Source organism: Gordonia heveisoli (genome assembly GCF_030315745.1).
In the GTDB taxonomy this organism is placed as follows: domain Bacteria; phylum Actinomycetota; class Actinomycetes; order Mycobacteriales; family Mycobacteriaceae; genus Gordonia.
The window spans coordinates 57672-168544 of sequence record NZ_JASXSH010000011.1 but is presented as its reverse complement, the minus strand read 5'-3'; the positions used below and the strand labels follow the sequence as shown (position 1 = coordinate 168544).

At 67.8% G+C, this 110873-nt stretch carries 102 protein-coding genes and 1 riboswitch (1 of these 103 only partly in view); of the genes, 24 read left to right on the top strand and 78 right to left on the bottom strand.

Annotation, left to right across the window (positions count from 1 at the left end; genetic code table 11):
• Nucleotides 1-33 precede the first annotated feature (33 nt).
• The 15 genes from QSJ18_RS11985 to QSJ18_RS11915 all read right to left on the bottom strand — a co-directional run bounded on the left by QSJ18_RS11985 (nt 34) and on the right by QSJ18_RS11915 (nt 12375).
• Nucleotides 34-741, bottom strand: a complete 708-nt coding sequence (locus QSJ18_RS11985; RefSeq protein ID WP_462476061.1) for a TIGR02234 family membrane protein — start codon at nt 739-741, stop codon at nt 34-36.
• 20 nt (nt 742-761) lie between these two features.
• The gene (locus QSJ18_RS11980; RefSeq protein WP_462476056.1) at nt 762-2345 is read right to left on the bottom strand and encodes an anthranilate synthase component I; all 1584 of its coding nucleotides are present in this window, start codon (nt 2343-2345) and stop codon (nt 762-764) included.
• On the bottom strand, nt 2342-2521 hold the full coding sequence (locus QSJ18_RS11975; RefSeq protein WP_066162994.1) for a tautomerase family protein: 180 nt from the start codon (nt 2519-2521) through the stop codon (nt 2342-2344). Before QSJ18_RS11975 ends, QSJ18_RS11980 begins: the two co-directional genes overlap by 4 nt.
• Nucleotides 2522-2586: 65 nt before the next feature.
• Entirely contained in the window at nt 2587-2952 is a 366-nt protein-coding gene (gene hisI, locus QSJ18_RS11970; protein ID WP_286326675.1) for a phosphoribosyl-AMP cyclohydrolase, read from the bottom strand.
• Nucleotide 2953: 1 nt separating this feature from the next.
• Complete coding sequence (hisF, locus tag QSJ18_RS11965; RefSeq protein WP_286326674.1) at nt 2954-3727, bottom strand: imidazole glycerol phosphate synthase subunit HisF; 774 nt, start codon at nt 3725-3727, stop codon at nt 2954-2956.
• Between the two features lie 56 nt (nt 3728-3783).
• The gene (locus QSJ18_RS11960) at nt 3784-4617 is read right to left on the bottom strand and encodes an inositol monophosphatase family protein (protein WP_286326673.1); all 834 of its coding nucleotides are present in this window, start codon (nt 4615-4617) and stop codon (nt 3784-3786) included.
• Nucleotides 4614-5360, bottom strand: a complete 747-nt coding sequence (gene priA, locus QSJ18_RS11955) for a bifunctional 1-(5-phosphoribosyl)-5-((5-phosphoribosylamino)methylideneamino)imidazole-4-carboxamide isomerase/phosphoribosylanthranilate isomerase PriA (protein WP_286326672.1) — start codon at nt 5358-5360, stop codon at nt 4614-4616. Before priA ends, QSJ18_RS11960 begins: the two co-directional genes overlap by 4 nt.
• Nucleotides 5353-5691 carry a hypothetical protein gene (locus QSJ18_RS11950; RefSeq protein WP_286326698.1) on the bottom strand — a complete coding sequence of 113 codons (339 nt, stop codon included), beginning with the start codon at nt 5689-5691 and terminating at the stop codon, nt 5353-5355. The genes priA and QSJ18_RS11950 overlap by 8 nt, the downstream gene beginning before the upstream one ends.
• Nucleotides 5670-6326: an imidazole glycerol phosphate synthase subunit HisH gene (gene hisH / locus QSJ18_RS11945; RefSeq protein ID WP_462476055.1), complete on the bottom strand. Its 657-nt coding sequence runs from the start codon at nt 6324-6326 to the stop codon at nt 5670-5672. Before hisH ends, QSJ18_RS11950 begins: the two co-directional genes overlap by 22 nt.
• The gene (gene hisB / locus QSJ18_RS11940; RefSeq protein WP_286326671.1) at nt 6326-6949 is read right to left on the bottom strand and encodes an imidazoleglycerol-phosphate dehydratase HisB; all 624 of its coding nucleotides are present in this window, start codon (nt 6947-6949) and stop codon (nt 6326-6328) included. The genes hisH and hisB overlap by 1 nt, the downstream gene beginning before the upstream one ends.
• Complete coding sequence (locus tag QSJ18_RS11935) at nt 6946-8097, bottom strand: histidinol-phosphate transaminase (protein WP_286326670.1); 1152 nt, start codon at nt 8095-8097, stop codon at nt 6946-6948. Before QSJ18_RS11935 ends, hisB begins: the two co-directional genes overlap by 4 nt.
• Nucleotides 8094-9422, bottom strand: a complete 1329-nt coding sequence (gene hisD, locus QSJ18_RS11930; protein ID WP_286326669.1) for a histidinol dehydrogenase — start codon at nt 9420-9422, stop codon at nt 8094-8096. The genes QSJ18_RS11935 and hisD overlap by 4 nt, the downstream gene beginning before the upstream one ends.
• A 121-nt stretch (nt 9423-9543) precedes the next feature.
• Complete coding sequence (nadC, locus tag QSJ18_RS11925) at nt 9544-10452, bottom strand: carboxylating nicotinate-nucleotide diphosphorylase (protein ID WP_286326667.1); 909 nt, start codon at nt 10450-10452, stop codon at nt 9544-9546.
• A gap of 4 nt (nt 10453-10456) precedes the next feature.
• Nucleotides 10457-11500: a quinolinate synthase NadA gene (nadA, locus tag QSJ18_RS11920; protein WP_286326666.1), complete on the bottom strand. Its 1044-nt coding sequence runs from the start codon at nt 11498-11500 to the stop codon at nt 10457-10459.
• A 176-nt stretch (nt 11501-11676) separates the two neighbouring features.
• Nucleotides 11677-12375: a tyrosine-protein phosphatase gene (locus tag QSJ18_RS11915; RefSeq protein WP_286326665.1), complete on the bottom strand. Its 699-nt coding sequence runs from the start codon at nt 12373-12375 to the stop codon at nt 11677-11679.
• Between the two features lie 43 nt (nt 12376-12418).
• Between QSJ18_RS11915 and QSJ18_RS11910 the strand changes: the two genes are divergently transcribed.
• Nucleotides 12419-13090, top strand: coding sequence for an NUDIX hydrolase (locus QSJ18_RS11910; protein ID WP_286326664.1), 672 nt, complete (start codon nt 12419-12421; stop codon nt 13088-13090).
• Between the two features lie 8 nt (nt 13091-13098).
• Here the strand turns inward: QSJ18_RS11910 and QSJ18_RS11905 are convergent, their stop codons facing one another.
• Genes QSJ18_RS11905 through QSJ18_RS11880 form a run of 6 tightly spaced genes read right to left on the bottom strand, consistent with a single transcriptional unit; the run spans nt 13099 to nt 18400 of the window.
• Nucleotides 13099-13767 (bottom strand): DUF2567 domain-containing protein, encoded by a 669-nt coding sequence (locus QSJ18_RS11905; protein ID WP_286326663.1) that lies wholly within the window; start codon nt 13765-13767, stop codon nt 13099-13101.
• The gene (bsaP, locus tag QSJ18_RS11900) at nt 13764-14006 is read right to left on the bottom strand and encodes a biotin synthase auxiliary protein BsaP (protein ID WP_286326695.1); all 243 of its coding nucleotides are present in this window, start codon (nt 14004-14006) and stop codon (nt 13764-13766) included. Before bsaP ends, QSJ18_RS11905 begins: the two co-directional genes overlap by 4 nt.
• Before the next feature lie 51 nt (nt 14007-14057).
• Complete coding sequence (gene bioB, locus QSJ18_RS11895; RefSeq protein ID WP_286326661.1) at nt 14058-15095, bottom strand: biotin synthase BioB; 1038 nt, start codon at nt 15093-15095, stop codon at nt 14058-14060.
• Nucleotides 15092-15859, bottom strand: coding sequence for a dethiobiotin synthase (bioD, locus tag QSJ18_RS11890; RefSeq protein WP_286326660.1), 768 nt, complete (start codon nt 15857-15859; stop codon nt 15092-15094). Before bioD ends, bioB begins: the two co-directional genes overlap by 4 nt.
• Nucleotides 15860-15911: 52 nt before the next feature.
• Nucleotides 15912-17093, bottom strand: coding sequence for an 8-amino-7-oxononanoate synthase (locus QSJ18_RS11885; RefSeq protein WP_286326659.1), 1182 nt, complete (start codon nt 17091-17093; stop codon nt 15912-15914).
• Nucleotides 17090-18400: an adenosylmethionine--8-amino-7-oxononanoate transaminase gene (locus QSJ18_RS11880; protein ID WP_286326658.1), complete on the bottom strand. Its 1311-nt coding sequence runs from the start codon at nt 18398-18400 to the stop codon at nt 17090-17092. The genes QSJ18_RS11885 and QSJ18_RS11880 overlap by 4 nt, the downstream gene beginning before the upstream one ends.
• Before the next feature lie 117 nt (nt 18401-18517).
• Between QSJ18_RS11880 and QSJ18_RS11875 the strand changes: the two genes are divergently transcribed.
• From QSJ18_RS11875 to treY, 4 genes are all read left to right on the top strand, one after another.
• Complete coding sequence (locus QSJ18_RS11875) at nt 18518-19105, top strand: TetR family transcriptional regulator (protein ID WP_286326657.1); 588 nt, start codon at nt 18518-18520, stop codon at nt 19103-19105.
• A gap of 105 nt (nt 19106-19210) precedes the next feature.
• Nucleotides 19211-21418: an acyltransferase family protein gene (locus tag QSJ18_RS11870; RefSeq protein ID WP_286326656.1), complete on the top strand. Its 2208-nt coding sequence runs from the start codon at nt 19211-19213 to the stop codon at nt 21416-21418.
• 104 nt (nt 21419-21522) lie between these two features.
• On the top strand, nt 21523-23943 hold the full coding sequence (glgX, locus tag QSJ18_RS11865; protein WP_286326655.1) for a glycogen debranching protein GlgX: 2421 nt from the start codon (nt 21523-21525) through the stop codon (nt 23941-23943).
• A gap of 7 nt (nt 23944-23950) precedes the next feature.
• A complete protein-coding gene (gene treY / locus QSJ18_RS11860) occupies nt 23951-26281 on the top strand; it encodes a malto-oligosyltrehalose synthase (protein WP_286326654.1) in 2331 nt (776 codons plus the stop codon).
• 7 nt (nt 26282-26288) lie between these two features.
• Here the strand turns inward: treY and QSJ18_RS11855 are convergent, their stop codons facing one another.
• The 9 genes from QSJ18_RS11855 to QSJ18_RS11815 form a co-directional block, all read right to left on the bottom strand.
• Nucleotides 26289-27185 carry a hypothetical protein gene (locus tag QSJ18_RS11855; RefSeq protein ID WP_286326653.1) on the bottom strand — a complete coding sequence of 299 codons (897 nt, stop codon included), beginning with the start codon at nt 27183-27185 and terminating at the stop codon, nt 26289-26291.
• A gap of 68 nt (nt 27186-27253) precedes the next feature.
• Nucleotides 27254-28426 (bottom strand): MlaD family protein, encoded by a 1173-nt coding sequence (locus tag QSJ18_RS11850; RefSeq protein ID WP_286326652.1) that lies wholly within the window; start codon nt 28424-28426, stop codon nt 27254-27256.
• Complete coding sequence (locus tag QSJ18_RS11845) at nt 28423-29553, bottom strand: MlaD family protein (RefSeq protein ID WP_286326651.1); 1131 nt, start codon at nt 29551-29553, stop codon at nt 28423-28425. Before QSJ18_RS11845 ends, QSJ18_RS11850 begins: the two co-directional genes overlap by 4 nt.
• Before the next feature lie 24 nt (nt 29554-29577).
• A complete protein-coding gene (locus QSJ18_RS11840) occupies nt 29578-30699 on the bottom strand; it encodes an MCE family protein (RefSeq protein WP_286326650.1) in 1122 nt (373 codons plus the stop codon).
• Complete coding sequence (locus QSJ18_RS11835; RefSeq protein WP_286326649.1) at nt 30693-31685, bottom strand: MlaD family protein; 993 nt, start codon at nt 31683-31685, stop codon at nt 30693-30695. The genes QSJ18_RS11840 and QSJ18_RS11835 overlap by 7 nt, the downstream gene beginning before the upstream one ends.
• Nucleotides 31682-32728 (bottom strand): MlaD family protein, encoded by a 1047-nt coding sequence (locus QSJ18_RS11830; protein ID WP_286326648.1) that lies wholly within the window; start codon nt 32726-32728, stop codon nt 31682-31684. Before QSJ18_RS11830 ends, QSJ18_RS11835 begins: the two co-directional genes overlap by 4 nt.
• Nucleotides 32725-34035, bottom strand: a complete 1311-nt coding sequence (locus QSJ18_RS11825; protein WP_286326647.1) for an MlaD family protein — start codon at nt 34033-34035, stop codon at nt 32725-32727. The genes QSJ18_RS11830 and QSJ18_RS11825 overlap by 4 nt, the downstream gene beginning before the upstream one ends.
• 10 nt (nt 34036-34045) lie before the next feature.
• Nucleotides 34046-34912 carry an MlaE family ABC transporter permease gene (locus QSJ18_RS11820; protein ID WP_286326646.1) on the bottom strand — a complete coding sequence of 289 codons (867 nt, stop codon included), beginning with the start codon at nt 34910-34912 and terminating at the stop codon, nt 34046-34048.
• Between the two features lies 1 nt (nt 34913).
• Nucleotides 34914-35771 carry an MlaE family ABC transporter permease gene (locus QSJ18_RS11815; RefSeq protein WP_462476054.1) on the bottom strand — a complete coding sequence of 286 codons (858 nt, stop codon included), beginning with the start codon at nt 35769-35771 and terminating at the stop codon, nt 34914-34916.
• A 260-nt stretch (nt 35772-36031) separates the two neighbouring features.
• On the opposite strand from QSJ18_RS11815, the gene treZ reads away from it, so the two are divergent.
• Nucleotides 36032-37831: a malto-oligosyltrehalose trehalohydrolase gene (gene treZ, locus QSJ18_RS11810; protein ID WP_462476060.1), complete on the top strand. Its 1800-nt coding sequence runs from the start codon at nt 36032-36034 to the stop codon at nt 37829-37831.
• A gap of 13 nt (nt 37832-37844) precedes the next feature.
• On the opposite strand, the gene ilvA is transcribed toward treZ, so the two are convergent.
• The gene (ilvA, locus tag QSJ18_RS11805; protein WP_286326644.1) at nt 37845-39224 is read right to left on the bottom strand and encodes a threonine ammonia-lyase IlvA; all 1380 of its coding nucleotides are present in this window, start codon (nt 39222-39224) and stop codon (nt 37845-37847) included.
• Between the two features lie 152 nt (nt 39225-39376).
• On the opposite strand from ilvA, the gene QSJ18_RS11800 reads away from it, so the two are divergent.
• The gene (locus QSJ18_RS11800) at nt 39377-40327 is read left to right on the top strand and encodes an SMP-30/gluconolactonase/LRE family protein (RefSeq protein ID WP_286326692.1); all 951 of its coding nucleotides are present in this window, start codon (nt 39377-39379) and stop codon (nt 40325-40327) included.
• Here QSJ18_RS11800 and QSJ18_RS11795 read toward each other — a convergent pair.
• The 4 genes from QSJ18_RS11795 to lspA all read right to left on the bottom strand — a co-directional run bounded on the left by QSJ18_RS11795 (nt 40270) and on the right by lspA (nt 45823).
• Nucleotides 40270-40539 (bottom strand): hypothetical protein, encoded by a 270-nt coding sequence (locus QSJ18_RS11795; protein ID WP_286326642.1) that lies wholly within the window; start codon nt 40537-40539, stop codon nt 40270-40272. The genes QSJ18_RS11800 and QSJ18_RS11795 overlap by 58 nt on opposite strands.
• Nucleotides 40540-40652: 113 nt before the next feature.
• Nucleotides 40653-44189: a DNA polymerase III subunit alpha gene (gene dnaE, locus QSJ18_RS11790; RefSeq protein WP_286326641.1), complete on the bottom strand. Its 3537-nt coding sequence runs from the start codon at nt 44187-44189 to the stop codon at nt 40653-40655.
• A gap of 82 nt (nt 44190-44271) precedes the next feature.
• Nucleotides 44272-45198, bottom strand: a complete 927-nt coding sequence (locus tag QSJ18_RS11785; RefSeq protein WP_286326691.1) for an RluA family pseudouridine synthase — start codon at nt 45196-45198, stop codon at nt 44272-44274.
• Nucleotides 45191-45823, bottom strand: coding sequence for a signal peptidase II (gene lspA, locus QSJ18_RS11780; RefSeq protein WP_286326640.1), 633 nt, complete (start codon nt 45821-45823; stop codon nt 45191-45193). The genes QSJ18_RS11785 and lspA overlap by 8 nt, the downstream gene beginning before the upstream one ends.
• 36 nt (nt 45824-45859) lie before the next feature.
• Between lspA and QSJ18_RS11775 the strand changes: the two genes are divergently transcribed.
• Complete coding sequence (locus QSJ18_RS11775; RefSeq protein ID WP_286326639.1) at nt 45860-46801, top strand: hypothetical protein; 942 nt, start codon at nt 45860-45862, stop codon at nt 46799-46801.
• A gap of 78 nt (nt 46802-46879) precedes the next feature.
• Here the strand turns inward: QSJ18_RS11775 and QSJ18_RS11770 are convergent, their stop codons facing one another.
• The gene (locus QSJ18_RS11770; protein WP_286326638.1) at nt 46880-47428 is read right to left on the bottom strand and encodes a WKL family lipoprotein; all 549 of its coding nucleotides are present in this window, start codon (nt 47426-47428) and stop codon (nt 46880-46882) included.
• A gap of 248 nt (nt 47429-47676) precedes the next feature.
• On the opposite strand from QSJ18_RS11770, the gene QSJ18_RS11765 reads away from it, so the two are divergent.
• On the top strand, nt 47677-48639 hold the full coding sequence (locus QSJ18_RS11765) for an asparaginase (protein ID WP_286326637.1): 963 nt from the start codon (nt 47677-47679) through the stop codon (nt 48637-48639).
• A 6-nt stretch (nt 48640-48645) separates the two neighbouring features.
• Here QSJ18_RS11765 and QSJ18_RS11760 read toward each other — a convergent pair whose 3' ends face one another.
• Both QSJ18_RS11760 and QSJ18_RS11755 read right to left on the bottom strand, forming a co-directional pair.
• Nucleotides 48646-50049 carry a DNA polymerase IV gene (locus QSJ18_RS11760; protein ID WP_462476059.1) on the bottom strand — a complete coding sequence of 468 codons (1404 nt, stop codon included), beginning with the start codon at nt 50047-50049 and terminating at the stop codon, nt 48646-48648.
• Between the two features lie 142 nt (nt 50050-50191).
• Nucleotides 50192-50641 carry a nitroreductase/quinone reductase family protein gene (locus tag QSJ18_RS11755; protein WP_286326635.1) on the bottom strand — a complete coding sequence of 150 codons (450 nt, stop codon included), beginning with the start codon at nt 50639-50641 and terminating at the stop codon, nt 50192-50194.
• A gap of 134 nt (nt 50642-50775) precedes the next feature.
• On the opposite strand from QSJ18_RS11755, the gene QSJ18_RS11750 reads away from it, so the two are divergent.
• Nucleotides 50776-51483: a TetR/AcrR family transcriptional regulator gene (locus tag QSJ18_RS11750; RefSeq protein WP_286326634.1), complete on the top strand. Its 708-nt coding sequence runs from the start codon at nt 50776-50778 to the stop codon at nt 51481-51483.
• Between the two features lie 58 nt (nt 51484-51541).
• Nucleotides 51542-52174: a hypothetical protein gene (locus tag QSJ18_RS11745; protein ID WP_286326633.1), complete on the top strand. Its 633-nt coding sequence runs from the start codon at nt 51542-51544 to the stop codon at nt 52172-52174.
• A gap of 88 nt (nt 52175-52262) precedes the next feature.
• Here QSJ18_RS11745 and sigJ read toward each other — a convergent pair whose 3' ends face one another.
• The 24 genes from sigJ to QSJ18_RS11625 all read right to left on the bottom strand — a co-directional run bounded on the left by sigJ (nt 52263) and on the right by QSJ18_RS11625 (nt 79912).
• Complete coding sequence (gene sigJ, locus QSJ18_RS11740; protein WP_286326632.1) at nt 52263-53165, bottom strand: RNA polymerase sigma factor SigJ; 903 nt, start codon at nt 53163-53165, stop codon at nt 52263-52265.
• A complete protein-coding gene (locus QSJ18_RS11735) occupies nt 53162-54352 on the bottom strand; it encodes an NAD(P)/FAD-dependent oxidoreductase (protein WP_286326631.1) in 1191 nt (396 codons plus the stop codon). The genes sigJ and QSJ18_RS11735 overlap by 4 nt, the downstream gene beginning before the upstream one ends.
• A 100-nt stretch (nt 54353-54452) precedes the next feature.
• Nucleotides 54453-57638, bottom strand: coding sequence for an isoleucine--tRNA ligase (gene ileS, locus QSJ18_RS11730; RefSeq protein WP_286326689.1), 3186 nt, complete (start codon nt 57636-57638; stop codon nt 54453-54455).
• 347 nt (nt 57639-57985) lie between these two features.
• Nucleotides 57986-58678, bottom strand: coding sequence for a hypothetical protein (locus tag QSJ18_RS11725; protein ID WP_286326629.1), 693 nt, complete (start codon nt 58676-58678; stop codon nt 57986-57988).
• A 19-nt stretch (nt 58679-58697) separates the two neighbouring features.
• The gene (gene wag31, locus QSJ18_RS11720; protein ID WP_286326687.1) at nt 58698-59510 is read right to left on the bottom strand and encodes a DivIVA-like cell division protein Wag31; all 813 of its coding nucleotides are present in this window, start codon (nt 59508-59510) and stop codon (nt 58698-58700) included.
• Nucleotides 59511-59851: 341 nt separating this feature from the next.
• Nucleotides 59852-60187 (bottom strand): YggT family protein, encoded by a 336-nt coding sequence (locus QSJ18_RS11715; protein WP_286326628.1) that lies wholly within the window; start codon nt 60185-60187, stop codon nt 59852-59854.
• Nucleotides 60188-60233: 46 nt separating this feature from the next.
• Complete coding sequence (locus QSJ18_RS11710; RefSeq protein ID WP_286326627.1) at nt 60234-60971, bottom strand: cell division protein SepF; 738 nt, start codon at nt 60969-60971, stop codon at nt 60234-60236.
• Between the two features lie 119 nt (nt 60972-61090).
• Nucleotides 61091-61828 carry a YggS family pyridoxal phosphate-dependent enzyme gene (locus tag QSJ18_RS11705; protein WP_286326626.1) on the bottom strand — a complete coding sequence of 246 codons (738 nt, stop codon included), beginning with the start codon at nt 61826-61828 and terminating at the stop codon, nt 61091-61093.
• Entirely contained in the window at nt 61825-62532 is a 708-nt protein-coding gene (gene pgeF / locus QSJ18_RS11700) for a peptidoglycan editing factor PgeF (protein WP_286326625.1), read from the bottom strand. Before pgeF ends, QSJ18_RS11705 begins: the two co-directional genes overlap by 4 nt.
• Before the next feature lie 8 nt (nt 62533-62540).
• Nucleotides 62541-63710 carry a cell division protein FtsZ gene (ftsZ, locus tag QSJ18_RS11695; RefSeq protein WP_286326624.1) on the bottom strand — a complete coding sequence of 390 codons (1170 nt, stop codon included), beginning with the start codon at nt 63708-63710 and terminating at the stop codon, nt 62541-62543.
• A gap of 178 nt (nt 63711-63888) precedes the next feature.
• Nucleotides 63889-64602, bottom strand: a complete 714-nt coding sequence (locus QSJ18_RS11690; protein WP_286326623.1) for a cell division protein FtsQ/DivIB — start codon at nt 64600-64602, stop codon at nt 63889-63891.
• On the bottom strand, nt 64599-66101 hold the full coding sequence (murC, locus tag QSJ18_RS11685; RefSeq protein ID WP_286326622.1) for a UDP-N-acetylmuramate--L-alanine ligase: 1503 nt from the start codon (nt 66099-66101) through the stop codon (nt 64599-64601). Before murC ends, QSJ18_RS11690 begins: the two co-directional genes overlap by 4 nt.
• Nucleotides 66098-67276 (bottom strand): undecaprenyldiphospho-muramoylpentapeptide beta-N-acetylglucosaminyltransferase, encoded by a 1179-nt coding sequence (gene murG, locus QSJ18_RS11680; RefSeq protein WP_286326621.1) that lies wholly within the window; start codon nt 67274-67276, stop codon nt 66098-66100. Before murG ends, murC begins: the two co-directional genes overlap by 4 nt.
• A gap of 88 nt (nt 67277-67364) precedes the next feature.
• On the bottom strand, nt 67365-69152 hold the full coding sequence (gene ftsW, locus QSJ18_RS11675) for a putative lipid II flippase FtsW (protein ID WP_286326620.1): 1788 nt from the start codon (nt 69150-69152) through the stop codon (nt 67365-67367).
• On the bottom strand, nt 69149-70675 hold the full coding sequence (gene murD, locus QSJ18_RS11670) for a UDP-N-acetylmuramoyl-L-alanine--D-glutamate ligase (RefSeq protein WP_286326619.1): 1527 nt from the start codon (nt 70673-70675) through the stop codon (nt 69149-69151). Before murD ends, ftsW begins: the two co-directional genes overlap by 4 nt.
• On the bottom strand, nt 70668-71762 hold the full coding sequence (mraY, locus tag QSJ18_RS11665) for a phospho-N-acetylmuramoyl-pentapeptide-transferase (protein ID WP_286326618.1): 1095 nt from the start codon (nt 71760-71762) through the stop codon (nt 70668-70670). The genes murD and mraY overlap by 8 nt, the downstream gene beginning before the upstream one ends.
• An 81-nt stretch (nt 71763-71843) precedes the next feature.
• Nucleotides 71844-72368: a UDP-N-acetylmuramoyl-tripeptide--D-alanyl-D-alanine ligase gene (locus QSJ18_RS11660; RefSeq protein WP_286326617.1), complete on the bottom strand. Its 525-nt coding sequence runs from the start codon at nt 72366-72368 to the stop codon at nt 71844-71846.
• Nucleotides 72365-74002, bottom strand: a complete 1638-nt coding sequence (locus QSJ18_RS11655) for a UDP-N-acetylmuramoyl-L-alanyl-D-glutamate--2,6-diaminopimelate ligase (RefSeq protein WP_286326616.1) — start codon at nt 74000-74002, stop codon at nt 72365-72367. The genes QSJ18_RS11660 and QSJ18_RS11655 overlap by 4 nt, the downstream gene beginning before the upstream one ends.
• Before the next feature lie 162 nt (nt 74003-74164).
• Complete coding sequence (locus QSJ18_RS11650; protein WP_286326686.1) at nt 74165-75997, bottom strand: peptidoglycan D,D-transpeptidase FtsI family protein; 1833 nt, start codon at nt 75995-75997, stop codon at nt 74165-74167.
• 138 nt (nt 75998-76135) lie between these two features.
• Nucleotides 76136-76876 (bottom strand): cell division protein FtsL, encoded by a 741-nt coding sequence (gene ftsL / locus QSJ18_RS11645; RefSeq protein ID WP_286326615.1) that lies wholly within the window; start codon nt 76874-76876, stop codon nt 76136-76138.
• On the bottom strand, nt 76876-77856 hold the full coding sequence (gene rsmH / locus QSJ18_RS11640) for a 16S rRNA (cytosine(1402)-N(4))-methyltransferase RsmH (RefSeq protein WP_286326614.1): 981 nt from the start codon (nt 77854-77856) through the stop codon (nt 76876-76878). Before rsmH ends, ftsL begins: the two co-directional genes overlap by 1 nt.
• Nucleotides 77857-78046: 190 nt before the next feature.
• Nucleotides 78047-78487, bottom strand: coding sequence for a division/cell wall cluster transcriptional repressor MraZ (gene mraZ / locus QSJ18_RS11635; RefSeq protein ID WP_286326613.1), 441 nt, complete (start codon nt 78485-78487; stop codon nt 78047-78049).
• 401 nt (nt 78488-78888) lie between these two features.
• Nucleotides 78889-79290, bottom strand: coding sequence for a DUF3040 domain-containing protein (locus QSJ18_RS11630; protein ID WP_286326612.1), 402 nt, complete (start codon nt 79288-79290; stop codon nt 78889-78891).
• A 151-nt stretch (nt 79291-79441) separates the two neighbouring features.
• The gene (locus QSJ18_RS11625; protein ID WP_286326611.1) at nt 79442-79912 is read right to left on the bottom strand and encodes an SAV_6107 family HEPN domain-containing protein; all 471 of its coding nucleotides are present in this window, start codon (nt 79910-79912) and stop codon (nt 79442-79444) included.
• A gap of 349 nt (nt 79913-80261) precedes the next feature.
• Here QSJ18_RS11625 and QSJ18_RS11620 point away from each other — a divergent pair, with 349 nt between their 5' ends.
• From QSJ18_RS11620 to QSJ18_RS11610, 3 genes are read left to right on the top strand one after another with little or no spacing between them, the layout of a single operon-like run.
• On the top strand, nt 80262-80936 hold the full coding sequence (locus QSJ18_RS11620) for a GNAT family N-acetyltransferase (RefSeq protein ID WP_286326685.1): 675 nt from the start codon (nt 80262-80264) through the stop codon (nt 80934-80936).
• Nucleotides 80933-82609, top strand: a complete 1677-nt coding sequence (locus tag QSJ18_RS11615) for a phytoene desaturase family protein (protein ID WP_286326610.1) — start codon at nt 80933-80935, stop codon at nt 82607-82609. The genes QSJ18_RS11620 and QSJ18_RS11615 overlap by 4 nt, the downstream gene beginning before the upstream one ends.
• 20 nt (nt 82610-82629) lie before the next feature.
• Entirely contained in the window at nt 82630-83529 is a 900-nt protein-coding gene (locus tag QSJ18_RS11610) for an LppM family (lipo)protein (RefSeq protein ID WP_286326609.1), read from the top strand.
• Nucleotides 83530-83532: 3 nt separating this feature from the next.
• Here the strand turns inward: QSJ18_RS11610 and QSJ18_RS11605 are convergent, their stop codons facing one another.
• Nucleotides 83533-84528, bottom strand: coding sequence for a methylenetetrahydrofolate reductase (locus tag QSJ18_RS11605; protein ID WP_286326608.1), 996 nt, complete (start codon nt 84526-84528; stop codon nt 83533-83535).
• 58 nt (nt 84529-84586) lie between these two features.
• Here QSJ18_RS11605 and QSJ18_RS11600 point away from each other — a divergent pair, with 58 nt between their 5' ends.
• Genes QSJ18_RS11600 through QSJ18_RS11585 form a run of 4 tightly spaced genes read left to right on the top strand, consistent with a single transcriptional unit; the run spans nt 84587 to nt 89818 of the window.
• Nucleotides 84587-85720 (top strand): polyprenyl synthetase family protein, encoded by a 1134-nt coding sequence (locus tag QSJ18_RS11600; RefSeq protein ID WP_286326607.1) that lies wholly within the window; start codon nt 84587-84589, stop codon nt 85718-85720.
• Nucleotides 85720-87306: a phytoene desaturase family protein gene (locus QSJ18_RS11595; RefSeq protein ID WP_286326606.1), complete on the top strand. Its 1587-nt coding sequence runs from the start codon at nt 85720-85722 to the stop codon at nt 87304-87306. Before QSJ18_RS11600 ends, QSJ18_RS11595 begins: the two co-directional genes overlap by 1 nt.
• Nucleotides 87303-88799: an alpha-(1->6)-mannopyranosyltransferase A gene (locus QSJ18_RS11590; protein ID WP_286326605.1), complete on the top strand. Its 1497-nt coding sequence runs from the start codon at nt 87303-87305 to the stop codon at nt 88797-88799. Before QSJ18_RS11595 ends, QSJ18_RS11590 begins: the two co-directional genes overlap by 4 nt.
• Entirely contained in the window at nt 88796-89818 is a 1023-nt protein-coding gene (locus QSJ18_RS11585; RefSeq protein WP_286326604.1) for a phytoene/squalene synthase family protein, read from the top strand. Before QSJ18_RS11590 ends, QSJ18_RS11585 begins: the two co-directional genes overlap by 4 nt.
• Here the strand turns inward: QSJ18_RS11585 and QSJ18_RS11580 are convergent.
• On the bottom strand, nt 89787-90152 hold the full coding sequence (locus QSJ18_RS11580) for an Rv2175c family DNA-binding protein (protein WP_286326603.1): 366 nt from the start codon (nt 90150-90152) through the stop codon (nt 89787-89789). The genes QSJ18_RS11585 and QSJ18_RS11580 overlap by 32 nt on opposite strands.
• A 41-nt stretch (nt 90153-90193) precedes the next feature.
• On the opposite strand from QSJ18_RS11580, the gene QSJ18_RS11575 reads away from it, so the two are divergent.
• Complete coding sequence (locus tag QSJ18_RS11575) at nt 90194-91471, top strand: protein kinase domain-containing protein (RefSeq protein WP_286326602.1); 1278 nt, start codon at nt 90194-90196, stop codon at nt 91469-91471.
• A 24-nt stretch (nt 91472-91495) separates the two neighbouring features.
• Here the strand turns inward: QSJ18_RS11575 and QSJ18_RS11570 are convergent, their stop codons facing one another.
• Nucleotides 91496-92902 carry a class II 3-deoxy-7-phosphoheptulonate synthase gene (locus QSJ18_RS11570; RefSeq protein WP_286326601.1) on the bottom strand — a complete coding sequence of 469 codons (1407 nt, stop codon included), beginning with the start codon at nt 92900-92902 and terminating at the stop codon, nt 91496-91498.
• A gap of 28 nt (nt 92903-92930) precedes the next feature.
• Nucleotides 92931-93416, bottom strand: a complete 486-nt coding sequence (locus QSJ18_RS11565) for a polyadenylate-specific 3'-exoribonuclease AS (RefSeq protein WP_286326600.1) — start codon at nt 93414-93416, stop codon at nt 92931-92933.
• A gap of 111 nt (nt 93417-93527) precedes the next feature.
• Here QSJ18_RS11565 and QSJ18_RS11560 point away from each other — a divergent pair, with 111 nt between their 5' ends.
• Entirely contained in the window at nt 93528-95180 is a 1653-nt protein-coding gene (locus QSJ18_RS11560) for a mannosyltransferase (protein WP_462476053.1), read from the top strand.
• Nucleotides 95181-95265: 85 nt separating this feature from the next.
• Here QSJ18_RS11560 and QSJ18_RS11555 read toward each other — a convergent pair whose 3' ends face one another.
• The 6 genes from QSJ18_RS11555 to QSJ18_RS11530 all read right to left on the bottom strand — a co-directional run bounded on the left by QSJ18_RS11555 (nt 95266) and on the right by QSJ18_RS11530 (nt 99730).
• On the bottom strand, nt 95266-95973 hold the full coding sequence (locus QSJ18_RS11555) for a lysophospholipid acyltransferase family protein (RefSeq protein ID WP_286326598.1): 708 nt from the start codon (nt 95971-95973) through the stop codon (nt 95266-95268).
• A gap of 107 nt (nt 95974-96080) precedes the next feature.
• Nucleotides 96081-97046: an ROK family protein gene (locus QSJ18_RS11550; RefSeq protein ID WP_286326597.1), complete on the bottom strand. Its 966-nt coding sequence runs from the start codon at nt 97044-97046 to the stop codon at nt 96081-96083.
• Nucleotides 97047-97052: 6 nt separating this feature from the next.
• Nucleotides 97053-97448, bottom strand: a complete 396-nt coding sequence (locus tag QSJ18_RS11545; RefSeq protein ID WP_286326596.1) for a hypothetical protein — start codon at nt 97446-97448, stop codon at nt 97053-97055.
• A gap of 141 nt (nt 97449-97589) precedes the next feature.
• Nucleotides 97590-98813: an ArsA-related P-loop ATPase gene (locus tag QSJ18_RS11540; protein ID WP_286326684.1), complete on the bottom strand. Its 1224-nt coding sequence runs from the start codon at nt 98811-98813 to the stop codon at nt 97590-97592.
• Between the two features lie 20 nt (nt 98814-98833).
• The gene (locus QSJ18_RS11535; RefSeq protein ID WP_286326595.1) at nt 98834-99271 is read right to left on the bottom strand and encodes an SRPBCC family protein; all 438 of its coding nucleotides are present in this window, start codon (nt 99269-99271) and stop codon (nt 98834-98836) included.
• Nucleotides 99272-99274: 3 nt separating this feature from the next.
• Nucleotides 99275-99730 carry a hypothetical protein gene (locus QSJ18_RS11530; protein ID WP_286326594.1) on the bottom strand — a complete coding sequence of 152 codons (456 nt, stop codon included), beginning with the start codon at nt 99728-99730 and terminating at the stop codon, nt 99275-99277.
• Nucleotides 99731-99875: 145 nt separating this feature from the next.
• Between QSJ18_RS11530 and QSJ18_RS11525 the strand changes: the two genes are divergently transcribed.
• Entirely contained in the window at nt 99876-101684 is a 1809-nt protein-coding gene (locus QSJ18_RS11525; RefSeq protein ID WP_286326593.1) for an AMP-dependent synthetase/ligase, read from the top strand.
• Between the two features lie 78 nt (nt 101685-101762).
• Here the strand turns inward: QSJ18_RS11525 and QSJ18_RS11520 are convergent, their stop codons facing one another.
• The 4 genes from QSJ18_RS11520 to QSJ18_RS11505 all read right to left on the bottom strand — a co-directional run bounded on the left by QSJ18_RS11520 (nt 101763) and on the right by QSJ18_RS11505 (nt 106178).
• Nucleotides 101763-102887, bottom strand: a complete 1125-nt coding sequence (locus QSJ18_RS11520; RefSeq protein WP_286326592.1) for a glycosyltransferase family 4 protein — start codon at nt 102885-102887, stop codon at nt 101763-101765.
• Nucleotides 102888-104282 (bottom strand): gluzincin family metallopeptidase, encoded by a 1395-nt coding sequence (locus tag QSJ18_RS11515; RefSeq protein ID WP_286326591.1) that lies wholly within the window; start codon nt 104280-104282, stop codon nt 102888-102890. It lies immediately after the preceding gene.
• A gap of 26 nt (nt 104283-104308) precedes the next feature.
• A complete protein-coding gene (locus QSJ18_RS11510; RefSeq protein WP_462476058.1) occupies nt 104309-105310 on the bottom strand; it encodes an NlpC/P60 family protein in 1002 nt (333 codons plus the stop codon).
• 190 nt (nt 105311-105500) lie between these two features.
• A complete protein-coding gene (locus tag QSJ18_RS11505; RefSeq protein ID WP_286326589.1) occupies nt 105501-106178 on the bottom strand; it encodes a C40 family peptidase in 678 nt (225 codons plus the stop codon).
• 15 nt (nt 106179-106193) lie between these two features.
• A riboswitch (cyclic di-AMP (ydaO/yuaA leader) is annotated at nt 106194-106383 on the bottom strand.
• A 581-nt stretch (nt 106384-106964) separates the two neighbouring features.
• Here QSJ18_RS11505 and QSJ18_RS11500 point away from each other — a divergent pair.
• Both QSJ18_RS11500 and QSJ18_RS11495 read left to right on the top strand, forming a co-directional pair.
• The gene (locus tag QSJ18_RS11500; protein WP_286326588.1) at nt 106965-108740 is read left to right on the top strand and encodes a DEDD exonuclease domain-containing protein; all 1776 of its coding nucleotides are present in this window, start codon (nt 106965-106967) and stop codon (nt 108738-108740) included.
• Nucleotides 108737-109015, top strand: a complete 279-nt coding sequence (locus QSJ18_RS11495; protein WP_286326587.1) for an Lrp/AsnC family transcriptional regulator — start codon at nt 108737-108739, stop codon at nt 109013-109015. The genes QSJ18_RS11500 and QSJ18_RS11495 overlap by 4 nt, the downstream gene beginning before the upstream one ends.
• Before the next feature lie 12 nt (nt 109016-109027).
• Here the strand turns inward: QSJ18_RS11495 and trpD are convergent, their stop codons facing one another.
• Together trpD and QSJ18_RS11485 are read right to left on the bottom strand one after the other, a co-directional pair.
• On the bottom strand, nt 109028-110095 hold the full coding sequence (gene trpD / locus QSJ18_RS11490; protein ID WP_286326586.1) for an anthranilate phosphoribosyltransferase: 1068 nt from the start codon (nt 110093-110095) through the stop codon (nt 109028-109030).
• A 51-nt stretch (nt 110096-110146) separates the two neighbouring features.
• The gene (locus QSJ18_RS11485; protein WP_286326585.1) at nt 110147-110638 is read right to left on the bottom strand and encodes a hypothetical protein; all 492 of its coding nucleotides are present in this window, start codon (nt 110636-110638) and stop codon (nt 110147-110149) included.
• A 158-nt stretch (nt 110639-110796) separates the two neighbouring features.
• Here QSJ18_RS11485 and ctaE point away from each other — a divergent pair, with 158 nt between their 5' ends.
• Nucleotides 110797-110873: the 5' end (the start) of an aa3-type cytochrome oxidase subunit III gene (gene ctaE, locus QSJ18_RS11480; protein WP_286326584.1), read on the top strand. Its footprint extends 535 nt past the window's final position; only the first 77 of its 612 coding nucleotides appear in the window; the start codon lies at nt 110797-110799; its stop codon lies off the right edge, out of view.

Genomic DNA, 110873 nt, shown 5'->3' with positions numbered 1-110873 from the left:
GGAGTCGAACGCCGGTGATCGGTGTGTGGGAGGTCAGCGGATCGTGTCGCCGTCGTCGGGGTCGGTCGGATCGATCCCGGTGTCGAGCGCATCCCACATCATGCGTTCGTTCGCGGTGCCGGACTCCTCTGTCTCGGCCGGGGCGCCGCCCTCCTGTGCGGCCTTGCGCCGCTCGTAGTCGGCGAAGATCTCCCGCTCGGCCTCTTCGCGCCGCACGGCCGGGGTGGTGTACTTCGACGACGGGTCGGCGGCACGCACCACACGCAACAACATCACCGCGGCACCCACCGTGCAGGCGGTACCGACCAGCACCACGACCGGGGCCACCCAGTTGATGTTCACCAGCAGGATGCGGAAACGATCGGGGATATCGCCCGCGCGCGCCGCATAATCCGACTCCCCACCGTCGACGAGCAGCGACACCGCCGGGAAGGCGGCCAGCAGCCCGCCCGCCGCGATGAGCAGCGCCAGCAGACGCAGCGCCAACCCGCGCACGGTGAACGCGACGGCGATGGCGGCCAGCAGCACCAGGGCGAGCGGGGTCAGCCACGGACTCCAGTCGGCACCCTTGACGTGGAAGGCACGCTGCGGTGACAGTCCGTCCTCGGCTTCGACGGTCGCCCAGGTCAGCCGGGATGCGCCCCAGAAGGCGATCGCCGCTCCGGCGAGCAGCGCGGCCGCCACCCCCTGTCGGCGACGCATCGCCTTACGTTGCTGGGTCTGGACATCGGCGTCGGTCATCTTCATGGCTGGTTACTCGTTCATGCCTGATCGTCGTCGGCGGGCTCGGTGGTGACCCGCCGCATGGTGCCCGCAGTCGCCACCGCGGCCAGCACGGTCGCGGCCTTGTTGCGGGCCTCGTTGTATTCGTATTCGGGCTGACTGTCGGCGACCACGCCGGCCCCGGCCTGCACATAGGCCTTGCCGCCGGCGATCAGGGCGGTGCGGATCGCGATCGCGGTGTCGGCGTTGCCCGCGAAGTCGAGATACCCGACGATCCCGCCGTACAGGCCGCGCCGGGTCTTCTCGTGCTCGTCGATCAATTCCATCGCCCGGACCTTCGGTGCGCCGGTCAGGGTGCCGGCCGGGAAACAGGCGGTGACCGCGTCGAGTGCGTCCTTGTCGTCGCGCAAGGTACCCGACACCGTCGACACCAGATGCATGACATGGCTGTAGCGCTCGATGTGGCGGTAGTCGCCGACCTTGACCGTGCCCGGACGGCACACCCGGCCGAGGTCGTTGCGGGCCAAGTCGACGAGCATCAGATGCTCGGCGTTCTCCTTCTCGTCCTCGATGAGGTCCTTGCCGAGCAACAGATCTTCTTCCTCGGTGGCACCACGCCACCGGGTGCCCGCGATCGGATGGGTGGTCGCGGTGCGGTCGGCGACGGTGACCAGCGCCTCCGGGCTACTGCCGACGATCGTGAATCCGCCGCTGCCGATTCGGGGACCGTCGGCGTGCTCGTCATCGATTCCCGGCATCCGCAGCAGGTACATGTACGGGCTCGGATTAGAGGCGCGCAGCGCCCGGTAGACGTCGATCGGGTCGGCGTCGGTGTCCATCTCGAACCGCATCGACGGCACCACCTGGAAGGCCTCCCCGGCCTCGATCTCACCGACGAGGCTGGTCACCACCTCGGAGAACTCCGCCAGCGTCCGCTGCGTCGTGTATTCGGGTTTCGGACGCGAGAAGCGGGACACCGTCGACGGCGCCGGCGCGGCCAGCGCTGCGGTCATCCGGTCGAGCCGGGCGACGGCATCCGCGTAGGCCTCCTCGGCGCGCTCGTCGGAGCCGTCCCAGTTGACCGCGTTGGCGATCAGCGTGATGGTGCCCTCGTGGTGGTCGACCGCCGCCAGATCGGTGGCCAGGACCATCGTCATATCCGGCAGCCCCAGATCGTCGACGGTGGTCTCCGGCAGACGTTCCAGACGCCGCACCATGTCGTAGGCGAGGAAGCCGACGAAACCTCCGGTCAGCGGCGGCAGATCGGGCAGCGGGTCGGTGGCCAGCAGCCGCAACGCCTGGGCCAGCGTCTCCAGCGGATCCCCGCCGTCGGGAGCGCCCGCGGGAACCGCACCCCACCAGCGGGCCTGACCGTCGACGACCGTAAGAGCCGACGGGGACCCGGCACCGATGAACGACCAGCGCGACCAGGACCGACCGTTCTCGGCCGATTCGAGGAGAAAGGTGCCCGGCCGTTCACCCGCGAGCTTGCCGTACGCCGACAACGGGGTCTCGGAATCGGCGAGCACCTTGCGGGTCACCGGGACCACGCGGTGGTCGCGCGCCAGATCGAGGAACTCCGCGAGAGTCGTGGTGTCGTCTGCCATCTCGTGCACACTCATCCCAGCGGCTCGCCGCCGACGCCCCACTGCTGCCGCGGCACCTCGGTGATCGTCACCCACACCGAATCCGGATTCTTACCGGTCGCCTTGGCGTAGGCCTCGGTCACGGCCGCGATGGTCTCCCGCTTGACCCGGTCACTGAGACCCGGCGTCTGCGAGATCTGGATGAGTGGCATGGTCGCCGTCACCCCTTTCTGGTGGTCGCGCTTGTCTGGGTGTTCACAGATTCGATGTGTCAGAACTAGTCTCGCGCGTCGGCATCGGGAACGCCGAAGGACAGCGACTCGGTGTCGAAGCAGCTGTGGTTGCCGGTGTGGCAGGCGGCACCGACCTGGTCGACGACGAGCAGCACCGTATCGCCGTCGCAGTCGAGCCGGGCGTCGTGCACGTACTGGATGTGGCCGCTGGTGTCACCCTTGACCCAGTACTCCTGACGCGACCGGGAGTAGTAGGTGGCCCGGCGGGTGGCCAGCGTACGGGCCAGCGCCTCGTCGTCCATCCAGGCGACCATCAGCACGATGCCGGTGGACCGTTCCTGGGCGACCGCGGAGAACAGACCGTCGGCGTTACGTTTGAGCTGCGCGGCGAGCGCAGGATCGAGAGCCATGTCAGCGCACCGTGATTCCGGCGGCCGCCATGGCCGCCTTGACGTCGTGGATGGTCAGCTCGCCGAAGTGGAAAACCGAGGCGGCCAGCACCGCATCGGCGCCTGCCTGCACGGCCGGGGCGAAATCGTCCACCCCGCCTGCGCCGCCGCTGGCGATCACCGGCACCGACACCGCCGCACGTACCGCGCGCAGCATGCGCAGGTCGAAACCCTGTTTGGTGCCGTCGGCGTCCATCGAGTTGAGCAGGATCTCGCCGACCCCGAGGTCCTGGCCGCGACGCGCCCATTCGATCGCGTCAATGCCGGTCCCCCGCCGACCGCCGTGGGTGGTCACCTCCCAACCCGAGGGCGTCGGCTCACCACCGTCGGGCACGGTGCGCGCATCCACCGACAGCACGATGCACTGCGAACCGAACCGGCGGCTCATCTCGGCGAGCACCTCCGGCCGGGCGATGGCCGCGGTGTTCACCGACACCTTGTCGGCGCCGGCGCGCAACATGGTGTCCACGTCGTCGACGGTGCGAATGCCGCCGCCCACGGTGAGCGGGATGAACACCTGGTCGGCGGTCCGCTTGACCACGTCGATCATGGTGGACCGGCCCGAACTGGACGCGGTGACGTCGAGGAAGGTGAGTTCATCGGCGCCTTCGGCGTCATAGCGGGCGGCGAGTTCGACCGGATCGCCCGCATCGCGCAGATTCTCGAAGTTGACCCCCTTCACCACCCGGCCGTCGTCGACGTCCAGGCAGGGAATCACTCGGGTCGCCAGGGTCATGCTCACGTCCTTCAGTTCTGTGTTCTGCCCTGCGGCTGTGTTCTGACCGGTGGCGCTCATGCCGACCAATCTCCGACGGTGTCGGCGATCAGCGCCATCAGCTCCTCGTGTGCCCCGGGCGGCGCCGCCACCAGCGACGGCGAGTGCACATTCCACGGCCGTCCCTCCAGATCGGTGGCCACCCCGCCGGCCGCCCGGACCAGCGCCGCACCCGCCGCGTTGTCCCAGGCATGCGAGCCGAAGGCGATGGCCGCACCGAAGACCCCGGCCGCGGTGTAGGCCATGTCGACACCGGTGCTGCCGGTGATGCGCACCCGCGACACCTCGGTACTCAGCGCCCGCAGCAGATCGGCGCGGCGCGTGCCCGGATACCGGCCACGATTGTTGGCGTTGAAGGATCCGTAGGCGACCGAGGTGTGCCGCAGACTCGACGTCGCCGGCAGCGGTTCCGCGGGCACCCCGTTGACCAGCAGTGGGCCGCCAACATGCGCCGCGTAGCGCTGGCGCAGGATCGGCAGCCAGGTGAGACCGAGGGTGGCCTCACCGTCGATCAGCAGGCCGAGCAGGATGCCGGTCATCGGCAGTCCCGTCGAATAGTTGAAGGTGCCGTCGATCGGGTCGAGCAGCCACACCGGGCCGTCGTCGACCGCCGCACCGCCGAACTCCTCGCCGTGGACCGGGATCCCGGTGCTCGCGGTCAGTTCGGCGGCGATCCGGCGTTCCAGATCGAGGTCGAGCTGGGTGGCGAAGTCGTGTCCGCCCTTACCCTTGTCCACGGCACTCGGGGCGCCGAGACCGCCGACGAAGGTGTCGACACAGCCGTCGAGGATGGCCCCCGCGGTGTCGAGGAGACGCGGCAGGTCGAGCTTCGTGGGCGGTGGGACGGTCATCGGTTCTGTGCGACCGCCGTCAGCGCCTCGGGCAGCGTGAACCGGCCTGCGTAGAGCGCCTTGCCGACGATCGCACCTTCGACACCCTGGTCCACCAGACCCGAGATGGCCACGAGATCGTCGATGGCCGACACCCCGCCGGAGGCGACGATCGGGGCGTCGGTCGCCGCGGCGACCTCGGCCAGCAGTTCCAGGTTGGGCCCGGCGAGGGTGCCGTCCTTGGAGACGTCGGTGACCACATAGCGAGCACAGCCGTCGCCGTTGAGCCGGGTCAGCACCTCCCACAGGTCACCGCCGTCGGTGACCCAGCCGCGACCGCGCAGCCGGTAGGACTCGCCCTCCCGGATCACGTCGAGTCCGACCGCGATCTGGTCGCCGTACTGCGCGATCGCACGCGCACACCATTCCGGGTTCTCCAGGGCGGCGGTGCCCAGGTTGACACGGGTACATCCGGTCGCGAGGGCGGCGGCGAGGGAATCGTCGTCGCGGATCCCACCGGACAGCTCCACCTTCACGTCCAACTCGCCGACGACCTCGGCGAGCAGTGCCCGGTTGTCGCCGCGACCGAAAGCGGCGTCGAGGTCCACCAGATGGATCCACTCGGCACCGTCGTTCTGCCACGCCAGGGCGGCCTCCCGCGGCGACCCGTAGGACGTCTCGGTACCGGCGGCGCCCTGCACCAGGCGCACCGCCTGCCCGTCGGCGACGTCGACTGCGGGAAGGAGTTCGAGGGTTTTACCCATGGGTGTCGGTGTTCCTGTCTGTTGTTGCGGTGCTGTCTGTGTCGGCGGGATCCGAGTTCTGCGCGGCGGCCTCGTCGCGTGCCCGTGCGGCAAGCATCCGGTCGCGGGCCGTGTTCACCATCCGGTTGGATACCGTACCGATCGCGGCAATCATCGCGATCACCGCGACCAATGCGGCGACCAGACCGGCCACCGGAGACCACTGTGCGAGCCCCAGGATGATCGGGATGGACACGAGCAGGACCAGCACACCCGCGCCGAGCGCATACAGTGCGAGTTTCGCGAACGAGAAGTGCGGCTGCTCGTCGGTCACGCCAGCCCCCGCACCCAGTTCGACAGCAGCTGAGCCCCGGCGTCACCCGACTTCTCGGGGTGGAACTGGGTGGCCGACAGCGCGCCGTTCTCCACTGCGGCCAGGAACGGCCCGCCATGTTCGGACCAGGTCAGCTTCGGGGCGTGCAGCGGCGAACCGACGTTGTCCATCTCCCAGGTCTGGGCCGCGTACGAATGCACGAAGTAGAAGCGGGTGTCGGCGTCCAGTCCGGCGAACAGCACCGAATCCGACGGTGCGGACACCGTGTTCCAACCCATATGCGGCAACACCGGCGCGGGCAGCTGGGTGATCTCCCCCGGCCATTCGCCGCAGCCGTCCGCCTCGACACCGAATTCGACGCCCCGCTCGAACATGATCTGCATGCCGACGCAGATGCCCAGCACCGGGCGTCCGCCGGCCAGCCGCCGCCCGATGATGCGATCACCCCGGACCGCACGCAGGCCGTCCATACAGGCGGCGAAGGCCCCGACACCCGGCACGACCAGCCCCTCCGCGTTGAGCGCGGTGTCGAAGTCGCTGGTGACGGTGACCTGGGCGCCGGTGCGTTCCAGCGCGCGGTGTGCCGACCGGAGGTTGCCCGAACCGTAGTCGAGGATCGCCACCTCGGCGTTGCGCATCAGTTCGGTGCCCATCAGAGTGCGCCCTTGGTGGACGGCACACCACTGACCCGCGCGTCGTATTCGGTTGCGGTACGCAGCGCGCGCGCGACCGCCTTGAACTCGGCCTCGGTGATGTGGTGCTGGTCGCGGCCGTAGAGCACCCGCACATGCAGGGCGATCCGCGCGTTCAGTGCGATCGACTCGAAGACGTGCCGGTTGATGATCGTCGAATACGGCACACCCGGATATCCGCCGATGACCGCGGTCAGCAGGTGCTCGGGTTCCCCCGTGTGCACACAGTAGGGTCGGCCCGAGACGTCGACGACGGCCTGCGCGAGGGTCTCGTCCATCGGGATCCAGGCGTCGCCGAAGCGGCGGATGCCCTTCTTGTCGCCGAGCGCCTGCCCCAAAGCCTGACCGAGCACGATCGCGGTGTCCTCGATGGTGTGGTGCCCTTCGACCTCGATGTCGCCCTGCGCCTTGACCGTCAGGTCGAAACTGCCGTGCTGGCCGAAGGCCGTCAGCATGTGGTCGTAGAAGGCGATTCCGGTGGAGATGTCGGTGACGCCGGTGCCGTCGAGGTTGAGTTCGACGCTGATCGAGGACTCCTTGGTGGTGCGCTCGACCTTCGCGATGCGGGGTGCGGGGCTGCTCACTCGTCGTTCTCCAGATCTGTCGGGGCAAGCTTTCGGCTGACTTCGAGGAAGGCGTCGTTCTCGGCGGCCAACCCGATCGTGACACGCAAATACCCGGGGATTCCGACATCCCGGATCAACACGCCGTCGTCGAGGTAGTGCTGCCAGGACGCCGCGGCGTTCATGAACCGGCCGAACAGGATGAAGTTGGCGTCGGAGTCGACGACGTCGTAGCCGATCGTCGCCAGTTCGGCGGCCACCCGTTTGCGTTCGGCGACGATCGCCGCCACCCCGGCCAACGTGGTGTCCCGGTGCCGCAGTGCGGCACGCGCGGCCGCCTGAGTGACCACCGACAGGTGATACGGCAACCGGACCAACTGCAACGCCTCGACGATCGCCGGCGCCGCCGCCAGATAGCCCAGCCGACCACCGGCGAAGGCGAACGCCTTGCTCATGGTTCGGCTGACGACCACCTTGGCCGGGAACTCGTCGATCAACGCGACCGCGCTCGGCTGATCGGAGAACTCGCCGTAGGCCTCGTCGACGATGACGATGCCGGGGGCCGCCTCCACGATGCGACGCAGATCGGCCAGCGCGATCGATCCGCCGGTCGGATTGTTCGGTGAGGTCACGAAGACGACGTCGGGTCGCAGTGCGCCGACCTCGGTCACCGCGTAGTCGACGTCGAGTCCGAAGTCACCGGCACGTTTGGCGCCGATCCAGGCGGTGTCGGTGCCGTCGGCGATGATCGGGTGCATCGAATAGGACGGCACGAATCCCAGTGCTGTGCGTCCCGGACCCCCGAAGGCCTGCAGCAATTGCTGCAGGATCTCGTTGGAGCCGTTGGCCGCCCACAGATTGTCGACGCCCAACACCACCCCGGTCGCCTCGCTCAGGTAGGCGGCCAGGTCGGTGCGCAAGGCGACCGCGTCCCGGTCCGGATAGCGGTGCAGTTCGGCGGCGGCGGTCCGCACCGACTCGGCCACATCGGCGATCAACTCGGGGGCCGGGGGGTGCGGATTCTCGTTGGTGTTCAGGATGACCGGCACCCGCAACTGCGGTGCGCCGTAGGCGCTCTTGCCGCGCAGGTTGTCACGCAGCGGCAGCGCGTCGACGCCGATCCCGGCGCCGGGTACCGCCGCCGGACGTACCGAATCCGGCGCGCTCACCGGGTGACACCACCGGCGAAACGCGCCTTGATCGCGTCGCCGTGGCCGGGCAGATCTTCGGCGTCGGCGAGGGTCACGACTTTGTCGGCGACCTCGCGCAGCGCGGCCTCGTCATAGTCGATGACGTGCACACCCTTGAGGAAGGTCTGCACCGACAATCCCGACGCGAATCGGGCCGAACCCGACGTCGGCAGCACGTGGTTGGACCCGGCACAGTAGTCGCCGAGGCTGACCGGCGCGTACGGGCCGACGAAGATCGCCCCGGCGTTGTGCACCCGATCGGCGACCGTCGCGGCGTCGCGGGTCTGGATCTCCAGGTGTTCGGCGGCGTAGGCGTCGACGACGGCCAGTCCGGCGTCGAGGTCGTCGACGAGCACGATGCCCGACTGCTTCCCGGACAGTGCGGTGGCCACCCGCTCGCGGTGTTTGGTGGCCGCGACCTGCGCATCGAGCGCCACGTCGACGGCATCGGCGAGTTCTTCGCTGTCGGTGACGAGCACCGAGGCGGCGAGGACGTCGTGTTCGGCCTGGCTGATCAGGTCGGAGGCGATGATCGCGGCATCGGCGGAGTCGTCGGCGAGGATCGCGATCTCGGTGGGACCCGCCTCCGAGTCGATCCCGACCACACTGCGACACAGCCGTTTGGCCGCGGTCACGTAGATGTTGCCCGGACCCGTGATGAGATCGACCGGGTCGAGCACGCGGGCATCGGAGTCCACGCCGCCGTAGGTGAGCAACGCGACACCCTGAGCACCGCCGACCGCCCACACCTCGTCGACGCCGAGCAGCGCGCAGGCGGCCAGAATGGTCGGGTGCGGCAGGCCGCCGAAGTCCTTCTGCGGGGGCGAGGCGACGACGAGCGATCCGACGCCTGCCTCCTGCGCCGGGACCACGTTCATGATCACCGACGACGGATAGACGGCATTGCCGCCGGGCACATAGAGGCCGACGCGCCGGACCGGAATCCACTTCTCGCTGACCACACCACCGTCGACGACCTGGGTCCGCGAGGTCGAGCGCCGCTGGTCGGCGTGCACCTTGCGGGCGCGGTCGATGGACTCACGCAGGGCATCGGCGACCGCCGGATCGAGTGCGGTCAACGCATCGGCGATGGCCTGGGCGGGCACCCGCACCGAGGCCGGGCGCACCCCGTCGAATCGCTCCCCGTACTCGAGCGCGGCATCGGCGCCCCGCTCCGCGACCGCATGGACCACCGGCTCTACCGTGTCGAGTACGGCGTTGACATCGGTGCCACCGCGGGGCAGTGCACGACGCAGTTCGGCGAGCGTCGGCGCGCTACCGCGCAGGTCGGTTCGGGCGAGCATGTTTCACTCCTGTTGTACTGGGGTTTCCCCTCCAGGATATGGGGTCGCGCCACCGGGTTTCGAATCCGCCCTCGCCGACGGTGCGGACGATCACTCTCGCCTGCGACCCCGACGAACCGTGTCAGGCTCCGGGTGCCGGAATGTCCAAGCCCAGGTCGAGCACGGCGACCGAATGAGTCAGCGCGCCGACGGCAAGGTAGTCGACACCGGTCCGCGCGTAGTCGGCGGCCATATCCAGGGTCAGCCCGCCCGAGCTCTCCAGCTTGGTCGACGGTGCACGGGTGTCCCGACGCTGCACGGCCATCTGGGTTTCCCACAGGGCGAAGTTGTCGAGTAGCACCAGCTGCGGATCCAGCACCAGCACCTCGTCGAGTTGGGCCAACGAGTCGACCTCCACCTCGACGGGCAGATCCGGCGCGGCGGCACGGACCGCGGCCAGCGCGGCACCCACCGATCCCGCGGCGGCGACATGATTGTCCTTGATGAGCGCGGCATCACCGAGGCCCAGTCGATGGTTGACGCCGCCACCGGCGCGCACGGCGTATTTCTGCAGTAGCCGCAATCCCGGCAGTGTCTTGCGCGAATCCCGGATGCGCGCCCGAGTGCCTGCCACCGCGTCGACCCAGGCGGCGGTGGCGGTGGCGATCCCCGACAGATGGCAGATCAGGTTGAGCGCGGTGCGTTCGGCGGTCAGCAGCGCCGCGGTCGGCGCATGTACGGCGAGGACGACATCACCCGGGAACACCCGCGTGCCGTCGGCGACCGCAGCGGTGACCTCGTAGGCACCTGCACCGATCACCTCGTCGAAGACGGCCCGCACCACCGGAACACCGGCGATGACACCGGTCCCCCGGCTGACGATCGCGGCGTCGGTGACGGCATCCGACCCGACCGTCGCCAGCGAGGTGACGTCCGGCCCGTACCGCAGATCCTCGTCGAGCGCGGTCCGGATCAGCGTCCGGATCTCGTCGGTCACCTCGAAGTCCAACGACGACGCGGCGTCGGACTGTCCGATGAAACCAGCGGTCATCGACTCACTCACCCGAACCGGGGTTGCCGATCGCGATCATCCGCTCGACGCTGCGGCGTGCCCGCTCGGCGACGTCGTCCGCGACGAACACCTCGTCTTTGCCCTCCCGCAGCGCGCGCAGCAGGGCGGCGGGCGTGATCATCTTCATGTAGGGGCACGACGCCCGATCGTTGACCGGCTGGAAGTCGATGTTCGGTGCGGCCTTGCGCAACTGGTGCAGCATGCCCACCTCGGTGGCGACGAGCACCTGGGAGGCGCCGGTCTGCCGGGCGGCGTCGATCATGCCGCCGGTGGAGAGGATCTTCACCCGATCGTCGGGGACCGCACCCTCGCCCGCGAGGTAGAGCGCCGAGGTGGCACAACCGCATTCGGGGTGGATGAACAGGTCGGCGTCGGGGTGGGCGGCGGCCTGTTCGGTCAGTTCGTCGCCGTTGATGCCGGCGTGCACATGGCATTCGCCCGCCCAGATGTGGATGTTGTCGCGACCGGTCTCGCGCTTCACATGCGCCCCGAGGAACTGATCCGGCAGGAACAGCACGTCGCGGTCGGGATCGATGGAGGCGACCACGTCGACCGCATTCGACGACGTGCAGCAGATGTCGGTGAGGCCCTTCACCTCGGCGGTGGTGTTCACATACGACACCACCACCGCGTCCGGGAACTCGCTCTTCCATTCGCGCAGGTCGTCGGCGGTGATGGAATCGGCGAGCGAACAACCGGCGCGGGCGTCGGGGATGAGCACCCGCTTCTGCGGGCTCAGGATCTTGGCGGTCTCGGCCATGAAGTGCACACCGCAGAAGACGATCTCGTCGGAGTCGACCTCGGCCGCGATCCGCGAGAGTGCCAGCGAGTCACCGACGTGGTCGGCGACATCCTGAATGGCCGGGAGCTCGTAGTTGTGCGCGAGCAGCGTCGCATTGCGCGCCTTGGCCAGTCGGCGAACCTCGTCGGCCCACTCGGCGGTGGGTTCCACACCGGCGTATCCGGCCGGGGTGTCGAACCACGGCACGTCGGCTTCGGACACCCGACGGTCACTGGTGATGCTCATAGCCACTCCTCTGGCCTGTCCCGATCGGGTCGAGACGGGGTATCCCGGGCACGGGCTGTGTGCCGCGGGGCAGGTTTTCGACTACTGGTCGAAAACACGCTCATAGTAACACCGCCCACATTCGGGTCATTCCCGCAAGCGGGTAGCGGCGTCAACCGCGCAGACGTGCGACGACATCAACCGCGCAGACGTGCGACGAACGCCTCGAGGTGGGCGACGTCCCCGCCATTGTCGGCGAACCAGCCCCACACTCCCCCGGGCGCCGTCGACACCGTGTCCACGACGACGCCGATCGCCTCACGCGGCGATCCCAGCAATTGATGGCCCACGGCGATGTCCGTCGTGATCCGGCCGTTGGCGATCATCCGTTCCCGGACCATCGCGATCGCGTCCGCGGTGCGGGCGTAGTCATCGGCGATGGCCTCCGGGTCTGCCTCGGACAGCAGCAGCGCCACCGCCACGGTCACACCGGTTCGGTCCTTACCCGCGGCGCAGTGCACCAGGGTGGTGCCCTCCGCGTCGAAGTTGTTGAGCGCCGAGGTGATCCGGGCAGGTGCCTCGCGAAGCAGATTCGCATAGAGATCGGACAGACTCAGATCTTCCAGCGCCCGATCCACCCGCGCCTGCGTGAACAACGGATTGGATATCCGGGCGACACCGGTGGGCCAGGAATACAGGCCGGCCGCGGCCTCTCCCTCGTCGCGCAGGTCGACGACCCTGGTCGGCGGCCAGACCACCAACGGCCCGGTGGCCAGATCGGCGTCGCCGTCGTAGGGCGCGTCGCTCCGCAGCAGCACGCCGGGGCGCGTCGTACCTCCGGTCGTCAGCGCGAGACCACCGACATCACGGAGATTGACCAGCGACACATAACTCATGCTCTACGTCTAACACACCGGTCGTCACACTAGACTCACGGCCATGCGGGTGGAGGTTCTCAGTGCGGTGTTCCAGATCCGTGAGGTCGACGCCGCCTCCGCGCCCATGTTGTGCGTGCTGCTGACCCGACCCGACTCCGCCACCGCCTGGTCACTGCCCGGCGGCGACATCGCCGACGACGAAACCCTGTCGACGAGCGCACGCCGACTGCTGGCCGAACGGATGGATGTCCGCGACGTCGCCCACCTCGAACAGTTGGTGGTGTTCTCCGATCCTGATCGGGTACCCACGACCCGCACCATCGCGTCGACCTATCTGGGTCTGGTTCCGACCGACGCGCCGTCCGCCCCGCCGGGAGATGCGGCCTGGCACGGTGTCGACCGGCTCCCCGACCTGACCTTCGACCATGCGGCGATCATCGCGGCCGCCCGGCATCGGCTGGCCGCGAAGCTGTCCTACACGAATATCGCCTTCGCGCTGGCGCCGGCCCGATTCCCCATGTCGGAGCTGTCGGAAATCTATTGCGCCGCACTCGGTTATGCCGTCGACACCACCAACCTGCTGCGCATTCTGAGCAGGCGGTCGGTGATCGTGGCCACTGGGACGGTCGGCAAGACGGGGCGGGCCGGCGGTCGGCCACCGGCCCTGTATGCCTTCGCCGACAACGAGTTACGCGTCACCGACGAATTCGCCACCCTCCGGCCGCCGATGTAGGCAGTTCCTCAGTCCGCCTTCGGCGGTGGGGCCGGAGTTGGATCGGCGACACCGGGATGCGGCTGGTCGGCGGGCGTCGGGTAGATCGACCCCGACGCCGGAAGTGGTTGCGGAAGGGCCGGATCCGGCGCCCACTGATCGGCGTCGCCGACCCCGAGGTCGCTGCTGCGGGCGGCGAGCACACAGACGAGATAGACCAGGGTGAAGGTGAACGGCGCGCAGATCAGCAGGATCCACGGCCACGCCGACCCCGAGCGGGTGGCACCGTTCAGCCACAGGTCGGGGACCACATGGAAGTCGTCGCCGACCTTGAGGTTGCTGTTGTCGCCGAAACGCCAATCCGCGACCCACGCACCCACCTGGATCGCCACCGCCCCGGATACGACGACGGCGAGCAGGGTGGCCAGGTATCCGACGACGCCACGCCAGCGTCGGGCGACCAGCCACACCAGAATCGCGCAGACGATGCCGAGCGCCCCGGCGAGCAGCGCGAAGACCGCCACCCCCGCGAACTCCTCACCGACCTCGGCCGGTGAGGCGTACACCGGCCCTTCGGAGGTCACCCGGCCGGCCGGCGCCGGGGTCACCAACGCCCAGATGGCCCCGAAGACCACACCGAGCAGCAGGATCACCCCGACGACCGCGGCCAGCGATTCGAGCGAACGGCGCTGGATCAACGGTGCGTGCCCAGTTCGGACGAGTCGACGACGCCATGCCGGGAACACCGGGCCTGCCAGCCGTCGGGACGCACCTGCACGACCATGCGGCGGCCGCACTGCCCGCAGAACCGGGGCGGTTCCAGCCCGAGTTTCGCCGCCGTCGGGATCGCGTCGGGTGCCTGGAGTTCCAACTCCAGACCGGTGTAGACGCCATAGCGGCAGGGCTGCGCCAGCGGGCCGGGAATCGTATCGATCATGTCGGGCACGCCTCCGATGGTGTCACAGATCGCGCACCTGTCGGCGCGCCGCTAGATCGTGTCATTGAGGGTCTTGATGGGCATCGACAGATCCACGAGCAGATCCAGATCGTCCTCGGCGGGCCGGCCAAGCGTGGTCAGGTAGTTGCCGACGATGACGGCGTTGATGCCGCCCAGGATGCCCTGCTTGGCACCGAGATCGCCGAGGGTGATCTCGCGTCCACCGGCGAATCGCAGAATGGTGCGCGGCAACGCCAGGCGGAACGCCGCGACCGACTTGAGCGCCTCGCTCGCGGGCAGCACATCGAGGTCACCGAAGGGGGTGCCCGGACGCGGGTTCAGGAAGTTCAGCGGCACCTCGTCGGGTTCCAGGCTCGCGAGGTCGGCCGCGAATTCGGCACGCTGTTCGAGGGTCTCCCCCATGCCGAGGATGCCGCCGCAGCACACCTCCATACCGGCGTCGCGCACCATGCGCAGGGTGTCCCAACGCTCCTCCCAGGTGTGGGTGGTCACGACATTCGGGAAGTGCGACCGAGCGGTCTCCAGATTGTGGTTGTAGCGGTGCACACCCATGTCACGCAGCTGGTCGACCTGCTCCTGGGTCAGCATGCCGAGGCTGCAGGCGATCTGGATGTCGACCTCGTTGCGGATCGCCTCGATACCGGCGGCGACCTGGCTCAGCAGTCGCTTGTCGGGACCACGGACGGCCGCGACGATGCAGAATTCGGTGGCACCGGTCTTCGCGGTCTGCTTGGCGGCCTCTACCAGCGACGGGATGTCGATCCACGCGCTGCGCACCGGCGAGGCGAACAGACCCGACTGCGAGCAGAAGTGGCAGTCCTCCGGGCAACCGCCGGTCTTGAGCGAGATGATGCCCTCGACCTCTACCTCGGGCCCGCACCACCGCATGCGGACATCGTGGGCGAGCTGCAACAACTCGGTCAGCCGCTCGTCGGGCAGCCGCAGCACCCGCAGCGTCTGCTCCTGGTCGAGCCCCTCACCGCGTTCGAGTACCTGCGCACGGGCGATGGCGAGGATGTCGTCGGCGTCGGTGGTGCCGGTGCCGGATTCGACGGTTGCCTGGGTCACGAGAGAACTCCTTCGGATGTGGTGAAGCTGACTGCCGGGGTGACCGGCTGATGGTTATTGGACTGTGGTGCGGGCGTGGGGAATTCGACGTTCAGCCAATCGCGGTCGAACCAGCCGGGCGCGCGGGCGGCAAAGTCGGGGTGAGATGATCCGCCAACCCCGGCCGGTAGCACGCCGACCACCGGCACACCGGTCAGTCGCGGCAGGTCATTGCGGTTGCAGGTCATCGCGAGATCCGGTTGCTGCGGCCAGGATCCGATGATCAGACCCGCGGGCCGCACACCCGCTGCGACGATCGCGCCGACGGTGAGTTCGGCGTGGTTGAGCGCGCCGAGACCCGGCTGGGAGACCACGACGATCCCGTCCGCGCAGTCGGCGGCGACGTCGAGCAGGGTCAGATCGTCGGCGAGACGGACGAGGACGCCCCCCGCGCCCTCGACGAGCGTCAGATCGTGGGTGCGGGCGAGCCGGGTCACGGTGTCGGCGATGTCGGCGCGCGAGACCTGCGTCGCCCCCTCGCGCCGGGCCGCGGTGTCGGGGGCCAGCGGGTCGCGATAACGCGCGCACTCCGCGACGGTCAGCTCACCGGCGAGCCTGGTCACCTCGGCGAGATCGCCGGGATCGCCGGCAGCCACCCCGGTCTGAACGGGTTTACAGACCGCGACCCGGAGTCCGGCCGCGACGGCCGCCGCGGCGAGCGCAGCGGTCGCCACCGTCTTGCCGACATCGGTCGAGGTGCCGGTGACGGCAAGTACGCGGCTCATCGGGCGCCCATCTCGGCGAGCGCGCCGTTGATAATGACGGTCAGTACGCGGCTCATCGGGCGCCCACCTCAGCGAGCGCGCCGTTGATAATGTCTGCAACCCGGTCGATGGTGTCGTCGTCGAGGTCGGCACGCACGGTGATGCGCAGCCGCGAGGTACCGGCAGGTACCGACGGCGGCCGGAAGCAGCCGACGAGCACCCCACGCTCTCGGCAGGCGCCGGCGACGGCCACCGCCCGTTGCGGGTCACCGATGATCACCGAGATCACCGCCGACGCCGGTTCGGGCAGCCCGAGTCGCGTGGCGAGTCGCCGGGCGTTGGCGGCCAGCGCATCCGGTAGCTGCGGTTGTCCGGTCAGCACGGCCAGCGCCGCACGCGCGGCACCGACCGCGGCCGGGTTGAGTCCGGTGTCGAAGATGAAGGTGCGCGCACAGTCGATGAGCTGGGCACGGACGTCGGCCGAACCGAGTACCACCCCGCCCTGGGCGCCCAGGGATTTCGACATCACCGCGGTCACCACGAGATCCGGGGCACCCGACAGTCCGGCGTCGGCGATCAGTCCCCGGCCGCCCGGTCCGCGTACGCCGAAGGCGTGCGCCTCGTCGACCAGCAGCACCGCACCGTGTGCGCGGGCGGCGGCATAGAGTTCGGCGACCGGCGCCGGTTCACCGTCGATGCTGTACACCGAGTCCGTGACCACGAGCGCGCGCGCCTCGGCACGGTCGGCCAGCACCTGGGCGACCGCGGCATGGTCACCGCGGTCGACGACGACCACCCGGGCCCGCGACAGTCGGCAACCATCGATGAGCGACGCGTGCGTTCCGGTGTCGGAGACGATGAGGTCGCCCCGACCGGCCAGACCACAGATGGCCCCGACGTTGGCCAGGTAGCCGGAGGAAAAGGCCAGCGCGGCATCGAAACCGAGGAAGGCCGCGATCTCGTCCTCGAAGTCGGTGTGCAGCCGTGTCGTCCCGACGACCAGCCGCGACGCGGTCGATCCCGTCCCCCAGTCGTCGATCGCCCGGTGGGCACCGGCGATGACGCGCGGATCCCGGGACAGACCGAGGTAGTCGTTGGCCGCCAGATTGATCAGTTCGACGCCGGGTTCGCGCACGAAGGGCTCACGATGCAAGCCGGCGGCGGCGCGGGCCGCCGCGGCGGCGGGCAACCAGTCCAGTCCGGCCTCGGTGGCCTCGTCGGTGGCACCGCGTACGACGTCGTGTCCGGCCGTCATGAGGCCACCTCCAGGTCGATGGCGGCCGGGTCGGCGGCAAGACTCGCGATGACCGCGGCGCGAATCCCGGCGACGATCGTCGCGATGTCGGCGGTGTCGCACAGGTACGGCGGCATCGCATAGACGAGGTTGCGGAACGGCCGCAGCCACACGCCGGCGGCGACTGCGGCGTCGGTGGCGGCGACCATCTCCACCGGACGATCGAGTTCGACGACGCCGATCGCGCCGCGGACCCGCACGTCGACGACCCCGTCGAGGGCGGCGATCGGAGCCAGGCCGGCGCTCAGCTCGGCTTCGATACGTGCGACCCGGCCACGCCAGGTGCCGTCCGCGAGCAGGGTCAGCGACGCCACCGCAACCGCGCAGGCCAACGGATTGGCCATGAAGGTCGGGCCGTGTGCGAGACCACCTGCCTCACCCGCGCTGATCACCGCGGCGATCTCATCGGTGCACAGGGTCGCGGCGAGCGTGAGATATCCGCCGGTCAGTGCCTTACCCACGCACATGATGTCGGGTGCGACGTCGGCGGCGTCGGCGGCGAACAACGTGCCGGTGCGGCCGAAACCGGTGGCGATCTCGTCGAAGATCAGCAGCACGTCCTGCTCGTCGCAGATCCGCCGCAGCGCGCGCAGATACTCGGGGTGGTGAAATCGCATCCCGCCGGCGCCCTGTACCAGCGGTTCGACGATGACCGCCGCCAGTTCGTCGCGATGACCGGCGATGGCCGATTCCAGTTCGGCGACATACTCCTCGGTGTAGCCGTGGGGTGGCGCGGAGACGAAGACCTGCCGGGCGAGGACGTCGGTCCACATCGAGTGCATGCCGCCGTCGGGGTCACAGACGCTCATCGGGGTGAAGGTGTCGCCGTGATAGCCGCCGCGCCAGGTCAGCAACCGGGTCCGGCGCGGTTCGCCCCGGCCACGCCAGTATTGCATCGCCATTTTGACCGCGACCTCGACCGACACCGATCCCGAGTCGGCGAAGAAGACCTTGCGCAGCCGGTCCGGGGTCATCTCCACCAACAGTTCGGCGAGCCGAGCAGCCGGTTCATGGGTCAGTCCGCCGAACATGACGTGAGACATCTTGGCCATCTGCGCGCTTGCTGCCGCGTCGAGCGCCGGGTGACCATAGCCGTGGATGGCCGCCCACCAGGAGCTCATCCCGTCGACGACCCGCCGGCCGTCGGCGAGTTCGAGGTGCACCCCGGACGCGGCGGACACCACGAGGGGGCGGGTCGTCGCGGGCAGGGCGCCATAGGGATGCCAGATGTGTTCGGCATCGATGCGGCTGATGGTCTGTTCATCCACGGCTGCGCCCTCCTTCTTTCCCCCGGTGCGGTCCGAGCCTGTACACCGTACAGGCGGATCCTGGACACCGTACAGGGCTACCCGGGGGTAGGCGAACGGGCTCACTAGGCTGATCTGGTGAGCAACAGTCGCGCCGATGTCCTGGCCGCCGCACGCGAGATCCTCGTCGAGGCCAGCCTGGCCGACCTGTCGATGCGCCGACTGGCCGCCGAGCTGGGCGTTCGGCCGAATGCGCTGTACTGGCATTTCCCCAACAAGCAGACGCTGTTGGCCGCGCTCGCCGACGACATCCTCGCCTCGGTACCCATCCCGGGCACCGGCGAGTCGTGGGATATCCGGCTGGCCACCCTGGCGACGGGGATGCGGGCCGCACTGCTGGCCGTTCCCGACAGCGCCGAGGTGGTGTCGTCCAGCTGGGCGTCGGGGCTGTCGGCCAAGGCGATCTACGCCGACATCACCACCGCCGCCCGGGCGGGCGGACTGCCCCTCGACGACGCCGAAGCCGTCGCCACCGCCATCTGCCAGCTGGTCATCGGCCTGACGATCGAGGAACAGACCCGCGCCCAGATGGAACGACTCGGCGCCATCGACGCCTCCGGCCGCGATTTCGGACGGGAGTTCACCGGCGGCCTCGACATCATTCTCGACGGTGCCCGCGCCCGGGCCGACGACCGGCCACGCCGGGGCGAGAGTAAAGAAAAGTAAAGGTCAGCCGGGGCGTGTCGGCTTCACCCAAGTCGAGTTCTCACAGCTTCGCCGGGTACATTGCTAGCCGACCACGACCGCCCGAAACAGAAGGATGCCCATCTCTTGGCAGCCCCGACCCGGACCGCGAACGCCGCGGCCTCCACGTCCACGTCCACGACGTCGGCCACGGTCCCGGCGTACCGCAATGATCTCGACGGCCTGCGCGGCATCGCGATCGCACTGGTCGCCTGCTTCCACGTCTGGATGGGCAAGGTCTCCGGCGGCGTCGACGTCTTCCTGACCCTGTCGGGCTATTTCTTCATCGGATCACTTCTGCGTCACGCCATCCACAGCCAGTCCCCGAAGCTCGGTTTCGGGTTCGCGGTCAATCCCTGGCCCCGGATGAAGCGGCTACTGCGGCGGCTGCTGCCCGCCCTGTTCACCGTGCTGGTCGCGGTCGCGATCGGCACCGTCGCCATCCTCCCGCAGATTCGCTGGGAGAACATCGGCGCGGAGTTGCAGGCGTCGGCCCTCTACTACCAGAACTGGCATCTGGCCTGGAACTCGCAGGACTATCTGGCCGCCAGTTCGGCGAACAGTCCGCTGCAGCACATCTGGTCGATGTCGGTGCAGGGACAGTTCTTCCTCATCACCCTGCTGAGTGCGCTCGCACTGACCGGCCTGATCAAGCTCGCCGCGCGGTTCGTGTCGACGAAGATCGCCGACCCTCGGGTGATCAAGGCCCTGGTCGCGGGTGCCGTCGTGGTGGTCGCGCTGGGTTCGTTCTACTGGGCGCACCGCGGCATGGCCATCAACCAGATGTTCAACTACTACGACACCCGCTCGCGACTGTGGGAGCCACTGGCCGGCGGCCTCCTGGCCATCAGCCTGCCGAGCTGGCGCATCCCGAACTGGTTCCGCAACGTGGTGACCGCCGTCGCTCTCGCGCTGATCGTCAGTTGTGGCTTTTGGATCAACGGTGTCGAGTCCTATCCCGGTCCGTTGGCGCTCGTCCCGGTGCTGTCCACGCTGGCGATCATCTGGGCCGGTGCCACCGCCCAGCAGCGTCGCGCCCACGGCGATCACGCCACCGCCCAGCCGATGCCGATGCTCAACCGGGCGATGGCCAGCCGCTGGCCGGTGTGGCTGGGATCCACCGCATACGGCCTCTACCTGTGGCACTGGCCGGTGTTGATCTTCTACCTGACCTGGCATGACTCCGACCAGGCAACATTCGTCGAAGGCGTCGGCATCCTGGCGTTCTCGCTGGTATTGGCCACGCTGACCAAGCGGTTCATCGAGGATCCGTTGCGCACCGGTGATCGCCGCCAACTCGCGCACGGCGATCGTCGCGGTCGTAGCCCCTGGCTCACCTACGCGTCTGTGGTCACTGCTGTTCTGGTGGCGGCCACCGCGACCGTCGGCGTGGGAATCAAGGTGTGGGACCGGCACGTCGCCAACATCACCGTCGACACCGCGAACCTCGACCCGCGGGACTTCCCCGGCGCCCGTGCACTACTCAACGGTGCGCCGGTACCCGCACTCGACCCGGTGCCCGCTCCCCTCGCGGTGATCGAGGATTTCCCGGAAACCTCACGGCGCGGCGACATGAGCGACTTCAAGGACGGCAGCATCCACGTCGGTATCTACGGTGATCCGACCGCGACCCGGACCATCGCGCTGGCCGGTGGCTCGCACGCCGAGATGTGGATCTCGGCATTGGACACCGTCGGCAAGCGCAACCATTTCAAGGTCAAGACCTACTTGAAGATGGGCTGCCCGCTGTCCACCAACCCCGTTCCCCGACAACTCGGTCAACCGTACGAACAGTGCTACCACTGGGGCCAGCGGGTCATCGCGGCGATCAAGAAGGACCGTCCGGACGCGGTCATGACGAACTCGACCCGACCACGCGACTACGAGAACGGGGATTGGGTGCCACCGGACTACACCCCGATCTTCGACGACTTCCTGTCGGCGGGGATCCCGGTCCTCGGCATCCGGGACACCCCGTGGCCGATCCGCTCGCGGGTCGACACCCCGATCTGCCTGGCCGAGGGCGGTAACGCGGAGAGTTGCGGAACGCGCCGGGCGGTGTCGCTCGCCCCGACCGACCCTGCCGCCGAACTGGCGCGCACCCGTCCGGATTTCCACGCGTTGGATCTGTCGAACGGCGTCTGCGACCCGGTTCGCTGCCCGGCGATCGTCGGCAACATCATCGTCTACAAGGATCCGCATCATCTCAGTGCGACCTATGTGCGCAGTCTCACCGACGAATTGGAGCGCCAGATGAGGCTGGCCATGCCGTGGATGGGCAAGCCGACCCCCTGACCTGGCTTTTGCCACATACCGCACCTACCCGGCGTGGTCGTCTTCGAGATGACCACCACCACCGACGCGGCTAGGGTTCTCCTCATGACCGCAAGCAGGTGTGTATGACACCCATTCCGGTGTGGCCGGGTACGCCCTATCCACTCGGGGCGACCTATGACGGTGTCGGAACGAACTTCTCGCTGTTCTCCGAGGTCGCCGAGGCGGTCGAACTGTGCCTGATCGACGCCGACGGCGGTGAGCGGCGCATCCGCCTCGACGAGGTCGACGGCTACTGCTGGCATTGCTATCTTCCCAACGTCGGCCCAGGTCAGTTCTACGGATTCCGCGTCCACGGCCCCTACGATCCGGATCAGGGCCTGCGCTGCGACCCGAGCAAGCTCCTACTCGATCCCTACGGCAAGGCCTTCTACGGCGATTTCGACGGCGCCCCCTCCCTGTTCTCCTATCCCCTGCCCGACCCGGATGCACCCGAACCGGATGCGCCCGAGGGTGTCGAGTCGAATCCGGTCGAACCGGACAACGCCGGTCACGAGCAGTCAGACCCGACGATCACGCCATCCGGCACCCCGGGCGGGACGGTACCCGCCACCGGCAGCGACGATCGGGTGCTGGCCGCCGACGACGAAGTCGATTCGGCGACACCGGATTCCGGGGAACCAGCCGCACAAACAGCGGCGGACGCACCGGCGGAACCCGACGACCACGACGACCCCGACGTCCCCCCGAGCGAAACACAGGACCCGCCACCGAGTCCCGCCGAGGCCATGCCTCGTCTGGATTCGTTGGGCCACACGATGGTTTCGGTGGTGATCAACCCGTACTTCGACTGGCAGAACGACCGCTCCCCCAATCGGCCCTATCACCAGACCGTCATCTATGAGGCGCATGTCAAGGGGATGACGGCCACCCATCCGGATGTGCCGGAGGCCTTGCGCGGAACCTATGCCGGGCTGTGCCATCCGGCCATCATCGATCACCTGACCTCGCTGGGCGTCACGGCGATCGAACTGATGCCGGTGCACCAGTTCATGCAGGACTTCGTCTTACGCGACCAGGGGCTGCGAAACTACTGGGGTTACAACACTTTCGGCTTTCTCGCGCCACATGTGGAATACGCCTCGAATCCCGACCAGCCGGCCAGCGCGGTCACCGAATTCAAGGCCATGGTGCGGGCTTTCCACGACGCCGGTATCGAGGTGATCCTCGACGTCGTCTACAACCACACCGCCGAGGGCAATCATCTCGGACCGACGGTGTGCTTCCGCGGCATCGACAACACCGCGTATTACCGTGTCGTCGACGGTGATCCGGCGATGTACATGGACTACACCGGTACCGGCAACAGCCTCAACGGCCGCCACCCGCACACGCTGCAGTTGATCATGGATTCGCTGCGGTACTGGGTGCTGGAGATGCACGTCGACGGCTTCCGCTTCGACCTTGCCTCAACGCTCGCGCGCGAACTACACGACGTCGATCGGCTGTCGGCCTTCTTCGATCTCGTCCAGCAGGATCCGGTGGTCAGTCAGGTCAAACTGATCGCCGAGCCGTGGGATATCGGTGAGGGCGGCTATCAGGTCGGCAATTTCCCACCGCTGTGGACGGAGTGGAACGGCAAATACCGCGACACCGTCCGCGACTACTGGCGCGGTGAGCCGTCGACACTCGGCGAATTCGCCTCCCGGCTGACCGGATCGTCGGACCTGTACGAGGCGACCGGTCGCCGCCCGTTGGCCAGCATCAACTTCGTCACCGCACACGACGGTTTCACGCTGCGGGATCTGGTGTCCTACAACGAGAAGCACAACGAGGCCAACGGCGAGGGCAACCGCGACGGCGAGAGCCACAACCGGTCGTGGAACTGCGGCGTCGAGGGACCGACCGACGATCCCGACATTCTCGAGCTGCGTGCCCGCCAGCAACGCAACATCCTGGCCACCCTGTTCCTGTCCCAGGGCACTCCGATGATCTCGCACGGTGACGAGATCGGCCGAACCCAGCTCGGGAACAACAATGTCTACTGCCAGGACTCCGAATTGGCTTGGATGGATTGGGAACTCGCGGCCAAGAACAACGACCTGCTGGAGTTCACCCGGCGCGCCATCGCGTTACGCACGGCACATCCAGTGTTCCGCCGCCGCCGCTTCTTCGCAGGCAAACCCATCCGCTGGGGTTCGGACGCCCTCGACATCGTGTGGCTGACACCGACCGGCGATCAGATGACCAACGCCGACTGGGATTCCGGCTTCGGCAAGAGCCTGGCCGTCTTCCTCAACGGTGCAGGCATTGCCGAGAAGAACGAACGCGGTGAGCCGATCGTCGACGACAGCTTCATGATCTGCTTCAACGCCCACTACGAGGATCTCGATTTCACGATGCCGGCGACCGCCCTGGCCCCGGAATGGACGGGTGTGCTGAGTACTACCCATCCGACCGGGGAATCCGACACGCTGTCGGTACGCTCCGGCTCGACCGTGACGATCGGTGGCCGTTCGCTGCTGGTCCTCCGCAAGGTCACCTGAGCCGACCATGACGCCGCGGCCCCCGATCGCCACCTACCGGGTTCAGCTGACCCCCGACTTCGGCTTCGCGCAGGTGATCGGCATTCTCGGCCACCTCCGCGATCTCGGTGTCAGCCATCTGTATCTCTCCCCGATCGGCACCGCGGTGACGGGGTCGACCCACGGCTACGACTGGCTGCCCCCGCCCGAGGTCGCCCCGATCCTCGGCGGTCTCGACGGCCTACGTGAATTGCGCACGGCTGCAAAAGATCACCAGATCGGCATCATCATCGATATCGTGCCCAATCACACCGGGGTCGCCGACGTGCCGGCCAACCCGTGGTTCGCGGACCTGCTGCGCAACGGCCCTGCTTCGCCCTACCGCGACTACTTCGACGTCGACTTCTCCCGCGACAACGGCGCCGACGGCAAGATCGCGTTACCGATCCTCGCCGCGGACGGGGACCTCACCCCGCTGCGCGTGGACGACGGAGGCTACCTGCGCTACCACGATCACGCTCTGCCGATCGCGGCGGGCACCGAGTCCGGCACTCCGCAGCAGGTGCACGATCGACAGCACTATCGCCTGGTGCCGTGGAACAGTGGGCTGATCGGCTATCGCCGGTTCTTCACCGTCAACGAACTCGCCGCGGTGCGCCAGGAGGACCCAGCCGTGTACGCTGCGACCCACCGGTGGCTGGCTCAGCTGGTCGCCGAGGACCTGATCGACGGTGTCCGGGTGGACCATCCCGACGGCCTGTGGGATCCGCAGGGCTATCTGCGGCGCCTGCGCGACGATCTCGGACCGCATCGCCTGATCTACATCGAGAAGATCCTCGCTCCCGACGAACCGCTGGAACCCTCCCTGCCGGTTCAGGGCACTACTGGCTACGACCAACTCCGCGTCATCGACGCGGTCTTCGTCGCACCTTCGGGGACAATCGAACTGGCCGAGACCCACGAACGCATCACCGGCGTCTCCGGGGACTCCGCCTGGCTCATCTCGACCGAGCACACCCGCAAGCTGACCACCCTCACCGAATCCTTTGCCGCCGAACAACGACGGCTGGTGGCGGCGGTCGCACATTCAACACATGACGACCGGCGCGAGGACATGGTGACCGACGCCGACCTCGGGCGCGCCTGCGCGGAACTGATCGCGCGGCTGGGCGTCTACCGTGCCGACTACCCGGTCCTGCACGATCGGCTCCTCACCACGATCGGCGAGATCGAACAGGCACAACCACTTCTGCGTCCGGCCCTGACCGTGATCGGCCGCGCCACCTCTATCCCCGGCCCCGCCTCGGCCCGGCTGGCGCAGACCTGCGGGGCGGTGACCGCCAAGAGCGTCGAGGACAGCCTTTTCTATCGCACCGCGCGGCTCGTCTCCGCGCAGGAGGTCGGCGGCGACCCCACGCATCCGAGCCTGGACGTGGCCCAGTTCCACGCCCACAACGTCCACCGGGCCAGGGATTGGCCGGCGGCGATGACGGCATCGTCGACCCACGACACCAAACGTGGCGAGGATGTGCGTGCCCGGATCGCCCTGCTTTCCCAGATCCCGGAGCGGTGGTCACTGACCGTCGCGCGGATCTGGCAGCTGACACCGCCGCCCGACGATCTGACCGGATACTTCCTGCTACAGAACATCTTCGGGGTGTGGCCTGCCGACGGCGGTGCGGTCCCCACCAGCCTGCGCCACCGGTTGGACGACTACGCGCGCAAGGCCGCGCGTGAAGCTGGACTTCGCACGTCGTGGACGGCCGTCGACGAAGCCTTCGAGTCGGCGCTGAGCGACTGGATCGCTGCGGTCACCGACGGCCCGGCCGCCGAGGTGATCGGAGCGCTGGTGGCCCGCATGGCGTCGTCGTGGGAGCAGGAAGCACTGGCCCGCAAGGCGATTGCCCTGCTCGGCCCCGGTGTCGGCGACATCTACCAGGGCACACAGTGGTGGGAGGACTCACTGGTCGACCCGGACAATCGACGGCCGGTCGACTACTCCGCGCCGACCGATCATCCCAAGACACAGCTGATTCGGGCTGCGCTCGGGCTGCGGGCCGCGCATCCGGACGCCTTCGGAATCAACGGACGGTATCTACCGCTGGTCGCCGAGGGTGCCGCGGCCGACCACGTCATCGGCTTTGCGCGGGCAACCACCGCCGGCCCGGCGATCGCGCTGATCACCGCCCGGTTCACCCACAGCCTGCGCCCGGCATCCGCGGCGAACACTCACGTCATCCTCCCCGCAGGCGAGTGGCGCGACATCCGGACCGGCGCCGTCCACCGCTCGGTGGTCGACCTTGCCACCGCACGGGCCGACCATCCGGTTGCGCTACTGGAAGCGGTCGGCGCGAACTGAATTCGCGTCAGCCCGCGGGGGTGGGAGCCGGCGTCGGCGCGCCGGGCGTCGGAGCACCGGTGGGCGCTTCCGGCCTGGTGGGCACAGCCTTCGGGTTCGCCTGGGTCCCGTCACCGATCATCACGCCGGTTCCCGGAGCTGGACCGATATCGGCCACCAGCCACTTCCCGTCGTGCTTCTCCAGCTGGATGAGGTAGAAGAACACCGCCTTCTGTGGGGCTGTCGAGTTGGCCCCGCTCGCGGTCACCTCGGCCTGTACCAGGGTGGTCGCCGAATCCGCAGTGAACTTCTCCACCGTGGCCAGCTTGATGTCGGCGGAGGCGCTGGTCACCTTGAGGCCGTTGGCCTGATCGGTGGTCTCGGCGCTCTCCCGCTGCAGACGGTCATTGAACGCGCCGGTGCTCAGCGGCCCGAGCCGCTCCTTGGTCTGGTCGCTGTTGCTGGACTTCATCGTCGCGACCAACTCGTTGACGAAATGTTTCGACGCGGCGATCGAGTCGTCGAAGGCATCGAGCTGCTGGTTGCGGTCGTGGAGCTTCGCCGCGAGCACGCCGATGACGACGATCAGCCCGATCACCACCGCGGCGGCCAATGCCTTGAGGAGACCGCTCCCGGTCAGGGTCACGGTGACCTGCCGGCCGGACCGGACAGTGCCCGAGGTGGGCGGCTTGCTCGCCACCACGGTCTCGGTGTCGGCCGTCGCGGTGTCGGCATCGGCATCGGCATCGGCATCGGCCGGAGTGTCGCCCGGCCGGACACGCTTACGTCCGGATTTGCCCTGCGGCCGGGTCACGGCCGCGGTGTCCCCCACGGTTCCGGTCCCCTGCCCGCCGGTGTCCGGTTCGTCCGGCTTCTGCTCGTCCGGGTTTTCCTTGTCATTGCGGCTGGTGTCACGCTCGGTCATCTAAGCCATTTCTCTGTGATCGCGGCCCCCTGGTGATCACGTGCGCAGGAGATCACCTGCGCGGTGGATCACCGGTCCAGGGGCACGGTACGTGCGTTGGGGTCGTATCCCGGCGGCGGTCCGGCCGTGTCGTCCCCCGGCGGTCGCGGCGCGTTGGCCGAGCCACGAACCTGCTGATTCGGATCCTGGGTCACACAGTACAGATTGGACGGGATCGAGAGCTCAAGGATCTGCGTGGGTCGCCGCGGGGTCACCGGGTAGTTGCACGCCGGCCGCGGATAGACGGATCCGAACGCCCACCATGCGCCGCCGTGGAACATCGTCAGGCTCTTGACGCTCGCGTCGCGGATCGAGGGGAGCAGATTCGCCACCGCAGGTGCCCGGATCGCTCCCTGCCGTGCGATATCGACGAACTCGGTGAGCACGTCGGCCAGCGGATCGTTGAGCTGATTGAGGGAACCGGTCAGGCTGGTCAGCTGCCCGGGACCGTGCTCGAACAGGGTGCGCAGCTCTCGGTCCGAGGCGACGGCGGCGTTCACCAGCGAACTGATCGAGGACACCGTGGTGGACAAATCCGGCTGGATGCCTGCCGTCGTGAGCAGGATGTCGCCGGTCTCGCTGATCAGCTTCTTCGTCTCCGGAAGCACCCGGTAGAGGTCGGCGAAGATCGCACCACCGGATTTGAACAGCACGTCGAGCTGGTTGGTCCCACCATCGGTGCCCAGCGCGACATCGAGGCTGTGCACGGTCGATGCCAACTTGGCCGGGTCGATCTGTTCGATGACGTCGAGCGAGGAAGCGAGCAGTTGCGGGAACGGGGTCGTCACGTCAGCGGGACCGGCGTCGATGACGTCCCCGTCACCCAGAAACGGCCCCTCGGTGGACTCCGGCTGGAAATCTACGTACTGCTCACCAGCCGCCGACAGCCCCAGCGCCTTGACCCTGGTCTTCCGGCTGATGTGGACGTCGTCTTCGATGCTCACCTTGACCTGCACCGAATTAGGCTGCACCCGAATCGATTCCACATCACCGATGCGCGCACCACGCAGAGTGACCCCGGACGTCTCCTGCAGTCCGCCGGAGATCGGGAAGTTGATCGTCACCTCGTAGCGTCCGGTGAACGGTTGCCACCGCAGGGCGCCGAAGGCGATATAGGACAGGCCGACGATCATCACGCCGATCAACGCGAGATTGCCCAGGAGCACCGAATGCTTGCGCAGGTACCCGAACAGTCCACTCATCCGCAGCACCCCTTCGTCCCAGTCAGACGGGCCAGCAGTCGGGTCAGCGTCTGCTGCAAGGCAGCCGAACCGGCGTCGACGTCACTGATGTCGGGCAGACGGCTCGCCGAGTCGAAACCCACACCCGGACTCAGCCAATAGACCTTCGCCGACAGCGCAGCCGCACTGCCCGACGTCGTCTTGACCCACTTGGGCACCAATACGTGGAGGTTGTCGGCGAGATTGCCCAACGTCCCCGACGCCTGCTGCAGACCGCCGAGCAGCGTCGACAGGTGGCCGATCATCTCGACGAGGTTGTCACCGTCCGACCGCAGGAAGTCGTTGGTCGCGGCCGTCACACTCTTGGTCTTGTCCAGCGTGCTGAGGATCAGGTCGATCTGACCGTTGACCGAGCTCAGGGCAGGCGCCAGCTTGTTGATCGAGGCCATGATCTGGGCCCGGCCCGCAGCCAGTTGCGCGGTGAGCACGCGGGTGTATCGCAGCGAGGCATCGACCTCGGCCGCATTCTGGTTGAACTTGCGGATCGCGGTGGTCAGTCCGGCGATCGAACCGTGCAGCGCGTCGGGATGTGGCGCCACCGCCGCACTCAACTCGGTCAAGATGATCGTCGCGGAGTTCAGCGACCCGCTGTCGACCACACCGCTCATACTGACCAGGAGATCTTCGACGGTGGCCGCGGCCGACGTGGGTCCCGAGAGGGTGTCACCCTCGCGCATATATCCCTTCGGCGCGCCGGGCGGCGGGAGCAGCGCGACGAAGACGTCGCCGAGCGGGGTCGCCTGTCGCAGTTCGGCCCCGGTACCGACCGGAAGTTTGGCCGACTCGCTGACGTCCATCGTCACGATGGCCCGATAGTCCTTGGCGGTGATCTTGGTGACCTGCCCGACGTCGGTGCCGTTGAGTTTCACCTTGGCGCGCGACGGCAGGTTGAGCGCATTGTCGAAGTTCGCGGTCAGCTCGATCGCCTGGCCGATGTCTCCCGGCACCGGCAGCGGGATCTGCTCGACAGTCAAACCGGGCAACCGTCCGCAGCCGGACAGCCCCAGCACCGCGACGACGAGGATGACCAGCACGCCACCACCGCGGCGCATACGCCTCGCCGGAGCCTTCCGGCCGGCGGATCTCATGTCAGCAAGTCTCATGTCGGGACCTCATTTCAGGAGGGCCAACAGGCCGGAGTAGATGCCCAGATCGGGTCCGAAGTCCTTGAGTTTGCCAGTGCGGCAACCATCCTTGTGCAGGTTGATGGTCTCGCAGAACTTCGCCAGCAGTTCGTTGTCGAGCAACGACTTGTCCAGGAGCACCTGCGCGCGCCACGCCCCCTGTTCGGCGGAGACCGAGTTGCTCAGATTCTGGAAGAGCAGCGGGCCGACGTCGATGGTCTCCACGACCTGCCGGGAGAAGTCCCCCAGATTGGTGGCCAACGCCCCGAGACGGCTGAACGACGCGGAGATGGTCCCGGTGTTGTTCGCCAGGAATGCCGAGGTGTTGCGCAGTGCCGTATTCAGATTGCCCATCGTGGCCACCAGGCCGGGCGACTGGCGCTGCAACATCATCCCGACGTCGTTGATGGCCGCCGAGAACTCCTTCATCTTCGGATAGTTACCGACCAGGGTCGAGGTCAGCCCTTGGATCGTCTTGACGACGTCGACGAGGGCGTCACTGTTCCCCGAGACGACCTCCGAGGCCGAGCCAAGTTCACGCAGCGCCTGCCGGATCCGTTCACCGTTGCCGCTGGAGATACCGGAGGTGATGTCGATCATGTCGGCCAGTGGGCCATTGCCCTGACCGTCGCCGCCGAGCGCGGTGACCAGACTGTTGAGCGAGTCGAACAGTTCGCCGACCGACACCGGCGCCTTCGTCGTCGGCACGACGTCACCGTCGGCGAGTGTGGGTCCCTCGGTGTAGGCCGGGCTCAGTTCGATGTGGCGGGTGGTGACGATCGAGGTGTTCACGATCGCCGCGGTCGCCTCCTTGGGGATCGAGACACTCTTGTCGACGGTGAAGGTCACCTTTACCCGGGTGCCCTGCTGCTCCACCGAGGTCACCTGGCCGACCGGCATGCCGAGTACCGAGACGTCGTTGCTGTCGTAGAGACCGGCGACGTTGTCGAAATAGGCGGTCAGCTCGTAGGCGGATCCCGCGGCGGCCTTCCAACTCGCCGGGATGAGCGAACACCCCGACAGCCCGACGACCGTCAGCAATGCGAGCAGAACCAGTGTCCCGGTCCGCCGGGATCCCAGCACGCGAGTCCTCCCCTGTCCGTTCAGCATCCGTCCACCACCCGGGCCAGGCAGAGCCAGTTGTCGGGGAAGATGCCCCACGGCAGGTAGCCGTTGGCGTAGGGGCCGTCGCCGATGATGTTGTTGGTCATGCGGGCGGTCACCGGCAAGATCTCCAGCAGTTTGCGCAGGTTCGCGCGGTTCTTCTCCAGGCCCTGCGAGATGGTGTTCAGGTTGGCCATGATCGGCGCGAACTGATTGCCGTTCTCCCCCGCGACCGCCTTCGCCTGTTCGGTGAGTTCGGCGATCCCGTCGAGGAGCTTGGTCACCAACGCCTCCCGGGCGGTGATCTTCTGCGCCAACTGCCGCCCCTGCCCGATGATGATGGCCAGCTGCGCCTGGTTGCCGTTGACCACATTGGACACAGTCTTGGTGTCTGCGATCAGCTGGTTGATCTGGTCACGCCGGTTGGTGACCACCTTCGACATCTCGGTCAGCGCGTCCACGGTCGGCTTGGTGATCGCCGGTGCGTCCTTGAGCTGGTGGTTGAGTTCCTTGATGCTGTCGGCGAAGGGCTGACTCTCGATGCCGTTGAGGATCGGGGCGCCGGCCTCGATGGCGCGTTGCAGGTCGTAGGGCACCCGTGTGTTCTGGATCTCGAAGTTGTTGTCCTTGAGCGGTTCCTGCGATGACCCCAGCGAGACGTCGACATAACGCTGCCCGAGCAGCGTCGACATCTTGATCTCGGCGATACCGTCGGCCGAGACCTTGACGTCGTCGTCGAGTTTCATCGTGACCTCGACGTAGTAGCCCTTGAGTTCGGTGTTGCTGACCTCGCCCTTGTTGATACCCGCCACCCGCACCTTGTCGCCAGGACGGATGCCGCCGGCCTGCTGGAATTCGCCGGTGTAGGTCGTCTTGCCGATATGCGCGCTCCCCAGGCCGACGACGCCGACCAGGATCACCGCGATGACCACGGCACCGATCAGGCCGTACCAGAAGCGCTTGTTCTCATAGAAATGCGTGCTGAGACTCATCGGCACACCACCGAATGCTTGGTGCCGCCGATTCGATTGATGATGCCGGGCGGCAGCAGGACGTCACCGATCGCGATGTCGAGATCGCAGGCATAGATGTTGAGGTAATTACCCTCGCCGAGGACCATCGGGAAATGGCCGAGGAAGATCGGTAGGTCGACGGCCATCTGGTCGAGTTTGGCGCCGTTTCCGATCAGGGTCTGCGTGGCCAGGCGCGCGCTGGTGGCGGCGTCGCTCAGGTCGGCGCGGCTACGGCTGAGGACGTTGGCGAACCCGCTGGCGGTGTTACCCAGATCCGAGACCGCCCGGCCGAAGGCCGCCGAGTTCCCGTTGAGGTTCTCGATCAGCTTGGCCATGTTGCCGATGACGGTCCCGAGCTGACCACCCTGTTGGGACAGATCACGCATGACCCCGCTCAGGTTGTCGATGATCGCACCGATGACGAGATCCCGATTGGCGGTGTCGTTCGCGAGTTTGCCGACCTGTGCGATCGTCCGGCTCAACAACACCTCGTTGCCGTCGTAGTCCCCCTGGAAGGTCTTGATCAGCCCCATCGACAGTTCGTTGACCTGCTGGGCGTCGAGGGTCTCGAAGACCGGCTGGAAGCCGGCGAGCAGCTTGGTGACGTCGAAGGAATCCTCCGACGGAAGTTTGAGTGTCGACCCGGGCGGCATCGGGGTGCTCGCCACTTTCGGGTCCAGCACCAGATTCAGGTAGCGCTGACCGATCAGGTTCTGGTAGCGGATCTGGGACTTGGTGTTGGTGAGGATCTGCTGGTCGTCCTGCACCTCGAATTCGACTCGGGCGCGGCCGTTGTCGAGGTCGATCGACTGGACGCGACCGACCCGGACGCCGGCCATCCGCACATCGTCGCCGACCGCCAGACCCGACGCGTCGCCGAAGTAGGTGGAGAAGCTCTCGGTATGTCCCGATACCGACCGTTCCAGCGTCGAATAGATGATGTAGGTGAGCAGCAGAGCGACGACCGCGAACAGCGAGAAGCCGATCAGCGGTTTACGGATGGATGCCTGATCGGCGCTCATCGTCCCCCTCCCCCGGGTGTGCGTTTGGTGACCTCGACCGACTGGACCAACGGACCCAGCATCAGGGTGTCCGCGGCGCTGGGCTTACGTCCGAGTGCCGCGCCCAGCGTCGCACTGTCGGCTTCGGTGGTGACCGCCCCGGCCGGTGACATCCGGCGCATGCCGTCGGACGGATAGATCATCAGCGGACCCGAACTCGTCGGCCCCGTTCCGGTACCCGGACCGACACACCCCGGGCCGCGCAGCTGACCGTAGGGGCCGCCGTTGTACACCGGGCAGTTCTGCCGGGTGTAGCGCATGAACGCGCCGAAGCTGACGCCGATGTTCAACTGGGCGTGACCGTTGACACCGGTGAACACGGTCAGCACCTTGGCGGCAAGATTGTTCAGTGCGGTCAGCGCCTCGGGCAGGGCGTCGGGTTCGAGTACTGCCGCGCCGAGGGTCCGGTTCAGGTCCGCGACCAGCCGCTTACCGGAGTCGCCGTTGCGCGCGAACACCAACTGGGTCTGGTCGAGGATGCCCTGCCCAGCCGACAGCAGTGCGGTCAGGTCGCGTTGCTTCTCCGCGATTGTCATCGCCGGGATGACGCTGCGTCCGAGCGCATCCAGTAGTTGCGGCGCAGACTTCGACAGGCCGATGACCGCGTTGTTGAAGTTCTGGAATCCCGGAGGCGCACCGGGCGGGAACATCGCGTTGATGCTGTCGAAGTAGGTCTGCAGCACTCCGACGAAGGATCCGAAGGTCGACCCACCGCCCTTGAGCGCACCGGAGATCGCACCCAGCAGACTGGCCAGTTCGGCGGGCGGAACGGCCCGCAGCAGGGTGCGCAACTCGTTCTGCGCGTCCTGCAGGCGAATCGTCGTGAGCGAGGTGTCGGCCGGGATGGTGGCGTCGTCGGTCAGGCGCGCGGTACCCGGATCGGCGGGTCGGACGAATTCGACGGAGTTCACGCCGAAGAGATTCGACGGCACCGTACGCGCGGTCACGTTGGCCGGGATGCCCTCGGCCTGATCGGGATCCAGGTCGATCCGCACGAGCTTGAGCTGTTGTCCACCGGAACCGTTGTCCTGCACGTCGATTGTGGACACCTTGCCCACGATCAGACCGTTGTAGCGAACGTCGGCACCGGTCACCAGGCCGTCGCCCACGTCGTTGAGCTCGGCGGTCACCGGCACCTTCGCGGTGAACGCCCCCTGGTAGCGCATCAGCAGCAGCACGAAGACGAGTGCCAGCACGATGAAGAAGACGACGCCGCGCAGCACGTACTGCAACAGCGAAGGATTGCGACCGTCCGTCGAGATGTTCATCTGACGCCCCCTAACCCGATATCTGGACGCCGGGCTCAAGGCCCCAGAACACCAGCGTCATGATCGTGTTGGCGAAGACGATGACGATGATCGCGAGCCGGATCGCATGGCCGGCCGCGACCCCGACACCTTCGGGACCACCGGAGGCGAAGTAGCCGTAATAGCACTGGATGAACGTCGTCAGCAGAACGAAGACGATCACCTTGAGGAACGACCACACCACATCCTGGGACAGGATGAACGAGTTGAAATAGGCCAGATACGTCCCGGCCCCCTTGCCGCTCTGCACCTGGAACATCACCTGGCAGGCGATGTAGTTGGCGGCCAACGACACCGAGTAGAGCGGGATGATGGCCAGCACCGCGGCGCTCATCCGGGTGGTCACCAGATACGGCAGCGGACGGATCGCGATCGCCTCGAGCGCGTCGATCTCCTCGCTGATCCGCATCGAGCCGAGCTGCGCGGTGAAGCGGCACCCCGATTGCGCGGTGAACGCGGTGGCGGCGAGCAGCGGCGCGATCTCGCGAGTCGTCGCGAAGGCGGACAGACCACCGGTGACCGACGACATCCCCAGCAGATTCAGCGCGGTATAGCCCTCGATCCCGACCGTCGCACCGCCCATGATGCCGAGGATGACCATGACGCCGACCGTGCCGCCGCCGACGACGATCGCGCCGTTGCCCCACGCGACATCGGACAGCAGGCGCCAGACCTCGTTCCGGTAGTGGCGGAAGGCGAGCGGCACCGCCCCGATGGAACGCACCAGGAAGGTGATCAGATGCCCCATCTGGGCGAGCAGGTTGCGCGGCCCCCGATAGAGACCCTTGGCTGCCTCGACGGGCCGGAGGGCAGGCGGCACATACCGTGACGCGGTCATCTCACACCACCTTCGCCGGGACGAGAAGTGCGAACAGCTGAGTCAGTACAACGTTCACGGTGAACAGCAGCAGCACCGAGTTGACCACCGCCGCGTTCACCGAATTCGCCACACCGGCCGGACCGCCCTTCGTCGACAGACCACGGTCGCAGGCCACGATCGCCACGATCGCCCCGAATATCACCGCTTTGCCGATCGCGAATATCAGATCGGAGGTGGACGCGAAGGACGCGAAGGTGCCCGTATAACTACCCGGGGTGCCGCCCTGGAAGTAGACGTTGAAGACATAGCCGGTGATGAAACCGACGAAGCAGACGAAGCCGCAGAGCAGGAAGCTGACGACCATGGTCGCGAGCAGCCGTGGCGAGATGAGTCGCTGAATGGGATTGACACCCATGACACGCATGGCGTCGATCTCGTCGCGGATGGTGCGCGACCCGAGGTCGGCGGCGATCGCCGAGCCGACCGCACCGGCGAGCAGGAGTGAGGTGACCAGTGGGGCGCCCTGCCGGATCACGCCGAGACCGGTCGCCGCACCGGAGAATGAGGTCGCACCGATCTGGCCGGCGATGTTGCTCACCTGAATGGAGACGACGACGCCGATCGGGATGGCCACGAGCAGCGTCGGGAAGACCGAGGTGCTCGCCATGAACGCGCACTGGCGGATGAACTCGCCGAACGGGAAACGTCGCTTGACGATGTCGACGAAGAGCACCTTGAACACCTCGACGAACATGCCCATCTGGCGACCGAAGGTGTCGAAGGACGCCATCACGTGGTCACGCAGCCAGCGCGTCACCACATTCGGGCGCTTCGAGACCGGCGGAGCGTCGTCCGCGGTCGCTGTCTCAGTGCTCAATCCCCACCCTTGCGCTTGTCGGACCAGTTGTCTTCAGCACTTCGCCCGAGTGCACGGCTTGCGTAATATACCCCACTCCGACCCACCCCCTGTGTCCGGTATCACACCACGCGGCGCTGCGACTGTGCCGATCCGGTCCTACCTTCTGACTGGTGACGGATACGCCGAGTCCCATTGGCCGGGATGTGACCCACAAAACAATTGATGACGAGAGAACCATAACTGGGTCGGCCGACCAATGGGTGGCAAACCCCCCGTTTCTGACATCGGCGCGTCATCAGATAGGGTCCCCGACCCCCTCCGACATCGCCGTATGGGCGCCGGGCGCCACCACGATCGAGCTCGTCATAGACGATGACGCCACCGCCACTCGGCATCCGATGCACCCCGCCGACGGCGGCTGGTGGACCGCCGACCCCGCAACCGCCGACATCGACGTCCCCGTCGACGACGCCCGCTACGGGTTCTCGATCGACGGCGGCCCCGTCCGGCCGGATCCTCGTTCAGCCCGTCAGCCCGACGGCGTCCACGGCCTATCCGCGTTCTTCCGCCCGGATCCGGCCGCTCAGGCAGCCACCCGCTGGTCCGGCCGATCGGTGCACGGCGCGGTGATCTACGAACTGCACGTCGGCACGTTCACCCCCGCGGGCACCCTCGATGCGGCGATCGGGCATCTCGACGATCTCGTCGACCTCGGCGTCGACTTCGTCGAACTGATGCCACTCAACGCGGTCAACGGGATACACAACTGGGGCTACGACGGGGTCGGCTGGTACGCGGTCCACGAGCCCTACGGTGGACCGGATGCGCTGCTCCGGTTCGTCGGCGCAGCACACGAGCGCGGACTGGGCGTCGTCCTCGACGTCGTGTACAACCATCTCGGCCCGTCGGGGAACTATCTGCCCGAGTTCGGTCCCTATCTGAGCGAGGGCACCACCAGCTGGGGATCCTCGGTCAACCTGTCCGGACCCGATTCCGACGAGGTCCGCGCGTTCATCGTCGACTCCGCGTTGCGCTGGTTCGATGTCTTCGGCATCGACGCACTACGGCTCGATGCGGTGCACGCATTCGTCGATCACCGGGCCGTCCATCTCCTCGAAGAACTCGCCACGGCCACCGACGCCCTGTCCGCCCGGCTCGGCCGCCCGCTGGGGCTGATCGCCGAAAGCGATCTCAACGATCCGCGACTGGTTCTACCGCGGAGCCGCGGCGGATACGGTCTGGCCGCGCAGTGGGACGACGACATCCACCATGCGATCCACACCGCGGTCTCCGGCGAACGCCACGGCTACTACGCCGACTTCGGGAGCTATTCCACCCTGTCGAAGGTGTTGCGCGGCGGCTTCTTCCACGACGGCACCTACTCATCGTTCCGCCGCAGGCGGCACGGCAGGCCGATCCCCACCGACCTCCTTCCGGCCACCGCGTTCCTCGCCTACACCTGCACCCACGATCAGGTCGGCAACCGGGCCGCCGGGGATCGCCCGTCGGCATACCTCGACGGTGGACAACTCGCCATCAAGGCGGCGCTGGTGGTGCTCTCCCCGTTCACCCCGATGCTGTTCATGGGCGAGGAATGGGGTGCGGGCACCCCGTTCCAGTACTTCACCTCACATCCGGAACCCGAACTCGGCGAGGCCGTCCGCACCGGACGACAAGCCGAGTTCGCCGACCACGGATGGGCGAGCACCGAGGTCCCCGACCCGCAGGACCCGGCGACCTTCGCGGCATCGAAACTCGACTGGTCCGAACGCGACTCCCCCGACCATCGGCGAATCCTCGACTTCTATCGTGCACTGATCGCCCTGCGCCGGGAGCAGACCGACCTGCACGCACCCGGCTTCGACAGCATCGGCACCGGCTACGACGAACAGGCAGGCTGGTTCGCGATGCACCGCGGTCAGTGGTCGGTGATCTGCGTGCTCGCCCCGAACGAGACGGTCGTACCGATCGGCGTCGACGTCGAATTGTCATGGGCCCCGGTCGAAACAACGTCGGGCACAGTGACCTCGCCCGGCCACAACGTGGTCGTCGGCCGCCGCACCTCGCCGATTCCGTAGTACGCCGAGATGGTCAGGTCAGATAGTCGTAGGCGGGGGTACCCGGTTCCAGACGCTCGCAATGCAATCGGGAGTGGGCCATCCGATCCATCAGTCCGGTCAGTCCCGCACGCGCGCCGAGTTCGACGCCGACCAGCGCGGCACCCGTCTCCCGATTGTTGCGTTTGACGTATTCGAACAGGGTGATGTCGTCGTCGGGGCCGAGCACATCGTCGAGGAAGCGACGCAACGCACCCGGCTCCTGCGGGAAGTCGACGAGGAAGTAGTGCTTGAGTCCGCGGTGGACCAGCGACCGCTCGATGATCTCCCCATAGCGGGAGACGTCGTTGTTGCCGCCGGACACCAGGCAGACGACGGTCGATCCGGGCGGGATCCGCACCTGCGAGAGTCCGGTGACCGCCAGCGCCCCGGCGGGTTCGGCGATGATGCCCTCGTTCTGATACAGCTCCAGCATCGCCGAACAGATCGCGCCCTCGTCGACGTGGGTGAGGTATGCGCCGCCCGGTGCCAGCACCGCGGGCCCCTCCGGGATCACCGTGACCCCCGACGGCGGTTCGGCGGGCAGTTCGGGGTGGGCGGCGATACTCGCGCCGAGCCCGGACATCACGCGATAGCCGAGGTTGCCGATCCGTTTGACCGCCGCGCCGTCGACGAAGGGATCGATCTCGTCGAGGGTCACCGGCCCACCGGCCGCCATCGCGGCAGCCAGGGATACCGCACCGCTGGGTTCGACACCGACGATCACCGTCTCGGAGCTGCGCCCGCGCAGATATGTGGCGATACCGGACAGGCAGCCACCACCGCCGACCGGTGCGATGACATAGTCGGGGACACGTCCGAGTTGTTCGACGAACTCGTGGGCGATGGTGCCCTGCCCGGCCGCGGTGCGATTGTCGTCGAAGGCATGGATCCAGGTGGCGCCGGTCCGCATCACATCGGCCTGCGCCGCGGCGGCCGCGGCGTCATAGGTGTCGCCGACCGCGATGAGTTCGACGAATTCACCGCCGTGCCAGCGAATCCGGTCGCGCTTCTGCTTCGGCGTGGTGGTCGGGACGTAGATCCGCCCGGACACCTTCATCGTGCGGCACGCATAGGCCACCCCCTGGGCATGGTTACCCGCGCTCGCGGCCACCACACCGGCGGCGAGTTCATCCGCCGACAGCTGCGCCATCACGTTGTAGGCGCCGCGAATCTTGTAGGAGCGCACGGTCTGCAGATCCTCGCGCTTGAGGTAGATGTCCGCACCGAACTCGGCGCTGAGCCGCGGGCAGTGCTCCAGCGGCGTCCTCGACACCGCCGGGGCGATTCGGTCCACGGATTCTTCAATGGTCGCGACGGTCAACGCCGGAACCCGATCGTCGACCGATTGCTGCTGCGTAGTCACGGCTTCCATGGTCTCACCAGATGATTTCCGCGCCACACCGCACCCGGGCTGCGCGCGGTGCCGAATCCGCCAAGACCTGTCCATCGTCGGCCACCCGGCGTAACGTCAGCGGGCGAGGAGGCGTCATGTCAATTCGCACCGGATTCCCGATTCCGCCCTCCATGCGATCCCACGTGATCGCCCTGTGCGCGGGAGTCGTCGCCGCGGCCGGCCTGGTCACCGCGGTGGGGACCGCTCCAGCGGCCGCCGCCCCGGTGTGTCCCGGCGGTGGCGCGCCACCACGGCTCGTCGGGACCGTCCCGGGCGCAGCACTGGAGGGCCTGACCGTCGACGGACGCGGCCGGCTCTACACCACCGACATCAACAGCGGCCGGGTGTTTCGTCTCAACGGCCCCGGTGCCCCGGCGATCCCCATCGCACGTGTTCCCGGCGGCAGCGGCGCCGGCGCACTCGCCTGGACTCCGGCAGGCACCCTACTGGTCGGCTATGGCGCCGATGCCCGGGTGATCGTCGGTGATACGCTGCGGCACGCCTCGATCGCCCGCCTCAACATCGCCACCCGAGTGTTGCGCCCCTGGGTGACCGGACTCAGCGCAGCCAACGGCATGGACGTCTCTGCGCGTGGAAATATCTACGCCACCAATGACTTCGGGAATCTGATCGGTCGTGTCTCGCCGACCGGCGCGGTACAGGCCAATTGGGGTGCCCTGCCCAGCGCGAACGGCGCCGTCCTCGGCCGCGACGATCGCTGGCTCTACGTGTCACGCACGTTCGTCGCCCCCGGCGTCAGCCGCATCTCGACGGCCAACCCGCGCGTCGTGCAGAACCTGCTCAACCTCGGCGCCGGTGACTTCCCCGACGGCCTGACCCTCGACGCTCATGGTCGCCCGGTGGTCCCACTCAACGCGTCGGGCCGGATCATCAGGATCACCGCACCGGGTCGCTACTGCGTCGTCGGGGCCGGGATGCCGCTGTCCAGCGTGCTCAGCTACGGGCGTGGTAGCCAGGGATTCTCGGCCGGGCGACTGTACCGGGCCGGTTTCGACGGTCGGATCTACGAGATTCCCGGCGGATTCGACGCCGGCGCCACCGCGGCATTCCCTGGCCGGTAGCGCCCTCCCCACCACACCACGAGCACCGCCCCTGCGGTGACCCACATGGTCAGCTGACCCGAGGCGGTGAGTGCGAAGATCGCCATCGCGACGACAATCCCGACCAGGAGCGCGTGCAGCTTATATGCCGGCCACGCCACTCCGGCCACATCCACCGTGCGAACGGCACGGCGCTGCCGGGCGGGGGCTTCGAAGGCGATGAAGGCGGTCACGACGACTCCCAGGGCCGTTGGGGTATTCGATCTTCATCGTAGCCGACTTCGTAACCAAATGTTCGGCGACCCGAAACCTCAGGTTGGATGACCCGGCTTGGCCGGCCTCACGGTCAGCTCAGGCAGCTCGGTCCCAACAGCGCCTTGAGGTCTCCCATCAGCGCCGAACTCGGCGTCACCCGGAGCGACTCGGTGAGCCGGAGCTGCGTCTGACGACGGTCGGAGACCAATGTGACGTGTACTTCCGCGGTCCCCGGATGACGGGTGAGCACCTGTTTGAGCGCCTGCACCCGATCCGGAGTGCACAACCGTGCCGTCAGTGTCAGTGCGACCGGCTTGGTGGCACCGGCCGAGGTGAGGTCCGGAACCGCCAGATCGTTCGCGCTGATCATCATGGAGTCGTCGCGCATGTTCACGCGGGCCTTGATGAGCACGATGTTGTCGGCCACGATGTCCATCCCGTATGCGGAATAGGCGCGCGGGAAGAAGTACACCTCGACACCACCGACCATGTCCTCCAGGGTCACCGCCGCCCACGGCTCGCCCTTCTTGTTCACCCGTCGGGTGACCGAGGAGATGATGCCGCCGATGGTGATCTGCGCCCCGTCGGACACGTTGCCTTCCAGCAGCGTCGTGATCGAGGTGTCGGTATGCGTCGCGATCGCATGTTCGACGCCGGCCAGCGGATGCCCGGAGACGTAGAGTCCCAACATCTCTCGCTCGATGGCGAGTTTGTGTTTGGTGTCCCATTCCTCGTCGGGCACCTTGACCGCGAAGACCTCGGCCATCGAATCGTCGGCTCCCCCGGCGTCGCCGAAGAGGTCGAACTGGCCGATGGCCTCGGCCTTCTTGGTACCGAGAACCGATTCCACGGCCTCGCCGTGCACCAGGAACAGACCCTTGCGCGGATGCGACAGCGAATCGAAGGCGCCGGATTTGATCAGGGATTCGGTCACCTTCTTGTTGCATGCGGTGACGTCGATCTTGCCCAGGTAGTCGGAGAAGCTGATGAACTTCCCCTTCTCCTCCCGGGCGGCCAGGATCGAGGAGACCACGCCGGACCCGACATTGCGGATCGCGGCCAGACCGAAGCGGATGTCGGCGCCGACGGCGGCGAAGTTGCGTTGTGACTCGTTGACGTCGGGCGGCAGCACGGTGATGCCGAGTTTGCGGCAGTCCGACAGGTAGATGGCGGCCTTGTCCTTGTCGTCGCCGACCGAGGTAAGCAGACCGGCCATGTACTCGGCGGGATAGTTCGCCTTGAGATAGGCCGTCCAGAAGGACACCAGGCCGTAGCCCGCGGCATGGGATTTGTTGAACGCGTAACCGGCGAACGGCAACACAGTGTCCCACAGTGCGGTGATCGCGGCCTGGGAGAAGCCGTTGTTGCGCATCCCTTCGGCGAAGCCGTCGTAGGCCTCGTCGAGGATCTCTTTCTTCTTCTTACCCATCGCGCGACGCAGCAGGTCGGCCTGCCCGAGCGAGTAGCCGGCGACCTTCTGCGCGATCTGCATGATCTGCTCTTGGTAGACGATCAGGCCGAAGGTCTCGGCCAGGATCTCCTTGAGCGGTTCCTCGAGTTCAGGGTGGATCGGTGTGACGTCTTGCAGGCCGTTCTTACGCTTGGCGTAGTCGGTGTGTGCGTTCACACCCATCGGGCCGGGACGGTACAGCGCCAGCACGGCGACGATGTCCTCGAAGCCGGTGGGCTGCATCATCTTCAGGAGCTCACGCATGGCCGCGCCGTCGAGCTGGAACACGCCGAGGGTGTCACCGCGCGCGAGCAGCTCGTAGGTCTTGGGGTCCTCGAGCGGCAGCTCGTCCAGGTCGAGGTCGATGCCCCGGTTCAGTTTGATGTTCTCCAGGGCGTCACCGATGACGGTGAGGTTGCGCAGACCCAGGAAGTCCATCTTCAACAGGCCGATGGCCTCACACGACGGGTAATCCCAGCCGGTGATGATCGCGCCGTCCTGCGCGCGCTTCCACACCGGGATGGCGTCGGTCAGCGGCTCCGAGGACATGATCACCGCACAGGCGTGCACCCCGGCGTTACGGATCAGCCCTTCGAGACCGAGTGCGGTGTCATAGATCTTCTTGACATCCGGGTCGGTCTCGATGAGCGTGCGCACCTCGGTGGCCTCGCCGTAGCGCTCATGCTCGGCATTGGTGATACCCCAGACCGGGATGTCCTTGGCCATGATGGGCGGCGGCAGCGCCTTGGTGATGCGGTCGGCGATCGCGAAACCGGGCTGACCGAACTGCACACGCGCCGAATCCTTGATCGCCGCCTTCGTCTTGATCGTGCCGAAGGTGATGACCTGGGCCACCTTCTCGCTGCCCCACCGCTCGGTGGCATAGCGCACCATCTCACCGCGACGACGATCGTCGAAGTCGATATCGATATCGGGCATCGACACACGTTCGGGGTTGAGGAACCGCTCGAACAGCAATCCGTGCGGAATCGGGTCGATATTGGTGATACCCAACGCCCACGCGACCAGCGACCCGGCCGCCGAACCACGGCCCGGGCCGACGCGGATGCCGACTTCGAGCGCATGTCGGATCAGGTCACCGACCACCAGGAAGTAGGCCGGGAAGCCCATTTGGATGATGACGTCGAGCTCATAGTCGGCCCGCCGGACGTACTCCTCGGGTGGCCCGGACGGGAACCGGCGACCCAGTCCGGCCATCACCTCTTTACGCAGGAAACTCGGCTGGGTCTCACCGTCGGGCACCGGGAAGATCGGCATCCGGTCCCGGTGGGTGAAGACATCCTTGTAGGACTGGACTCGCTCCCCGATCTCCAGGGTGTTGTCACATGCCCCGGGCACCACCGAATCCCATTGCGCGCGCATCTCTGCGGCCGACTTCAGGTAGTAGCCGTCGCCGTCGAATTTGAAACGGGTCGGATCCGACAGGGTCTTACCGGTCTGCACACACAGCAGCGCCTCGTGCGCGGCCGCGTGTTCCTTGGTCACGTAGTGACAGTCGTTGGTGACGATCGGCTTGATCCCGAGCTGACGGCCGATGTCGAGCAGACCGTCGCGCACCCGACGCTCGATCTCGAGGCCGTGTTCCATCAGTTCCAGGTAGAAGTTGTCCGGCCCGAAGATCTCCTGCCACTTCGCGGCCGCCTCCAGAGCCTCGCGGTCGTGTCCCAGCCGCAGCCGGGTCTGCACCTCACCGGACGGACAGCCGGTGGTCGCGATGATGCCCTCGGCGTGGGCGGCGATCAAGTCGAGATCCATACGCGCCCACTTGCCCAACTGTCCCTCGATGGAGGCCAGCGAGGACAGTTTGAACAGGTTGCGCAGTCCGGTCGCGTTCTCGGCGACCATCGTCATGTGGGTGTAGGCACCCGAACCCGACACATCGTCGGATTTCTGGTCGCGCGTACCCCACTGCACCCGCTTGGTGTTGAAGCGCGAGTCGGGCGCGATATAAGCCTCGATACCGATGATCGGCTTGATGTCGTTCTTGACCGCCGTGTTGTAGAACTCGCTGGCGCCGAACATGTTTCCGTGGTCGGTCATACCGATCGCGGTCATCCCCAGACGCTTGGCCTCGGCAAACAACGGAGACACTTTGGCCGCACCGTCGAGCATCGAGTACTCGGTGTGATTGTGCAGGTGAACAAATGAATCCGTCACAGTGGACCACCTTAGGCGCGAGCACCGACAGTCGCCGAATCCCCACGCCCAGGGGTGACGAATGAGGCAGAAGAGAAGACGATCAGCCCTCGCGCAGGACGTCGAGCGCGTGCTGCAGATCGTCGGGATAGTCGCTGGTGAACTCCACCCGCCGACCGTCGGCGGGATGTGCGAAACCGAGGGTCCGCGCATGCAGCCACTGACGTTCCAGCCCCAGCCGGGCGGCCAGGGTGGGATCCGCGCCGTAGGTCGGGTCGCCGCAACAGGGGTGGTGCAGCGCCGACAGATGGACGCGGATCTGGTGGGTCCGGCCGGTCTCCAGGTGGACGTCGAGCAGCGACGCGGCGGCGAACATCTCCAGCGTGTCGTAGTGCGTGACGCTCGGTTTACCCGCCGCGGTCACCGCGAACTTCCAGTCGTTGCCGCGATGGCGGCCGATCGGGGCGTCGATCGTCCCCGACGGCGGATCCAGATGACCCTGCACGAGTGCGTGATAGCCCTTGTCGACGGTGCGTTGTTTGAACGCCCGCTTGAGCAGCGTATAGGCACGTTCGGAGGCCGCGACGACCATGACTCCCGATGTCCCGACGTCGAGCCGGTGCACGATGCCCTGCCGTTCATGCGCCCCGGAGGTGGAGATCCGGTAGCCGGCCGCGGCCAGCGCACCGATCACCGTCGGTCCGGTCCAGCCCAGCGACGGATGCGCCGCGACGCCGACCGGTTTGTCCACCACCACGATGTCGGAATCGTGATAGATGATCTCGAGATCTTCCACCGGGGTCGGTTCGATCTCCAGCGGCCGGTCCGGTTCGGGCAGGACGACGTGCAGCAGACTGCCCGCCACCAGTTTGTGGGATTTGCCGACCGTCACGCCGTCGACGAAGACGTCGCCGTCCTCGGCCAACGTCGCCACCGCAGACCGGGACAGGCCGAGCATCCGGGCGAGACCGGCGTCCAGGCGCATACCGTGCAAGCCGTCGGGTACCGGCAGGGTCCGCGACTCACGCATGGCTGCCATCCTCGATTTCCTCCCCGTGATTGTCATCGGTCCCGTCGCGGGCCGGCGCATCCGCGTCCGACCGCCGACGACGCGCCGCCCAGCCGGTGCGGGTGCCGTCGTAGTCGTAACCCAGCAGGGACAGCGCCACCAGCAGCACCGCACCGCACACCACCGCCGAGTCGGCGACGTTGAACACCGGCCACCAACCGACCGAGATGAAGTCGACGACGTGCCCCTGCAGCGGCTTGGGGTCGCGGAAGATGCGGTCGATCAGGTTACCGATCGCACCGCCGAGTACCAGACCCAGGCCGACCACCCACCACCACGACCGGAGCCTGCCGCTGTAGCGCACGATCGCGGCGACCACCAGCAAGGCGACGACCGTCAGGACCCAGGTGTATCCGGACGCCATCGAGAAGGCGGCACCGCTGTTGCGCACCAGATGCAGCGTCACCACATCGCCGATGATGTGCACCGGTTCGTTCGGGTTGAGGGTCGCCACCACGATCGTCTTGGTGAGCAGATCCAGCCCCACCGCGATCGCCGCGACAGCCGACAACGCACCCATCACGCGTAGTGCACCCAGCGCCGCGGTGTCGGCGGTCTCCGCGCGAGGTTGATCGTCATCCACCATCCCATCATCCATGACGCGTGGAATACGCTGGCTGCCGTGTCCCGCCCCCGCCTGCCATCGACCGTTCTCAAGAGTGTGATCCTCGCGCTGGCGACCACCGTGATCGTCGCCGGTTGCGGCTCCGACGACAACGATTCCCCCGCCGCATCCGACGACTCGGCCGGCTGCGCGAGCGCGACCACCACCGGGCGCACCGACGTCAATCTGATCTCGATTCCGCCCGCGAAGGTCGCGGTGACCGACTACGGAACCGGCGTACGTCGGGTCCCGGCCCTGACACCGGATCTGTCGACGCCTCAACGCGTCACCCTCGTCACCACCTCGACGGTGGCCTCGTCGCCGACCGATCGGCAGTCCGAAGCGATCGAGACCCCGTTCACCGCACGGTTCGCCTGCACCGACCGCAGCGACCTCGAGTTGGTCACCGGCACCCCAACCTCACCGGACGCCACGCTGAACGACCAGTTGGGCGGGGCGAACGGCACTCAGGCGGGGATGGCCATGGCCCCCGGCGCGGCACCCATCTCGCTACGGCTGATCCCGCCGGAGTCGGCGGGTGAAGAAGCACGACTGGCCCTCGAACAGTCGCTCACCGGCGCGCTGACCCGGTGGGTGCCACTACCCACCGAGGCCGTCGGAGTCGGTGCGACCTGGCGGGCCCAGCGCGTCGTCTACGCCTCGGCGACGGTGACCCAGACCATCGAGGCGACGTTGACCGCCTGGACGGGTAATCGGCTGACGATCACCTACACCGCCGACGAGACGCCGGTGAACTCCGTGTTCGCCGTGCCGGGTAGCGCCGACACCCTGACGATCGCCCGATACTCCTTCACCGGCAGCGGCACCGTGACCGTCGACCTGACCCGCGGACTGCCGGTGGGCGGTGCGGCCACCTTCCGCGGGGCGCGCGAACTCGTCGGCGCCGATCCCGCGCGGCCGCTCGTCCAGCAAACCGGTTTCACCACCACCTGGCGCTGAACCGATTCGGCACGACGACAGGCGCCCCGAAACTCGGTTGGAGCTTCGGGGCGCCTGTGTCAGATCTGGGCGACTAGATCAGCTGGCCGCCGGGCACATCGCGCTCTTCTCGTTGTACGCGCTCAGCAGCAGGCAGACGGTCTCGTTGGAGAGCTTCCAGCGACCGTCGTCGTAGACGATGGTGGCGTCAACGCTGGTCGGCGGGTTGTCCGGCGTAGCAACCTGGACGGTAACCTTGGCCCGCTTCGGTCCCTGCCGGGTGACCGGAGCGACCAGTTCGTAGCTGATGTTCGGGTTGGCCTTCTTCGCAGCGACCAGCTTCTTGAAGATGGCCGGGTCCTTCTCGCTGCCCTCGACGAGGACGACCTTCTCGGAGTTGGCAACCTCGGGGTCGAGCGCCTTGGTGATCATCGCGTTGAGCGTGGTCAGTGACGGCGGCTTCGACTTGTTGGTGATGTCGGTACCGATCGCACCGGGCTGCGCCGGCGCCGCCGACGAGTCGCCGGTGGTGGTGGCGGCGTTCGCGGTCGGCACCGGCGGAGCGTCACTGCTGTCGTCGCCGCACGCGGCCACCGACACCAGCGCGGTCGCGATCATCGTCGCGGTCAGAAACTTGCGGATCTTCAACGATCTCCCTCACTGTCTGTACTTCGGAGACGCCCGGGCGGTCAGTCCTACCGTCGTCCCCGGCGAGAACCCCCACCACTATGCCAAACCGTGGCGTGGCACCCAACAACGCTGGGCCTTCTCTTCTACTGAGCTTCGCTTTTACTCAGCTTCGCCCTTCACGGAGCTTCGCTTCTCACCGGTTTGGTTCACCGTCACCGGCTCGCTGACGCTTGACGACGACGGATAGTTCCGCCGACGCTGGTCACATGCGCAACGATTCGCCCCAATCCGGCCCGACGAAAATCGTCCTGATCGCCACCGGCGGGACGATCGCGGCGCAGACCACCCCCGATGGGGCCGTACCCGCGCTCGGCGCCGGCGAGATGTTGACCGCCACCGCACCCGGCGCCGAGGCGGTCGAGGTCGTCGGACTCGACTTGATGGCGGTGGACAGTTCGGCGATGAGTGTCGCCGAACAGTTCTCCATCGTGCGCGCGATCTCCGAATCGCTGGCCGATGGCACCGTCGCGGGAGTCGTCGTCAGCCACGGCACCGACACCATGGAGGAGACGGCCTTCCTCGCCGATCTCTATGCCCGGGACGACCGTCCCGTCGTTTTCACCGGCGCCCAGCTCCCCGCGGACGCCCCGGGGGCCGACGGTCCGGCCAATCTGGCGGCGGCGATCGCGCTGGCCGCCGATCCCGCCACCCGAGGACGCGGCGTACTGATCGCACTCGGCGGACAGGTGCTGCCTGCTCGCGGCGCGTTCAAGGTCTCCACCACCGATCCAGCCGCCTTCGACACCGTGCGTGCGGACCTGCCGCGGCCGACGCTGCCCGGGCCGGTCCCCGGCGGACGTCTGGCCCGGGTGGATGCCTTCAGCCTGTACCCCGGCGTCTCCCCCGGCCTGATCGCCGCCGCTGTCGCCCAGAACGCGGCGGGTATCGTGCTCGCCGCCACCGGTTCGGGAAATACGCATCCCGACATCACCGCCGAGGTATCACTCGCGGTACGACGTGGGGTCACCGTGGCGGTGTGCTCGCGTGTGCCCTACGGTCGTGTGACTGCGACCTACGGCGGCGGTGGCGGAGCGGTCGACCTGCAGCGCGCGGGCGCCATCGTCTCGCCCTGGCTGCGGGCCTCCCAAACCAGGATCGCCCTGCTCGCGCTGCTGACAGCCGGCACCCCGGCCGATCAGATCGCCGAATTCCTCACCGCCGGAGCATAATCCCGGTCACGTGTCGAACAGATGGTCCGCAGGCCATGCCAGACTGTCGAGCGGGTCGGCGACACTCAGCTGCGGATCGTCGAGTGCGAAGGTCGCGGTACGCCCGGGCCCGGAGGTGCGCGTCTCGAAGCGGACGGTGACCACGCCGTGCCCGCTACCCTGCACCCAGCCATGTCCGTAATCCGGGTGTGCGACATCCGATCCGGGCTCCAGCCGACGACCCCCTCCCGGCCGCTGCACCGAGTCGAAGGATGTCGAGGACCCGGCACCGGCGAGGTCGAGGACCCCCGCGGGCAGTTCCGATTGTTCGACCGTATCGGGATCGACCGCACTGGCATCGGCCGGGTCGGTGCCGGGCGCGTCGGGATCGGCGAAGAGTGCGTACTGCTGGATCGCCGACAGCCCCGAATAGCCCACCCCGACCAGCCGGATCGCGCCGATCTCCTGCGGGTCGAGCGCCAGACGCCGTGCGGTGCGGGCGAGTTCGTCGAGATCGGTCGTCGCGGCTGGCAGTGTCGCCGACCTGGTGAGGATCGAATGATCCGACCGCTTCAGCTTCACCACCACCGTGCGCGCACCGCGGCCGTCGGCGACCAGGCGCCGGTGCGCGTCGCCGGCAGCCCGGTCGATCGCACCACGCAGTTCGCCGATCTCGACGATGTCGGTGGCGAAGGTCGACTCGGCGCTGATCTGTTTGGCCGACGCACGTTCGGCGACGGGTCGATCGTCGATCCCCTGGGCCAGCCGGTGTAGCGCAGGCCCCACCGTCGCCCCCAACACCGAGGACACCTCGACCGTGGACATCGCCGCCAGGTCGCCGATGGTGTCGATCCCCAAGCGCGACAGCCTGTCTCCCGACACCGGTCCGATTCCCCATAGTTTGCGCACCGGAAGCGCGTGCAAGAAGTCGAGTTCAGTGGCGGGTGGGATGACCATCACCCCATCGGGTTTCGCCATCCCCGAGGCGATCTTCGCGATCTGTTTCCCGCTACCGAAGCCGACCGATGCGGCGAGCCCGACCTCGGCGCGGATACGCGCACGGATCCGTTCGGCGAAGTCGGTTACGTCGGCGACGGTGGCACCGGCGAGTTCGGCGGGTTCGGCGAACGCCTCGTCGAAGGACAGCGTCTCGATGACCGGCATCACCTCACGCAGCAGCCCGAAGATGCGTGCGCTGACCGTGCGATAGAGGATGCCGCGTGGTGCCACCACCACGCCGGTCGGACCAACCAGGCGCCGCGCCTGATGCATGGGCATCGCCGAGGATGCACCGAAGACACGCGCCTCATAACTGGCACCGGCGACGACGCCGCGCCCACCCGAACCGCCGACGAGCACCGGACGCCCCCGCAGGGTCGGACGGGTGAGCTGTTCCACCGACGCGAAGAATGCATCCATGTCGAGATGCATCACCCATCGCGAACTCGTCGACGATGCAGCTGACACGGCGACAATCCTAGTTGTTCGGTTCCTGCGGATTGACTAACTGGCACCGCCGAGGCAGCTCGCGCACCCACTGCAGGCTGAGGGACATCTGGCCACCCCGGCGCCCTCAGCGGCTCAGCACGAACACCGGTATGTCGGCGGCGACCCGCGCCAACTCCGCCTCGGTGGCATCGGCGTCGACGCCGACCGGAAGGAAGCGACCCACCTCCCACCCCCACCTGTCCAGGTAGGCACGGATTATCGGCGCCCGATCGGCGACCGCGACCTCGGTCGGCACGACCGTTTCGGAGCGTCGGCCGCGACGCAGTTCGGCCCGGCCGGCGGCCCGGACGTTGCGAACCCACTGCGTCTGCCCGCGCACCGAGACCAGATAGTCGCCACCGGGCAAGGTCAGCGGATTGACCGGCACGCGCTGTGGCTGCCCACTGACGCGTCCGGCGACGGTCAGCGTGCGCGCTCCGGCGAGATTCAATCCGCGGTCGGCACACCAGCGGACCACCGCCCCGAAGATGCGGTCGCCACGGGTGGGCTCCAGGTAATGCGTCTGCGATGTCATGTGAACCACTCCTGCCGAAGTCTGCTTCGCGTCACTTCAGTGACATTCGAGAGCACTGCTCTCTATTCATCGATCATGCATCGACGCGCCCGATAAATCAAGAGCACCGCTCTCTTTTCTGGCAGGATGGCGGCATGGCATCCCCGACGTCGCGTACACACAAGAGCCGAGCCGAGAACCGGGCCGAGATCGAGACCGCCATCCGCAGACTCGGCCGCGAGCACCTGTCGAGGCACGGCGCCGCCGGACTGTCGTTGCGCGCCATCGCCCGAGAGCTCGGCATGGTGTCGTCTGCCGTCTACCGCTATGTGCCCAGCCGCGACGACCTGCTCACCGTCCTCGTCGTCGAGGCCTACACCGATCTCGCCGACGCCGCGGAAGCCGCCGCCGACGCGGTCGAGCCGACCGACCACCGGGGCCGGATCCGGGCCTGTGCGCTCGCGATGCGTGACTGGGCGGTGTCCGATCCGGCCCGCTGGGCGCTGCTCTACGGCAGCCCGGTCCCCGGCTACGCCGCACCGGCCGAGCAGACCGTCGGCCCCGGCACCAGACTCAGCGGGCGGCTCCTCCGCGAACTGGACGCCGCCGACCTGTCGACACGTATCGACCAGGCGCAGACGAGCACACTTCGCGCAGACCTGGCCGCGATTCGCGATGAGTTCGGCGTACACCTATCCGACGCGGCGATCGTCGCCGGAACCACCTTGTGGGCCACCATCATCGGTGCGATCAGCCTGGAGGCCTTCGGCCAGTACGGCGCCGACACCTTCGGCGACCCGCGTGCGGTGTTCGACGATCAACTGACCATCGGGCTCCGCACGGTGTTCGCCGAGACCCGCTGACCCCGATCGTCGGCTAGGGTGCGAAGCGATCTGACCGATGCCCAGGGAGTTGATGCGCATGCGTCGTACACGGATGTCGACTGGACTGATCGCACTCGCAGCGGTCGCCTGCACCGCGTTGAGTGGATGCTCGGACGATTCGAGCGATTCGGGCGGCCCGTCGATGGCCGGCATACCGGGGATGCCGTCCATGCCGGGTATGAGCAACATCCCCGGCCTACCCGGCGGCAACAGCGGCATCTCCGGTGACAAGGCCGACGTGAGCGGTGGCTTCATCGATCCGTGCAAATTGCCCGCCGAGGCCATCCGCGCACTGAGCATCACGACCTTGATGCCCGTACCGATGAGTGGCCGCGACGCCGCCTCCGAACGTGGCTGCATGGGCATTCGGATCGGCGTCGGCGACAGCCGCACTCCCCAGGGCGCGTCGATCTGGTTCCTGAGCTGGGCACCCGACGTCAGCTTCATGGAACGCCGCTGGTCCGAGGAGGCCAAGGTGGACAACACGCTGCCTGCGAACTGGCGACGGATCAGTTACACACCGGTCAGCGAAGGTAACCGAGGGTGCATGTTGCTCTACCGCAGCGCCACTCAGGGTTGGTTCGGTATCGCCGACGCCTTCGCCGACGCCGACGATTGCACCCAGCCTCGTAACGCATTGTCGATCATCGCCCGGACGCTGCCCGACTGAGCCGCTCCGTGGACACTCGCCAAGACCGCCGACCCGATAGTCCCGGCCCGACCTTCAGCCGCGCTGATACGCCGGGCGCCCGATAACCTCAGCGCGCGATAGGCCGCACGTCGGTCACGTTGCCGAGCTTGTCCGGATTGCGCATCGCGAAGACGTTCGTGATCAGGCCGTCGACGACGTCGAAGACGAAGACGCCCTGCAGCCGACCGTCGAAGTAGACACGAATACCAGGGTGGCTGCTGAAGATCGCCGCCTCCACCCGGAGATCGTCCTCGAGTCTGCCCAGCCGGTGAAAACCCATCAGCAGTCGCGCGACCGCGAGGGCACCCGAGATCGGACGACGGACCGCCGACGCCTTGCCGTCACTGTCCGCGGTGAAGACCACATCCGGAGCCAGGATCGCCATCAGCGCCTCGACCTCCCCGGAGGACGCGGCCGCCATGAACGCGTCGGTCACCGCGGCCGCCCTGGTGTCGTCGACCGGGACGAACCTGGGTCGTCGTGCCTGCACATGCGCACGCGCGCGATGCGCCGTCTGACGCACCGCGGCCGGGGACTTACCCAGGAAGTCCCCGATCTCGTCGTGACTGAAACCGAAGACCTCGCGTAGCACGAAGACCGCGCGTTCGTCGGGGCCGAGACTCTCCAGCACGACCATCATCGCCGTCGACACCGACTCGGCGAGCACGACGTCGTCGGAGGCGTCGCGCTCGTCGAGCAGGATGGGTTCGGGCAACCACGGTCCCACGTAGTCCTCGCGCCGGCGACTCGACGACCGGATCGCGTTCAGCGCCTGCCGAGTCACGATCTTCGCCAGATATGCGCGCGAGTCGGTGACGGTGTCCAGATCGACTGCCGCCCAACGCAGGTAGCTGTCCTGCAGGACGTCGTCGGCGTCGGTCGCCGACCCGAGTAACTCGTAGGCGACGGTGAACAGCAGCGGCCGCAACTCGGTGAATCGGCGCGCATGCTCGGTATCGTCACCACTCATCGGTTCACCGCGTCCGCGCCGACGGACAGCGCCGACCGCTCCTGCCCCCGCATCGCAGGCGTGAAACCGGGACGACGCGCCTCCATCCGAAGCCCCCACAACACCGAGCGGCAGACGAGTTCCTTGGCCCATGCACCGGTCCGGCCGGAGATCGCACGCGACTTCGGGCGGTCGTCACGCTCGGTCAGCTGGATGACCGCGGAATGGCGGCCCAGCGATGCGCATTGTCCGACGAAGGCCACCGACACCGGTTGCGGCGCGGCTCCCGCCATCACGGCGAGTACAGTGTCGGCCGCGTGCGGCCCCAGCTGATTCGCGGCCTGGCAACTCATCCGGAACGCGACACCCGAGGGTGCCACCGCGTCTCCGGCTCCGACGATGCGCGGGTCGTCGACACTGGTGAGGGTCTCGTCGGTGACCAGCCGGCCGAGGGAGTCGGTGGTCAGTCCGCTGTCGGCGGCCAGCCCCGGCGCGCGGAACCCGATGGTCAGGATCGTCGTCGCACTCGGCACCACCGCACGCTCCCCGGAACCGTCGATGACGGTGACCGTGTCGGGCCCCACGGCCACCACGCGGTGATGGTCGAAGACAGCGACGCCGGCCTTGGCCAGCCAACGCGCGGTGTAGCGACGTCCCCGATCCGCGAAGGCCGCCAGCACCTCACCCGAGGCGACCAGCCGCACCCGACGACCGGCCCCGGCCAATTCGGCCGCGGTCTCCACCCCGGTCAGACCGGCACCGATCACCGTCACCCAACCGTCGTCGTCCGAATCGGCCAGTCGTGCGCGAAGACGTTGCGCCGCTTCCCATTCCCCGACCGCGAAACCGTGCTCGGCCGCGCCGGGGATACCGGGGTCGCCGACGATGGTGGATCCCACCGCGTAGACGAGGTGGTCGTAGTCCAGGGACTCCCCCGACGCCAGTTCCACCCGACCGGCGGCCACATCGATCCGCACGGCGGTGTCGACACACAGCCGCACACCGGCGGCCAGCACCCGGCCGTAGTCGGCCACCGCTTCGCCGGTCCCGCTGACCCACTGATGCAGCCGGATCCGGTGGACGAAGTCCGGCCGTGCGTTGACCACAACCACATCGGCGTCCGCGGCCGACAACCGGTTGGCCGCCATGGTGCCCGCGTAACCGCCGCCCAGGACGACGATGCGAGGGTGTTCTGAAGTCGTGCTCATGATCGCTCCTATCGAAGGTGGACAATCACAAGACACCGTGACTCACCGACCTGTGACAGTCAGTGACCCATGTCACACCCGACTCGGATCACATTCTCGCTCACGAACCGGTTCCAGCCCTCACTGTGTCGGCCGTCGCTGTGTCGGCTCGCACAATGTCGACACTGACGCCGTCGCCGAGTTCGATCTTGCCTGCCGGGCCGTCGGCGACGTCGAAGACCACGGCGAGCACCTCACCGGCGATGAGCTGCGCATGCCGGTCGGCCCACTCCCGACGGTCGGCGCCGACGACGAAACGCACCTCGATGCGGTCGGAGACGTCCAGGTCGAGGTTGCGACGTGCGTCCTGCAGCTCACGCACGCGGTCCTTCGCCCAGCCCTCCGCCTCAAGTTCCTCGGTGACATCGGTGTCCAGCACGACCAGACCACGCCCGCCGGGCAGTTCCGCCGTCGAATCGGGTTCCACCGCGACCAGCTTGCGGGTGTACTCGCCGTCCTGCAGTTCGATGCCACCTGCGACGACGACCTCGGTACCGTCGGAGCCGGTAACCGTCGACCAGTCCCCCGACTTCACCGCCTTGATGACCTTCTGGACATCCTTGCCCAGCCGCGGACCCGCGGCTCGCGCATTCACGGCCACCTCGTAGCGGCCATAGCTGTCCACGTCGGTCGCCAGCGTCACCGACTTGACGTTCATCTCATCGGCGATCAGCTCGCGATACGGTTCGAGCTTCCCGGCACCCACCGACGCCACCGTCAGACCGGACAGCGGCAGGCGGACGCGCAGCTTGTTGGCCTTGCGGACACTCGACGCCACCGAACATACCGCCTGGACCTCGTCCATCGCCGCCACCAGTTCGGCATCGGCGGGCAGGGTGTCGGCCGCGGGCCAGTCGGTCAGGTGAACCGACCGGCCGCCGGTCAGACCGCGCCACACCGCCTCGGTGGCCAGCGGGAGCAGCGGCGCGGCCAGCCTGCTGGCCACCTCGAGCACCGTGTACAGCGTGTCGAAGGCATCGGGATCGACGTCCTGACCGGACCAGAACCGCGAACGCGACCGTCGCACATACCAATTCGTCAGCGATTCGACGAACTCACGGAAGGAGTCACACGCACCGGAGATGTCGTTGACGTCGAGCGCAGCAGTCATCTCGTCGCGGGTGACGGCAAGTTTGGCCAGGATGTAGCGGTCGAGGACGTGGGTGGAATCTGTCCGCCACGTCGCCGGCCGATCCGCATACAGCTGCAGGAAGCTGTAGGCATTCCACAGCGGCAGCATCGCCTGGCGCACACCCTCGCGGATACCGCGTTCGGTCACCACCAGGTTGCCGCCCCGCAAGATCGGGCTCGCCATCAGGAACCAGCGCATCGCGTCGGAGCCGTCGCGGTCGAAGACCTCGTTGACATCCGGGTAGTTGCGCTTCGACTTGGACATCTTCTGCCCGTCGTCGCCGAGCACGATGCCATGGGCGACACAGGTTTTGAACGCCGGACGATCGAAGAGCGCGGTGGCCAGAACATGCATCGTGTAGAACCAGCCGCGGGTCTGACCGTTGTACTCGACGATGAAATCGCCCGGATTGTGCGGCGCCGCACCATCGTCGGAACCGTCGAACCACTCGGCGTTCTCGAACGGGTAGTGCACCTGCGCGTACGGCATCGATCCCGACTCGAACCAGCAGTCGAGCACCTCGGGCACCCGCCGCATAGTCGAGCGACCCGTCGGGTCGTCGGGGTTGGGCCGGGTCAGCTCGTCGATGTAGGGGCGGTGCAGATTGTCCGGCCGCACCCCGAAGTCGCGTTCCAGTTCGTCGAGCGAACCATAGACGTCGGTCCGCGGATACTCGGGATCGTCGGAGATCCAGACCGGGATCGGCGCGCCCCAGTAGCGATTTCGGCTGATGTTCCAGTCCCGGGCACCCTCGAGCCACTTACCGAACTGGCCGTCACGGATGTGCTCGGGCACCCAGGTGATCTGCTTGTTCAGCTCGACCATGCGGTCGCGGAACTCGGTCACCGCCACGAACCACGACGGAACGGCCATGTAGATCAACGGCTTTCCCGACCGCCACGAATGCGGATAGGAGTGCTCGATGGTCTCATGCCGGACAATGCGGCCCGCGGTTTTGAGGTCCTTGATGATCACCGGGTTGGCGTCGAAGACGTTGAGTCCTGCGTAGGGCGGAACCTGTGCGGTGAACCGACCGCCCGGATCCAGCGGCTGCACCACCTCGATGCCGTTCGCGGTCGCCACATCCATATCTTCCTCACCGAACGCCGGAGCGAGGTGGACGATGCCGGTACCACTGTCGGTGGTCACATAGTCGGCCAGCAGCACCCGGTGGGCGTTGGGATGTCCGACGAAGAAGTCGAACGGCGGCGTGTAGCGCAGGCCGGCCAGCTCCGATCCCGAATAGGTGTGCAGCACCTCGGGTTCGGCGATCTCCTTGGCGTAGCCGCCCAGCAGCGCCTGCGCCAACAGGTACTCGTGACCGTCGGCGGCCCGCACATGGACGTAGTCGACGTCGGGGTGCACGGCGATCGCCAGGTTCGACGGCAGCGTCCACGGCGTGGTGGTCCAGATCAGGGCGTCGACCCCGTCGAGCGCGGCCAGCGGGCCGTCGGGGACCGTCAGCGGCATGGTCACCGTGACCGCCGGGTCCTGGCGCATCCGGTAGGCGTCGTCGAGTTTGGATTCCTGATTCGACAGCGGGGTCTGCTCGTACCAGGAGTACGGCAGCACCCGGTAACCCTGATAGACCAGGCCCTTGTCGTGCAGACGTTTGAATGCCCACATGACCGATTCCATGAAATCCAGGTCGAGGGTCTTGTAGTCGTTGTCGAAGTCGACCCAACGCGCCTGGCGGGTCACATAGTCGCGCCACTCCCCGGTGTAGCGCAGCACCGAGTCCCGGCAGTAGTCGTTGAACTCGGCCAGACCCATCTTCTCGATCTGCGACTTATCGGTGATTCCGAGTTGCCGTTCGGCCTCCAGTTCGGCGGGCAGCCCGTGGGTGTCCCAGCCGAAGCGGCGTTCGACCTTCTTGCCCCGCATCGTCTGATAACGCGGAACAACGTCCTTGACGTAGCCGGTCAACAGGTGGCCGTAGTGCGGCAGACCATTGGCGAAGGGCGGACCGTCGTAGAAGACGAATTCGTCGGCATCGGCACGGTTGGCGATGGATGCGGCGAACGTACCGTCGTCGTCCCAGTACCGCAGCACTTCCTGCTCGACGTCAGGAAAGCTCGGCGCACCACGCCCGGTACCACCGGTCATGTCGATCATCGGATAGGTGCGGGCGGTCTCATCGCTCACGGCTCGTCTCCTCGTGCCAGCTGCTCGTTCTGCTCAGGCACGGGGACGCACACCTTCGCAGGCCTACGCGGTACCACCCCGCTTGCGCCGGTCACCGGACCGGACGCCGCTCACGGACCCGATCGCCACCCACTACGGCGGACAGTCGGTCCTACGGCTGTGACGGGCCGAACCCGCCCGGTTCTACTGGGAGTACGCGACTCTGTTCTTCCGGGTGCTCCCCGGTGATAGCCGGATCAACGCTGCACGCGAGTGCATCGACAAGTGTAGCCGGGTCGCCCGGCGGCGGTCCAAATCATTACCGCCGAGCGGTGCGGTCAGTCGGCAGGCGGATGCCAGTTCGGGTCCAACGGATCGAACTTCGGCGCCGGACGCCGAGTTGGCGGACGCGGCGGTTCCGGCGGCCGTGACGGCTGCTGCGGCCGCGGCGGCACCGTCCGCCCCGCCCGATTGTCGGGCCGGCCGGGCGCCGATGGCCGGTTGTCCCGCGGACCGGCCTGCGGGGATGCCGAGACCTGGGGTCCCGGACGTCGCGGTGCCGGTTGCGGATCGTGCGCCCGTGGCGGTCCGGTCAACTCCGGCCCGCCCACCGAACGCAGGTAATCGGACAGATCGCCCTCCCGCTGCGGCGCCTCCGCCTCGTCGGGGATATCAGGGGTGGAGGTTTCGGGGGCCGGGGTTTCGGGAGTGCGATTGTCACTCTCCGAGATGTCGACACCACCGCGCACACGACTCGGTGTGTCATCCCCCCACGCCACATCGTCATCGTCGTCATCGGCGTCGTCATCGTCGTCGGAGCGACCGAGAACGCCGCGACGGCCGCCGGTCACACCGGCGGCCGTGCGGTCATCACTGTCACGACTCGAGCCGAACACATCGGCGAGCAGAAAGCCCAGTCCGATGAGGCAGACGACGATACATGCGACCGCCAGCCACACCTGTCCGGTGACCAAACCCAGGACCAGTACGACGAACCCGATCAGGGTTGCGGTCAGAGCCAGCGTCAACACGTCAGACTATCGATCGAGATCAGCTCGGCGAGTAGCTGCTGAACCCGCCGTTACCCGGGTCCGCGGAGAACGACGCGTCGGGACGGCCGTTCTCCACCGGGGCCGCGCTACCGCGCTGCTGCAGCTCCTCGAGCTGCGACTCCAGATAGGTCTTCAGCCGGGTACGGTACTCGCGCTCGAAAGTCTTGAGCTGCTCGATACGACCTTCGAGCACACCACGCTGCTGGTTGATGGTGCCCATGATCTCACTGTGCTTGCGTTCCGCGTCGCTCTGCAGGGCGTCGGCACGTTCCTGCGCCTGGCGCAGCTGCGCCTCCGACCGGGTCTGCGCGTCGGCGAGGGTCGCCTCGGAACGCTGACGTGCGTCGGCAAGCAGGGCATCCGCCTTGCTCTGAGCTTCGGACACCGTGGCGTCGGCACGCTGGTTGGCATCGGCGAGCAACGCGTCGGCGTCGCTGCGTGCGCTACCGGTCAGCCGGTCTGCGGTGTCCTGGGCGAGTGCGAGAACGCGAGCCGCACGGACGTGGGCGTCGTCGCCACCTTCGGTTTCGGCGGGCGCCGCGGGGGCAGCGGCCGGAGCCGGCGTCGCAACCGGGAACACCTGGGTACGGTCTTCGGTCGCCGGTGCCGGGGCTCCGGACTTGGCGTCGGCTAGCTCGCCTTCGAGTTCCTCAACCCGCTGCTTGAGATCCGAGTTCTCCTCGATCAGCCGGGCCAGCTCGGCCTCGACGAAGTCGAGGAACTGATCAACCTCATCCTCGTTGTAGCCGCGCTTACCGATAGGCGGTTTGCTGAACGCGACGTTGTGCACATCAGCTGGTGTCAGCCGCATGTCGGTTCCCCTCATGTCGTTATGGAGCTTCATCTTCAGTTGGCGGGACGTGCAGCCTGTCGTGGGTGCTGTCGCACACCCACAGCGCAGGTCGACCCACTACCAGGCTGTCACTTTCATACATACCAGTCAAAATCCTTAACTGGCGACCAATCCTGTCACATCCGAACCGCTCGTTGCAGGACTTCGATGCCCTGTTGCAATCGAACAGTCACTCGATGATGACATTCCACGGTAGTCCATCACCACACCCGAACGATAGATGCCCGGGATTCGCCCATGACGAGCATTACCCGTACAGCCGTACCAAAATCAGGGCGAATCGGGCAGGTCATGCTCGTTCAGACCAGTCCGAGCATCATGGCCGCCGCGTTCGTCGCGGCCCGGTCGCGCAGCCCGGCGACGATACTCATCGCGACGCTGACCACGATCATCGTGATCATCAGCGAGAGATCGAGACGGATCGGGCCGAGCGGAATGGGTGGGAGCACCTTGCGCAACGCCTTGATCGGCGGATCGGTGGCCGTGAAGACCAGTTCGATGACGATCACCGAGATGCCGGTCGGTCGCCATTCGCGGGCGAAGGCCCGCACGAGTTCGACGACCAGCCGCCCCAGCAGAAGAAGCAAGTAGATCAACAACAGGAAGTACACGACGTTCCAGATAATCTCGGCCACGGATCAAGATTGCCTGAAGAGTGACGTCCGCGCCGAATCGCCGCGCTCAGTTGTGGTTGTAGAAACCGGTCTCGGCGATCTTGCGACGATCCTCCGGCGACACGTCGACGTCGGCCGGCGACAACAGGAACACCTTGGTCGCCACCTTGTCGAAGGAGCCGCGCAGGGCGAAGGCCAGCCCGGCGGCGAAATCCACCAGACGCTTGGCGTCGTCGTTGGTCATGTCGACCAGATCCATGATGACCGGGTTTCCGTCACGGAAGCGCTCACCGATGGTGCGGGCCTCGCTGTAGTCGGAGGGCCGCAGAGTGGTGATCTTGTGTAGCGAGCTGCCGGCGAAGACGCGCTCGAGTTCGGCACGCTCCTCGGTGCCACGGACGCCGGCGGCGGTGCGCAGCGACGCGCTCGACGTACGCTGCAGCGGCTCCAGTCGGGCCGCACGCGGCTCGGCCATCGCCGGCCGGACACGATCCATCGAGTCGCCGACCGCACGCGCACCGGCGTAGGCGTACTCCATCGACGGCTCGTAGGCCTTCTCGTAACCACCCTCATAGGCGCCGAAACGCCGTTCCTCGTAAGCGAGTTCGTCACGGTAGCCAACCTCGCGCAGCGACGGTTCGGCGTACTCCGGCTCATAGGACGTGTCGCCGTAGTACTCGTCGCGGTAGTGGCGATCACGGCTGACACCGCGCATCGGCGGCACCGACTCGTCGAGGTAGTCATCCTCGTACTCGCTCGGCGGAACCATGCCGAAATATGCCTTGAACTTCTGCATCGTGGTCATCTTCGGCCTCCCTGTTGTTCGGCGCCGCTACGCAGCCGGGCCTGGTCTTGTGTGCATCGGTGGTGCATGTGTTGTGGTTGGTCTAGTTGTTCTAATTGGTTCTGGTGTTACCAATGTGATTACTGAGAGAGTAGCGGCCTATCCCCCAGGATCGCGGTTCCGACACGCACACAAGTTGAGCCATAGTGAACAGCCGGTTCCATATCCCCCGACATTCCCGCCGACAGGCCCACCGCCTGCGGATACGTCTCCTGGAAGCGTTCGTGGACATCGGCGAGTTCGGCCATCCATCGCTCTCGCGGACCATCGAGCGGCGCGATCGCCATCAGACCGCGCAGTTCCAGAGCGGGAGCCTCGACGACGAGATCGGCCAGCGCGGACAGATCTGCGGCGACGACACCGCCGCGGGCCGGATCACCGTCGAGGCTCACCTGGAGGTAGACACCGAGCGGGTCGGCACGGTCACCGGCATCGAGCGCCGCCGCCGCGGCCGCTTCGAGAGCGACGACGAGTTTGTCGCGGTCCACCGAATGGACCGAACGTGCCCAGCGCGCAACGACCTTCGCCTTCTTCGTCTGCACCGAGCCGATCATGTCGAAGGCCACGCCGGTCACCTCGGCACGGATCTCGGCCACCTTGCGACTCGCCTCAGGTTCGCGCGATTCACCGAAGGCGCGCTCACCGAGGGCGATCAATCGCCGGACATCCTGCGCCGGAAAGTATTTGGTGACGACGAGAAGTTCGACTGCTGCGGCCGGCCGGCCGGCCGCAGCCACCGCCGCGGCGAGCCTGGCGCGGACCGCACCGAGCCGCTCGGCCAACTCTGCGGTACGCGCATCATCGGCCGGGGAGGTCATGCCGGGTCCATCCAGATGACCGAGGCGAGGCGCCCGGTCGGTGCGCCGCGGCGATGACTGAACAATGCCCGATCCGCGATGGTGCAGCGTGGATCGATCTCGACCGCGGCCACCCCGGCCGCGGTCAGCTGACGGGCCAGTCCCGCACGCAGATCCAGTCCGGCCGTTCCCTTTTCGGTACGACAGGCACTGCCCGGCAGATGCCGTTCGACATCGGCCTGCATCTGCGACGGCACCTCGTACCGCGCGCCGCTGGCAGCAGGACCGAGCAGAGCGCCGATCCGCTCGACCTTCGCCCCGAGTTCGACCATGACTCGCAACGTCGCCGGGACGATGCCGACCCGCGAGCCGATACGCCCCGCGTGGACGCCCGCGATCACCCCGGCCTCGTCATCACTGAGCAGCACCGGCACACAATCGGCCGAGAGTACCGCCAGCGCCAGCCCCGGCGTGGTGGTGACCAACGCATCGGTGGCAGGCACCGGCTCGTCGAGTGGACCGTCGACCACCGTCACCGTCCGACTGTGGATCTGTTCCATCCACACCAGCGACGACGGCTCGACACCGATCTGCTCGGCAAGCCGAGTTCGGTTGGCGACCACCGATTTCGGGTCGTCACCGACATGATCGCCGAGATTGAAGGAGTCGTACGGAGCCACCGAACAACCACCGGCGCGCGTGGTGACCACGCGGCGCACCCGCATGTCGAGCCTCAGCGCTTCATGAACGACGGCACGTCGACGTCGTCGTCGTCGAGGCGCACGGTGTTGCGTCGCGGCTTCTCCGGCTCACCCGCCGACTCGAACGGGTCGCCACCGGTCTTCGGCATATCCCCGAACAGCGGGTCGTTGCGGCGGGTACTCGACACCGCACCGGCCTGCCCCTGGCTCACCGCCGTGTTGCCGGCGACGACCGGGGTCTCCCGCTTACGCGGGGAGCCGCCGTCGAACCCGGCCGCGATCACCGTGACGCGCACCTCGTCACCGAGATTGTCGTCGATCACCGTGCCGAAGATGATGTTGGCGTCCTCGTGGGCCGCTTCCTGTACCTGGGTGGCCGCGTTGTGAATCTCGAACAGGCCGAGGTCGCTGCCGCCGGCTATCGAGATGAGCACGCCGCGCGCGCCCTCCATCGAGGCCTCCAGCAGTGGCGAGTTGATCGCCGATTCGGCCGCCTTCTTCGCACGATCCTCACCGCGCGCCGAACCGATACCCATCAGGGCGCTGCCCGCATCGCTCATGACGCCCTTGACGTCGGCGAAGTCGACATTGATCAGACCCGGGGTGGTGATCAGGTCGGTGATGCCCTGCACACCGTTGAGGAGCACCTCGTCGGCACTGCGGAAGGCATCCATCAGGCTGACCTGGGCGTCACCGAGCTGCAGCAGTCGGTCGTTCGGGATGACGATCAGCGTGTCGCAGGACTCGCGCAGCGCGGTGATGCCGTTCTCGGCCTGATTGCCGCGACGCTTGCCCTCGAAGGCGAACGGTCGCGTCACCACGCCGACGGTCAGCGCGCCCAGCTTGCGGGCGATCGAGGCCACGACGGGCGCACCACCGGTGCCGGTGCCGCCGCCCTCACCCGCGGTCACGAACACCATGTCGGCGCCCTTGAGCAGTTCCTCGATCTCGTCGCGCGCGTCTTCGGCCGCCCGACGGCCCACCTCGGGATCGGCGCCCGCGCCGAGCCCGCGAGTCGAGTCGCGACCGACGTCGAGCTTGACGTCGGCGTCGCTCATCAGCAGAGCCTGGGCGTCGGTGTTGATCGCGATGAACTCAACACCCTTGAGTCCCTGTTCGATCATCCGGTTGACGGCGTTGACGCCGCCGCCGCCGATGCCGACGACTTTGATGACGGCCAGGTAGTTGTGCGGTGGCGTCATGCGCTCGCCTTCCTCGTTTCGGTGACCGAAACCCTAAACCTGAACCATAGATTTAGAGTTATGTCAAGTAATTCCGTGATGCCCAAGACGGTAAGCATGTCGCGGCGCCGGAGCCAGGTTCATCCTCGGCGTGTCGTGAAGTTGGGTCCGAATTGGTCGTCCGGTGTGCCACCGGCGGCTAACGGTATGCGGGGAACTCCGGACTGGACACGTTGTAGTTCTTGGCTTTACGCGTCAGCAGCGCTGTCAGCGTACGCGCCTTGTCCGCGGTGCGGTCACTACCACCCCACACCACTGTCCGGTTCCCCTTGAGGGTGAGAGTGATGTCCACCGGAGAGTTCGCGGAGATCTTCTCCAGTTGCTGCGCCAATGGTTCGGGCAACTCACCGACCACCTTGAGCGCGGCCAGTGTCGACGGGTCGGCCGGACCCGGATCTGGCGTCTCGAAGGCGGGCAGCTTCAGAATCTCCGGCGGCACTCCCCCGCGCCGGTCGAAGTGCATATACGTCACCCCACCACGGTCGAGTACAAGCACGTTGTCCCCGTCGTGCCGGATGACCAGCGGGACACGTTCGACGACGGTGATGACCAGCGTCGAGGGATACGAGCGCTGCACGCGCACCGTCTCCACCGCCGGAATGGCCGCCACCCGCTGCGCGACCGCACTCGTGTCCACCTGCAGCAACGGGGTCCCCGACGCAACGTCGGCGACCCGGAGAACCTCGTCTTCGGCGATCGTATGCACACCGTCGACCTCGGTGGAGCGCACCGACATCAACGGCGTCAGGTAGGCGATCAGCCCGAGTCCGACGACGACCGCGACGAGGAGCACCGCGCCACCGAGCCACCGGCCGCGCCCCGACAGCCGGTCGGGCAGGTGCGGGCGCCTCATGATGCGGCGCCGCCGCCGGACTCGATGGCGGTCAAGATCTCCGGCCCCTGCATGGTGATGTCGCCTGCCCCGAGCGTCAGCACCACATCACCCGGCCGCACGAGTTCGGCTACCTGCCCGGCCAACCGAGACAGATCCGGTGCGAAGACCGCTGGAACCGTCATCCGGTCGATGATCAGGCGACCACTCACCCCGGGCACCGGCTCTTCCCGGGCGCCGTAGACGTCGGCGACCACCGCAGTGTCCGCAAGATCGAGTGCCGCGGCGAAATCGTCGGCGAAATCGACGGTGCGCGAATACAAGTGCGGCTGGAAGACCGCGACCACCCGCCCCTGCCGCCCCACCGACGACGCACGGGCCGAGATCATCTCGCGGGCGGCCACCAGCACGGCGGCCACCTCGGTCGGATGATGGGCGTAGTCGTCGACGACGTCGATCCCGTTCGCGCTGCCGCGGAATTCGAAACGGCGGTGGACACCGCCGAAGGATCCGATACCGTCGGCGACCGACGACAGCTCGCCGCCGACCGCGACACCACCAAGGGTCGCACCGATGCCGTTGAGGGCCATATGTTTTCCGGGCAGGGTGACGGAGATCGTCCGTTCGACAGCGCCGTCGGCACCGGGAAGATCGAAGACGACCGAGGCCACCGCGCCGACACCGCGGGGCTCCCAGGAGATCAGGCGTGCCGCATTGGGTACACCGGGAGCGCTCGCGGCGTAGGCCCCCTCGCCGTAGCCGAGCACCGCGACCCCGCGGGCGGCCAGCCGCTGCGCAACCCGGCCGCCGAGTGCCGCCGCACCCGGATCGTCGAGGCAGATCACCAGCGTGCCGCCCGGCTGGATCCGGTCGGCGAAATCGTCGAAGACGGCCACGTAGGCGTCCAGCGAACCGAAGAAGTCGAGATGGTCGACGTCGATGTTGGTGACCACCACCACATCCGGGCTGTATTCGAGCAGCGAGCCGTCACTCTCATCGGCCTCCGCGACGAAGACGCCGTCGTTACCGTGGTGGGCGTTCGTGCCCGACTCGTTGAGTTCCCCGCCGATCGCGAAGGACGGATCGTGCCCGGCGGACTGCAGGGCGACCACCGCCATCGACGTCGTCGACGTCTTGCCGTGTGTGCCCGCGATCAACAGCGTGCGATGCCCGACCATCAGCTCGGCGAGCACCCTGGGTCGCAACAGCACCGGGATTCCCCGCGAACGCGCTGCCACCAGTTCGGGATTCGTCTTCGGGATGGCGGCGTGCGTGGTCACCACCACCGACGGGCCGCCCGGTAGCTGATCGAGGGCCGAGGGATCGTGGCCGATCTGGATGCGTGCACCGCGGGTCCGCAACTCCAGGATCCCGCGGCCGTTCTTGGCGTCCGAGCCGGAAACCTGACCGCCACGGGCCAGCAGGATCCGGGCCAGACCCGACATCCCGGCACCGCCGATGCCGACCATGTGAACTCGCTGCAACTGTTCGGGCAGTGCCGCGGCAGGCTCGTCGCTCATCGTCGACTCCCCCGGGCCGGCTGGGCGTCGCGGAAGGCGGCGGCCAGCTCGAGTGCGTCCGTCGCCACCGCCGTCGCCGCATCCCGATGTCCGGTGCCCGCGGCCGCCGCCGACATCGCCGACAACCGCGCGGCGTCGCCGAGCAACGCCGGGACCTCGCGCGCCACCCACTCCGGCGTGACGTCGTCGTTGTCGACGAGCACCCCGCCGCCGGCCTCGACGACCGGCAGTGCGTTGAGACGCTGTTCGCCGTTGCCGTGCGGCAACGGCACATAGATCGCGGGTAGTCCGGTCGCCGATACCTCGGCCACCGTCATCGCGCCCGAGCGGCACATCACCAGGTCGGCCGCCGCATACGCCAGATCCATCCGCTTGAGATAGCCGACCGCTCGGTACGGCGGCGCACCGGCCGGCACCTGCGGGTCGATCGAATTCTTCGGACCGTAGGCGTGCAGGACGCCGATGCCCGCGTCGCCCAGCGCCCCGGCCGCACCCGCAACCGCGTCGTTGAGTTGTTGTGCGCCTTGCGATCCGCCGAAGACGAGCAATGTCGGAGCATCCTCGTCGAGGCCGAAATAGTGCCGCGCCTTGGCGCGCAGCGCCGACCGGTCGAGTTCGGCGAGCACACCGCGCACCGGGATCCCGACCACCTTGGCACCTGCGAGTCCCGAACCGTCGACGGCGGCCAGCACCCGATCGGCGAAGCGGGCCCCGACCTTGTTCGCAATCCCGGCCGAGGCGTTGGCCTCGTGGATGACGATCGGCAGCCGATTGCGGCCGCGCAACCGACTGCGGGCGGCGAAATACGCGGGCAGCGCGACGTAGCCGCCGAAGCCGACCACCACGTCGGCCTCGACGTCGGCGAGCACCCTGCGGGTGGCCGCCACCGACCGGATCAGCCGAGCCGGGGTCCGGGCCAGTTCCAGCCCGGGCTTACGCGGCAGCGGTACCGGCGGGATCATCTCCAGCTGATAGCCGCGTTCGGGCACCAGGGTGCCCTCCAGACCGCGGGTGGTACCCAGCGCGGTGATCCGTGCGGTCGGGTCCAGTCGCCGGACCGCGTCCGCGACCGCCAGCGCCGGCTCGATATGACCGGCGGTACCACCACCGGCGACCACGACCGACAACGGCCGCTCCGAGGCAGCCGTCGAATTGCCTGTTCCCGCAGAACTCACCCGTACATCCACTCCAATATCGTCACGCCGCACCAGCCGGCGCACCGCAGGTCTCGCCGTCGTCGGCGGCCCGCATCAACGCGTTGTCCTAGTCCCGGTACCGCCCGGTGTCGGATCGTCGGTACCGATCCGGCGAATAACCGCCACGGTAGCCGACACCCCGCTGCCCGGTCGCGTCAGACCGATCGCGTGTATAGGACGCGCGTGTGCGTGTGGTCGGCGCCGGAGCATCCTGCTCCGCCTTGCCCCACATCGCGCGGATGCCGCGCGACTGCGACCGGGAATCGTGTCGAGGTGCGCCACGTCGTTGGCGCGCGGGCTGCGTTCGTCCGCCGGTGCGGGTCGTCGATCCCGCCGCCGCACGCCGCCCGGCGGCCGCGGACGTGTCTCGGCGTCGCGCCGCGGAGGCGTCTCGGCGTCCGGCCATCGAACCGGGACGGGTCGGCGCCACGGCCGTACGCGGTTGCACCGGCGCTCCCCGCCGACGTCGCTGATCGAGACGATCACGTAGCGACTCGACCCGAGTCTTGCGGTAGGCGACCGGCGTCGGTAGCCGCAGCAGACGTGACATCCGTGATGGCTGACCGGTGGTGAGAGCCGCCACCGCCTCCGGTTCATGACGCGCCGCGTTGGCCAGTAGGCCCAGCATCGCGAGCACGGTCAGCGCCGATGTGCCACCGGCGGACAGCAACGGCAACTGGATTCCGGTCACCGGCAACAGCCCGATCACGTACCCGATGTTGATGAAGGCCTGCGCGGTGATGATGACGGTGATCGTCGAGGCGAGCAGCCGCAGGAACGGATCGGTCGAACGGCTCGCAATCCGGAAGCCCGCATAGGCGAGCACGATGAACAGGAAGACGACGAGCAGGCCGCCGATCAGGCCGAGTTCCTCACCGATGATCGCGAAGATGAAGTCGTTGTGGGCATTCGGCAGGTAGTTCCACTTCGCGCGGCTCTGGCCGAGGCCGACGCCGAAGACGCCGCCGTTGGCGAGCGCATAGGTGGCCTGCCGTTCCTGATAGCCGGCGCCCTGCGGGTCGTCGATGTTGTTCAGGAAGCTCATCACGCGCTGCGAACGGTAACCCGCGGCGAGCGCGAGGATCACCGCGACGCCGATCGCGGCCACCGCAAAACTCAGGAATACCTTGATGGGCAGCCCGGCGAACCACAGCAGCGAACCGATGATGATCGCGATGGTGATCGTCGTACTCAGATTGGGTTCGAGGATGATGAGCAGACAGATCAGCAGACCGACCGGCACCAGCGGAATGAGCAGCTCACGCAGCGAGGCGTTCTCCTGCCGACGAGACGCCAGCAGGTGTGCGCCCCACACACAGAGTGCGAGTTTGACCAGCTCCGAGGGCTGTACGGACAGTCCATAGATCACGAACCAGCGGCGGGCGCCCTGGCTCAGGGTGCCGATACCCGGCACGAGCACGAGTGCCAGCAAGATCGTGGTGACCACCATCAGCGGCGCGGCGACCCGGCGCAGCATGCGGACGGACACCCGCAACGTCAGATAGAAGATGACGAACCCGAGGAAGGCGAAGATCAGCTGCGTGGTGAACAGGCCGTAGGCCGAGCCGTCCTTCGAATATCCCTCCACCGACGACGCCGACAGAACCATCACCAGACCGAAGACGGTGAGCAGGAAGGCCATCGTCAAGATGAGGTGATATGACGCCAGCGGTCGCGACAGCAGGTTGCGCACGCCTTCGAGGGCGACCGCGGGCAGCGACGGTTGCCGGGTCGCCGAGCGCTGGGCCGATTCCTGGCGATCTGCGCCGGCTTCGGTGTCGGATTCGGTGGCCGCATCCGGTGCGGCCGCGGTCTCCGGTGCGGCGTCGTGGCCGGTGTGGGTACGCGTGGTCATCGGTCCGCCCCGGCGTCGGCCACGCGGCGCGACGCCGCGGCGAACGCGTCTCCGCGGCGTCCGTATCCGGCGAACATGTCCAGGGAGGCGGCGGCCGGCGCCAGCAGCACCGCGTCGGGTCTCCGGTCGGCGGTCTGCGCCAGTTCCCACGCCACATCGACGGCGCGGTCCATCACCGCGACGGCGGCAACCTCGTCCCGGGTCGTCCCGGGTGCGGCGCTGCGTGGTGCGGCACTGGCATGGGGGGCCGATCCGGCGCGGTTCACGTTCACCCGCCCATCGTCCCCTGTGAATACTGTGACGGCTGGGACTTCTGGGGCGTGTCGCGCGATCGCTTCGAGGATGATGTCGCGATCACGGCCAATCGCCACCACCCCGGCCAGCCGATCCCGGACGGCAGTGATCAGACCGTCGACCGGCGCACCCTTGAGCAGTCCCCCCGCGATGAGCACCACCCGTTCATGCGCCGCCACCGCCGCCTGCGCGGCATGAGGGTTCGTGGCCTTCGAATCGTCGACGAAGGCGATGCCGTCGTGGACGAGGACGACCTCACCGCGATGACCTGCGGGCCGGAAGTCCGACAGTGCCGCCGCGACCGCCTCGCGCGGCACCCCGACCGCGAGTGCCAGGGCGGCCGCGGCGAGCGCATCCATTCGGCCGGATGGTCCGGCAGGCTGAATCGCATCGGCGGGCAGCAGCATCCCGGCGCCGAAGGCCCGATCGGTCAGCATGCCGTCCACCACGCCGAGTTCACCGTCGGCAGGCTCGTCGAGGGTGAACCCGACACGTCGTCCGGTCACCGCCAGCCCCGACGCCACCTCGTCGTCGAGTCCGACCACACCGACCGTCCCGGTCAGCGCGCCCGCCTTGGCTGCGGCGTAGGCCGCGAACGACCCATGCCAGTCGAGATGATCGTCGGCGACATTGAGGACCACTCCGGCGTCCGGGCGCACCGACGGCGCCCAGTGCAACTGGAACGACGACAGCTCCGCGCACAACACCTCGACCCGCGGCTGCATCCGCATCGCGTCGAGCACCGGCAGTCCGATGTTGCCGCATGCGGCTCCGGACCGGCCGGACGCGGCGACGATGTCGGCGAGCATCGATGTCGTCGTGGTCTTGCCGTTGGTTCCGGTGACCACCAGCCAGGTGCGCGGCGCGCCGAGCAAACCGCTGCGATCGACGTGCCAGGCGAGCTCGACCTCACCCCACACCGGCAACCCGGCGGCGAGCGCGGCGACGACCAGCTCGTTGTCGGGGGCGAATCCCGGCGACACGACGACCAGGGAGTATCGCTCGGTCCAGGCGGGGTCGTCGAGCAGGGTGCGGATGGCGACCGGGGTCAGACCCGCGGCACCCGCCTCGGCGGCGGCCGCGGGATCGGCGAACCGTTGGTCGGCGATACCGACCTGGGCACCCACCTCGGCCAAGAATCCGGCCGCCGATATACCCGCGGTGCCTGCACCGGCCACCAGCACGGGCCGGTCGGCCAGGTCCAGCGCCGGTCCGGTCGGATCAGCCATTGGCGAGGAACTCGCCGTAGAACAGCGACAGGCCGAGGGCGCAGGCGATCGCCGTCAGTAGCCAGAATCTGATGATCACCGTGGTTTCCGCCCAGCCCCCCAGCTCGAAGTGGTGGTGGAACGGGGCCATCCGGAACACGCGACGGCCGGTGGTGCGGAAGAACGCGATCTGGATGACCACCGACACGATCTCGGCGACGAAAAGCGCACCGATGATGACGGCGAGCAGTTCGGTGCGGGTGCAGATCGACAGGCCGGCGAGCATGCCGCCGAGGGCCAGCGATCCGGTGTCACCCATGAAGATCTTCGCCGGTGCGGCATTCCACCAGAGGAACCCGAGGCACGCGCCGCCACCGGCCACCGCGATGATCGCGAGGTCGAGCGGGTCGCGTACCGGGTAGCAGGCGGTGGAGATCTCCCGGGTCGGCTTGGCGCCGCCCTGGCAGGCGTTGACGAACTGGAAGAAGGTCACAAGCACATAGGAACCGAGCACCATCGCCATCGAGCCCGCGGCCAGACCGTCGAGTCCGTCGGTGAAGTTCACCGCATTCGACCAGGCTGCGACGACCAGCCAGCAGAAGATGACGAAGACGACCGATCCCATCGAAATGGCGTTGATGTCGCGGACGTAGGACAGGTTGGTGCTGGCCGGCGCATAGCCGTAATCGTTGTGGAACTGCAGTACCAGCACGCCGAAGATGATCGCGGCGCCGAACTGCCCGATCGACTTGGCGGTCTTGTTCAGTCCCAGGTTGCGGTGTTTGCGGATCTTGATGATGTCGTCGAGGAAGCCGACACCGCCGAGGACGGTGGCCAGCCCGAGCACCAGCAGACCCGACGCCGTCGGTCCGTTTCCGTCACCGGTGATCAGACCGACGAGGTGGGATCCGAAGTAGCCCAGCCACAGTGCGGCGATGATCGCGACACCACCCATCGACGGGGTGCCCCGTTTGGTCTGGTGGCTCTGCGGTCCTTCGACCCGGATCTCCTGGCCGAAGCCCTGCCGGGTGAACACCTTGATGAGCACCGGGGTGAGCAGGATCGAGACGGCGATCGCGATCGCACCCGCGATGAGGATCTGGGTCATCGCACCGTCCCTGTCCGCACTGCTACCGTCACCTGCTCATCCCCTTGTCCGTCAACCGTGTGTCCGCGACTTCCCCGGACCTCACCGGGCAGCATTGCCGCGATGGTCGTTCAGTGTGTATGCGAGGTCACCGGCGACCGTGTCGAGCAGGCCCGCCACCGACGCCGAGTTCGCCGCCACCAGCACCACGTCGCCGTCACCGGGTCGCCAGCTCGCATCGTCGCACAGCAGTCGGCCGGCCGCCTCCGCCGAAGCCACGATCGCGGCCTCCTCACCCCAGGAGCCCTCCATCACCGCACCCTGGTGCAGCGCATGCACGGCTCGTGAGTCCCCGATGCACAGCGTCTTGTCGACGGCCAGCCGGACCGCCTGTCGGCCGATGCGATCGTGTTCGACGACGCGCTCGTTCTCACTCAGCCCGTCCTCGACGGTCAGGTCGCCGATGAACGCCCAGGTCCGGATCGTGCGGTCGGTAGCTTCGGCGCGTGCCGCGGTAGCTTCGGCGCGTGCCGTGGCCCCGGCCTGCGCCAGCTCACGTAGCAAGGTGCGGACCTCGTCGACCGACGACGGCACCGCCGCGCGGATCACCGTCACCGTCGCGCTCATGCGTCGGCGCCGTTCGTCTGCCGCGCGTCCAGAGCCGCCGCGGTGACCTCCCGGTCGTCGAATGGATGTTTCACTCCGTCGATCTCCTGACCGGTCTCATGTCCCTTACCCGCGATCAGCACCGTGTCGCCGGTCCGCGCCCAGGCGATCGCGGCGGTGATCGCCGCAGCGCGGTCCCCGATCTCCTGGACCGGTTGCGCTCCGGCCGGACGATCCGACGTCGCCACCGCCCGCGCCCCGGCGCTCACCTCGGCGCGGATGGCGCCCGGTTCCTCCGACCGCGGATTGTCGTCGGTCACGATGACCAGTTCGGCTCCCCGGGCGGCGGCGGCCCCCATCAGCGGACGCTTCGCCATATCCCGGTCGCCACCGGCGCCGATGACGATCGCCACCCGCCCGCCGGCCCCGGCGGCCTGCGCCTGCCTGCGCAAGGTACCCAGAACCGCCTGCACCGCCCCCGGCTTGTGCGCGTAGTCCACAAGTGCCAGAAAGTCTTGTCCACGGTCGATGCGCTGTAGGCGGCCGGGCACGGTCACCGATGCGATCGCCCCGACCGCGGTGGCCGTGTCGACACCGGCGCAGGTCGCGGTCGCGACGGCCAGCAACGCATTGGCGACGTTGTATCGGCCGGGCAGTGGTACCACGAGTTCGGCAGCACCGTCCGGACCCGCAACGACGGCCTGCGAACTTCCGTCCGGTGCCACCGCCACGGATTCGATCTGCCAGGTCGCACGCACCTCACCGGTGGAAACGGTCACCGGGGGCGTCTGTGTGCCCCCGCCCGCGACCTTGGTCCGGGCCACCTCGACCATCCGTCGCCCCCAGTCATCGTCCACGCAGATCACCGAGCGCACCGCATGCGTCGGCGACGCCGGGTGGAACAGCTGTGCCTTGGCGTCGAAGTAGGCCGACATCGTGTGGTGGAAGTCCAGATGATCCTGCGACAGGTTGGTGAAGGCGCCGATCGCGAAATGTGCGCCGTCGACCCGGCCCAGGGACAGCGCGTGGCTCGACACCTCCATCACGACCGCATCGACCCCCTGCTCCACCATCGCCGCGAGCATCGCCTGCAGGGTCGGTGCCTCGGGAGTGGTCAGCGAGCTTGGCTGGGCGACGCCGTCGACGCGGGTCTCGACCGTGCCGATCAGTCCGACCGACAGGCCGGCAGCGAGCAGAGCCGCCTCGACCATGTAGGCGGTCGTCGTCTTGCCGGAGGTTCCGGTGATGCCGATGAGTTTGAGCCGCTGAGACGGATTCCCGTAGATGCGCGCACTGAGCGCGCCGAGCACGGTACGGGGCTGCGGATGTACCAGAACGACCAGCGAGGACTCCGGCGGGAGGACCGCGGCCAGTTCGGCACGTCCGGCCGGATCGGTGAGCACCGCGACCGCACCCGCGGCGACGGCCTGATCGGCGAACCGGGCGCCGTGGGTGCTGCCGCCGGGCAGCGCCGCGAACAGATCGCCCGGACGCACGTCCTGGGCGCGCAGTGTCACCCCGGTCACCACGGTGTCGGTGTCGGCGGTGCCGATGAGGTCGAGCCGGGCGCCGGTGGAGGCCGAGAGCACCCCGACCGGGATCGGTGTCACGGTCCGGGGGCGCAGCGGGCCCCGGCGACGACGGTCAGACGACATCCTGGCCACGCCTCCTCATCTGCGCCTTGCACGACTTCATAATCGGTTCCGGGTGGACCGACATCCGCCCGGCGTCGTTCGTTCAGTCCAGAACGAACTCACGATACCGGCCGGACTCCGGTCGGATTCCCGCGGTCCGCATGCGTTCGCCACCGACATCGGTCAGTCGGCGGTGAGAATCATCCGCGGCGTCGGCCGGGCCGACAGCGGAACCCGGTCGCGCTGCAGCATCCACGACGCGATGGTCGAGAACAGCGGGGCCGCCGACTGGCCGCCGGTGCCGTCCGAGCTTCGGCGCGGATTGTCGAGCATGATGCCGACGACGAACCGAGGCTGGTCGGCGGGCGCGATCCCGGCAAAGGTGATGTTGTAGCTCGAATTGGAGTAGCAGCCGCAGGACGGATCCACCTGCTGGGCGGTACCGGTCTTACCCGACACCTGGTAGCCGGGCACCGCCCCCTTGACGCCGGTGCCCATCTGATATCCCATCGGGTCGTCCTGCATGACCGCACGGAACATGTCGCGGACCGTGCGCGCGGTCTCCGGGCTGACCACCCGGACCGGATCCGGCCGTCGCAGCACATCGGGACCGTGCCCGTCGGTCTGTTCGCTGAGCATGATTCGCGGCGGAACACGCAGACCGTCGTTGGCCATCGCCTGGTACATCGCGGTCATCTGTAGCAATGTCATCGAAAGGCCCTGCCCGATAGGCAGGTTCGCGAAGGAGCCGCCCGACCACTGACTGAGTGCGGGCACTTCCCCGGCACTCTCGGCGGGCAGCCCGACCCCGGTTCGGAGGCCGAGACCAAATCGGTTGACCATATCCGCAAAACGCTTCTCCCCCAGTTTCTTCGCAAGCATCAGGGTGCCGACGTTGGAGGATTTGCCGAAGATTCCCGCGGTGGTATACGGCTCGACGCCGTGTGCCCAGGCATCACGGACCGTTACGCCGGCCATCTGGATGCTGCCCGGAACCCGATGAACAGCCTGCGGGGTCGTGAGCCCGTATTCGATGGCCGCCGCCGCGGTGATCACCTTGTTCACCGATCCGGGTTCGAAAGGTGAAGTGACCGAAGGATTGCCGAGTTCGGCGTGTCCCTGTTCGGACAGCGGCATCGACGCGTCGAATGTTCCGTCGTTGGCCATGGCGAGCACCTCGCCGGTCTTCGCGTCGAGCACCACCGCCGACGCCGAGCGCGCACCCGAGGCCGCCTTCGCCTTGGCCACCTGACTCTGCACGAACCATTGAACGTCGGAGTCGATGGTCAGTCGGACCGTCGCGCCGTTGATCGCCGGGTGGACGTTACGTGTACTACCCGGGATGACCGCTCCGTCCGAGCCCTGGTCATAGGTCTTGGATCCGTTGGTACCGGCCAGAATCGAGTCGAGGGAGGCTTCCAGGCCGATGAGGCCGTTGCCGTCATAGTTGACGTCGCCGATGATATTCGCCGCCAGCGACCCACCCGGATAGAGACGGATACTCTGAACGTCGGCGCCGACCTCGGGGTACTCACCGATGATCCGGTTGGCAACTTCGGGACTCACCGAGCGGGCTAGGTAGACGAAAGTGTCGTTGCCGGAGACCTTGGCGAGGATGTCGGCTTCGCTGATGGATCCACCGAGCGCCTGCGATACACCCTTGGCGATCTCACGCAGTCGGGTGTTGGCATCGGGCAGCTCTGGATGATCGCGATGTTCGGCGTCGATCGACTTGCGGACCGCACGCGGCAAGAAGGTCAGCGCCCGCGCCTCGTCGGTGTACGCCAGTGGACGGCCGTTCCGGTCGAGGATGGAACCTCGCTTGGCAGTGAGGATCTGAGTGACCTGACGCTGCTCGGCCGCCTCGGCCGCGATAGATGAGGCGTCGATGGTGTGCACGACGATCATGCGGACGGCCACCACCGCCACCACGACCGCGACCAGCACACCGGCCGCACGGGCGCGGAACAGGAAGGCTTGCGGTCCACCCGCCGGGGCGATCCGAGATCCACTCATCGGCGAGCGCGTCCGCCCCTTGCTCGCACGTTTCATGGTTGTCAATTGTTCACCGATTCACTGCGATTGCCCGGAATTTCACGTCGGCGGGTTGCGACGGATGTGATGAGATTCGCCAACCGCAATCCCGGCCGGAGGTCAGCGCGGCGCATCCGGCACGACCGGCGCGGGCGTCGGCTGAGCGGTCGGAGCCGTCGGCACCGCCGAAGGTGTTGCGGCACCGCCGTTCGGTGCCGGCGTGGGTGTTCCCACCCCACCGAGGCCGATCGAATCCTCCACCGCACGTGGGTCGACGGTCTCCGCGGGCTTCGGCGCCTTCGGCCGGTTGAGGTCGTCCATCGGACGTCCGGCCACCGGGGTCGGTTTGCCCGCGATGCGCGGCTTGCGGTTGGGATCGACGATCATCCGTGCCGCATTCGGTGCCGGCACCATCCCCAGATCCGCTGCCTTACGCGCCAATTCGGGAGCCGAATTGGCCGACTCGTAGGCACGCCGCAGCGAATCGAGGTGATCATCGAGCGCCTGATTCGTGCGGCGTTCGGCGCTGAGCTGATAGGAGTCCTGGGTCGACTTCGTCGACAGCCAGAGACTGAGTCCCAGACCCAGCACGAGCAGCGCGATGACGGGCACCACGAAAGGCACCCCGCGCAGCCGCTCGACCAGCGAAACCCGGGGTCCAGCAACGATTGTGGACGGTTTGGAGGTGCGCACCGTTCGCGCCGACCCACCGTCGGCCACCCGCCGGTTGCGTCGATCGAGCGCCCGCTGCGCCGCGCGCGACCGGGTGGCGCGCTCACTGTCGACCCGACCGCGACGGTCGGTTCGGCGTGCCCGTTCCGGCGCGGTGCGCACCTGCGGTTCGTCGTTCAGGATGGTCATCACGCATCCCTCCTCTCGACACGTTCGATTACCCGGACCCGGACCGGCGCCGAGCGCGGATTGCGCTCGAGTTCGGCTTCGTCCGGCCGTTCGGCACCACGGGTGATCAGCCGGAATTCCGGTGCGGTACCCGGCAATTCGACCGGTAGTCCCGGCGGCGAGGTGGACGTGGTGCGTGTTGCGAACTCACGCTTGATGATCTTGTCCTCCAGCGACTGGTAGCTCATCACCGCGACCCGGCCGCCGACCCGCAGCGCGTCGGTGGCCGCGGGCACCGCGGTCTCGATCGCCTCGAGTTCGTGGTTGACCTCGATCCGCAGGGCCTGGAAGGTGCGCTTGGCCGGATGCCCGCCGGTCCGCCGGGTGGCGGCCGGAATGGCGTCGTAGAGCAGTTCGACGAGTCGTGCGCTGGTGGTGAACGGCTCCTTCTCACGCTCCCGCAGAACGGCCGACGCGATACGCCCGGCGAAACGTTCCTCTCCGTACTCGGACAATACGCGGGCGAGCTCACCGTGCGAATAGGTGTTGAGGATATCCGCGGCGGTGAGGTCGTCGTCGGGATTCATCCGCATGTCCAGCGGCGCGTCGACGGCGTAGGCGAAGCCACGTTCGGCCCGATCGAGTTGCATCGACGAGACGCCGAGATCGAAGAGCGCGGCGTCGATCGCCGGCGATCCGGCGGCGTCGAGAACCTCGGAGATCTCGTCAAATGTGGCTTGGTGAAAGGAGATCCGGTCACCGAACTCGGCCAGCCGTGCCTGCGCGATGGCCAGCGCGGAATCGTCACGATCGATGCCGATGAGCCGCACGTTGGGGAACCGTCGGGCGACAAGCTCGGTATGCCCGCCCGCACCGAGAGTGGCGTCGACGAAGATGCGCGGCCCGTCTGCGTCGAGTGCCGGCGCGAGCAGATCGATCATCCGCGATGCCATGACGGGAATGTGCCCGTATGACTGTGCGTCGTCATTCTCTGCGTCCACGGATGTATCCCTCGACCTCGACAGGCCGCGGCAGCTCGACGAGCAGACCGCGGCGGTCCTGCAATGAATCCGGGTGGAGCGGGGTCCCGCTCCGGTCACGCACCTGGCGTTGGGGAAGTACGCCAGGGTCGGACCGGACCGGGGCCTCGGACCACCCGAAGCCCTGTTCATCTGTCCGCGTCCTTCTCGACTACAGGACCGCGCTCAGCGCGGCCGAGTTGGCGGCCGAGAAGTTCTCCTCGTGTTGGTTCTGGTACTCGTGCCAGGTGGCCGCGTCCCAGATCTCCAGGTGGTCGAAACTGCCGAACACCACACATTCCTTGGTCAGTCCCGCGTAGGCCCGATGATCGGCGGACAGGGAGATCCGGCCCTGCCCGTCGGGTCGTTGCTCGTCGGTGCTGGCGAAGAAGTAGCGCTGGAAGGCGCGCGCCTCGGGATCGTTACGCGATGCCTCGACGATCTTCTCCGCGATCACGTCGAACTCTTCAGCCCGATACACCGACAGGCTGTGGTCCTGGCCCTTCGTGACCATCACCCCTCCTGCCAATGCGTCGCGAAACTTCGCGGGCAACGTCAGTCGCCCCTTGTCGTCCATCTTGGGCGTGTAGGTGCCGACAAATCGCACGGACATGTCGACACCTCCTGCCCACTGGGAGTGACGTTCCGGTGTGCCTCACCCAGTGCTGCCACAGTACCCCACTTTCCACCACTTTCCACCCCCACACCCCCTCCAATCCCCCACGTGAGCACAAAAGACCAGGTCGTGACCATAAGAAGTGGTGGGGGAAATCTGCGAGACCCGCGTGTCAGCGGTCGCCTACGCCGATAACGGTGTGAATGATGAGCACCAAAGAGACAGCAGGGACCAGCGAATATCGCCATGTGGGGCAAAGTGGGGAGCCAGAGACACAGCCAGTGGGGCACCGTGGGGAATGCGGTGGGGCACCGTGGGGAAACAAAGCCGTGGGGAAAACAAGGGAGCCGCGCATCCTCAGATGCGCGGCTCCGATTACAGCCTGGGGTGGAGTGTGGTCACTCCTGTTCGAAACGGCGGTTGAAACGCTCTTCCATTCGCTCGGACAGCTTGCGCTTCGGCCCGCCCGACGCCTTCGATCCGCCCCGTCGAGTGCGGTCGCCGGTCGGTCCGGACGCCGAGGATCCACCACCCCAGAGGGCGAGGAGTCCGGCGCCGAACATGATGATGAAACCGATCAAGCTGACGATCGGGAAGCCACCGATGGTGACGTCGATGATGAGACCACCGACCAGCAAGACGAGCCCGACGACGAAGACCGCGACAGCCTGCAGACGCCGACGTCCACTGGAATGTCCGAGACGTCGTCTCTTGACACTCGACGCGAACTTCGGGTCTTCCGCGTACAGAGCATTTTCGATCTGTTCGAGCATGCGCTGCTCGTGCTCCGAAAGTGGCACCGACCCTCCTTCTCCAACAGTCCCATCGACGTCGACAACGACCTCGACCCGCTCATGCGCCAACAACTGCGCGCTACCTGGTTCCATGATACGAGGTGAAGCCATCGGCGACCACCATTACCTGCCGTTCTTCATCATGCCGCGACAGATGTCACGCCGTGTAGCCCATCGGATCGGCCATCCCGGACAGCCTGCCCTGCTCGTAAGCGATGACCAATTCCTCGGTGCGATGCAGAAATCCGGCAACTGCGACACGCAGGGCGTCCGCCCGGGCCGGCTCGACCGTGCGCACAATCCCCGACTCGATCCGCATCCGCATGGCGGACAACGCGGCGAAGCGGTCGGCGTCGTCGGCCAGCGCCGGCACAACCATCGCAATGCGCGTCCACGCGTTGGTGGAGCCGCGCCGGGCCCGCGTCGGGGCTTCATGAACAGCCAGCGCCGCCCCGGCACCGCGCAGCGCGGCCAGATAGTACTGACGGAACCGCTCCGCGTCGTCAGGCACGGCGTCGGCATTGTCGAAGATCAGATACGCACGATCGAGCAGATCTCGCGCCCGGCCGATCATCATCGGATCAGCGGTCGCGCGCCCGACACGGCGACTTCCCGAATGACTGCCCATATCAGCGCTCCTCCCATAGCCGCCGGGACGTCTTCGCAGGTGAGCCCGCCCGGCCTTCGTCATGCGAGTTGTACCGCAACGGTCCGACAATCCCCGACGGCCTCGATAATCGGCTGCCTCGACCACTTGGGGCGACGACCGTTGCCGGCCGATCCGGCGGCGCGCGCTTCCCTCGCTCACCGCCGGACCGCCGCGTCGTCGGGTGAATGGCGAACAGCTTGCGGAGGCACATTCATCGAACACCCGTTCGACACGTTCAATATAGCTAGCGCAGCGCCGACCTTCAAGGCGTATGTGATGGTCCCGATCACGGTGATCCGTTCCACCTGCCGACAGAGAGGACGTGAGCGTGACGATCCGGCTGGTCAACCTCACCGGGCAAGATGCCCACGTGTGGCTGGAACCCGCGCTGGACATCTATGTGACGGCGATGAACTACCCCCAGGGCACCGAGGTGCACCGCGCGTCGCTGTGGCGCGAACACATCGCCCGACCCGGCTGGCGGGCGGTAGGTGCGGTCGCCGAGATCCCGCCGCAGGATGCGTGGAACTCCCCCGCCGCGCGCCGCAGGCTCGGCCCCCCGATCACCCGCGCCGACAACGAGGTGCTGATCGGCATCGCCTACGGCTACACCGGAGCCGGAGATCAGTGGTGGAATCAGCAGCTGCGGCTCGGGCTGCGCCACACCGGACGCCCCGCCGATTACATCGACGCGGTCACCCGGAACTATTTCGAACTCACCGAACTGCATGTGCATCCGAGCGCGCAGGGACGGGGCGTCGGCCAGTTGCTGCTCAACCGCCTGCTCGCCGGCCGCACCGAACAACAGGTGCTGCTCTCCACGCCGGAGATCCCCGACGAGGGCAACCGCGCCTGGGCTCTCTATCGCCGGATGGGCTTCGGCGACGTGCTCCGCAACTTCACCTTCACCGGAGATCCCCGACCGTTCGCCTTCCTGGGACGGCGGCTCCCGCTGGCCGGGGAGGCCCCCACCGGCGCCGCCTCCGGGACATCGCCCCGATGACCCACCCGAGGCGGGACGCGATCATCGTCGGCGCAGGCCACAACGGCCTCGTCGCCGCGGCCTACCTCGCGCAGGCCGGACGCGACGTACTCGTCGTCGAACGCGACGACATCCCCGGCGGCGCCGTCTCCACCGTCGAACGCTTCCCCGGATACCGGGTGGACCGCGGATCGTCGGCGCACCTGATGATCCGCCACTCCCCGATCCCCGACGAACTCGAGCTGTCCGCTCACGGACTGCGATATCTCGACTGCGACCCATGGGCGTTCGTCCCGGCCACCGACTCCGCACCGGCCATCGTCTTCCGCACCGACCTCGACGCGACCTGCGCATCCATCGAACGATCCTGTGGTCGCCGCGACGCCGACGCCTACCGGCGATTCGTCGGCACCTGGGCACCGCGTGCACGCGCGGTGATGTCGTCCTTCTATCGACCGGCGACCCCGGCCCGGTTCGGTTCGGCCTTCCTCGGCCTGGGCGACACCGCCACCACCGCGCGCCGCGGCCCGCTCGGCCGTCGCAGCGGTCAGCTGCTGTCGTTGACCCAGGAACTGATGGCATCCGGCGACGCCCTGCTCGACCGCTGGTTCGATGCCGAACACCTCAAGGCCGGTCTGGCGTGGTTCGGCGCCCAGTCCGGGCCGCCGATGAGTGCGCCGGGCACCGCGCCGATGATCGGTTTCGCCGCACTCATGCACGACATCCCACCCGGCCGCGCGGTCGGCGGCAGCGGGGCGCTCACCGAGGCCCTGATCCACCGCCTGGCCGCCGACGGCGGTGAGGTGCGCTGCCGCAGCGCCGCGCACACGATCTCCCGATGCGGCGACCACTGGCGGGTCGGCTTCGGCGGCGACAGCAACGGCGACGGCGACAGCGACGGTGACGGCGAATCAGCCTGCGCGACAACGGTGATCAGCGCGGCTCACATCTTGGTCACGCTCGATCTGCTGGCCGCGGGCGGATTCGACGCCGCGACCATCGCCCGGTGGCGCGCCGAGGTGGTGGTCGGCACCGGCATCGGGATGGCGGTCCGGCTGGGCACCACCGGCCTCCCCGACTACCGGGACCTGCCCGCCGGGCTGCCCGCACACGGCGTCCACTCCGGACTCGGACTGCTGGTGACCGATCGAGCGCAGCTGGTCCGCGCGCAGGCCGCGGCCGCGGTCGGCGAACTGCCGCCCCGACCCGCCTGTGTCGCGATGAGCTTCTCGGCCATCGACGACACCCTGGCGCCGCCGGATCGGCATGTGATCAACGCGTGGGCGCAGTGGCATCCCCGGCACCTCGCCGGCGGGCAGGACTGGAGTACCGTCGCCGAACGCGCCGCCGACGCCGTCTGCGCGGAGATCGACCGGTTCGCACCGGGATTCGGTGACTCCATCGTGCACCGCCACATCCAGACGCCGGCGGATCTGGAATCCGAGCTCGGGCTGATCGGCGGCAACATCATGCACGTCGAGATGTCCATCGACCAGATGTTCATGTGGCGACCGCATCCCGACCTCGCCACCCACCGGGTGCCCGGCGCCGACGGCGTACTGCTGGCCGGGGCGTCCACCCATCCCGGCGGTGGCGTCACCGGTGCCAGTGGCCGGATCGCCGCGCACGCGGTCCTGGGCGGCGGCGGGCATCTGCGCCGGTTCCGCACGCGCGGGGGCCGCGGTCTGCGATGACCGCCGTGATGTCTGGCACGATGAGCACCGTGCGAACCACACACCCTGCGATGGCCCGTCTGCTGCCGATGCTGTCGGCGCTGCTCCTGGTGATGGTGTCACCGCTGCTCACCGGCTGCCTGGAACGTTCGACCTCGGTCGGCGACCGCTACTCGGGCACCATCGTGGTCACGACGACCCCGGACAATCCCAATGGTCAGCCGCGTATCGACCTTCCCGAGTCGATGATGTCGCAGGTGTCGCTCACGGACTTCCGCGCCGACGCCGACAACAGCACCGAAGTGGTGCCGTCGTCGCCGAGTACCCCCGATTCGACCCCGGCGACCCCGACCGAGGACTCCGACTCACCGGGCGCCGACGATCGGATCACCCGAGTCGGCACGCGGGTCAGCTTCGCCGACCTCACCTCCGGTCAGCTCAGTCAGCTCGGGGACATCGTCGCCGATGCTTTCGACGACACCACGGTCACCATCGACCTGACCGCCAACCGCAGTGACGAGGTGGTCCGGTTCCGGGGCAGCGCCGATCTGACCGAACTCGTCGCCGGCCGCGATCAGGTGCAGATGACGATCACCTTCGACGGCCCGGTGACCGCGACCAACGGCCAGCAGAGCGGCGATTCGTCGGTGACCTGGAGTCCCGAGTCGGGTAAACCGGCCGACTTCACCGCCGACGCGACCTATGCCGACCCGGCGACCGCCGCCGTCTCCAGCTGGTCGTGGTTCGTCGCGCTGCTGTGCCTGGTGGTGGTGGGGATCATCGTGTGGATCGCCTACCGCAACCGGGACCGGGCTCCGCGACCGGGACGCCCGACGACGGCGGGCACGCCGACCGGTTCGGCGACGAAGGGCACGCCGAGCACCACCGGGACGACGTCGGGCGCTGCCAAGGGTAGCGCGCCCGGGTCCCGCACCCCGTGACGGTCAGGAACCGCCGGCCAGCGCGGGCGCGCTGAGCGCGTCGCCGACGTCCACGCCGAGACGTTCGAGCACCTCAGAGGTCGCCTTGGCGAAGTTCAGGCTGCAGAAGTGCAGGCAGGGTGCTCCCTCGGCGATCAATCGTTCCGCCATCTCGGTGGCCAGGTCGATACCGACCGCACGCACTGCCGCACGGTCCTCCTCGGGACCGTCGCCCGCGGCCGCGGCCAGCCGCGCCTCGACCGCAGGCGGCAGGACCGAGCCCGACAGCTCGACCATCCGGCGCACGCTGGCCAGCGACGTGATCGGCATCAGACCGGGAATGATCGGCTTGCGGGCCTGCTCGGCGTCGGTCGCCGACACCCGGTCGCGCAGCCGCAGATAGTGGTCGACGTCGAAGAACATCTGGGTGATCGAATATTGGGCACCGGCGCGCAGTTTGCGCACCAGATTGGCCGTGTCGTGATCGAGGTCCGGTGATCGGTGATGGCCTTCCGGGAAGGAGGCCACACCGACGTGGAAATCGCCGAGACTGTCGATCAGACTCACCAGCTCGGCGGCATATTCGACGCCCGCCGGATGGGCCACCCATTCGCCGAGCGGATCGCCGGGTGGGTCACCGCGCAGCGCGAGGATGTTGGTGATGCCCTGGTCGGCGTAGGCACCGACGAGTGCGCGGAGTTCGGCGATGCTGTGGTTGACCGCGGTCAGGTGGGCGACCGGCAGCAGCGTCGTCTGGGCGGCCAGCTCGCCGGTGATCCGCACCGTACGGTCGCGCGTGGAGCCGCCCGCACCATAGGTCATCGACACGAAAGCCGGCCCGAGCCGCTCGAAGGTGCGGACCGCACGCCACAACCGCGCCTCGGAATCGGCGTCGCGCGGCGGGAAGAACTCGACGGAGAAGGGCACCGGTCCACGGTGCGGGGCCGCCAGCCGCTCGACGATCGACGGCGCGCGATCGGAGCCGGGCTGACCTGCTCGGTTGGGCAGAGTTGGAGTCACTCGACCATCATACGGACTCACCTGCGGTGCACCCTGGCCGGTCGCATAGCCTGACAGGGTGAGCACCCCGAGCCCAACACCCCCGGCGTCCCTGGACGAGGTGCCCGCGGCCGTCGAGGCCGTGCTGGGCACGTTCTTCGACAGCGCGGTGGCGGTGGCCGCCGAGATCTCCCCCGTCGTCGGGGTCGCGGCCGAGACCGTGCGCGACTTCGTGCTGCAGGGCGGCAAACGCATCCGTCCGGTCTTCGCCTACGCCGGCTGGCGCTGCGGACAGCCCGACCACACCGACCCCACGACCGGGGCCGACGTGGCGCTGCGCGTCGGCGCAGCCCTCGAACTGGTACAGGCCTGTGCCCTCATCCACGACGACATCATCGACCGCTCCGACACCCGCCGTGGACGCCCGACCGTGCACCGCACCTTCGAAGCCCGCCATGCGGACGCGTCGTGGGCCGGGGACGCCGGACATTTCGGGGTGTCGGCCGCCATCCTCGCCGGCGACCTCGCGCTGTCCTGGGCCGACGACCTCATCCACGGCCACACCCCGTCCGGGCCCGACGACGATCCCCGTCCGGGAGCCGCCCTCCCCGCGGGTGTCGGCGACACCTGGGCGGCGATGCGCACCGAGGTGCTGGCCGGTCAGTACCTCGACATCGTCAACGAGGCCAGTGGCGACGAATCGGCCGACGCCGCCTACCGGGTGATGCGGTACAAGACGGCCGCCTACACCGTGGCGCGCCCCCTCGAACTCGGCGCACGGCTGGCCGGTGCCGACCCATCGGTCATCGACGAGCTGCGTGCGGTCGGACACGATCTGGGTATCGCCTTCCAGTTGCGTGACGACCTACTCGGGGTGTTCGGCGACCCGGCGCGCACCGGGAAACCCTCCGGAGACGACCTGATCGACGGCAAGCGCACCACCCTGCTGGCGATCGGACTCGACCGTGCCCGGCAGCACGATCCCGCACTGGCCTGCGCCCTGCGCGCGTCGATCGGCCATCCGCTGTCCGAAGATGAATTGGCTTCTGCGCGAAATATTCTCGTCGAGGTCGGCGCCGTCGCCGAGATCGAGGGCCAGATCTCGACACTGCTCGACTCCGCACTCGCCACCCTGTCGTCGTCCGCGATCGATCCGGCGATCCGGACCGAACTGACCGCGGTCGCCCATCGCACCGCCCATCGCGAGGCCTGATGAGAGCCGCACCGCTCGATCGTCCGGTGCACGGCTCCCATGTGGTGGTCGTCGGCGCCGGCCTGGCCGGATTGTCAGCCGCACTGTGGCTGCGCGGCGCCGGCTGCGCCGTGACCGTCGTCGAACGGGCCGGCGTACCGGGTGGCCTGGTCCGCACCGAAACCATCGACGGCCTTCGATTCGACACCGGCGCAACCGTGCTCACGATGCCCGAACTGATCACGGCACCGCTGGCCGCGGTCGGGCTCGACGCTGCCGCCACGCGTGCCCAACTGGATCTGATCGACGTGGCACCGACCTATCTCACCCGCTTCGCCGACGGCACCCAACTCCCGGTCCCCCGCGATCGCACCGAACTGCGGGCCGCGGTGGCCACCGTCTTCGGCGATGACGAGGCCGCAGGCGTGGACGCGCTCGGCGACTGGCTGGCCGACCTCTACGATGCCGAGTTCGACGGTTTCATCGACCACAACCTCAGTCGGACAAGCGATCTGATCGACCCTCAGCTGGCAGGCGCCGCCGCCCGGCTCGTCGGCATGGGCGCCTTGCGCAGGCTCACCCCGGCCATCGGGCGTTTCGTCACCGATCCGCGACTGCAACGGGTCTTCACCTTCCAGTCCCTGTACGCCGGTGTGGCACCACAGCGAGCGGGAGCCATCTACGGGGTCATCGCCCACATGGACATCGGCCGCGGCGCCTGGCATCCGCGCGGTGGAATGGGCCGCATCGGCCGGGTCCTGGCCGACGGCCTGACCGGCGCCGGCGGCGAGCTACGCCTGTCCACCACGGTCACCGCGATCCGAACCGACGGTCGGCGCGTGGACGGCGTGACGGTCCGGGATGCCGCGGGCGGCGAGGAATTCCTGACCGCCGACGCCGTCGTCGCCACCGTGCCGATCGCCGGGCTGACCGGCCTGCTCGCCACCCAACGACCCCGGGGTCCGCGCTGGCGCAACATCCGGCATTCACCGTCGGCCCTGGTGATACACGGAACGGTCGACACACAGATCAGCGCCGAGTGGCCGCGCGCCCACCACACCGTCGACTTCGGCGACGCCTGGGCACAGACCTTCGCCGACCTCACCCGCGCGCCGGGCCGGCCGATGCGCGATCCGTCCTTTCTCATCACCCGTCCCGCGGTGACCGATCCGGACGGTTTCACCAGCGGCACCCGCGAAGCGGTGTCGGTACTCGCACCGTGCCCGAACCTCGCGGTCGCCGAGCTGGACTGGGACGCCCTGACACCCGCCTACGTCAGCGAATGTCTGCGCGCCCTCGAACATCGTGGCTATCAGGGCATCTCGTCGATGACCGTCGCCAAGGTCGATCACCCCGGGACCTGGGCCGACGCGGGCCTGCCCGACGGCACCCCGTTCGGCGCAGCTCATCTGCTGCGCCAGACCGGTCCACTGCGCACCCCCAACCAGTGGCCCGGGCTGCCGAATCTGCTCCTCGCCGGCAGCTCGACGTTGCCCGGCGTCGGCATCCCGCCGGTCCTGGTCTCCGGCCATCTCGCGGCCCAACGACTCCTCGGTCCCGATCATCCGATCGCGGCATCGAGCGCCATCGACGAGAGGACGCCGTGACCGCCCGACGCGAACTCGTCCTCGGCACCGTCGGCGCGGTGCTGGTATGCCTGGGCGCCTTCGGTGTCGGCGACCCGCCGCGCAATCATCGGCTGCTGACCGACCTTGGTCTGAGCTGGCTCACCTACGGTCACGGGAAGACCCTGTGCGCCATCCTCTTCTGGGCCGGGGTGGCAGCCATGGTGTTCGCGTGGGTACGCCTGGGCAGACTCGTCCACGCGCCTGAATCAGGGGTGTCGGTGGCGTCGCTGCAGCGTTGGGTGCTCGCCTGGGCGGCGCCACTGACGCTGACCGTCCCCGTCTACAGCCGTGACGTCTACGCCTACCTGGCGCAGGGCGCGGTCTTCGGCGCGGGCTTCGACCCCTACGCCGACGGTCCGGCCCACCATCCGGGTCCACTCCTGGACAGCATGGCTCAGGTGTGGGCCACCACCTCGGCACCCTACGGTCCGATGTTCGTCGGCATGATCCGCGCGGTCACCGAGGTGACCGGCGACCACGTCATCCTCGGAGTGCTGGTGATGCGCCTGGTGCTGTTGCCCGGACTCTTCTTGTCACTGTGGGCGGTCCCGCGCCTGGCCAAGCACTTCGGGGCGTCGCCGCAGGCCGGACTGTGGCTGTTGCTGTTCAACCCGATGGTCCTCATCCACCTGGTCGCCGGGCCGCATGTCGAACTGCTGATGATCGGCGTACTGCTGGCCGGGCTGACGCTGCTGGTGACCGGACGCCACCTCAGCGGGCTGGCCGTCCTCGGTCTGGCCGTCTCGATCAAGATCACCGCCGGCGTGGCCATCCCGTTCGCGGTGTGGATCTGGCTGTCGCACATCCGCTCCCGCCGCCCGGTCACCGCCCGCGATGTCGTCGGCGTGTTCGCCGCGGTGATCGGGGTGACGGTGGCGGTGTTCGGCGCCTGGACGCTGATCGTCGGTCTCGGGCTGGGCTGGCTCACCGGACTCGGCTACGCCGACGTCATCATCAACTGGTTCACGGCACCTACCCTGGCCGCGCACCTGGTCACCCTGGTGGCGGCTCCGTTCGTGGCGCTGAATCTGCAACCGGTACTGGAGGTCACCCGGACGATCGGATCCGGACTGCTCGCGGTGATCCTGGTGACGCTGTGGTGGCGCCACCGGCACGACGAACGCGACGCGGTGGCCGGCATCGCATGGGCGATGCTCGCCGTGCTCATCCTCGAACCATCCACACTGCCCTGGTATTACACCTGGGCGCTGGGCATCGCGGTGGCCTTCACGCTGCCCGGCTGGGCGCGGGCCACCATCGTGGGGGCGTCGACCTTCCTGCTCATCGTCTTCCAGCCCGACGACGCCATCGCGTTCTACCAGCCGGGTGCACTCCTGCTGGCCGGTGCGCTGTCACTGCTCGCGGGCTGGTCGCTGCTGCACCCGGACCCGTTGCGCCTGGGCCGGTTCGGCCGCTGGGCGTGGCATGGTGCCGGTGACCCGTCCCGGCAGCCGGTGCCGACCTCGACATGACCCCCGACCCGAACCCGCTTGTCCCGGTGGCCGCGGCCGATCGGCTCGCCGCCGGACACCGGCTGGCCCGCACGATCACCGCGCACGGGGGCCGCACCTACTTCCTGGCCGCGCATCTCCTTCCGCCGCAACGCCGGGCAGCGGTCTTCGCGCTCTACGCCTTCGCCCGCATCGTCGACGACGTCGTCGATGGGACCGTCGACGGCAACGTGACCGGCGGTGTGCCCAGTGCGGGCGGTCCGCGTCCGACCCGGCCCGACGCCGCCCGTCGACTCGATGAGATCGCCGCGGCCCTGCACGCGACGCTCGCCGTCGATCGATCGACCGATCCCAGCGGACCGGTGGACACCGACGATCGGCTTGCCACGATCCTGCCGGTGCTGCACGAGACGGTGCTCCGCTACGAGATCGCCCCGCACACCTTCGACGCCTTTCTGCGGTCGATGCGCATGGATGTCCCCGGTACCGCCGAGTTCACCGACCGGTACCGCACTTTCGACGAGTTGGCTCGCTACACCTACGGATCGGCCGCGGTGATCGGGCTGCAACTGCTCACCGTCCTCGGCGCCGACCCGACACCGTCGACAGCCGCCGCTGCCGCCGCGCTCGGCGAGGCCTTCCAGCTGACCAACTTCCTGCGTGACGTCGCCGAGGACCTCGACCGCGACCGGATCTATCTACCCACCGACGAACTCGCCGCATTCGGGGTCGACGAGGCGGCGCTGCGCGCCGACCGGCTCGCCGGGCGCACGAGCACACCACTGCGCCGGGCACTGGCCCACCTGATCGCCGTCAATCGCGACCAGTACCGGCGTGCCTGGCCGGGAATTGCTGCGCTACCGGGATATTCGGCGCCGGCGATCACCGCCGCGGCGACCACCTATCACGACATCCTCACCGCGATCGAGGACTGCGACTACGCGGTGTTGGATCACCGGGTGATCGTCACCCGGCGACGTCGACTCGCCAGGGTCGCCGCGGCAACCCTCAGAATGCCTGCGCCTGCGCCCGGCGGATGACCTCGCGCGCCGAGTCGGTGTGGAGCGCGGCCGCCGGATACATCCCCAGATCGTCCTGCACGGTGAACAACCACGACATCGCCTCGTCGCGGGTGAACCCGCCGTCGAAGAGGACGGCGACGAGACCGACGAAATGTTTGGTGATACCGAGATCGTCGAAGAACAGTTCCGGCACCGCCGCCTGCCCATCACGGGACACCGCGAGCAGGTGATGCTCATGGATGAGTGTCCGGACACGGCCGGACGACACCTTCAGTCGCTTGGCGACGTCATCGGTCGTCAGGATGGCCACATCGGGCGGAAGAGTGTCGGGAGACAACGGCAGCGAACCCACATCCGATACAGTACCCGGCGCTACCGGTAGATTCGGCAACCATGAACAGTCCGGCCGACGCTCTCCTCGGCATCGTGATCGAGGACCGGTATCGCATTGACGCGCTGATCGCCCGCGGCGGGATGTCGGCGGTCTATCTCGGGGTGGATCTGCGGCTGGGCCGCGATGTCGCGGTAAAGGTCATGGACCACCGCTACACCGGGGACCCGCTCTTCCTGCGGCGCTTCGAATTCGAAGCCCGCGCGGTCGCCGGTCTCAAACATCCGGGGCTGGTCGCGGTGTACGACCAGGGCACCGATCACGACATCGTGTTCCTGGTCATGGAACTCGTCGACGGCGGCAGCCTGCGGGAACTGCTTCGCGAGCGCGGGCCGATGCCGCCGCATGCGGTCGTGGCGGTCGCCGACCCCGTACTCGGTGGCCTGGGTACCGCGCACGCCGCCGGCCTCGTCCACCGCGACGTCAAACCCGAGAACATCCTCATCTCCCATGCCGGCGAGGTGAAGATCGCCGACTTCGGACTGGTCCGCGCCGTCGCCGAGGCCGGCGTCACCTCGGCCAGCGTCATCCTCGGTACCGCCGCCTACCTGTCGCCCGAACAGGTCGAGTCCGCGCACGCCGACGCACGCAGCGATGTCTACTCGATGGGCGTCATGCTCTTCGAACTACTCACCGGCCGAACACCGTTCCGCGGTGACACCCCGATGGCCCTGGCCTATCAGCGCCTCAACTACGACGTCCCGACACCGGGCGATGTGGTCGATGGCGTGCCGCCGCAACTCGATGAGATCATCCTGCGCGCCACCGAACGTGATCCGGCGCAACGTTTCCCGGACGGATTCGCGATGCGCGACGCGTTGCTGGACATGGCCGACGCGCTCGATCTACCGCCGTTCACGGTGCCCGCGCCACACCGGTCCGCCGAGCAGGCCACGATGGCGCGGCATCGGCCGGCCGGCCCCCGGCTGGGTGGTACGCGCGTGCAGTCGAACCCCGGACCGTTTCTGCCGGACTCGACGGGCGCACCCTCCCCCGCACCCGGCGGTGGGACATATGATGCGCGGCAACCCGATCCGGCGCCGGAACCCGGCAGCGAACCGGCACACGCCGATCAGCTGTACGCCGATCCGGCACACGCCGATCCCGCCCGCGGCCAACGGCCTTCGGAGATCGTGCGGCGCGCGGGACTCGCCACCGTCGAAGACCACACCGTGCCCGCGCTGCGGGCGGTGCTGTGGCTCGGCTTCGTGCTGCTCGTCGCGGTCGGTGCCGGCGTCGCCTGCTGGTGGCTGGGCCACCACCTGCTCAGTCTCGGCTGAGCGGCGGCCCCCACTGCTGCGGGACTAGCCGCGCAGCATCTCCGCGACCAGGAACGCGAGCTCCAGTGACTGCTGGGTGTTCAGTCGCGGATCGCAGGCGGTCTCGTAACGGCCGGCGAGGTCCAGATCCGAGATGTCCTGTGCGCCACCGAGACATTCGGTGACGTTCTCCCCGGTCAGTTCGACGTGCACGCCGCCGGGGTGAGTGCCCAGTGCGTGATGCACCTCGAAGAAGCCCTGCACCTCGTCGACGATGCGATCGAAGTGTCGGGTCTTGTACCCGGTGGACGCCTCATGGGTGTTGCCGTGCATCGGATCGCACTGCCAGATGACCTTGTGGCCGGTCTTCTCGACCGCGGCGACGATGGCAGGCAGCACCTCGCGCACCTTGCCGTTGCCCATCCGGGCGATCAGCGTGAGTCGTCCGGGCTGCTTACGGGGGTCGAGCCGCTCGACATACTCGACGGCCTGCTCGGGCGTCGTGGTCGGCCCGATCTTCACCCCGATCGGATTGTTGATCAGCTCGGCGAAGGCGATGTGCGCACCATCGAGCTGACGGGTCCGCTCCCCGATCCACAGGAAATGTGCGGACAGGTCATAGAGCACCTTGCCCGCCTCGGCCCCCTCGGCGGGGCGCGGATCATCGGCCAGGCGCAGCATCGCGCGCTCGTAGTCGAGGACCAGTGCCTCATGCGAGGCGAAGATCGACGCCGACGCCAGACTCTGATCGGTGACGCCGCAGGCGTCCATGAACCGCAGACCGCGGTCGATCTCGGCGGCCAGGGCCTCATAGCGCGCCCCCGCGGGCGAGGTGCGCACGAATTCCCGGTTCCAGTCGTGCACGCGGCGCAGGTCGGCCTCGGCGCCGGTCAGCGCGCGCACCAGGTTCATCGCAGCTGCCGCGTTGGCGTAGGCACGGACCAGCCGCGACGGGTCGTGCGCACGTACGGCCTCATCGGCCGGGAAGCCGTTGACCATGTCGCCCCGGTAGGAGGGCAGGCCCAGCGCATCGGTATCGGAGGAGCGCGGCTTCGCATACTGCCCGGCGATACGCGCCACCTTGACCACCGGCAGGCTCGCGCCGTAGGTCAGCACCACAGCCATCTGCAGCAGCGTGCGGATGTTGCCCTTGATGTGCGGTTCGGTGTTGTCGGCGAAGGTCTCGGCACAGTCGCCGCCCTGCAACAGGAACGCCCGGCCGTGCGCAACTTCGGCGAGTTGGTCGGCCAGCCCCGCCACCTCGGCAGGCATGCAGATCGGCGGCACCGACTCGAGAACGGTGCGCATCTTGCGCGCCTCGTCGGCAGGCCAGCTCGGCTGCTGCAATGCCGGTCGGCTGATCGCGTCGCGGAAGCGGTCATCGAGATCACCCGGCAGCGGCGGCAGCTCGGGGAGTTCGTCGATCGGCACGTCTACGGTCCAGTTCACCACCCAACCAGGGTAGTTCAGAGCGTTGTGCTCAGCGTGACCGGGATCGCTCGATGGCTTGCCACTTGTTCCAGTTGTGACGCGCGTCGGAGAGCGCGTCGTGGGCGTCGCGCGGCGAGGCAGGCAGCGACGGGCGGCCCGCGGCATCCCAGTGCTGGCGCAATTCGCGCGTGTAGCGGGGTATCTCGCGAGGCAGTGCGGTCATCGGTCCCCACAGCTGGCACAACACCACGTGATCGTAGGCACCGACCCAGGCCCACAACTCGACCTCGCCGCCGTCAGCGGTGAAGAAGTCGAGCAGGTCCTCGCGGATGCGACGACGATCCCGCCACGCCGACGACGACGGTGAGGGCAACTTGGGCAACACATTGGCGCGCACCCACTCACCGGCCCGCCCCGGATCGAATTCGGTCGACACCGCGTAATACTCGCGACCGTCCTCGGCGACGACACCGATCGACACCAACTCGATTGTCGTGCCGTCCTCGATAAACTCCGTGTCGTAGAAGTAGCGCATAACCAGAGAGGTTAGGCGCCCCGCGACGGGAGGGATCAGCGACTCATGGCAGCGGCCTCCCAACTGACTCGGCCGAGAAGGTCCGCACCGCGCTCGCTACCCTTGGAACCCGTGCGCTCCAGGTCTGTGCTGGCGACCGCGATCCTGGCGGCGTCGATCATCTCGCGGTTGGTGTGGGACACGCTGACCGTCAACGGCAGGAACTTCGTCGACCTGCACGTTTATCGCGATGGCTCCGCCGGCCTCACCGACGGTTCGCTCTACCACTTCACCTACACCGGTGCGACCGACTTCGCGCTGCCGTTCACCTATCCGCCGTTCGCCGCGGTCGTCCTGTACCCGCTGTCGCTGATCCCGTGGACCGTGGTGGCCCTCGTCTGGCAGGTGGCGACCTTCGCCGCCCTGTACGGCAGTGCCGTCCTCGCGCTGCGGTTGTGCGGGATGGCCACCGGCGCCTACGCGACCGCGGCACTGTGGTCGGCGGGGGCGATCTGGTGCGAACCGGTACGTGTCACCCTCGACTACGGACAGATCAACGTCTTCCTGATGTTCGCGACCCTGCTCGCAGCGACCTGGGCACGCAGCTCACGCGGCGTCCTGGCCGGTGGTGCGCTCATCGGATTGCTGGCCGGCATCAAATTGACACCCGCGATCACCGGACTCTGGTATCTGGCGATCCGGCGGCCACTGGGTGCGGTGTCGGCGGCGATCGCCTTCCTGGCGACCGTGATCGGCTGCTACATCTTCTTTCCCGACATCACCCGCACCTACTACCGCGACCTGATCGGCGACGCCGACCGCATCGGCCCGGTCGCCCGCCCGATCAACCAGAGTCTGCGCGGGGCGCTGACGCGGATCGTCGGCCACGACGTCGGCACCTCGTGGATATGGATGATCGCGGCACTCGTGGCGCTGATCCTCGCCATCGCCGCATGGCGCAAGCTGCGCGAGGACACCTTCGGCGTGCTGATCGTGGTGCAGCTGCTGGGTTTGCTCATCTCCCCCATCTCCTGGACCCACCACTGGGTCTGGCTGTTGCCGATCGCGATCTGGCTCATCCACGGCGGCGGCCGCCGGCGGCGCGGTGCCCCGGTCGTCTTCGGGATCTGGTTCATCCTGTCCGCCGCAGGAATCCCGTGGCTACTCAAGATCTTCACCCAGGTCGGCTGGAATCTGCCCAACGTGCCCGCCGACATCCTCGGGGCGTCCTGGTCGCTGATGGCCCTGGCCACCCTGATCTGGATCGCCGTCGCCGACATTCGGCCCGAACCGGCCAACACCACGCCCGATGCGGCCGCATCGACGACGACCACATCAGATGCCAACTCGGGCGCCGTCGACGGTGAGCCCGCGGTCGTCGTCGCCGCCGCCATCATCGACGGCGGACGCCTGCTGCTGGCCCAACGGTCACGGCCGGCGGCGCTGGCAGGCAAATGGGAACTGCCCGGCGGCCGCGTCGAACCCGCCGAAACCGCGCACGATGCGGTGCGCCGGGAAATCCGGGAGGAACTCGGCGTCGACGTCGAACCCGCCGAACAGCTCGGCGGTGAGGTGGCACTGTCCGCGCAGCGAGTCCTGCGGGCCTACCGCGCGGGCCTCGTCTCCGGGGCACCGCGGGCACTGGAACATCTCGACCTGCGCTGGGTATCGGCGGCGGAGTTGCGCGACTTCGACCTCGACACGATGGTGCCCGCCGACCGTGCCTGGCTACCCGCCCTGATCGACGCGCTCGGCGAACACGAACCCACCTCACCGCAGGTCTGATCCGCCGGCATCGACCCGGCGCCCGCAGCCCCACGCATACGACGAACCGCCCGGGATCATTCCCGGGCGGTTCGTCGTAGAAGCGTCAGGCGGCGGTCGCGGCCGGCGGCTCCGGCGCAGGCTTCGGGTCCTTGAGACTGGCCGCGTAGATGTCGACGTACTGCTGACCGGAGAGCTGCATCAGCTCATACATGATCTCGTCGGTGATCGATCGCTCGATGAACCGGTTGCCCTGCATACCTTCGTAGCGCGCGAAGTTCAGCGGCTTACCGATGCGCACGACGACCTTCGACGGCCGCGGAAAGATGGTCCCGGGCGGATTGAACTTGTCGGTGTTGATCATCGCGACCGGGATGACCGGCACACCGGTGTCCAGGGCGATCCGCGCCAGGCCCGTCTTGCCCTTGAACAGTCGCCCGTCCGGGGAGCGGGTGCCCTCCGGGTACATCCCCATCAGTTCGCCCTTCGACAATTGCCTGCGTGCCGAGATCAGCGCACCCTCGGCGGCTTCGGCACCGGACCGGTCGATGGGGATCTGGCCGACCGCGGTGAAGAACCAGCGCTGGAAACCACCCTTGAGCCCGGTGCCGGTGAAGTACTCGGACTTGGCCAGGAAGTAGATGCGCCGCGGCACCATCAGCGGCAGGAAGAAACTGTCCATCACGGCGAGATGGTTACTCGCCAGAATCGCGGCACCCTCCTCGGGCAGATTCTCCAGTCCCTCGATCTTCGGCCGCCCGAGCACACGGAGCAGCGGACCCAGAAAGACATATTTGAACGCCCAGTACCACATCGCTTCTCCTCACCCACACCTCACCGGAACGACATCCCATCCGAACTCTACCCACCGCGGAACCGGCCTCGCCGGGTAGCCGAGATTGCCCATCACAGTCCTCGGATTCACCGCTCGGATGTGCGCAACAGACCTTGCCGCGCGATCTCGGCCGCACCGATCACGCCGGCCGATTCGCCGAGCTGGGTGCCTCGGATCCGCGCCAGTTGCCGATGGCCGGGACCGGTCACCAATCGGGCGTAATGTTCGCGGGCCTCGTCCAGGAACAATCCGGATGCGGCGCCCACCCCACCGGCGAGCACGATCAGGTCGGGATCGAAGATGTCGGCGATCATCGCCAGCCCCTGCCCCAGCGAACCGGCGAACCCTGCCATCGCCGCGGCGGCGACCGCATCACCGTCGGCGGCGGCACCGGCGACCCGCCGGCCGGTCAGCGAACCCGGATCGGCGGCGACGTCGGCCGCGAGTTGGCTTCGGCCCCAATCGTCGTCGGCGAGCAGTTCGACGACGTTGTCGACCAGGGCGGTACCGCTGCAGTAGCGTTCCCAGCAGCCGCGCTTGCCGCAGGAACACGGCCGACCGTCGGGCACCACCGTCAGATGACCCAATTCGGGTGCGACGCCATAACTTCCGCGGTAGATCTCGCCGTCGAGGAGAAGTCCCGCGCCGATGCCGGTGCCGATCGCCAGCACCAGCGTGTTGTGCCCGCGGGCCGCGGCGCCGAAGCGATACTCGGCGATGGCCGCGGAATTGGCGTCGTGTTCGGCGAAAACCGGCAACCCCACCCGTGCACTCATCTCGGCGGCGACGCGCGCCTCCCGCCAGGGCAGATGCGGCGCGAACCGCACGATCTCACGGTCGGGGGTCAGGAATCCGGCGATGGCCAGCCCGACCGCCTCCGCCGTCCAGCGCGAGGTCAATTCGCCGGTCAGCCGATCCAGACAGTGTTCGAGGGCCTGCGCGGTCGGCGGGGTGGCCGCCCGCAGGGTGTCGAGCATCGTGCCACGATCATCGACCACCGACGCCCGCACGCTGGTACCGCCGATGTCGATACCGATCGTCAACGCGCCCATCAGCTCTCACCGCTCATCTGGCCCACCGGCGCTACGGTCACCGGGGCTGATCCGAACCTCGATCGGCTCGTACTGTCGGGGCGCCTGCGGGGCGATCGGATCCGAGCGCAGTGCGGCAGCAATGGATTCCAGCACCGCGATGAGAGCGGCCAGAAGACGGGCGAGTAGGTCGCCGATCTCGCTGAACAGTCCAGAGATCTCGCCGGACACGTCGGCCAGCCCCACCCCGACCGAATCCAGACCGCCGAACCCGACGGTCGGCCCGGAACCCCGTCCGCCACCGAACAACATGGCGATCTGATCGATCTGATTGGCGAGTGTGAGAAGTAGTTCCCGGACCGGATCTCCGCTGTCGGCGCCCGCCGGATCCTCTCCGGCGGCGTGTTCGTCGTCCGTGGTCATCGCCGGGCGTACTCCTTCCGGAGGCAAGGTCGTTTCCGTCACCGCGAGGTTCACACCCCGGCTCAGGTGCAAAACGCTACCCGGTGACCGGGGTCTGACGCATCCAGGGTAGCCAGGCCACCCGCGGCGGTCGCGCCACGCTCAGCCCCGGCCGGTTCCCGATTGCGGCCACACGGCCGGATCGGGTACGAACCGGATCCGCAGCCGTACGCCATCCCAGGCCGCGTCCACGACCTGGCACCGCCGCAGCACCGACGGCAGGCGCACCGGATGCCGGAACCCCGACACCGTCACGAGCAGATCGTCGGCGCTACGCCCCAGACGCAGCCGATCGGGTTCGGGGAGCAGTTGCGGCCAGGACAATTCGAAGGTGGTGTCGAGTCCGCTGCCGCCGAGCACCGCCACCGTCGCCGACGACGAGCCCTGCGCGCGACCGTGCGGAGGCGCGAAGCTCACCCCGAGTTTGCGTAACCGCGCGACCCGGTCGATGGGCTCCGGCGAGCGCCGGATCACCGTGATCGCAACCGTCGGGTCGTCGGTGCGGACGGTGAGCACCTCGTCGAGGTGGGCGGTCAGTTCGACGGTGCCGGCTGGATCGGCGCCCACCGCCGACTCGTTGACAAGAACCGACGCCAGCGGCAATCCCATCAGATCCAGGTCGGCGAGGATCGGCTGCGCCAGCCGCCGGCCGCGGTCGTCGGCGCCGAGCACCACATGGACGGCAACCGCGTGCGGATCGGTGAACACCTCGGCGATATCGGCGCAGTCGCGGTCGATGGAGTCCACCGCGGCGACCATCGCCGCCAGGGCCGGGCGTTCGGCGGCGACCGCCAACCGCCGATGGCGGGGCCAGAACCGGTTGAGGGCCTGGGCCAGGACAGCACCGGAACGCAGGAGCGCACTCGGGTCGCCGATACCCGAACAGTCGACGACGATGCGCTGCCACTGGCCGCTGACGGCTTCGTCGCGGATGCGGCGCAACAGCAGGAAGTCCTCGATCCCGGGCAGCGCGGTCAGTTCCGCGGCATCGATCTCGGCTACCCGTCCAAGGCCGGGTAACGCGATCCGCGACTGTCCGAGGGTGTCGGCGAGCACCGCGACGAACGCCGACCAGGTCTGCTCGGTGAGGTCGAGTCGTTCCAGCGTCAGCAGGTGCAGGTGAGCGGTGACCGCGACCGCCTCCCCCGGCTGCCGGTAGACCCCGGCCCACGAGGTGATCGGCGATCGTCGGTCGAGAGTGATCAGCAGGGTATGCCGGTCGGGGGCGGTCATCTGGGTGTGCTGAACCGCCCGGGCCCGGGGCCGTTGGGCCGCAGCGGCCGCTGCCGCCACCGATACCCCCGACCCGCCCGGCCCGAGTACCAGGTGGATGGGTGTGAGGTCGATCAGCCTTCGACCCTCTTCTTGAGGTCGTTGAGGGCCGCGTCGGTGATCGCCTTCTCCGCACGGCGTTTGAGGGCACCGATCAACGGCACGACCAGGTCGACCATCAGCTCGTAGGTGACCTTCGTCGAACCGGGCACCTGTTCGGACAGGAGGTACCGGCCGCGCTGATCGGCCTGCAGGTCACTAGACACCAACCGCCACGACACCCCGGTGCCGTCCCGATCCCACTCGTAGGCCAGCACATAGGTGTCCTGCAGGACACCGGCGTCGAGCACGAAGCGAACTTCACTCGCCCGACCCTGCGCGTCGGTGGCCAGCACCTGAACCTCGCGGGCCGCACCCACCCAGTCCGGATAGTGCTCGAAGTCGGCGATGACGGCGAGAATGTCGGCCGCATCCGCATTGATGACGATGTCACGCTCGGTGTGGTCGGCCATTGCTCACCCTTCCGCCGTGACGGCCGGGGCACCGATCTCCCGGCCGGCTTCCAACCGGTCCTTGACCTCGAACGACATGACCTTGCCCGCCACCCGCCGGAACTTGTTGGCCTCGGCGAGGACGTCCGCGCGTGCCTCCGGCGCGTCCGGCAGCGACGCGACCGGTTCGGCATGCAAGAAGTAGTGGAGGACGAATCCGTCGAGGACTGCCTCGCACCAGATTTCCATGGTTCCGGTCAGCGGGCCGTCGACCGTCCACCGCATACCCTGTGGGCCGCGGTCCTCGGTGACCGTCAACCGCAGGTCGGGCCACCAGCGACGCCAGTTGGCGCGCTCGCCGATCACGTCGGCGACCAGCGCGGGAGCCGCGGCGACGAAGGTCTCGTCGGCCACCTGAATACTCGTCACGTCATTAGCTTCACATATTCGCGCCACGCCCGGACAGGTGCCCTGCGTCATCTGGTGCTCTTCAGACCGCCTACCCGGAAACCGACTCGCCGGTAACCTACGGGGAAGGCAGGTCTAACATCTAGGACGCAGCCACGCTCGGACACCTTGCATCCGGGGTCGGCGGCCCATCAACGTCATAGTGAAAGGTTCGACGATGACCGAGTTCAGCGTGCCGGCGAAGTTCTCCATCGCCGATGACGAGAACTGCACCGACATCATCTTCGGCATCGCGGCGAAGAACCCCGAACAGGTGGTGTTCCGCCATAAGCAAGGAGCCGATTGGGTTCCGGTGACCGCTCGCGAGTCCGCCGACCGGATCAGTGCGATCGCCAAGGGCCTCATCGCCGCAGGCATCAACGCAGGCGATCGGGTGGCACTGCTCTCCCGAACCCGCCTGGAGTGGAATCTCTTCGACTTCGCGATCTGGTCGGCCGGGGCCATCACCGTCCCGATCTACGACTCGTCGTCGGCCGCGCAGATCGAATGGATCCTGCGCGACTCCGGTGCCACCGCCATCGTCCTCGAAGACGACGGCCACCGCGCCGCCTTCGAATCCATCGACGGCCTGCCCAACGCCGTCTCGGTCTTCCAGATCGACCGCACCGACGGCCCCGGAGCGGTCGAGCAGTTGGTCGCGGGCGGTGCCGACCTGCACGACGACGAGGTGGCCAAGCGCCGCGCCTCCGTCGGTGCCAAGGATGCGGCCACCCTGATCTACACGTCCGGCACCACCGGCCGCCCCAAGGGTTGCGAACTCACCCACGCGAACATGCTGTCGGAGGTGCGCGCCGTCCTGGAGGGCGACATCCTCGACGAGCTGATCAAGCGAGATTCCAAGCGCCTGCTGATGTTCCTGCCTCTCGCGCACGTGTTGGCCCGCGCCATCACCCTCGTCGCCATCGAGGCCGGTGCCGAGGTCGGTCACACCAGCGACATCGCCAACCTGGTGCCCGAGTTCGCGGTCTTCAAACCGTCGCTGATCCTGTCGGTGCCGCGTGTCTTCGAGAAGGTCTACAACACCGCTCGCCAGAAGGCGCACGACGAGGGCAAGGGCAAGATCTTCGACGCCGCGGCCGAAACCGCGATCGCCTATTCCGCCGCCACCGAACGTGGCCAGGCAGGCCTGTTGCTCAAGATCAAGCACACCATCTTCGACGCCCTCGTCTACAAGAAGCTGCGTACCGCCCTCGGCGGCGAATGTGCGATGGCCATCTCCGGCGGCGCACCGCTCGGCGCACGTCTGGGCCACTTCTTCTCCGGCGTCGGCATCCCGGTCTACGAGGGCTACGGTCTGACCGAGACCACCGCAGCCTTCTCCGTGAACACCCCCGACGGCGTCCGGATCGGTACCGTCGGCAAGCCGCTGGCCGGTAACGCCGTCATGATCGCCGACGACGGTGAGGTGCTGCTGCGCGGCGGCGTCGTCTTCGGCGAGTACTGGCACAATCCCGAGGCGACCGCCTCCGCGATCACCGACGGCTGGTTCCACACCGGCGATCTGGGCACCGTCGACGCCGACGGCTTCATCACCATCACCGGCCGCAAGAAGGAACTGATCGTCACCGCGGGCGGCAAGAACGTCTCCCCCGCCGGTCTCGAAGACGTAATCCGGGCCGATGCACTGGTATCCCAGGCGATGGTCGTCGGTGACGCGCAGCCGTTCATCGCCGCCCTGATCACCATCGACCCGGAAGCGTTCCCGGCCTGGAAACAACGCAACGGCAAGGACGCCGACGCCACCGTGGCCGACCTCACCGACGACCCGGACCTGCGTGCCGCCGTCCAGCTCGCCATCGACAAGGCCAACGAGACCGTGTCACATGCCGAGGCGATCAAGAAGTTCCGTGTCCTGGGTGTCGACTTCACCGAGGAGACCGGCGAGATGACCCCGACCCTCAAGGTCAAGCGCAACGTCGTCGCGGAGAAGTTCGCCGCCGACATCGCCGCGATCTACGCCAAGTAGGTTTCTGACGACGATCGCCCCGCACCGGCCATCCGGTGCGGGGCGATCGTCGTCCAGATACCTTGTCTCGCAGTCGAGTCAGAGCAGCTGCGCCAGTCGCGCCGCCATCTGTCGCCACTGCCAGTTCTCGATGACGAATTCCCGTCCCTGACGGCCCATGTCCGCCGCCGCCTCTCGATTCGACAGGATCGACAACACCGCCAGCGCGACGGCGTCGACGTCGGTGCCGTCCACCACGGTTCCGGTGATCGATTCCCGGACCGTTTCCGGCGCCCCACCCGAGGTACCGGCAACCACGGGGACCCCACTCGCGGACGCCTCCAGGTAGACGATGCCCAGACCTTCCACATCGAGCCCGCCACCCCGCGTACGCGACGGCATGGCGAAGACATCGGCAATATTGTGGTAGGACGGAAGGTCTTCTCCCGCAACGCCTCCGGTGAACAGTACGTCGTCGGCGACGCCCTCGTCGGCGGCCAGCCGGTGCAGCCGTTCGGCATACGGGCCACCGCCGACGATGACGAGTACGACGTCGGGGATCTCGCGCCGGATGAGCGGCAGCGCCCGGATCAGGGCATCCTGTCCTTTCCGCGGCACCAGCCTCGACAGACACAGGATCGTCGGCCGATCGCCGATTCCCAACGTCGCCCGCATCTGTTCCCGTGCCGCCGGATTCGGGGCGAAACGGTTGATGTCCACCCCTGGCGGCAGATACTCAAGGGACGCCTGAGCACCGAAGGCGGCGGCGAAACGTCCACGGGTATACCGGCTCACGAAGGTGATCACGTCGGTGTTCGCGCCGATGAACCGCAGCACCTGCCGGGCGCCCGGCAGCATCGACCAGCCCACCTCATGCCCGTGGGTACTCGCCACCACCCGCTGCGCGCCGGCACGGCGGACGGCGGGCGCCAGCACCGCAAGTGGCGCCGCCGCCCCGAACCACACGGTATCGATCTGTTCGCGTTCGATGATCTTCGCGGCCCGCCGCGCGACCAGTGGGGTCGGCAGCATCAGGGTCGTCGGGTGCCGGTACACGCGATAGGGCACCTTCGCGTCGAACTCCACATGCGAATCACCCCGCCACCGCGGGGCGTAGACGACGATCTGCTCAGGCGGCAGCAGGTCGACGAGGTTCTGCAGATACGACTGGATGCCACCCGCACGCGGCGGGTAGTCATTGGTGATCAGCAGCGTTCGATTCATTCAGCGGACCTGTTCGGTGAGCCAGCTGCGCCAGTCGGCGACGAGCCGGGTGCGGGTGATGCCCAGCGCGGCCTGGACGGCGGCGTCGGCTCGGCCCCGATCGGCCGTGGCCGCCACGCCAAGGTACAGGTTCTTCAGCCGATCCTCGCCGAACCGTTGCGCGACGTAGGCCGCCATCGACCAGGCCGATTGGTAGGCCAGCTGAGCTTGCGCCCCACCCGCGAGGAAGTCGGCGTCGGCCGGCGGTCCGGCAGGCGCCCCCGACGACCGCACCGCTTCCGCGAGATCGGGGGCGGCATCCGGGATCCGAGTGTAAGTGCCCTTCCGGCCGACATATTCGGGTACGCCTTCGGTGAGCCACATCGGCGCCGCCGTCGAGGTACGCAGCCGGGCGGCGACGTGAGTCAGTTCATGGCGCAGCACCACGCCGAGCGCGGGTTCGGGCAGGTCGCGCGCCGCCGGGGTCAGGATCACCCGTTGCCCGATCACCACCTGATTTCGCGTGTCGATCCGGTCGAAGACGGTGGCCGCCGCGGTTCCTACCCCGCCACCGGCGGCGAGCGCCGCGAATTCGTCGTCAGATCCGGTGGCAACCACCACGGCGCGCTGCGGCCACTCCCCGCCCCAGAACGCGGTGACGGCGGCGATGGCACCGGGCAGCAGCCGGCGCACGCGGGCCACCTCGGTGTCGGTACCCCGGTAGGAGGCGATCACCGACGTCCCGCCTGCGGTGGCCACGTCGGTCGCGGCCAGACCCGGCAGCTCCCACAACTGGGTGGCCGGTGGCGTCTCGGCGACCAGCGTCGCGTCCCCCACCAGCTTCCAGCTGTCCCCGTAGCGCGCGACGACGAGCGGATAGGACTGCACGATCTCCGGTTCGTCGGCTCCGGGCGTCGACGCACCCCCCAGCGCGTGATGAACATCGACCGGCGCCAGCCAGGAATCGGAACTGCCCTGGGCGTCCAGTCGCGACTGGACGGCCTCGGGCAGAAGGCGTTCGGCCTCTTCGGTGGGCGCCAGCCGCAGACTCAGCAGCCGGGGACGCAGCGACCGGCCGCGCGGTCCGGGCGCGGTCCGGGCGAGGTTGCTTGCCACGGTCATGATCCGGGTCCGGAACCCCGGGGACGCAGAATCGTCGAGCAGCGCGGCCACCGTCGCGGTGTCGCCGCGCAGCAGTGCGGCGCTCAAGCTGTCCAGCAGTGCGCCGACACCGTCGGCACGCTGGCGTTCGTAGACGTTGAGTGCGGTGGTCGGTCCACTCCCACCCGATACCCCGACCACCGATGACGGTCCCGGCGACGGCGTCTCACCGCCGCTACAGCCAGTGAGGGCGAACCCGGACAGGGCGACGACGAGTGCGCCGGTCAGTGCGCGCCCGACGATCGCGCCGGACATGCGGGATCGTCGCACCGCGGTCGGTGTCAGTACCGCCGAGCCGTGTTGTACGGCCCGGCCTCGTCGACCGGAACGACCTTGACCGGAACGCCGAAGGTGGAGGCGTGAATGACGTAACCGTCACCGACGTACATCCCGACGTGCGTGGCACCGCCGTAGTAGATGATCAGGTCGCCGGGCTGCAGATCCTTGCGGTCGACCGGAGTTCCCGACCCCATCTGTGCCTGGCTCGACCGCGGCAGAGTCCGGCCGGCCTGCTTGAAGGCCCACACCATCAGGCCCGAGCAGTCGAACTGGTCGGGGCCGGTGGCACCCCACACGTAAGGATCGCCGATTCTGGTGAGCGCGGCCTGGACGGCGATCAGCGCCGCCGAGGTGCCCCTGGGCACGATCCGCGGGTCGAAGTCGAACTTCTGTCCCTTGAGGGCGGCGAGCTGGCGGCCGGTCATCGAGTTGTAGACGGCCCGGATCCGGATCGCCTGCAGCTGGACGTCGGCCTGCTTGGCCTGGAGGTCTCCGCGGACACGTTCGGCCTTGGACACGGCCTCGGTAGCGGTGGACGCGGTCTCCTCGGCGTCGGCCTTGGCGGCGACGATCCGCTTGCGACTGTCCTTGAGCTGGGCCAGGTCGCGGGCGGCCTGCCGCGCGATCATGTCCAGCCCGGACATCTGATCGAGGAGTTGCTGCGGCGAATCGGCGACCAGCACGGCGTACAGGCCGCCGATGCGGGCACCGCGGTAGCTGGCGCGGACGATCCCGTCGACACGCTTCTGGTAGACGGCCAGCTGAGCACCGGTCGTGTCGAGCTGACGCTGCGCATCCGCGGCGGCCTTGCGCGAGGTGACCACCAGCCGACGCTGCTTGTCGTACTCGATCTGGGCGTTGTGCATCGCCTCGGTCGTACGTTCGGCGTCGACACCGAGCTTCTTGTAATCGGCGACCAGCTGGTCGGCGGTCCGGGCCGGAATGGCGTTCGCCTGGCCGGCGTCTCCGGAGATACCGACCTGAACCGCGAGCACGACGGACATCAGACCCGCCGCGATGATGGCCGGGAAGGAACGCGAATGCATCATCGCGGCGATGCGACCGCTTCCCGATCGGGATACCACTCTGTCATCTCTCCTCTACATCAAGCCGTTTGGGCCAGATGACAGGTGTGGGCGGATCACGCTGTGCGCGACCCGCCCATCACCAGATGTCACTCCATCGTCGTACGGCTCAGTAACGCCGAACGCCGACGAGCGACCACTCCTTGACTGCGGCCTTCTTCACCGGCACGCCATAGGTGGAGGCGTGGATGAACATGCCGTTGCCGATGTACAGGCCGGCATGGCCGCCACCGTTGAAGATCAGGACGTCGCCGGGCTTGGCATCGGCGTAGGACACGGCACGGCCGCCGCCGAGCTGTCCGTAGCTGTCCCGGGGAAGGGTGCGTCCGGCCTGCTTGTAGGACCAGTAGACGAGACCCGAGCAATCGAATGCGTCCGGTCCGGCCGATCCGTACGAGTAGGGGGCGCCGAGCTTGGATTCAGCGGCGCGCACAGCCTTCTCACCGGCGGTCAGCTGCGGCATCCCGAACGGCGAGGCCTTGCCGCCGTGAGGCTTGAACTGATCCGGGATCTGGTTCTGGGTGAGTCCGGGGACGGTGAAGGTTCCGACATTCGGAATCTCCACGGTCGCGGCCTGGTTCTTGGCAGGCTGCTGCTTCTTGACCGGTGTGGCCTGGTGATGGGCGCCGGGCAGTTCGATGGCACCGAGGCCGGGGACCTGAATTGGGGCAGCCAGGGCGGGACCGGCAGCAGCGGCGAGCGAACCGACCGTGATCGATCCGGCGATCACCGCCTTCTTGGCAACACTGCCCCCGCGGTTGGGCTGTTCCAAACGATGTTTGGCCACGAAGCGAGTTCTCCTTATTTCTCCCTCTATCGCCTACCGAGTTAGCTGTCGGGTTCGGGCCGGAAGAGTGGCCCTACACATGCGGGATCCCGACGTGTCGATATGACACGCACGGCATTACGCACGCGATTCACCCCGATTCGGACAACGTCCGAAGATGGTGGTTCCCCGGTTCGCCACGAGGGCGATTAAGCGATGACCTCGTGCAGACCACTTCTTGGTGAAGCGGGACGCTCTGCAAAGGTCTCAGAAAGGTTACGAAACCAGATGCGGGTCTGTCCACCAGGGCCGCACACTCGGCGATTCGCCCGTTTTTCAGCCGGCTCGCAAAATTCGCAGCGATCGGCCGCCGACAGGCCCCTGAACTGCCGTTTTCGAGCTTCTTGCAGATCGTGCAGCAGCATTCGACACCATTGCAGCCGAGACGAATTCATCGATGGCGGCATCGATCACATGATCGTCGGAGTCGTGCGGATCCGGGCGCCGATTCTGCGTATCCTCCCAGTTCGGAGGCCCGAGAAGCACATTGACGATGCATCCCTCACAGGCGAGGGGACGACCTGGACAGCTGGTGCACTCGATGTACATATGTGATCTCCATCTCAATTGCGGTCTCGGTGACCGATGGCGGCCGATTCGACCTCGAAAACCACCCGGTTCCGACTGGGACCGACACTAAGACCGGGCACCGACAAAACCGTTCGCACCATCCGTCACGGCCACCACTCGAGCAACATCACAACTACGATCGAAGCCTTGTCGGACCATCGAACTAATGTTCGTCACGTGAGTGTGACAACCCGCGCCGGATCAGCGACCGAAGGCCAGCTGACCTTCGCCGATCTCGACGCCGACACCACCGACGACCCGCACGGCTTCTCCGATCGCGCACTGTTCGACACCACCCTCGTCGTGGTGGACCTGGAGACCACCGGCTCCAACCACCACGACGACCGCATCACCGAGATCGGCGCGGTCAAGATCCGCGGCGGCGAGGTGGTCGGCGAGTTCGCCACCCTCGTCGACCCCGGCCGCGCGATCCCACCGCAGATCGTCACCCTCACCGGCATCACCGAGATGATGGTCAGCGCCGCACCACCCATCGAGCAGGTGTTGCCCGCCTTCATCGAATTCGCCCGCGGATCGATCCTGGTGGCCCACAACGCCCGTTTCGACATGGGCTTCCTCCGCCAGAACGCGATGCGCCTCGATCTCGGCTGGCCGTTCACGCTCAGCCTGTGCACGGTCACCATGGCCCGTCGCATCCTCAGCCGTGACGAGGCCCCCACCGTCCGCCTCTCCGCCCTCGCCGACCTCTTCGACGTCTCGGTCCGCCCCACCCACCGCGCCCTCGACGATGCCCGGGCCACCGTCGAGGTGTTTCACCACCTCCTCGAACGGGTGGGCAATCAGGGGGTACACAGCGTCGGCGAACTCACCGACTACCTACCCCGTGCCAATCCCCGCCTCCGCGCCAAACGCCATCTGGCCGATGGTCTCCCGGCTCGGCCAGGCGTCTACCTGTTCCGCGGCCCCGCCGGTGAGGTGCTCTACGTCGGTACCGCGGTCGATCTGCGCCGCCGGGTGCGTTCCTATTTCACCGGTGCCGATCCGCGGCGGCGCATCGGCGAGATGGTCGCCCTCGCCGAGCGCATCGACCATGTCGAATGCAGCCACGCACTCGAAGCGGCCGTGCGCGAGTTGCGCCTCATCGACGCGCACACCCCCGCCTACAACCGCCGCTCCACCCAGCCGCGCCGTGGTTGGTGGATCACCTTGACCGCCGAACGGTTCCCGCGACTCAAGATCGCGTGTACCCCGACACCCGACTCCATCGGCCCGATCGGCAACCGAACGACCGCGGCCACCGTCGCCGACGCGCTCGCCGCGGCGGCCGGATTGCGCAGCTGCACCACCCGGCTGGGCGCGCGCAGCCTGCACTGGTGCACCTCCGACTCACCCGTCGGGCGGTGCCATGCGGCGTCCGCCCAACCCCAGACGCTGCCCGACTACCTACCCCGGGTGATCGCCGTGCGCGCGGCGATGCTCGGCCAGTCCGACGAACTACTCGGCATCCTCGACACCCGGCTCGGCGAACTCGCCGATTCCCGGCTGTTCGAAACCGCAGCCCGCCATCGCGACCGGCTGGCGGTCACCATCGAGGCACTCGCCCGGTGTCAGCGGCTCGGCTCGTTGTGCACGATCGCCGAACTGGTCGTCGCCCGCCCGGATGCGCGGGGCGGCTGGCACTTCGCCGTCATCCGCCACGGGCGACTCGCCGCGGCCGGGGGCGCCCGACGGGGAGTGTCACCGATGCCGGTCGTCGACGCCCTGGTCGCATCCGCGGAGACCGTCATCCCCGACGACGGTCCGCTCGCCGGGGCGAGCCCCGAGGAGGCTGCCCTGATCTACCGCTGGATCACCGAACCCGACGCGCGCATCGTCGACTGCTCGGCGCCGCTGACGCTGCCCACCGGAAGCGCCGAACGCCGGATCGGGTGGGTCACGACCGCACGGGCCGCCCGCGAAACACCGCCGACACTGTCTAGGCTGAGGTCATGATCACCGCCATCGTGCTCATCCAGGCCGACATCCACCAGATTCCGGAGACCGCACAGGCGGTCGCCGACATCCCCGGGGTCGCCGAGGTCTACTCCTGCGCCGGCGACGTCGATCTCATCGCCAAGATCCGGGTACGCAACCACGAAGAGATCGCCGAGGTGGTTACCGGCAAGATCAACCGGCTGACGGGGGTACGCCACAGCGCCACCCACATCGCCTTCCGCAGCTATTCCAGCTCCGACGTCGAAGGCGGATTCTCCATCGGCGAGGAGTGACCGCCGGACCGCTCAGCCGGCGGCGAGTTCCGTGCTGAGCTCCGCCCACCGACCCAGAAGTGACTGGGCCGCACCGGAATCGATCGATTCTGCCGCACGCCCCAAGGCCGCCCGCATCGCTTCGGTCAGCTCCTCCGACGTCATTGCCGACTCGGATTCGAAGGCGACGATCGCGCCGGCCGCGTTGAGCAACACCGCATCGCGCACCGGGCCCGACGCACCGGCGAACAGCTCCCGGGCGATGCCGGCGTTGACGCCTGCGTCACCGCCTTGCAACGCCGACAGCGCCACCCGCTCGATTCCGAGATCCGTTGGGTCCAAAGCCAGTTCGCTGACCTGCCCGCCGACGACCTGCCATACCGTGGAGGTCGTGGTGGTGGTCAGTTCGTCCAGCCCGTCGTCACCGCGCACCACCAGCGCCGACATCTGACGCTCGGCGAGCGCCTGCGACAGCACCGGCGCCAGATCGTCGAAGGCACATCCGATCAGCCCGCGGTTCGGCTGCGCCGGGTTGGTCAGCGGACCGAGCACGTTGAACACCGTCGGGATACCGATCTGCTTACGCGGCGGACCGGTGAAGCGGAAGGCCGGGTGGAAGACCGGGGCGAAGCAGAAGCCGATACCGAGTTCACGCACGCACCGCGCGACCGACTCGGCGTTCAGCGAGATCGCGACACCCAGTTCTTCGAGCACATCGGCACCGCCGGACTTCGACGACGCCGCGCGGTTGCCATGTTTGACGACCGGCACACCGGCCGCCGCGATCACGATCGAGGTCATCGTCGAGATGTTGACCGTGTGCGAACGGTCACCGCCGGTGCCCACCACATCGACCGCCGGTCCCGGCACGTCGACGAGGGTGGCGTGGTCGAGCATCGCCGAGGCCAGTCCGATCAGCTCCGCGGGTGAAGCACCTTTCATCTTCACGCCGACACCGAAGGCCGCGATCTGCGCGCCGGTCGCCGCGTCGGACATGATCTCGTTCATCGCCCAGGAAGCCTCCTCGACGGTGAGATCGTGCCGATCGGTGACCTTGCCGAGGATCTCCGGCCAGGTATGCGAGGTCTGCGCGGTAGTCACGGCTATACAGACTATCCGCCCGCCACCGCGCCGGACCGCTCGCTCCGACGATCAGATCGGTCGCTGCAGCACCTGCCACGACACCGCGGTCCCGCCGTGCCGGGAGCCCAGTGCCGCAAACCGTGAACGTTCCTGCGACAGGTGCAGGGCGTCGAGCATCTGCACACGTGCCAGCACCACCTGTCGCACACCGGCGTCGTCGGACACCGCACCCACGCCCAACACCGCCCAGCGGTCGTCGTCGATATGCGTGTATCGATGCGCGCCACCGACCGCCACCGCATCGTCGACCCGCAGCGACGGCACCAGCAGGACGTGGCAGAGGATCACCTCGTCATCGGCACGCCACGACGACGCTTCCAGGGCGGCCGAACTCGCGATCGCATCATCGTCGGAGCCGGCGACCAGCACGACCTCATCGTCGAAGGACAGCGGCGCCACCGAGTCGGACCCACCCCAGCGCGACCGCAGCCTGCCCCACCGGCCGGCCGGAATCGCCTGGCCGTTCAGATCACGCCGACCCGAGTCGGAGTTGTCACCCATGCCGACGACGATATCCACTCCGCGAACGGTGCCGAAGACAGCGTCGGGGACACGCCGGGAACGTCCACTCAGGCCTCCCACCTGCACGGAGTGAAATTGTTCCGGCGAATTTCCGACCCGAGTGGTCAGCGCTTACTACGAACCGTCATACTTCACATGTGACAAGCGCTGTAGGTACCTCAGGAACAGCCATCACTGCGCGTGTGCACTCGCTGAATCGACCGAACATGGTCAG

Excerpts from the sequence above, each read along its gene's own strand:
- pgeF (WP_286326625.1), bottom strand. The coding sequence starts at position 62,532 with ATGCGGGTGCGCCGCGTGGTCACCACGCGCGCCGGTGGTTGTTCGGTG.
- ftsL (WP_286326615.1), bottom strand. The coding sequence starts at position 76,876 with ATGACCATCCTGAACGACGAACCGCAGGTGCGCACCGCGCCGGAACGG.
- QSJ18_RS11840 (WP_286326650.1), bottom strand. The coding sequence starts at position 30,699 with ATGCTGAACGGACAGGGGAGGACTCGCGTGCTGGGATCCCGGCGGACC.
- QSJ18_RS11745 (WP_286326633.1), top strand. The coding sequence starts at position 51,542 with ATGCGTCGTACACGGATGTCGACTGGACTGATCGCACTCGCAGCGGTC.
- QSJ18_RS11520 (WP_286326592.1), bottom strand. The coding sequence starts at position 102,887 with ATGAATCGAACGCTGCTGATCACCAATGACTACCCGCCGCGTGCGGGT.
- QSJ18_RS11530 (WP_286326594.1), bottom strand. The coding sequence starts at position 99,730 with ATGACGCAGGGCACCTGTCCGGGCGTGGCGCGAATATGTGAAGCTAAT.
- QSJ18_RS11705 (WP_286326626.1), bottom strand. The coding sequence starts at position 61,828 with ATGACCTCCCCGGCCGATGATGCGCGTACCGCAGAGTTGGCCGAGCGG.
- QSJ18_RS11565 (WP_286326600.1), bottom strand. The coding sequence starts at position 93,416 with ATGCGCTACTTCTACGACACGGAGTTTATCGAGGACGGCACGACAATC.
- wag31 (WP_286326687.1), bottom strand. The coding sequence starts at position 59,510 with ATGCGGCTGACACCAGCTGATGTGCACAACGTCGCGTTCAGCAAACCG.
- QSJ18_RS11915 (WP_286326665.1), bottom strand. The coding sequence starts at position 12,375 with ATGAGTTATGTGTCGCTGGTCAATCTCCGTGATGTCGGTGGTCTCGCG.
- QSJ18_RS11760 (WP_462476059.1), bottom strand. The coding sequence starts at position 50,049 with ATGCATCTCGACATGGATGCATTCTTCGCGTCGGTGGAACAGCTCACC.
- sigJ (WP_286326632.1), bottom strand. The coding sequence starts at position 53,165 with ATGAGTGGTGACGATACCGAGCATGCGCGCCGATTCACCGAGTTGCGG.
- ilvA (WP_286326644.1), bottom strand. The coding sequence starts at position 39,224 with ATGGAAGCCGTGACTACGCAGCAGCAATCGGTCGACGATCGGGTTCCG.
- murC (WP_286326622.1), bottom strand. The coding sequence starts at position 66,101 with ATGAGCGACGAGCCTGCCGCGGCACTGCCCGAACAGTTGCAGCGAGTT.
- QSJ18_RS11545 (WP_286326596.1), bottom strand. The coding sequence starts at position 97,448 with ATGACCACGGACGACGAACACGCCGCCGGAGAGGATCCGGCGGGCGCC.
- QSJ18_RS11615 (WP_286326610.1), top strand. The coding sequence starts at position 80,933 with ATGACCCACCCGAGGCGGGACGCGATCATCGTCGGCGCAGGCCACAAC.
- priA (WP_286326672.1), bottom strand. The coding sequence starts at position 5,360 with ATGGGTAAAACCCTCGAACTCCTTCCCGCAGTCGACGTCGCCGACGGG.
- ftsW (WP_286326620.1), bottom strand. The coding sequence starts at position 69,152 with ATGACCACGCGTACCCACACCGGCCACGACGCCGCACCGGAGACCGCG.
- QSJ18_RS11835 (WP_286326649.1), bottom strand. The coding sequence starts at position 31,685 with ATGAGTCTCAGCACGCATTTCTATGAGAACAAGCGCTTCTGGTACGGC.
- QSJ18_RS11975 (WP_066162994.1), bottom strand. The coding sequence starts at position 2,521 with ATGCCACTCATCCAGATCTCGCAGACGCCGGGTCTCAGTGACCGGGTC.
- QSJ18_RS11735 (WP_286326631.1), bottom strand. The coding sequence starts at position 54,352 with ATGAGCACGACTTCAGAACACCCTCGCATCGTCGTCCTGGGCGGCGGT.
- bsaP (WP_286326695.1), bottom strand. The coding sequence starts at position 14,006 with ATGATCGATACGATTCCCGGCCCGCTGGCGCAGCCCTGCCGCTATGGC.
- QSJ18_RS11910 (WP_286326664.1), top strand. The coding sequence starts at position 12,419 with ATGCGGGTGGAGGTTCTCAGTGCGGTGTTCCAGATCCGTGAGGTCGAC.
- QSJ18_RS11515 (WP_286326591.1), bottom strand. The coding sequence starts at position 104,282 with ATGTCCGGCGCGATCGTCGGGCGCGCACTGACCGGCGCACTCGTCGTC.
- QSJ18_RS11750 (WP_286326634.1), top strand. The coding sequence starts at position 50,776 with ATGGCATCCCCGACGTCGCGTACACACAAGAGCCGAGCCGAGAACCGG.
- QSJ18_RS11765 (WP_286326637.1), top strand. The coding sequence starts at position 47,677 with ATGCGCAACGATTCGCCCCAATCCGGCCCGACGAAAATCGTCCTGATC.
- QSJ18_RS11850 (WP_286326652.1), bottom strand. The coding sequence starts at position 28,426 with ATGAGTGGACTGTTCGGGTACCTGCGCAAGCATTCGGTGCTCCTGGGC.
- QSJ18_RS11575 (WP_286326602.1), top strand. The coding sequence starts at position 90,194 with ATGAACAGTCCGGCCGACGCTCTCCTCGGCATCGTGATCGAGGACCGG.
- hisF (WP_286326674.1), bottom strand. The coding sequence starts at position 3,727 with ATGACCCTGGCGACCCGAGTGATTCCCTGCCTGGACGTCGACGACGGC.
- QSJ18_RS11855 (WP_286326653.1), bottom strand. The coding sequence starts at position 27,185 with ATGACCGAGCGTGACACCAGCCGCAATGACAAGGAAAACCCGGACGAG.
- nadA (WP_286326666.1), bottom strand. The coding sequence starts at position 11,500 with ATGAGCATCACCAGTGACCGTCGGGTGTCCGAAGCCGACGTGCCGTGG.
- QSJ18_RS11495 (WP_286326587.1), top strand. The coding sequence starts at position 108,737 with ATGATCACCGCCATCGTGCTCATCCAGGCCGACATCCACCAGATTCCG.
- lspA (WP_286326640.1), bottom strand. The coding sequence starts at position 45,823 with ATGGTGGATGACGATCAACCTCGCGCGGAGACCGCCGACACCGCGGCG.
- hisH (WP_462476055.1), bottom strand. The coding sequence starts at position 6,326 with ATGGGCACCGAACTGATGCGCAACGCCGAGGTGGCGATCCTCGACTAC.
- QSJ18_RS11825 (WP_286326647.1), bottom strand. The coding sequence starts at position 34,035 with ATGAACATCTCGACGGACGGTCGCAATCCTTCGCTGTTGCAGTACGTG.
- QSJ18_RS11660 (WP_286326617.1), bottom strand. The coding sequence starts at position 72,368 with ATGAGCGCGACGGTGACGGTGATCCGCGCGGCGGTGCCGTCGTCGGTC.
- QSJ18_RS11800 (WP_286326692.1), top strand. The coding sequence starts at position 39,377 with ATGCGATCCCACGTGATCGCCCTGTGCGCGGGAGTCGTCGCCGCGGCC.
- hisD (WP_286326669.1), bottom strand. The coding sequence starts at position 9,422 with ATGCTCGCCCGAACCGACCTGCGCGGTAGCGCGCCGACGCTCGCCGAA.
- QSJ18_RS11585 (WP_286326604.1), top strand. The coding sequence starts at position 88,796 with ATGACCCCCGACCCGAACCCGCTTGTCCCGGTGGCCGCGGCCGATCGG.
- QSJ18_RS11510 (WP_462476058.1), bottom strand. The coding sequence starts at position 105,310 with ATGTCCGTCGTGCTCGCGGTTCAGGTCGGTATCTCCGGAGACGCCGGC.
- QSJ18_RS11650 (WP_286326686.1), bottom strand. The coding sequence starts at position 75,997 with ATGAGTGGATCTCGGATCGCCCCGGCGGGTGGACCGCAAGCCTTCCTG.
- QSJ18_RS11980 (WP_462476056.1), bottom strand. The coding sequence starts at position 2,345 with ATGAGTGTGCACGAGATGGCAGACGACACCACGACTCTCGCGGAGTTC.
- QSJ18_RS11820 (WP_286326646.1), bottom strand. The coding sequence starts at position 34,912 with ATGACCGCGTCACGGTATGTGCCGCCTGCCCTCCGGCCCGTCGAGGCA.
- QSJ18_RS11550 (WP_286326597.1), bottom strand. The coding sequence starts at position 97,046 with ATGGGCGCGTTGACGATCGGTATCGACATCGGCGGTACCAGCGTGCGG.
- QSJ18_RS11985 (WP_462476061.1), bottom strand. The coding sequence starts at position 741 with ATGACCGACGCCGATGTCCAGACCCAGCAACGTAAGGCGATGCGTCGC.
- QSJ18_RS11555 (WP_286326598.1), bottom strand. The coding sequence starts at position 95,973 with ATGTGGTACTGGGCGTTCAAATATGTCTTTCTGGGTCCGCTGCTCCGT.
- murD (WP_286326619.1), bottom strand. The coding sequence starts at position 70,675 with ATGGCTGATCCGACCGGACCGGCGCTGGACCTGGCCGACCGGCCCGTG.
- QSJ18_RS11710 (WP_286326627.1), bottom strand. The coding sequence starts at position 60,971 with ATGACCACGATGCAGAAGTTCAAGGCATATTTCGGCATGGTTCCGCCG.
- QSJ18_RS11830 (WP_286326648.1), bottom strand. The coding sequence starts at position 32,728 with ATGAGCGCCGATCAGGCATCCATCCGTAAACCGCTGATCGGCTTCTCG.
- treY (WP_286326654.1), top strand. The coding sequence starts at position 23,951 with ATGACGCCGCGGCCCCCGATCGCCACCTACCGGGTTCAGCTGACCCCC.
- mraZ (WP_286326613.1), bottom strand. The coding sequence starts at position 78,487 with ATGTCCGTGCGATTTGTCGGCACCTACACGCCCAAGATGGACGACAAG.
- ileS (WP_286326689.1), bottom strand. The coding sequence starts at position 57,638 with ATGATCGACATGACCGGTGGTACCGGGCGTGGTGCGCCGAGCTTTCCT.
- QSJ18_RS11610 (WP_286326609.1), top strand. The coding sequence starts at position 82,630 with ATGAGCACCGTGCGAACCACACACCCTGCGATGGCCCGTCTGCTGCCG.
- QSJ18_RS11625 (WP_286326611.1), bottom strand. The coding sequence starts at position 79,912 with ATGGGCAGTCATTCGGGAAGTCGCCGTGTCGGGCGCGCGACCGCTGAT.
- nadC (WP_286326667.1), bottom strand. The coding sequence starts at position 10,452 with ATGACCGCTGGTTTCATCGGACAGTCCGACGCCGCGTCGTCGTTGGAC.
- QSJ18_RS11655 (WP_286326616.1), bottom strand. The coding sequence starts at position 74,002 with ATGTCGTCTGACCGTCGTCGCCGGGGCCCGCTGCGCCCCCGGACCGTG.
- bioD (WP_286326660.1), bottom strand. The coding sequence starts at position 15,859 with ATGAGCCGCGTACTTGCCGTCACCGGCACCTCGACCGATGTCGGCAAG.
- QSJ18_RS11755 (WP_286326635.1), bottom strand. The coding sequence starts at position 50,641 with ATGACATCGCAGACGCATTACCTGGAGCCCACCCGTGGCGACCGCATC.
- QSJ18_RS11960 (WP_286326673.1), bottom strand. The coding sequence starts at position 4,617 with ATGACCGTCCCACCGCCCACGAAGCTCGACCTGCCGCGTCTCCTCGAC.
- QSJ18_RS11485 (WP_286326585.1), bottom strand. The coding sequence starts at position 110,638 with ATGGGTGACAACTCCGACTCGGGTCGGCGTGATCTGAACGGCCAGGCG.
- QSJ18_RS11595 (WP_286326606.1), top strand. The coding sequence starts at position 85,720 with ATGAGAGCCGCACCGCTCGATCGTCCGGTGCACGGCTCCCATGTGGTG.
- hisI (WP_286326675.1), bottom strand. The coding sequence starts at position 2,952 with ATGGCTCTCGATCCTGCGCTCGCCGCGCAGCTCAAACGTAACGCCGAC.
- QSJ18_RS11785 (WP_286326691.1), bottom strand. The coding sequence starts at position 45,198 with ATGCGTGAGTCGCGGACCCTGCCGGTACCCGACGGCTTGCACGGTATG.
- QSJ18_RS11690 (WP_286326623.1), bottom strand. The coding sequence starts at position 64,602 with ATGAGGCGCCCGCACCTGCCCGACCGGCTGTCGGGGCGCGGCCGGTGG.
- QSJ18_RS11525 (WP_286326593.1), top strand. The coding sequence starts at position 99,876 with ATGACCGAGTTCAGCGTGCCGGCGAAGTTCTCCATCGCCGATGACGAG.
- QSJ18_RS11845 (WP_286326651.1), bottom strand. The coding sequence starts at position 29,553 with ATGAGATCCGCCGGCCGGAAGGCTCCGGCGAGGCGTATGCGCCGCGGT.
- ftsZ (WP_286326624.1), bottom strand. The coding sequence starts at position 63,710 with ATGACGCCACCGCACAACTACCTGGCCGTCATCAAAGTCGTCGGCATC.
- glgX (WP_286326655.1), top strand. The coding sequence starts at position 21,523 with ATGACACCCATTCCGGTGTGGCCGGGTACGCCCTATCCACTCGGGGCG.
- mraY (WP_286326618.1), bottom strand. The coding sequence starts at position 71,762 with ATGACCCAGATCCTCATCGCGGGTGCGATCGCGATCGCCGTCTCGATC.
- QSJ18_RS11885 (WP_286326659.1), bottom strand. The coding sequence starts at position 17,093 with ATGACGGCCGGACACGACGTCGTACGCGGTGCCACCGACGAGGCCACC.
- QSJ18_RS11535 (WP_286326595.1), bottom strand. The coding sequence starts at position 99,271 with ATGGCCGACCACACCGAGCGTGACATCGTCATCAATGCGGATGCGGCC.